This window comes from Bradyrhizobium sp. BR 1433 (genome assembly GCF_051547665.1).
Classification (GTDB): Bacteria; Pseudomonadota; Alphaproteobacteria; order Rhizobiales; family Xanthobacteraceae; genus Bradyrhizobium; species Bradyrhizobium australafricanum.
In genome coordinates this window covers 907,493-1,017,578 of sequence record NZ_JBPUGG010000001.1, presented here as the reverse complement: position 1 = coordinate 1,017,578, position 110,086 = coordinate 907,493, and the positions used below count along the sequence as shown (strand labels likewise).

Sequence of the window (110,086 nt, the reverse complement as noted above, 5' to 3'; positions counted from 1 at the left end):
TCGTGCGTTGTGGGTGGCCCGACCCGATGGCGGATCGCCGCGGCGGCTACAGCACGTTCCGGCAATATCGTGCGGCGATGCGGCGCGAGGGCTGGATTGTTCGCTCATGTTCGCGGCGCTTTGCCGCGATCGGGCTGAGCGAGACCGCAAGCCCGCAGCTCGGCGACGTCTGCCTGGTGACGGCGCCGGTCGTCGGTCGCGCGCGGGATCTGCGTCGCGCGCTCCGCAGGGGGCGTCCGCTGACCGGCGTCACCGGCGCGATCTACCTCGCCGAGGGCCTTCGCGCGCTTGTCTCGACCAATGCCGGTCTAGTGATGGCGGATCTGCCGGTGCTTCGCGCCTGGAGGGTGTCCCGTGCCTGACGTGATCGGCGAGGCCATCGTTCTGGCGATCGCGTCGACCGGTGAGGCCGAGGGGCTCGTCGCCTTCGGCGAGGGCGTGTTTCTCGGCGTCTCCGGCTTCACTGCGATCGGGACCGGCGTGCTGCTCGCGACCTCGATCGGCCTGCAGTTCGCGCTCAATAATCCGGACATTCCGAAGCCGGAGAACGGCGCGGTTCCGCTCAAGCAGGGCGTCGTCGCGCGCCGGCGTGGCTACTGGATCAATCGGCTATCCGGTCCGTATTTGCTGTTCATCGCAGCTGGCGGCAATTCACAGGACATGATCGCGTTCCATAGCGGTCGGATCGAGGAGGTCTTGCAGATCTACCTGCATGATCAGCCCGTTTCTGTTTCTCCTGCGCCGACGCACGGCGCGGTTACTACGGTGGCGACCGTGGGGGCCGATCAGTATGCGGGTGTTCTGATCCAGATCTTCTATGGTCTGGATTCGCAAAATTCCTGCGACATGCTCAATCCGGACAGTACCAGCGGCTACTGGACGCCAGCTTACGCCGGGCGCGGCACGGCGTGTCTCGCCTTGTATTGCCAAAGGGCACCTGATCCGGAGGCGTTCACGAAGAGGTTTCAGCAGGGATTGCCGCTGCCGTCCGTGGTCGCAAAGTGCGCCCCGATCTGGGACCCGCGCGACCCTGCGCAATCGGTCGCTGATCCCTCGACATGGACGGCGTCGCCGAATGGCGTGCTGCAGCTGATGGATTACATCACGCTGGCGGATGGTGGCATGGGCGAGGATCGCGAGATCCTATTTCCGCCGGCAGTCGTTGACCAGTGGATGGCCGAGGCGGCGCTATGCGATCAGGTGACGAGCTACGGCCCGCGCTTTCAGACTGCGGGCTGGTATAACTTTGACAACTCGCCGGAAAGTGTCCTCGGCAACCTGTTGGCCACCATGGACGGCTGGCTCACGGAGGCGGGTGACGGCACGCTGGCGCTGACCGTCGGCGTCTATCGCGAGCCGACTGAGCCGGCCATCATGCCCAGGCACATTCTTGGTTGCACGGTGCAGTTCGGAACGGCCGACGAGGATTCAGTTAATCAGCTCGACGTCACCTTCACGAACCCCGACATTGGTTATGTCAGCGACCCTATCAATCCCGTCCGGGATGAAGAGGCGATCACGCGTGCAGGCGTTGTGCGCAACCGGCCGCTTGACCTGTCCTGGGTGCAGAACTCCGGGCAGGCCGCGATGCTAGGCGAGCGGGCGCTGCTGCGCGCAAATCCTGAAGCATCCGGCACGCTCGTCACGACGCTCTACGGTCTTCGCTACATGGGCAAGCGCTGGGTCAAGATCCAGTTTCCGCCTTACGTGAAACGGCTGAACGAGCGCGGCGTCTGCGTGGTCGAGATCCAGGACAAGGGCAAGATCGACCTGACCAACAGCCGCGTCACCTTCAATTGGCGATTGGTCGATCCTGACGAGCTCGGCGCTCTCGGTGCGAGCTCTCGGGCACTCGATTTCTCCACCCGAGGCGGAAGCCAGTATATCGCATTGTTAGAGGATATCTGATGACGACGATGAATGTGCTTGATGCGACCGGCGCACCGGTCGCGATCGAGAAACCATTGCCCCCAGGGCGCGTGGCAGCGGCGGCGTCGCGGCCTGTGGCACTGTCGAGCGAGGACTTGGCAGCCATCAATGCCATCGCTGCGGCGCTCGCCGGGACCCTCGCGGTTTCGGGTACGTTTTGGCAAGCGACGCAGCCTGTCTCGGCCGCTGCGTTGCCGCTTCCGGCTGGTGCGAGCACCGCCGCAAATCAAGCGTCGATTATCGCTGCGTTGGCGATCAACCATTCTGATGAAGTGCAGCTCCACACTGACATCGCGACCACAATCCATGCGGATTTGGTCGCCGCGACGCCGGCGGGCTCAAATTTGATCGGTCGTGCGGTAGCCGACGCCAGTGCGGCAACCGGAGGCATTGCCTCGACGGCGCGAATGGCGTCGTCGGCTGCGACGACCAACGCGACAAACGTCAAGACGGCTGCGGGCCGTCTCTATCAGGCCAGCGGCAAGAACAACGCCGCCTATGACGTGTTTTTGGTGCTCTATGATTCCGCGCTCAACCCGCCAGTGCCTGGCACCACCACGATCCGCAAAAAGATCGTCTGTCCCGCCGGGCAGGCCTTCGTCTACGACTGGCCGCTCGGCCTCTCGTTTGCGGCGGGCATTGGCTTCGCCTTCACGAAGCGTAGTTGCGGACGCTGACACGACGGTGCTCGCGGCGGCTGACGTGACCGCGTTCAATCTGGATTACGTCTGATGAGCGGCTTTTCTTCACCCATTGGCAGCGCGTGGACGGCCTACACTCCGACCGTGACGCCCGGAAGTGGGGCATTCACTTCTGTGAGCGCGACGGGCCGATATCTCCAGTGCGGGAAAACCGTGTTTTTCTCAGTCGCTGTAACCATCACGACCAACGGCACGGCAGCCGGCTACGTGTCGGTAAGTCTGCCGGTGATAACAAAGAGTGCGTTCATTTTCTTTGGCCGAGAAGACGGTGTGACGGGCAATGCCCTTCAGGCGAAAACGATCGCAGTCAGCACGGCTCTGAACATCTTCTCCCTGACAAACACGTATCCCGGTGGCGACGGATATGTCCTCATCTTCAGTGGAAGTTATGAGGCAAACTAGGGCAGCTAATCGCCCCATCGCCGCAGCAAAAAAATCTCTCCACCATCCACTCAGATATTCCTGAAAGGTAATCCAGCAATGACCGTTCAAACGGCCGCTTCGGTCTGGCGCAATTATCAGATCCCCGGTGTACCGGCCAGCGGCGCGCGCCGACCAGAAAAGGCTGAGATTGTCACTTGGGGAACATGGCTAGAGACGCTGCTCTCCAGTTCGGCGGCGGGGCTGGCCTATTCGACGCTTTCGGCCATCAACGCCGATCTTGCCCATAATGCAAGCACTGTTGCCGTGGTGTATGGAGACGGGACGCCTGCAAATAATGGCCTCTATGTGAAGTCGGGCGCGTCGGGTGTGGGAGCCTGGTCGCGCGTCAGCGACTTGCCCACGGGCCTGGTGCGCCTCACCGTCACGGGCGGGACGGCAAACGCGATCGTCGCAACCGCGCCGGAAACGCCGACCGTGCCGGGCAACAAGCTCTATCTGCTCACACCGGTGGCCAGCAATACCGACATCACGACAATTGTTGTCAACGGGAACGCGGCGGTCCCGATCAAATCCACGCTCAACAATGATCTCGTCCCGAATTCCTTGCTGGCAAATTCTACAGTGATCATGGCGTGGCAAACCGACCATTATCAGCTGCTGGTGTCGGTCCCGGTTGATGCCAGCGGAATCCTGACGAGTGCGCTTTCCGCGCGGGATGCTGCGGCGGCGTCGGCCGCGTCTGCAGCCTCATCGGCGTCCGCGCTCGGTAATCAGGTCCACCAGTATGACACCAAGGCGCTTGCCGCCGCGGCGACGGTCCCCGGCGGCGTGACGTATCTCCACACCATAAGCGATGGGGCTTACTACAAGCGTGTCGGCGCGCAACCCGCGCACGCCGGCAAGCTCCAATCTGTCGATGGAGCGTGGTGGGAGCTGGTGCCCGTCGACGGCTTTGTCTCGGTGGACAGTTTCGGGGCTGTGGCTGATCCCGGCGATCTGTCAACGGATAGCCACGTTGCCATTCAGGCGGCCTTCGATACGGCGACGGCGCTTGGCGTCAACGTCCGGTTTAGCGCGAAGCGCTATGTTTCATCGACCAAGATCGTCTTGGTCGATGCACATGGTCACAATTTCCAAGGCGACGTTGCCGGCGCGGGGAAGGATCTGACGACCATCACTTTCACGAATAACGGCAGCGGCACCGACATCGACAGCGCGATGCAGCACGGCTTTGAGGTCTATCCCGTCACCAACGGCTTGGGCGGAGACATCACCGGCTTTCGTCGCGGCGAGATCAGCGGCATCAAATTTGTCGGCCCCGCGCACGGCGCGAGCATCTACATGGCGAACTCTCAGCAAGCCGGCGTTCGGCGCTGCTCGTTCGCAACGGTGCGATACGGCATCGCCAATGAGTGCTGCATTCATAGCCAGATCGTTGAAAACACGTTTGCTGATTTCAAGAACGCGGGTGTTGGCTTGCTTGAGACTGGTGATACGGCTCGCGTCTGGTATGCAAGCGGCTTACCAACCACCTCCTACTGGAACGACAGCCCCCGGATCGTCGGAAATCAGTTTACCTCATCGGTCATCGGTGGCTTGGCGCATATTCTCGACCACGGGTCGCAGGCCGAATGCAATCGTCTGATCGAGAACAATATCTTCTTCAATACTGTTGGAGCGAATCCCTACGGGTATCTTGCTCGCAACGCGCAGCCAACGTTTGTCTCGAACTGGTTTGAGGACGTGAAGTATCCTGTTCGGATGCTTGCCGCGAACGCGTTGGAGGGTGGAGCAGGGGCAAATCTAACCGGTGTGACTGCTGCGGAGCCGGCCGGCACATACGCGATAGGCACGTTTCCCGATGGGTTCTGCATCAGCGGAACATTTACCGGAAACTTCACGTCTAGGGCGACCGACAGCTTTGACCTCTCCGGAATCACGGCTTCGCCGTGCTTCATCGGACAGAATTTCGTTACGCAGCAACTGGGCACGGCGATCGTTAACCGTAACGAGTCGAACTCGATGGTTGTCGATGCCGGCAATTATGTCCCGATCGGGACGTACAAGAACATTGCCTTCCCCACACACTATACGAACATCGCAAGTGCTGGTCTGTGGGCGGATTATGCACCAACGATCGCGGCGCAGACGGGTGCGATCACGACGGCGACGGCGTCTGGTCGTTATGGCCAATCCGGGGGCACGGTAAATTTCAATGCTTCATTGACGATTACGACCAACGGCTCAGGCGCTGGGTCTATCAGGATCGGCTTGCCCGTGCCGGCAAAAGGTGGGGCTAGTTTGGAGTGGGAATGCAGGGGCCGCAACTCGGCGACGGGCGCCGATCTGCTGGTGACCATCTCATCCGGGGGCAACTACGCAACCGTCCTCACAACGACGCAGACTTATCCCGGTGCGGACGGCGCTGTTCTCAAAATCTCTGGTACGTACGAGATGGGATAAACCGTTAAATTGGACGCAGAGAGCGACCGGACTTATGCTCTCTGCATTCGGTTGTAAGCGCCGCCGACGCCATCCGCCAGCTTGAGTATCGCTCGACGAAGGGGCTTCTCAACAAGCATGAAACTGATTGCCGCGATGGCAAGTGAGGCTATCCAGATGCCGGCGTATTGAAGCCACAGGGGGATGGGAGAGAATGCGTCGAAGTTCACCGTGTACCAACGAATGACGATCTGGTGAAATAGATAGAGCGAATAGCTGATCTCGCCGAGGAAAATAAGCGGCCGATGGGACAGCGCGCGGCTGATGGCCCCATCATAGCGCGCCAGCGACACGATCACGGCACAATAGAAAGGGGCCGCGCCGCCAGTCTTGATGAAAAAGGCAAGGGCAGGGGGAGGAAGGAGAAATCGGTAAGGCTGAAAAATGCATTCGCGGCAAGCATCAGGGTCGCGGCACTGACTTGGAATGGTGTTCCGTTGACCTTGCGTGTTACGTCGCGCTTGAACCATTCACCGGCGGCGACACCGAGCGCGAAGATCGGAAGATTGACCAGCGGATTATAATGGCCGAGCCAGTGACTATCGATGCCAGGTTCGAGCTTGCCCAGCAGTAATTGAAAGCCGACCGAGACCGCCAAGGTGCCAAGCAGTGTGTGAAGGGCGCTTCGACGCATCAACCACAGCACGCCAGGAAAGGTCGCGTAGTAAAACATCTCGGCCGAAACTGACCAGGACGGGGCGTTGTATGACCAGTAAACGGCCCTTTCGGGGATCCAGGCGTGCACGAGGGCTGAATTCAGCCACAGGTTACGAAACTCCTCAGGGGAGGTGGCCGCTTCATAGCTGTAAGGCCAGAAGATCAAAAACAGAAAGCAAATAGCGGCAACGTGTGCCGGCCAGATGCGGGCAAATCGCGCGGTCAGGAATTGTCCGAATGGAGCGCCTCTCGCATTGATCGATAGGACAAAGCCGGACAGCGCGAAAAAGAACGGGACCGCCCCCGCCAGATCGAACGGCCAGAAACTGCCTTCTGGGAAAAGTGGCGCGACTTGTGAATGAGTTCAGAACGATCGCTGCGGCGGCAAAAAACCGCGCGCCGGTCAAAGACGGAATGTTCACGGTAGACAACCCCTCGCCCAATATTGGCGGCGCGGACGGTATCCGCAGCAACCTGCGCGAGCAAGGGGTAAAATCTTTCGCCTGCGTGCCCTCGCGCGACATGAAGTTTCCTTTCTTGGCGATAGGGACAGACCGCAACCAAGGGCGGGTAACCCTCGCTCTCCCGCGGCTTACGAAGTCTTTGGTTCGCGACTTGTGGATTTCCGGCGCATTCCGCGTCGGTTGCTTTGGAGAATGTTCCTATGACGATCCCCCATGTCATCATCGTCGGCGCCGACAAGGGCGGCGTCGGCAAGACGTTTCTTGCGCGTGCGCTGCTTGACGACCTGCGCGACCGGCCCGGCCAGGTGCAGGCGCTGCGCGCGTTCGATACCGAAGCGCCGGCCGGCATTCTCAGCCGCTTCTTTCCGCAGCTTGCCGAGGTGGTCGATCTGTCCAAATCGGACGGTCAGATGCGAGTTTTCGACTCGCTCAAGCCGGACCAGTTCACGGTCTTGGACGTCCGCGCCGGCCAACTGACGCCAACACTCGAGCTGCTCGGCGAGATCGGCTTCCTCGACAATGTCCGCGGCGGCAAGCTGCGCATTTCCGTGCTACACGTGATCGGCTCGACGCAGGCCTCGTTCGACGAGATCGCTGCCGTGGGGCGCCTGGTCGAGGGTGCGCGGCATTCGCTCGTCATCAATCACGTGACGGATGCGGCGTTCATCGGGTTGCCGGCCGAGGCCAAGGCGATGCCGGTCATCACGGTCGGTAAGCTGAACGATCGCGCGGCCGAGCTGGTCGATGGCGCCGGCGCGTCCTTCTCGCATTTTGCGCTCGACGATGCTCAGTCGGCCGTGATGCGCGGCTATGTCCGCAGCTGGCTCAAGCGCGTCCATGCCGAATTCGACGCCGCCAAGCTGATCGACGGCTGACACGGCGCTTCTCGCTCAAACCCTCAAATCTTGGAGACGAAACGCATGCTCGATCTGCATGGAATTTCGCGCGCCGCCTTCGATCTGATCGTGGCGGCCGAGGTCACAAGTCAGGCCTTCTATAACAAGCGCTACCGGACCGTCCTCGAGCATCCGAGCGATAACTCGGGACCGACCGGCGCAATCGGTTACGATTTCGGCACCCAGACTGCCGCGAAGATCCGCGCGGACTGGAGCGGGCGCGTGAATGACGCAATGCTCAAGGTGCTGGTCGGCGCCGCCGGCTTGCGCGGTGACAGGGCTGCCGCGTACTGCCGCAAGACGCAGGGGATGATCGATATCCCCTGGGACGTTGCGCTCGACGTGTTCTCAAATCACGACGTGCCGCGCTATCTCGCGATCTGCCGGCGGCTGCTTCCCGGCTTCGACGAGCTCTCGCCGGATTGTGCCGGCGTCATCCTGTCGATCGCCTTCAACCGCGATGCCTCCGGCTTCAGCAAGCTGGATCCGCGCTACGCTGAGATGCGGCAGATCAAGGCCTGCATCTCGTCGGGCGATCTCGCCAAGATCCCGGGCCTGATCCGATCGATGAAACGGCTATGGCCGAACGAGCGCGGCCTGCGCGATCGTCGCGACGATGAAGCGGCGCTATTCGAGCATGGCCTGATCGAGGCGCATCCGCTCGAGGCCGCCAAACTGCCGTCGACGCCGGCACCTAGCGATCCGGATCAGGTCGCTCATGTCCAGGCGCGCCTCCGCGAGCTCGGCTATTTCGATGTCGGTCAGGTCGACGGCGAGCAGTCGCCGCAGGGGCGCACCGAGGGCATGATCCTGGCCTATCGGAACGAGCATGGTCTGCCGTTGACGCCTGCGATCGACGAGCAGCTGCTGGCCGAGCTCGCCAAGCCGCAGGCGCCGCGCCATGTGGCGGAAACGCGGGTGAGCGCGACCGTCGAGGATCTCCGCGACCAGGGCTCCCAGACGATCGCGCTGACCGATCAGGCCAAGAGCTGGGCCGGCAAGATCTTCGGCGGCTCGACCGGCCTGACTGGCGCCAGCATCCTCGCGTGGATCACGGATAACGCAACGCGGGCCTCCGCGGCAAAGGATGCGGTCGGCGGTCTCGGCCTGACGCCCGTGGCGATCGAGGCGATTGCGATCGGTATCGTCGCCCTGGTCGTCGTTGCCGGCGTCGGCGTCCTGGTCTGGTTCGTCGCCAATCAGCTCGAGCAGCGCCGCCTGGCTGACTATCGCACGGGGAAGCACGCATGAGCTTGATCGTCGCCATCGCCGTGCGCCTGGCGGGCCTCGCCGGCGTCAACCTTTCACCCTTTGCCGCCGGCGCGCTGTTCGCCGGCGTGCTCGCTCTCCTGGCGGGCGGCGGTGCCTTCGCCGGCGGCGCGCATCTCTACAACGCCGGTTTCGGCGCGGCCGATGCCAAGTGCGAGGCGACGCAGGTCGCCGCGCAGAACGCTCAATTGCAGGCGCGCCTCGAGGAGAAGGATCGCCAGCTCACTTTCGTCAACGCCTTGCAGCAACGCGACGCCAAGCGCGCCGCCGCGGCCGAGGCACAATTGCAGACCAACCAGGGGGCAATCGATGCAACGCCGGCTAATCCTAACAAGTGCTTTCCTCGCGATATGTCTCGCCGGGTGCGTGGGGTCCGGTAGCGTCGAGCGGCTGCAGCCTCCGCCTCCGGACGCGCCGAACATTCCGGCGCTGCCGGCGGACGTCGCGGCCTGCGAGCGGGAGCCGGTAGACACGCCGGATCGCGAACTCGATGCCGGCGAGGTCGAGCGACTCTGGAAAACCGACCGCGCCGCACTGGCAAGGGTCAATGCCTGCCTGCGTCGGGCCGTCTGCCAATACCAGGACGTGCGCGAGGGAATCGGTCGCGTCGAGGGCGTGAGCTGCGAGAGTGCAGCGCCGGCAGAGAAGCCGGCGCCCCGGTTCGGCCTGTTCAAGCGAAAGAAACGGGCGAAATGAGCGACGAGGCTACACAAGCCGCATTGCGTGAAATGGCTCGAGCGATCGGCGGCCTCGAGTTCGACCGTCAAGACGTTGACCGCGACATGGCAACAGCAAGAGCAGAGCGCGTCCAATGGTCGACGGGATCTGCATCAAAAGGTCGATGCGCTACGCGCCGATGTTTCGGCGAAGGTTGACGGTATGCGCAGCGACATGACGACTATGGGCGGCCAACTCGCGACCGCGATAAAAGACATCGCGCAGATGAAGCCCGTCGTTGATGCGGTCGAGAACGTCCAGGTGCAGGCGACCGGCGTGCGCAATTTCAGCCGCTGGATCTATTGGGCCGCAGTCGGGTTGAGCGGCGGCGTCGGCTGGATCGTGACGAACTTCGTCGATATCCATCTCAAGCGCTGATGTTTCGCATCGTTGTTGCCGCCGTGTTCGCGCTAATCGTCGCGGGCTCGGCGGCCGAGGCGCGGCCACGCCTGGCGCGCGCCTGGCCGGCGCCGCAGATGCTCGGCAGCCGGCCGCACGGCTGCCCGCATGCGTTCTGCGGCTGCGGCGCGAGCCTCTATCTGTTCGGCCGCATCATCCCGCGGCTCAACCTGGCAGCGGCCTGGTTCGCTTTCCCGCGAGCCCGGCCGGCGCCTCGGATGGCGGCCGTCCGCCGGCATCATGTTTTCGTCCTGGTCGAGCAGCTCGAGGCCGAGATCTGGCTCGTCCACGATTCCAACTCCGGCGGCGGCCGGACGCGCCTGCACGCGCGCTCGCTCGCCGGCTTCATCATCGTCGATCCATCGGGTGCCGCATGAATGAGATCCTGCTCGCTTACGACGCCGCTGCGCTGCAGGGCGTGTTCAACAATGCGGCGGTCGCGCTCGCGGTCGTCGCCGTCATCCTGCTGGCGCTATGTGCCGCCGAATTCCGGCTCCGCGCGCTGATCGAGCTCGTCGTCTGGTCGACGCTCGTCCTCGCGGCGATTGGCATCGTGGCCTGGCTCGCGCTCGGCGTCTGGTGGGGCCTGATCTGAGATCCCGCGCCGGGCGGTTTCCCGGCAACTACGGAAAGGACGATCGGAGATGAGCTATTCATTCAGCGTGACGGCTGCGAACAAAGCCGCCGCAAAATTGGCTGTTGCCGCAAGATTCGACGAGGTGATCGGAGCGCAGCCAATTCATGCGCGCGATAGGGAATTGGCGATTGCCAACGCAAATGCGGCGATCGACATGCTGACCGACGACGACACGATGCACGTCATGGTGAGCTTGGGCGGATCTGTCGGTTGGCGCGAACCGCTGACCGACGCGTGCGACAATCAGCTGACGGCCGCAAGCATTTCGGCAAGTGCCTGGCTGGTCGCGACGCCGTCCTGACGAGATCGTCCTGGCTCCAAGCGTCGGGACGTGCGCGCCGTTATTCGCTGCCGGCGTGCGATCGAGGCCCGCGAGCATGTCCCGCTCGCGGGCCCTATGATTAGGACTACTTAACGTCCTCCGGCTTGAGGCTAAGTTTGACGCAAAGCCGCAAAAGCTTAGCCGCTGGCTCAGGCACCGGATATTCGCCCAGCGCGTAGCCCTGAGAGGTTCGCCGGCCGATACCCAGCCAATCACCAGCCAGGTGCTGGGATAGCCCTAGCGCCTTTATGGCGGCCTTGTATTGGGTTGGAGTCATTAGATCATCCGCTTCGGAGCAACTAGCTCGCCAGCCTTCGCTTGAGCGATGAGCATCTGAAGAAGAGGGGTGGAGCCGTTCTTGGCAACCAGCGCTTCGAGCTTCGCGACGGTTTCGATTTGCTGCTTGGTCATTGCCTTGCTCCGTTTCAATAGCCGTACAATACGCAAGTCCTGCGTATACGCAAGTCCCGCGCAATCACGAAATGTTGCAATAGAGGGTCAAGGCTCGCGAGCATGTCCCGCTCGCGGGCCTTTTTCGTGCGTATCCAGCTGATCCATCAGATAGCCCGTTTCGATCTGATCTGCGCCTTAGGGGCCGAGGGGAGGATATCGGCGAGAGCTGCCATCAACGGCAGATATCGCGCAATTTGGGCTTTCTCCATGCGATGCGCTATCACCACGTGGGTTTCGTCTTCTGCGATGATCCTCGCCTCCGTCTCAAGATAACTCCGCGGATCGTGATGCTGATCGTCTGGCATTCTGGAAACTTCCCATCCCTATCTGTCCTCCCAACCAAATGTAGTTTTTCGCGTTTATGGGCGCGATAAAAGCACGCGCGCGCTCCGGTTGCTAATGTGCTGGTGTCCAAAATGGACGCCGCTGGCGGCGAACGGTTAACAACGAGGGATTGAATCAATTTAGCGCGACAGTCGCTCGTGGGTGCTGCATACGAGCTTGGCAAGCGCGCCGTGATCCTTCCGCACCACACGTTGCAGCCGCTTGGCTGGCGTACGATAGATGCTTCCTCGCCTCTCGACCGAGCCGCGGCGTCGCAGGATGTTCAAGCGGCGGATCACGGTCGGGCGTGGCATGCCTACGTAGTTGGCGAGTTTGGTCGCCGTCATCGGGCGTTCTTCGACGGTTCCGATGAAGACTGCGGTATCGATCAGGAGATCTCCTGCATGCGAACCGAATTTCGCCTGCAGATCCGCCGCAATCATCTTGTGAAGCTGGCGCGTGAGTTCCACCCACAAACAAGCAAGGTGGTAGAGCTTCGGGGATGGGGGCATTGCAGGGTGGTCTCCCTGCTGCTGGCCCGGGCTGGTGCCGGGCGGTTGAAATTCAGCAGTAGAGCTTGCTGACCCCCATCATTCCCGCCGCGCAGGGAGCGACCCCACGCTGCTACTAGCGGTTATTCATGGAGCCGCCCGGCCTATGCCGGCAATTGAGCTCTACTGCCTTACCCGCGAGAGACGGATTTCAAGCCGCCCCACGCGAGGGAGAGAGATTAGCACATAAACGCTTCGAGTTCAGGGGTAACGAGGTGGGGTAGAGGGGCGGTTCCTAGGCAAGGCGGCGGGGCGAGGCAATAGGAAATCTTTGCGAAGCTGTGGACGCGGAACTGGCCACCCGGTATGACGTGTCCGGCAGTTTACAGGGAGAATAAAAAGCGCAGTTTTTTCAATGCTGGCTTGCTGCAGCGGTTTTCAAATAAATCCCAGCAAAATCAAGGCGGCTCTCGGGTCTGGGAGACTAGGGGTCGGAGGTTCAAATCCTCTCGCTCCGACCATTTTTCTCAAAATTCGTTCGGTGTGGTTTGAAGCGGGCGCGCATCGCTCGCCGTCGGCTTGCGATTGGTTGCCAATGCTGTTCGCCAGTCGCGGAAAGCTGTGCGCGGAAGCCAACACGCTGTCGTTAATATCGAGCAAACGCTCGTTGAAGTGGCAGCACCAAGCCGATCGCATCGGCGGCTGTCGTTGTCGATGAACAATCGTTCATGGAACGCCACTGATTTCAGGCGGTTAGTTGCGGGGCGCATTTTGGAGGACAAAATGAAGCACGCAATCATCGTCCTTTCCGCGGTATGCCTGATGGCTTCCACCCCGGTTGCTTTTGCACAGGGCGTTTCGAGCAAATCACCTGGACACGAGATGCAAAAGAAGGGCTCCAAGAAAGGCAGTCACGGCGCTTCGGGCTATGCACCCGGGCACGAGATGCAGGCACGAGGATCGAAAGCCGGGAGCCCAGGGGCCTCTGGCTACGCCCCTGGTCAGACGACGGGGTCGGGCAGCGGCATGACCGGAGGCAGCTCGACCAGGTCCAGATAGTTACACTGTAAGTTTTTCGAGGCCCCGGCCGTCAGCGCCGGGGCTCCTTTTCCATAGCCCGTTCACGGATCGACCGCGGCTTGGCCCGTTTCATGCTTTCCATTGAGGGGCAAATGGGGGGCCAACATGATTGCTGAACACTTTCTGGTCTGGGCTGCGCTGCTGAGCGTTCTCGCCTTCCTGGCGTTCCAGTCGCCGGGGCGCGGACACCGATAGGTCTCCGCTTCCAACGCTTCGCGAGGTGAGCGGCGCGATCGTGCCGGTTGCCAGTCGTCCCGTCCGCTGCAGAGCCGGTCGCCTCAGGCCTCGGCTTCCATCGCAACAATCAGGCAGGCCTTTTCGAGGCGGTTGGTGAGCATCGAAAGCTTGGCCGTGAACTCGGCCAGCTCCGGCTCGCTGAACTCCTCGAAAACGGTTTTCTTGAACGCCTTGTGCTGTTCGGCGAGGCCCGCGAGATGCTTCTTGGTCTTGTCGGTCAGTGACAGCCGGACCACGCGCGCATCGGCCGGGGAGGGCGCGCGCCGCAGCAGCTCCTTCTGCTCGAGCAGCTTGGATTGCGTGGTCACGAACGACGGATCGACGTGCAGCAGCTTCGACACCACGTTGATCGGCACGCCGTCATCCTTGTCGAGATCCGAGATCGCGATGAGAATCATCCATTGCGGACCACTGACGCCAAGCGACTTGCCCCAGAACTGACGGACGCGCTCGAGATGCGAGTTGATAGCCGAAATCTCGAGCGTGAATCGCTTGATGATGTCGAGATGTTCGATGGCGCGCTGGCGCGTCGTATCCTTCCTTGTCACTGACACAGCTTCCTCTTCCCTCAGGCGCCGACTCAGCTTTGTGCTGATTTATTTCTTGTTTTCTGCGCTGCAGTAGGTTTTTTCCCGCAAGCCGCCAACGAACGCAAGTGAACGTAAAGTAATTATGATGGTGGTGTGACGGCTGGACTATTTGGGATGTGACAGGTTTTCTCAGGTAAGCAAAGGGCTTACAGGCAGCGTTGCCGGCGAGACACAGTGTGGCCGTATTCGCATTCCTGACTTTATAAACTATTTTGATTGGCGAACTCGCCAATGCATATTGAACCCGGCGGTAGGGGAATCTCGATCGTCCCGTTGCGGTGATCGTTCAAGTCCGTCGCACACCACAGATTGATCTGAGGGTGCGGGGTTTGGGGAAAACGGTCTTGGACAATGCGGGAGGATCACGGGGCGCTCGCGGCCTCGGACTTTCCGCATATGAGCAACTTGGAGGTTTAATATGAATTTGAAGAGCCTTATCCTGGGCTCGACGGCTGCGCTGGTCGCGGTCGGCGGGGCACAGGCGGCCGATCTTCCCGTCAAGGCCAAAGCGGTCGAGTACGTGAAGGTTTGCTCGCTTTACGGTCCGGGCTTCTACTACATCCCCGGCACCGACACCTGCATCAAGCTGGGCGGCTATGTGCGTGCTGACGTCGTGGTGAACGGCAACAGCGTGTACGGCGCGAACTACAACGGCGCCAGCGGTGCCAACAACCGTTTCACGAACGGCTACACCTGGCGTTCGCGTGAAGACTTCAACATCGATACGCGCACCGCGACCGAATACGGCGTGGTCCGCACCTATTTCGATGCGGTGTTCACCTGGACCTCCGACACCTATGCCGGCCAGGGCAACGGCTCGACCGTGTACTCGGCGATCGGCTCGTCTTCCGCGCCGAACAACGCCGGTTCGGGCAACGTGGCTGCCGGTACGGTCGGCGTCTACTACGCCTTCATCCAGTTCGCCGGCTTCACGATGGGTAAGGCGGTTTCGCAGTTCGCTGCCCCCTGGAACGGTTATCCGGGCAACAACTACGACGCGCTCGTCGGTGGCGTGAACACCACCAACGGCATCAACCAGTTCACCTACACCGCGCAGTTCGGCAACGGCGTGTCGCTCGCTCTGTCGGCGCAGGACCAGGTTGCCTACATGCAGGCTGGCGTGAACAACCTCAGCGTCGGTGGTGCTTACGGCTCCAGCGACTACGCCGGCACGATCGCTCCGGACTTCGTCGCTGCGCTCAAGGTCGACCAGGCTTGGGGTATCTTCCAGGCGTCGGTCGCCGCGCATGACAACCACGCTGCCTACTACGGCGGCACCGAGTTGACCGGTCATCCCGACGACAAGTGGGGTTGGGCTGGTGCGTTGGCCCTGTCGATCAAGAACATCCCGACCGGACCCGGTGACACCATCAACATCCAGGGCGTCTACACCGACGGTGCGACCCGTTACAACATCCAGGAACTGGCCAGCCAGGCCGGCGCGATCGCCATCTTCGGCGGTTCGAGCCTGCCGGGCGTCTATGGCAGCGTTGGCTTCGGAACGGCACCCGACACGGTGTTCGGCCCCGGCGGTCAGCAGCAGTCCATCAAGACCTGGGTATGCGCGGTGCGTACACCCACAACTGGGATCCCTACTGGAACACCAGCTTGTACGGTGCGTTCGCCGCTGTCTCGTACAACGATGCGGCTAAGTCGCTCATCTGCGGCGTTGGTGGCGTCGGTGGTTCGTTCCGTGCCGCATTCGCTGGCGGCGCTGGCGTGACCGCCTGCAACCCCGACTACAACATCGCGCAGATCGGCGTGATCACCCGTTGGACCCCGGTCAAGAACCTGACCTTCTCGGCCGACGTGACCTACTCTCACCTCGATCAGAAGTATGCCGGTATCATCACGACGTCGTCGACTGCTATCGGCAAGCCGACCGCGACCTACGAGCTGAAGGATCAGGACACTGTCCAGATGCTCTTCCGCGCTCAGCGCAACTGGTAATACCGGTTGATCTGATCACGATCGAACAGAACCCCGGCAGGCAACTGCCGGGGTTTTTCTTTGCGAAAGATTTTAAGGAGAGCTGAGCTGCGTCATTTCGGTCCACGCGAACGACGAAGACGAGCCATGCGATTCATTAGCCGCAGACTTATTTACTTACCTGATCTACTAAACTATATACGCCACGGCCAACACATTGAATGATGGCTCTTAGCTAGCTGCTAAGCCTCCCAAACCTCCGGCAATGCCCTGCCGGAGGTTTTTGATTCAAGGGCCCAGCCCAGCGTTGACGATGGCGGCGCGCGTGGCCCGCGCAACTGCGGCCGGCGATCGGGTTGCCGCCGCCTTGCCGATTTCGATGCCGTCAAGATTTGACGGAATCGATCCGCAGTGCATTCTCGCCATTCATGGGACGCTTCAAGAACAGCCGCCTGGCGCGCATGAGCAGCGGCCACTATTGCCTGATCCGGGATCTCGGGCTGGTGAAGGGCGGCAAGGGATTGCGGCACCATGAGGTGATCATCGATTTCTCGTGGCGCGGGCTGCTCAAGCTGGCCCTGAGCGCGGGTGCCGGCATCCTGCGGCGGCGCGCATCCGTGCGCATCGAGACAGCCGAATAGCGCGGGGCCGCGTCATGACGCGGCTTGGCCTGCGGCCAGGATGCGCGCGATCATCGCGTGAGTCTCACGCGCTTCGCAAACAAGCGTTCGAGTTCGGACGACGTGATCGCAACATTGTCAGAGCTTCGCCCATGACGATCGCGCGCTGTGCCACGCCGCGCTGCGCTATGCGCCGATTGCGATCAACGTGGTCCATCTGCGCAGGTGCCGCTGCTTCGCTGGTGTTACCTCGGCAGCAGCGGCCGCGGTGGAAATTTCGGCCGCGATCGCCATCAGCGTTGTCGCGACCAATCTGTTCAGGATGTGCACGATCATCGTCTCCGATTGTCGATGCCCGATTGTTCGCAACGCGGAATGATCTCGTTACGCGGCCACCGTCTCAACCTGCTGCATGCCGCTCACTTGCGCGTGAGAAGGCGCCGTTGCTGGGCGACAATTCGGTGATGTAAGGTGCCGCAGCCAAGCGGTTGGGGCTGCGATCCGCGCTCCGGCCGAAACAAAGAAGAACCAGGGCAAGAAAAATAAGGGAAGGAACGGATCTCACATGAAGGATTTTGCCGGAAAGATTGCCGTCATCACCGGTGGCGGCACGGGCATGGGGCGCGAGCTGGCACGGCAGCTCGTTGCCGGGGGCTGCAATGTCGCGATGTGCGACGTCTCGGCCGAGGCGATGGCCGAGACCAAGCGGCTCTGCGAGGTCGAGAAGCTGCCGCAGGGCCTGCGCATCACGACCCACGTTGCCGACGTCTCGATCGAGGATCACTACAAGCGCTTCCGCGATGAGCTGATCGAACAGCAGGCGACCGACAAGATCCACCTGCTGTTCAACAACGCCGGCATCGGTGGCGGCGGCAGCCTGTTCTCGAACACGCGCGAGCAGTGGGAGCGCACCTTCAACATCTGCTGGGGCGGCGTCTATCTCGGTGTCCGTACCTTCCTGCCGCTGTTGGTGAAGGCCGACGAGGCGCACATCGTCAACACCTCGAGCGTCAACGGCTTCTGGGCCTCGGTCGGCATGGGCGTATCGCACACCGCCTACAGCGCGGCGAAATTTGCCGTGAAGGGATTTACCGAGGCGATGATCAACGATCTCCGCCTCAACGCGCCGCATGTGAAGTGCTCGGTCGTGATGCCGGGTCACATCGGCACCTCGATCGTGTCGAACTCGCGCAAGGTGCAGAACGGCTCCGACCAGCTCAATGCCGACGAGCTCAAGCAGGCCCGCCAGCGCCTGCGGGGGCAGGGCATAGATGTCGCCAAGATGTCGGACGCCGACATCCAGCAGCTCGCGCTCGATCGTGCCCGCATCTTCCACGATGAGGCACCGACTTCGGCGGCGGCCGCCGCCAGGATCATCCTCGACGGCGTGAAGGCCGAACGCTGGCGCATCCTGGTCGGCGACGACGCGCATCTGCTCGACGAGCGCGTGCGCAAGACGCCGGAACAGGCCTACACGCCGGAGTTTTATCAAGGCATAGTAGCGGCGACCGGCTGGAAGGTCGGCTGATTGCAGAAGACCCGCCACCCCCGCGCAAGGCTTTGCCATTGTCGCTGGAGGTGGCCGCTCCTTCAGCGGCCCTCGAAGGGTCGACGGCCCGACTGCGGGGTCGTTCATCCTTCGAGGCTCGCCCAGCGGCGCAATTGCGCCGCAAGGCTCGCACCTCAGGATGACGGGATAAGCGCTTCCGTCTTGCGATCCAGCTATCCGCGCATCGCGCGTTGGCGCGATCCTGCCTGATAGGCGAGGCGGTAATGCCCTGAGCAATAGGGCATGCCGCCGAGCGGTGTGTTGCCGCAGAAGCAGAAATCATCGGCGCCCGGGGTGCTGATCGGCCAGCGGCAGCGCTGCTCGCTCAGCTCGAACAGCGAGCAGCTGTTGGCGCTGACGATGGGCGTATCGTCGGGTTCCTGCTCGTAGACCGCCTGGAGCAACCGGAGCTGCTGCTTGGCAGTCGCCCGTTGCGCGGCGTGGGCGGCCGATTTCTTGCGCCGCGCCCGGCGTTCATCCGGCGTCGTGCGCGTGAGGTTCAGCCGCGACAGCTTGCCGATCACCGCATTGCGGCTGACGCCGATATTGACGGCGATGTCGCGGCAGGAGAGGCCGGCTTCAAAGTAGATCTTGAGTTGGTCGACGCGCTCCGGCGTCCAGGTCTCTTGGTCGACAATCATCTGACGGTTCCACGTTCTGTGTTGAACCGCCGCGCTCCACGCCCCTGAGCTCGCAACGCGATGACAAGCAATCGCGTCGTGATCTCATCCCCTTTTGAGCATGATCTCTTCGGAAAACCGGTCTCCACTTTTCCGGATCATGCTAGGGCGTGCGGCCGTTGTCGCGGATTGCAAGCAACCCGTCCTTGATGGCGAGCCGAATGCCTTCCTCGATCAATGTCCGTGCGACGCCCGGGACGCTCGTGCCGTGGGTGCCCTGTCGCACCAGCTTCTCGAGGTATCCGATCGTCGAGAGCGCCAGCGTGACCGGGACGCGGTCGGTTTCGGCCTTTTCCGTAGCCATGGTGAAACGCTTAACCCTGAACGCCTGTGCTGAAAAGTATCTATTTAGAGTTTATTTAGGAATATGACGGTTCGTCAAGCCATGGACCGCAAATCGCGGGCGGCCGCATCCAGCCGCGCCGGAGGCGAGTTCCGGCGCGGGCATTGTAGTAGATTGTCTTGAATAATGAAGGTGTTAGGGCCGTAACTCGACCTTGACCGGGAACTTCTTGAGAAGCCGCTCAGCCTTCTCGGCCTTGTCCGGAGGCGCGCTCACGCTCAGGTACAGCCCGCGCGACGGATCGGTGATCGCGTCGACACTGACCTCGCCGGACAATCCTTCCAGCGCCAGCAGTTCACGCGCGGCCTCGCCGGCGGCGATCTCGCGCAGCTTCGGCTTGAAGATCTTTCCGACCGGCGTCACCGGCATCTCCGGAATCACCGACACCACGCGCGGGCGCGCCGGCGGCTCCAGGATGTTGTCCTGTACGAAGGCGGCGAGCGCGTTCGGATCGATATGGGTGCCGGGCTGCGCCGAGACGAACAGCATCGGCACTTCGCCAGCGTAAGTGTCGGGACGTCCGACGGCCGCGGCAAGCGCCACGCCCGGAAACGCCAGCGCGGCGTCCTCGATCGCGCGCGGATCGATGTTGTGGCCGCCGCGGATGATGACGTCCTTGGCGCGGCCCATGATGTAGACGAAGCCGTCGGCATCGATCCGGCAGATGTCGCCGGTGCGCAGCCAGCCGTCGCGGAACGCCTCCTCGGTCTGCTTCTTGTCGACATAGCCGGCGAACACCTGCGGGCCCCTGGTCAGCAGTTCGCCGACCGGCGAAGGCCACGGTCCGGTGTGGAGGTTGCCGCCGTCGAGGATCGCGAGTTCGACCAGCGGATTGCGGGTGCCGACGCTCTCGGCGCGCGGCTTCACGCCGTGCACATCGTGAGTGATGGCGCCGGCGAGCTCGGTCATGCCGTAGAGCTGCTGGATGCAGGGGCCGCCCCAGGTCGCAAGATAACGGCGCTCGATCTCCGGCGGGCAGATCGAGGCGCCGGTGGCGGTGACGCGCAGGGTCGAGATGTCGCTGTCCGCGACCGGGATATCGGCGAGGGCGCCAAGTATCGTCGGCACGTTGCCGGCGATGTTGATGCGGTACTGCTCGATGATCTGCCAGAAGTGCCGGACCAGCGCCGGATCGCGCGCGCCGGCGGGACCGGGGATGACCATCGTCGTGCCGGCCGCCAGGGAATTGGCCGTGGTGCAGAAAAGGCCGCCGACATGGAACAGCGGCATCGTGATCATCGCGCGCTCGCCGCGATGGAAATCGAGCGCCATCCGCGAGGATACTGTGGAGGCGACCATCGCGCGATTGGTGAGCCGCGCCACCTTGGGATGGCCGGTGGTGCCGCCGGTCGGCAGCATCACGGCGACGCGGTCGGCCTCGCTCATGTCCTTGGACCTGCCGTAGTCGTCGCGCCAGGCAGGATCAGGCCGCAGCACCTTGCCGTCGAAGGCGATGCTGCCGTCGAGCGGCACGATCACGATGCGCTTCAGGGACGGCACCTCGCGCTGCAGGCCCTCGACCCGCTCATAGAGCCCGCCCGGCATGCCCGGCGGCGGCGCCAGCAACAGCTTTGCGTTGATCGCATTGAGCTGGGCGACGATCGCTTCGCGCGTGAACAGCAAATTGAGCGGCTCGGCGACACCGCAGGCGGCAGCGCCGAAGATCGCGACAACGGTCGCGGGGCACGCCGGGAGCAGGACAGCCACCGCATCGTCCTTGCCGATGCCGAGCTTACGAAAATAGGTTTCAGCGGCCTTGATGCAGCCCATCAAATGATCGTTCGAGATCACGACCGGATTGGGATCGAGCGGCGAGCGCAGATAGATCGCGGCTTCAGCGTCCGGCGCGCCCTGCGGGCCGCGGGCAATGAGGTCGAGGATGCGCGGGCAGGCGGCGAGCGTCTCCTGCATCTCCCTGTCGCGCGCAGCCTCGTCGGCCGGCGAAAGCCTGTCCTTCAGCATATCCGTCCCCGTCCATTCTTGTTCGTTGGGACGGGGATTGTATCGAGCCGTGCTCGCGAAACACAAGTGCGGCCATAGCACTCAGTCATTCCGGGGCGGCTCGCCGAGCCGAACCTCAGGTGCGCGAATTGCGCACCGGGAAGTCTCGAGATTCCGGGTCTGGTCCTTCGGACCATCCCGGAATGACGATCTCAGCCGTGGACCACGGATTTGGCGATCATGCAGTGGATGCCCTTGGAGCCGTTGACCGTCTGCGTCACGCGCAGGTCGGCGGCCAGGCTGCACAGCGTGTAGGCATCCTCACGCGACAGGTTGCGCTTCTCGCCGAGCAGCACGATCATGTCGCGCAGCGCCCGCACCACGCACTGGTCGAGATCGGGATCCATCGCCATGGTCATGTAATGATCAGCGGTCTCTGCGCGCGGATAAGCGAGCTTGATATCCTTGCGCAGTGTGAGGCGGAAGCGGCCCGTCAGCGCGGTCTCGATCGCGGTGACGCAGACCTCGCCGTCCCCCTGCACGCCATGGCCGTCGCCGCAGGAGAACAGCGCGCCCGGAACGAACACCGGCAGATAGAGCTTGGCGCCGGCGCCGAGCTCCTTGTTGTCGAGATTGCCGCCCATCGCGCGCGGGATCAGCGAGGAGATCCGGCCCCAGGCCGGCGGCGGCGACACGCCCATCACGCCGAAGAACGGCTTGAGCGGCAGATCGAGCCCCCAGGGCATGCGGCCGACCATGCGCCCGCGATCGAGCGGGATGTTGAGGACGCGCGTCTCGTGGAAATCGTCGGGCAGGGTGCCGGACAATGGCTTGATCAGATTGTAACCCCAGTCCTGTCGCAGCTGAACGTCGAGAATATCGACCTCGAGCACGTCGCCGGGTTCGGCGCCGGCAACCGCGATCGGGCCGGTCAGAATGTGTCCGGGTACCATCCGCTCGCACTTCGCATGGATCTCGTCGAGCTCGGGCGGAACGTAGAATTTGCCGCGGTCGGGCACCACGTCCGGGCCGCCGCTGACGGTCTCGATCGTGATCTCGTCGCCGCTCGCGACGGTCAGAACCGGTTTCAGCTTGGCTTCAAAGAAGCCCCAATGGCAGGTTTCAGGGCTCGACTTCAGATGATGATGGGTCATGTGACGGCTTTTGATTAGTTTCCCAGCAGCGTATGACGCTGTAGCAGAACTTCGCAGGGGCTTCTCTTGTTTTTTGTGCTCTCCAAGACGCTCGGCATCATGCTGCTGCCGATCAACTTCCTGATCGGCATCGGCGTGATCGGCACCGTGCTGCTGTTGACGCGGTTTGCGCGGCTCGGCCGCAGGTTGATGGTGGCCGCGCTGCTGCTGCTCGCGATCTGCGGCTTCTCGCCGCTCGGCAATGTCCTGATCTCCACATTGGAGCAGCGCTTCCCGCCATGGGATGCCTCGCGCGGCGCGCCGGACGGCATCATCGTGCTCGGCGGCTCGATCGATGCCGATCTGTCGGTCGTGCATGGCACGCCGGTGGTGCGCAGCGCGGCCGATCGCGTCATCGCGGCGGCGGCGCTCGCGCGCAGATATCCGAATGCGCGCCTCGTGTTCACCGGCGGCAGCGCGAACCTGATCTCGAACGATGCGCGTGAAGCCGACTATGCCGCCGAGATGTTCGAGGGGCTCGGCATTGCCAGGTCGCGATTGATCATCGAGCGCCGCTCCCGCAACACGGTGGAGAACGCCGAGTTCTCCAGGGCGCTGGTCGATCCCAAGCCGGGCGAGCGCTGGCTGCTCGTCACCTCGGCCTACCATATGCCGCGCTCGGTCGGGTTGTTCCGCAAGGCGGGATTCAATGTCGAGGCCTATCCGGTCGACTGGCGCGTCGGCGATGTCTTCAGCTTCGCGACGCTTGCGCTCGACGGCTTGTCGCGCACCGATCTCGGCACGCGGGAGTGGATCGGGCTCCTGGCCTATCATCTGGCCGGCAAAACCGACGATTTGTTGCCGGGACCGGCTGCACGTTGAGGCTTGTCGCCTTCACCGGACAATCCGGCCAGAGCCCTGTTCCGATTGAATCGGAACGGGCCTCTGGATTCTTGTTTGACGCATTTTCTTCACGCGAACCGGTACCCACTTCGCTTGAAAATGCTCTAACATCAAATCAACAGGCGGCGCCAAGCCGCCGATCACGGGAGTTTTCGCCATGCAGCAACAGACACCGCCGGAACAGTTCGACCTCGGCGCAATCGTCACCGATCTGAACAATCTGCTGCGGCTGAAGACCACGGTGATCGGCATCAAGATGTTCGCGCGGGTCGAGGAGATGGAGGCGATCCCGAAGATCCGCCGTCCATCGGCGGTCCACACCACGGACCAGATCGTCAGTATGGCCTCGCGGCTCGGCTGGACCGTCGGCATTACCGGCGACGATCTGGTCGGCGCGCAATGCCGCGCCGTGATCGGGCTCGCACCGCAGGACGAGAAGTGGCTTGCCGGCGAGAACTATGTCGGCGTCTGGCATGGCACCGCCGAAGACGCGCGCAAGCGCCAGGAGGCGCTCGACGTGGTGCCTTACGGCCAGTACCAGGCGATGGCGGTGAGCCCGCTGACCAGCGGACGGCTCAACCCGCCCGACATCTGCCTCGTCTATGCGACGCCGGGACAGATGATCATCCTGATCAACGGGCTTCAGTATACCGGCTACAAGAAGTTCGAGTGGGGCGTGGTCGGCGAAACCGCCTGCGCGGATTCGTGGGGGCGGGCGCTGAAGACCGGCGAGCCGAGCCTGTCGCTGCCATGCTTCGCCGAGCGCCGCTATGGCGGCGTGCCGGACGAGGAGATGTTGATGGCACTGCCGCCGGCCTATCTGGTGAAGGCGATCGCCGGGATGAAGCAGCTTGCCAAGAACGGTTTGCGCTACCCGATCGCGCCCTATGGCATCCAGGCCGACGTGCGCGCCGGCATGGGCGTCTCGTACAAGAAATAGCGCATTGTGTTGCCGCGCTCGCGATGACAAAAGGGCGCCCATTCGCTGCGCAGGGAGCCTGATCCATGTCCTCGTCGAAACTCGACATCGTCGTCTATGGTGCGACCGGCTTCACCGGCCAGCTTGTCGCCGAATATCTCGCGGCGCATTATCGCAACAGTAGCCTGACATGGGCGATGGCCGGGCGCAGCAAGGACAAGCTCGCCTCGGTACGCGACGCGATCGGCGCGCCCGCCGACATGCCGCTGATCGTCGCCGATGCCGGCGATGCCGCCTCGCTGAAGGCGATGCTGGCGCAAACCAGGTCTGTCATCTCGACGGTCGGACCGTATCAGCTCTATGGCAACGAGCTGATCGCGGCCTGCGTGGAAAGCGGCACCGATTATTTCGATCTCTGCGGCGAGCCGGTCTGGATGCGGCAGATGATCGACAAATACGAAGCCGCCGCGAAGGCCAGCGGCGCGCGCATCGTGTTCTCCTGCGGTTTCGACTCGGTGCCGTTCGAGCTGGGCACGTTCTTTGTCCAGGAGGAGGCCAAGCGCGTGTTCGGCGCGCCGGCGCCGCGCATCAAGGGCCGCGTGCGCGACATGCGCGGCACGCTGTCCGGCGGCACCGCGGCGAGCGCCAAGGCGACGTTCGATGCGGTTGCCAAGGACCTCAGCCTGGTTGCGATCCTCAACAACCCGTTCGCGCTGACGCCGGGCTTCGAGGGCCCGAAGCAGCCACGCGGCAGCAAGCCGGCCTATGAGGAGGATCTGCACTCCTGGACCGCGCCGTTCATGATGGCGCTGATCAACACGCGCAACGTGCACCGCTCCAACATGCTGATGGGCTTCCCCTACGGACGGGACTTCGTCTACGACGAGATGGTCCTGACCGGCCCGGGCGAGAAGGGCGAGGCCAACGCCAAGAAGGTGATGGCGCTGAATGCGGAGAAGACCGGCCCAAGCGCGCCGAAGCCGGGCGAGGGCCCGTCAAAGGAAGAGCGCGAGAACGGCCGCTACGATCTGCTTTATCTCGCGGTCGCGCCCGACGGCCGCATGGTCCGCGCCGGCGTCAAGGGCGATCGCGATCCCGGCTACGGCTCGACCTCGAAGATGATCTCGGAATGCGCGATCTGCCTGTTGCGCGATACGCCCGACGTCGCCGCCGGCTTCTGGACGCCGGGAGCCGCGATGCAGCACAAGCTCATCAGGCGCTTGGTCGATCATGCCGGGCTGACATTTGAGGTCGAGAAGTAACTTCGCTTACCTCGCCCCGCTTGCGGGGAGAGGTCGGATCGCATCGTCAGATGCGATCCGGGTGAGGGGGTACAGGTCCGTCCGATCGCATTGCTCGTGGAGAGAGCCCCTCACCCCAATCCTCTAAGAGCGAGCTTCGCTCGTCTCGACCCCGTGAAGGACGGGGAGAGGGAGAGGCGCTACGCCGCCGCCCGCGGATTATAGGCGTACATGAAGTCCATGCCCTTGGACGACACCGGCAGCAGCAGTTTCAGCATGTGATCGCGCAGCCAGGCGCCGGTCGGGCTGAACTCACGCTTGCTGTTGCCGTTGCGGCGGGCGATCGCCACGATCTTCTCGGCGCGCGGACGCCGCTCGTGCTCGAAAGCCTGGAACGTCATGCCGAGCTCCTGGCCGTCGCGCATCAGGATGCCGAGCCGCAGCGCGTCCTCCAGCGCCAGCGATGCGCCCTGGCCGGCATGCGGGCTGGTGGCGTGCGCGGCGTCGCCGATCAACAGCGTGCGCTTGCGCGACCACGTCGGCAGCGTCGCGACGTCGAGCGTGTCGGTGACCACGATATTCTCGGCGGCTTCGATGATCTCGGGGATCGGCGCGTGCCAGCCGGCGTGGAAATCGCGCAGATGCTGCCTGATCGCGGCCTGGCTCTGCAACCGGTAGGCCGCCGCGGTCATGCCGTGCGACGGCTGCGTGCTCCACCACATCGCGCCCGTATCCGGATCGGGGCTGCACATCCCATAGCCGAAGAAGCCGCTCTGCCCGAATGTGGTCGCCACCCTCTGGCCGATCGGCAGCTTCTCGATCACCGCGCGGGGCACGAATCCGCCGAAGCCGATCAGCCCGGTGTCGAACGGCGCCGGGCCGTCAGGGATCACGTGGCGCCGCACCGCAGAGTGCACGCCGTCGGAGCCGATCACGAAATCGCCCTCGGCGGTGGTGCCGTCGTTGAAATAGGCGATCACGGGCTGGTCGCCGCGATCTTCGATCTTCACCAGTTTCTTCTCGAAGAACACCGAGACGTTGGAGGCCCAGGCCTTGTCGATCAGAGTCTCGTTCAACGTCGCGCGGCACATGTTCACCGCGGGCTGGCCGAAGCGCTGCTGCATGTTCTGGTTGAGCGAGCCGAGCTTCTTGCCGCCCTGCGAATAGAAGTCGAAGGACTCCGCGATCGAGCCGTTGCGGATCAGTTCGTCGGCGAGGCCGAGCTCAGCCAGCACATGCATGCCGTTCGGCGCGATCTGAAGCCCGCCGCCGATCCCGGTGGAGTAGGGCCAGGCTTCATAGAGCTCGGTCTCGATTCCGGCGCGGGTCAGGAACATCGCGGTGACAGGGCCTGCGATGCCGGCGCCGATGATCAGAGCTTTACGGGGACGTGAGGTCATGCCTTGCTCCATGCATCCGTGTGGGATAGGAAAGGTCAGTTGCTAATTATCTTAGCATATAAGATATTAGGCGAGTAAGATATAGGAGCCGATTTGTCAAGCACGACGTCGCGCGAAACGCTGATGCAGGAACTCGAGGAGGCGATGCGCCGGTCATCCGCGCAGGGCGTGATGTACGGCCAAGCCGTTGCAAACATGGCCGGAATCTCCAACTCCGACATGGAATGCATGGACATCCTGCACCTTGAGGGTCGGGTGACCGCGGGGCGCCTCGCCGAGGTCACCGGGCTGACCACCGGCGCGATCACCGGCGTGGTCGATCGTCTGGAGAAAGCGGGTTACGTGCGCCGCGAGCGGGACGAGAGCGACCGCCGCAAGGTCTTCATCTCGGTGGTGGAGGAAAAAGCGGCGGAGATCGGCAAGTTCTACGTGCCGATGCAGGAGGCGATGCTCAAGCTGTGGAGCAGCTACACCGACGACGAGCTGCGCTTGCTGCTGCGCTTCGCCAATGACGGCTACAAGGGCGTGCTGGAAGCGACCGGAGCGCTGAAGGCGGTGATCGACATGCCGCCGGAGCAGCGCGCCAGGCTCAGGATGCCGCCGAAGACTCGTCGATGATCCGTGCCGACGTCGCGCGGTAGTGCTCGGCTGCCGCATACATGCCCCACATCGTGCCCAGCATCATCCAGAAGTGCCGCCAGTGGTCGGTATCGATGATGAAGCTCTCGCCGACAAAGCCGAGGAACGCCGAGAAGACCGCGAGATAGCCGCGCTGCCACGGCACCCGCATGTAGATGTAGCGGAAGCCGATGATCGCGGTGACGAACACCAGCGCTGGATAGCAGATCCCCGAGATCCAGCCGCCCGACATGAAGGCGTTGAGATAGGAATTGTGGGTGTCCTCGGGGAAGTAGGTGTGGAATTGCAGCGGCCCGATGCCGAACGGCAGCTCCAGCGCCATCTGGGCGCCGAGGATGTGGCGGCCGAACCGGCCGAAGCGGCCTTCGTCATAGCTCTGGTCGAAGCTCGCGCGCTGCTTGAACATGTCGGCGACCGAGCCGATCGAGAGCAGCACCGCGATCAGCGCCAGGGCCAGGATAGCGGCGATCAAGGTCATCACGATGATGCGCGAGCGCTGCGCCTGCGAGCGGCTTGTGAACACCATCAGCGCCAGCATGAAGGCCGTGGTGATCACGAGGCCGCCCCAGGCGGCGCGCGAGAACGACAGCAGGATCGCAAGCGAGATGATGCCGAAGGCGATGGCGTTGCGGAACGCCTTGCCGAAGCGGTCGGAGACCACGCTCTGCAGCGTGAACAGCGCCGGCAGGATCAGGAAGGCGCCGAGCACGTTCGGGTCCTTGAAGGTGCCGCGGGCGCGGTCATACAGCGTCAGCAGGTCGTAGCCGCCGGGCACCAGACGGAAGTAGCCGGCGATGCCGGCGAGCGAAGCGATCATCGCGCCGACGATCAGGCCGCGGCGCAGCATGTCGAGGCGGGCTTCGGTATCCTCCGACATCACCATCGCGAAGAAGATGACGGTGATGGCCATGTACCAGGAGGTCAGGATCCAGTTCACCACCTCCGGCTTGTCGAGGAACGGCACCGCACCGATGCTGTAGCCGACATTGAGCACGATCAATGTGAACAGCAGCGGCATGAACACCAGCCGCATGCGCAGGCCCGTGGCGAAGAACAGCACGCAGGCAGTCAGCGTGACGAGCTCATACGGGCTCGGCTCGATGAAAACGATGGCGCCGGACGCACCGGCCAGCCACACCAGCGCCCGCTGCAGCGCCAGCACGCCCGTTGGTGCTGATGTCAGCGAATGGGACGTCCCGGCTGTCGCCGCATAGGCCATCGGATACTCACGCAACTTGGTACAAGCGCTAAACACATTGCTTCGTCATTGCGAGGAGCGAAGCGAGGAAGCAATCCATCTATCCCCGAGCCGCGATATGGAATGCTTCGCTGCGCTCGCAATGACGTCAGTAAGTCTCAACCTTCAGTACGCGTTCTCGCTTTTCGTCAGCAGCGAGAACGGGGTCTTGAGCAGGATGTAGAGGTCGAACAGCACCGACCAGTTCTCGATGTAATAGAGGTCGTATTCGACGCGCTTCTGGATCTTCTCGTCGGTGTCGACCTCGCCGCGCCAGCCGTTGATCTGCGCCCAGCCGGTGATGCCGGGCTTGACGCGGTGGCGGGCGAAGTAGCCGTCGACTGCCTCGTCGAACAGGCGGTTCTCCAGCTTGCTCTGCACGGCGTGCGGGCGCGGGCCGACCAGCGAGAGATTGCCCTTCAGCACGACGTTGAACAGTTGCGGCAATTCGTCGAGCGAGGTCTTGCGGATGAAGCGGCCGACGCGGGTGACGCGCGGATCGTTCTTGGTCACCACCTTGGAGGCGGTGGGGTCGGCCTGATGGTGGTAGAGCGAGCGGAATTTGTAGACGTCGATCCGCTCATTGTTGAAGCCGAAGCGCTTCTGGCGGAACAGCACCGGGCCGGGGCTGTCGAGTTTCACCGCGAGCGCCACCAGTCCCAACACCGGCAGCGCCGCAACCAAGGCCAGACCGCCGACCACGCGGTCGAACAGCCATTTCAGCACCAGATCCCAGTCGGTGATCGGCGCCTCGAACATATCGAGCGTCGGCACCTTGCCGATATAGGAATAGGAACGGGGGTGGAAGCGCAGCTTGTTGGTATGGGCCGACAGGCGGATGTCGACCGGCAGCACCCAGAGCTTCTTCAGCATTTCCAGGATGCGGGTCTCCGCCGAGATCGGCAGCGCGAACAGCACGAGGTCGACGCGGGTGCGGCGGGCGAATTCGACGATGTCATCGATCTTGCCGAGTTTCGGTGCGCCGGCGCAGGTGTTGGTGGCGCGATCGTCATTGCGGTCGTCGAACACGCCGAGCAGATGGATGTCGGAATCATCCTCGGCGTTCAGCGCCTCGATCAGCTGCTCGCCATTGTGGTCTGCTCCGACGATGATGGTGCGGCGGTCGAGCCGGCCGTCATGCGCCCAGGCGCGCACCATCGATCGCAGCAGCAGCCGTTCGGCGATCAGCACCGCAAGGCCGACGCAGAAGAACGACGACAGCCAGACCCGCGAGACCTCGCCACCGAGCTTGACCAGGAAGGAGATGCCGATGAACAGCAGGAACACGACGGCCCACGACGAGATCATGCGCGTCATCTGGCGAAGCTGGCCGCGGAAGATCTGCACCTGGTAGATATCGGCGGCCTGGAAGCAGACCACGGCGGCAGCCGACATGCCGAGGATCGATGCGATGTACCCCCAGTGAATACTGCCGCCGGCGAGCGGCCTGACATAGGCGAGATAGAGCCCGACGCCGACCAGGCTGAGCAGCACGAAGTCGGCGAGGCGAACCACGCCGGCGATCACAACCGGCGAGTAGGCGCCGCGAACCTTCTGGTTGGTAACGGCGAGCGCGGCCGGCGAGAGGCGCCGGCGCCGTTCGATCTGCGGCTGAGCGGCCGTCGCAGACGCAGCGGCATCCAGCATCGAGCGTGCGTTAAACGGTTCCACGAGTCCACGTCCATTCCTGCGCATGCAGATGGGCATCCGCGCGCAGCACGAAAATTCCCCCGGGCGTGACTTAAGGGGACAAATCGGAAGAAACGGTTACGTGTGCAAGAAGTGGTTAACGTTTGGCAAATGCGTCGCGATAGCCGGCCAGTACCCCCTCGACCATCGCGCTTTGCGAGAAATGTTCCGAAATCCGCTCGCGCAGTCTCTCGGCGCGCGCCGCGGTCGCGGCGCGATCGTCGAGCGCGGCCTTGATCGCGTCGGCCATCGCTCCGGCATTGCTCGGCGCGAACAGGGCGTCGGTGTGGGTATCGAAGATCTCCGGGATGCCGCCGACATCGGCTGCGATCATCGGAACGCCCGCCGCGCCCGCCTCGATCACCACATAGGGCATCGAATCGCCGCGCGAGGGCACCACGAGCAGGCTGCCCTTCGAGAAGCCGTAGCGCGCCTTGACGTGACCGATGAAGCGGACTGCCTCACCGAGCGACAGCCGCGTCACCTGCTCCTTGAGGCGCTCGAATTCCTCGCCGTCACCGCCGAGCGTCAACGTCACCGGCTTACCCTCGGCGCGCAGCTTCGCTACCGCGTCGATCAGGAGATCGGCGCCCTTGATGCGCCGGAACTCGCCGACATAGGCCACGTCGGTGGCATCGTCGGCGCCGGGGACCGGTTCGAATTCCTCCGCGGTGACGCCGTTGAACACGCAGCGCACGAGGCCTGCCGGCTTGCCGACCGTGCGCTGATAGGTGTCGCGGGCAAACGCGCTCTCGAACAGGAATAGGTCGGTGCTGTTCATCAGGGTGCGCTCGAGCTGGCTGTAGAAGCGGCCCTTCCAGGTGTCGAGCGGGTAGTGCAGCGAGCCACCATGCGGCGTGTAGACCCGGATCACCTTGCTCGACCGCCGCCGCAGCCGGACATAGGCGCCGGCCTTGGCGCCATGCCCGTGGACGACATCGGGTTTCAGCTTGCGGATCAGGCCGGCGATGTGGGCCCAGACTATGAAGTCGGCGAAGCGCGGCTCACGACGTATCGCGACGCGGTGGACGCCGAGCTTGAGCCGCGGCTCGATCTCGGCAAGCGCCGCGTCGGCCCGCGCGCCGCCGGTCGAACTGTCGGCGACGATGCCGACATGATGGCCGCGTTCGATCTGGCCGTTGGCGACGTCGAGGATGTGACGAATGATGCCGCCGACCGGGGCACGCACCACGTGCAGGATGCGGAGGGGCGGTTGCTGATTTTGATCCTGCGCCATCGATCAGAACCAGCGCTCGCCGACGAACACGGTGTCGCCGGGGCCGATCGGCGTACCCAGGGGAGCGACGAAGCGGCCGGCGCCGGATGCATTGGTGTGGGTGACGGTAACCTCGTCGCGCCTAGCGCGCGGCGAGAAGCCGCCGGCGATCGCGATCGCGCTTTCGACCGTCATGTTGGGCACATAGGGATATTGGCCGGGGCCTGGACTTCGCCGAGGATGAAGAACGGCCGGTAGGCCTCGATCTCGACTGCGACCGACGGCTCGCGGATGAAGCCGTTGCGCAGCCGCGCGGTGATCTCGGCGGCAAGCCCAGCGGGCGTCCGGCCGCGCGCCGGCACCGAGCCGATCAGCGGCATGGTGATCGCGCCCGCGGCGTCGATCGCATAGGCGTTGGTCAGCCCTTCCTGGCCATAGACCACAACGCGGAGCTTGTCGCCGGGGCCGAGATTATAGCCCTCGCGCGTCGGTGCGGGATCGGCATAGGCCACGGGCGCAGCATACGCCATCGGTTCGAGACCGGGGTCACCGGCAAGCGGCGACGTTCGGCCCATGCAGCCCGACAGCGCGAGCGCAGCGACCAGACAAATAAGGGGAGCGCGCAGATCGCGCATGCAAGGAATCCCGCGACAATATCGGCTCCGATTAACGGCACCCATGGTTAACAAAGAATGACGGGGCGGGTGGTGGCGGCCATGCCCGTCAACCCCACCGATTAACCCAGCGGCAACCTTAATGGACTGTAATCGCCCCATTGAGATGGAGTCGCGGTGTCCGCGGGGGTTCGTTATGCGTTTTGCATTCTGGCGTAGAGGCAAGGATAAGGCCGTCGTGCAACGGGCGTTGCCGAAGTCTGCGCCCGTTGCCGACGAAGCTGTCGTGAAGCCGGCTGCGCCCAAGCCTGCTCCCGACAAGCCTGCTCCTGACAAGCCGGCCCGTCCGGCGGAGGCGGCCGATCTTGACCTGCACGTGCTCGGCCGCGCGCTGGCGCGCAAGCGCGGCTGGATCATCGTGCCGACGGTGCTGGTGTTCGCGTTGTCGCTTGCCGCGGTCAACGTCGTGACGCCGCGCTACAAGTCGGAAGCGCGAATCCTGATCGACAATCGGGAGAACGCCTTCCTGCGTCCGAACGGCGAGCGCGACCTGGAGCGCACCTCGCTCGACGCCGAGGCGGTGACGAGCCAGGTGCAGCTGTTGCTGTCGCGCGATCTCGCGCGCGACATCATCAAGAAGAACAAGCTGGCCGAACGTCCGGAGTTCGATCCGGTGCTGCGGGGCTTTTCGCCGCTGAAGTCGCTGCTGGCGCTGTTCGGCATCGGCCGTGACCCGTTCAGCCTGACGCCTGAAGAGCGGGTGCTTGATTCTTATTACGAGCGCTTCCAGGCTTTTGCGGTCGACAAGTCGCGCGTCATGGTGATCGAGTTCCAGTCCGAGGATCCCGAGCTTGCGGCGCGCGTCGCCAACTCGATTGCAGACGGCTATCTCGTGCTGCAGCAGGCCGCGCGGCAGGACCAGGCCAAATCCGCCAGCACATGGCTGCTCGGCGAGATCGACAAGCTGCGCACCAAGGTCGCGGACGCGGATTCGCGCGTCGAGGAATTCCGCTCGAAGTCGAGCCTGTTCGTCGGCACCAACAACATCCCGCTGTCGAACCAGCAGATGGGTGAGCTGAACACGCAGCTCAACAATGCCCGCGCGCTGAAGGCGGATGCCGAGACCAAGGCACGGCTGATCCGGGAGATGCTTCAGGGCGGCAAGCCGATCGAGGCGTCGGAGGTGCTCAATTCCGAGCTGATCCGCCGGCTGGCCGAACAGCGCGGCACGCTGCGCGCGCAGCTTGCCGAGCAGTCGTCGACGCTGCTCGACAACCATCCGCGCATCAAGGAATTGAAGGCGCAGATCGCCGATCTCGACCGGCAATTGCGCGAAGAAGCCGGCAAGGTTTCGCGCTCGCTGGACAATGACGCCCGCGTCGCCGATGGCCGAGTCATGGCGTTGCAGGCGAGCCTGGACCAGTCGAAGAGGCAGGCGTCGTCTAGCAATAGCCAGGACGTGCAACTGCGCGGGCTGGAGCGCGAAGCCAAGGCGCAGCGCGACCTGCTGGAGGCCTATCTCGCCAAGTACCGCGAGGCGACGGCGCGCGAGAACATCGAGGCCGCGCCGACCGACGGTCGCATCATCTCGCGCGCCTCGGTTTCGAATACGCCGGCCTATCCGAAGAAGCTGCCGATCGTGCTGATCGCGACGCTGGCGACGCTGCTGCTGTCGTCCGGCATCATCATCACCGGCGAGCTTCTGCGCATCTCCGCGCCCGGTGCGGTTGGCCGTGCCTTCGCGCCGGCGGCTGCCGTGATCAGGCGCCGCGAGCCGGTCATGGACGCCGCAACCGTGGACCAGCCCGCGCCGGCGCTGCCCCCTGAACCCGCGCTCGCATCGCCGGTCGCGCCGAAGCCGGCCGTGGAGCCCGAACTGCCGCTGGAGCCTGCGGCTGCCTATGAACCTCCGCCGCAGCCTGAGTCCGCCCAGACTGCCGACGAGATCGATGAGCTCGCCGAGCGCCTTGTCGCCGCCGGTCCCGCCGCCCACAAGGTCACCGTGCTCGGCCCGGCCGCGGCTGATAGCGTTACGCTGACCGCCCTGACGCTGGCGCGTCTGATGGGGCGCCAAGCCAAGGTCGTCGTTGTCGATCTCGTCGCGTCCTCGCCGGTACTGACGTCGGCGACCGTCGATCCGGCGGCGCCCGGCCTTGCCGAGCTGATGCAGGGCGAGGCGACCTTCGCGCAGATCATCACCAAGGATCGGCAGTCGCGTGTGCAGATCGTCAGCGCCGGGCGTCCGGGATTCGATCGCTCGCATCTGCAATCGCCGCGGCTCGCCCTTGCGATCGATGCGCTGCTCAGGGTCTACGACCACGTGCTGCTCGACGCCGGTTCGGCCGTCGACCTGCCGGCCGAACTGCTGACCGCGAAGGCGCAGGCGGTCGTCGTGCCCGACGCCACCATGGCGCAGGATGCCCGCCACTCGATGATCGAGCAACTCAGGGCGGTCGGCTTCGCCGAAGTGACGATGCTGAGCAAGCCCTGCGCGGCGTCGGAAGCGGCTGTGAGGGGCCCGCGGGTGGTGGCTGCCTGAGCGCCACCGTCAGCCCGTCGGGGTAAATCCGGTCGCCCGCACGATCCCTTTCCAGCGATCGGATTCGGTGGCGAGCAGTTGCGCAAAGTCATTCATCGCGATTGCGTCGACGTCGACCGACAGTTTGGCCATGCCGGACTTGACCTCGTCGCTGCGCAATGACGCCTGGATCGCGCCGTTGAGTTGCGCGACGATTGCCGCGGGCGTCTTCGCCGGCAGGAAGATGCCGAACCAGGTCAGGTCCTGAAGCCCGGGGTAACCGGCTTCCGCCACCGTCGGCACATCGGGGAGGGATTTGAGACGGCTGGGACCGGTCGTCGCCAGAGCGCGAAGCTGTCCGGACTGGACCTGACCCAGCAGGCTGTCGATCGGCATCACCGCCGACGCGATCTCGCCCTTCAGGAGATCCTGGACCGCCCCTCTGCCCGCTGTCGCTGCATTTGTGCTGCCGGCTCGCCGCGACCGGCCGCTTCATCACCGTGCTGCCGGGCTCGGTCGCGCGATTTGCCGGCGGCGATCTCGGGCTGAAGGTGCTTCAGGTTCAGCTTCCGCGGGCGGCCGCCGTCTCGGCCGCGATCGTTACGTTGAAAGGCCGCACCCTGGGCCCGACCGCCGAGATCTTCATTGCTTGCATCCGTGAGATCGCCAAGGCGGCCGCGATTAAGGCGGCCGCCGGCAAATGACGGACATTGCAGGCGCCGTTCCGCGCAGGCGCATCTAGTGCGCCATCATCGGTTCGCGCGCGGTTCGCTCGAGCACCGGATCGATCCGCAGCCTGATCGTGACCAGCGCGCCGATCAATCCCATCACCGCGAGCAGCAGCAGGCCCGCCGTGAAGCTGCCGGTCAGGTCCTTCAGATAGCCGACGGCGAACGGGCCGGCGAAGCCTGACAGGTTGCCGAGCGAGTTGATCGCGGCAATGCCTGCCGCCGCCGAGGCGCCGGTCAGGATGCCCGCCGGCATCGGCCAGAACATCGGCGGCACGGCCGACACGCCGATCTGCGCAAGGCAGAGCAGGGCGACGATCAGCACCGGATTCGACACCAGCCCGGCAAGGCCGATGCCGACGGCGGCGAGCGTCAGTGCGCCGGCGACATGGTATCGCCGCTCGCCGGTCTTGTCGGAATGGCGGCCGAGCAGCACCATGCCGACCGCGCCGAACACGAAGGGCAGGGCCGCGATCAAGCCGGTCTGGGTGTCGGTGACGCCAAACGCCTTGATGATGGTGGGCAGGAAGAATGCGACGCCGTAGCTTGCCGCGTTGAGGCAGAAATACACGAAGGCGCAGGCAAGGACCCGCGAGTCGGTGAGCGACTGCAGAACGGGAATATGCTCCACGGCCTCGGTTTGCTGCCGCTCGCGCTCAAGCGTGGTCTGGATCCACTTGACCTCGTCGGGCTGCAGCCAGCTTGCCTGGCGCGGAAAGTCCGGCAGGAAGGTCAGGACAGCGAAGCCGACCAGGACCGACGGCAATGCCTCGCAAACGAACAGCCACTGCCATCCGGTCAGGCCGGCGCCCGACAGGTTGAGCAGCAATCCCGAGATCGGCGCCCCGATGATGCTCGAGATCGGGATCGCCAGCATGAACAGGCTGATGACGCGCGCGCGGTACACCGACGGGAACCAGAGCGTCAGATAGAAGATGATGCCGGGGAAGAAGCCGGCTTCGCAGGCGCCGAGCAGGAGACGCAGGAAGTAGAAGATCCATTCGCTCGACAGGCCGCTCGCCGCGGACATCTGCGGGATGAAGGCAAATGCGGCCGAGACGATGCCCCAGCTGATCATGATGCGGGCGATCCACCGCCGCGCACCGAACCGCTCCAGCAGGATGTTGGAGGGCACCTCGAAGAAGAAGTAGCCGATGAAGAACAGACCGGCGCCGAGCCCGTAGGCGGCCTCGCTGAGGCCGAGCGCCGCGTTCATGTGCAGCTTGGCGAAGCCGACATTGACGCGATCGAGATAGGCCACGAAGTAACACAGGATGAGGAACGGAATCAGCCGTCGCATCATCTTTCCGATCGCGCGCTTCTCGACATCGTCGCTCATCGTTCCCATCCCTTCCTGTTTTTCAATTCGGCAGACGATCACCGCGCTGCTCGGGGCGGCACCTGGCGCACCCGCAGCGGTTCGTCGCGTTGCTCTTGCAAGTCTTCTTCATTGTTGTGTAATCGACTGCCGCGTGACTAATGGCATTTGGGAATGGAGCTACGGCGAAACTGTCATGATGCACCGCGGCATAAACGCGGGAACCCTGGAGCGTTTTCCAGCGGAGTGGCTGCTCGTTCGCGCCAAGAAAACGCCTCAAAGCAGAATCTGGAGCCCCGTTCCGGTTTAATCGGAACGGAAAAGGCTCTTGCCGGCAGAATGGTGGCGGGCCGTGATCAATAATCTGAAACTGCGCCAGCTGCGCCTGCTGGTCGCTCTCGACAATGAGCGCAAGTTGCAGCTCGCCGCCGAGCGGTTGAACATCACCCAGTCCGCGGCATCGAAGATGCTCGCCGAAATCGAGGCGCTGGCGCGGGTTCCCTTGTTCGAGCGCACGGCGCGCGGCGTCGAACCGACGGCCTATGGGTCGATCCTGATCCGTGGCGGCAAGAGCGTGCTGGCCGATCTCGACCAGGTCACCGACGAGTTCGCGGGATACAAATCCGGTGAGCTCGGCACCGTCTCCGTTGGAACAGTCGCCAAGCCCAGCATCGACCTCGTCGTCGACGTGATCCAGTATCTTGGCGAGAAGCTGCATCGGGTGAACATCTCGCTCGATGTCAGCACCAGCCCGCCTTTGATCACGCGACTGCTGGCGCTCGAGTTCGATTTCGTCGTCGCCAGGATTCCCGCCGGCATCGACCCCCGGCAATTCGACTATTACGAGATCGGCGCGGAGGAGGCGGTGCTGCTCGTTCGTGCGGAGCATCCGTTGGCCGGCCGCGAGACGGTCGAGCTGGAGGACATGGCCGACCAGCAATGGATCTGCCAGCCGCGCGAATCCTTCATGCGCCAGGCGCTCGAGAGGCTGTTCATGAGCCGCGGCGTGACGCCGCCGCGCCGGGTCATCAACACCGAGTCGTTTTTCGCCTCGGTCGGAATTGCCGCGGGCATCGACGCGATCGTGCCGGTCCCCATGCTGGTGTTCGATCTGGTCGATCCGCAGCGGTTCAAGGTGCTGCGCCTGCGCGACAGGCTGTTGTTGGAGAATTACGGCCTAATCAAGTTGCGCAAGCGTGCGCTGTCACCTGCCGCGGCACTGCTGTTCGACGCGATGAAGCGGCTCGGGGTACCGAATGGCGGCGCAGAGCAGGGCGACGCGGCGAGCTGAACACTCAGCGGAACATGCTGCGCAGGTTCTGCGCAATCTCGAACAGCGCCGGATTTTGCTTCACGGCGCGCTTGGCGCGATTGATGGCTGACAGCGCACTGGCCGCCGGCTTGCCGCGCAAGCTGAGCGGAATGAAGCTGTCGACGACGGCTTCATCGTCCTTGCAGAACAGCCGCTTGTACTCGTCCGAGCCGATGCCGAGATCCAGAGCGCGGTAGTTCAGGCCGGCATGGCGATCGATGATATCGCGCATCAGGATCAGGCCGGGGCTGAACTTGGAATTGGCCGACATCGTGTAGGTGTTGAACATCATCGAGAAGCGATGACCGTCGGACACGCCGGCGAAGATCGCGATCACTTCCTCGTCGCACTCCAGCGCGTGGATGTCGATCGCATACCCGTTGCCGTCGGCGCGCGGCGCGAGGCAGGCGGCACGAATGAACTGCTCGATACCCGGCTCGGCGAACACGTTCGGCAGCTTCTGCTCGGCCATGCGCTGCGGCTTGACGCGGAAGAACCAGTCGAGCAGGCGACAGACATCGGCGCTCTCGCTCGCGACGTAATAGCGGTAGCCGGGCAGCGCCTGCAACTTGCGCTCCTTGCCCTTGAGGCGGCGGCGGAACGAGTTGCTGACCAGCGCCGCCGGTGCCGCGCCGGGCTCGATCGCCAGCACCGGGCAGTCGTTGACCGAAGGCTGACGCGGCAGCAGCGCCAGCGGATTCGGGAGGTCCTGCCAGCGCAGCGGCTGCTGGCAGAGCACGAGCGCGTCGGCGCGGGAACGTTCGGCGATCGATCCGATCAGAGCCGCGATGTCAGCTTCCGTCGCGTTGGCGGCGAAATCCTTCTCGCACAGCGCCATGTTGAAGGTCGCATGCTTGCCGCCCATGAAGCTCGCGCAGTTCGCGCCGAGGCGGGACTCGATTGCGAGCGGCAGCAGCAGCAGCGGCCGGCGTTCGCTGTCATGCGCGACGACGATGAAGGGCCGCAGGCCCTCGCGCTCGCCGACCTGACGCTGCCAGCTGGCGAGGAAATCGAACCGCTGATAGGGCGTGTAGCTGTGCTCCGATGTCTCGAAGCCGCGCCAGGTCGCTTCGGCCGCGGTGAGATCATGAAAGATGTCGACGCCGGCAACGCGGATTGCGTTCGGCCACGCCCGCGTCTCAGCCGTCTGGCCTTCGATTGCCGCCGCCATGATCATCTCGGAACCCAAATTTTTTTTAGGTATTAATTTACAGTTCTCGGCTGGGGCCGACCTTCGCAGGGAAATGTCAACAAAGAGTAAGAACAATGCCGCGGCGGTTTGCGGGAACCGCCTGACAAGGACGGGGATCTTGGCGCCGGACAGCGGGATTTTACGACGGGCCCGAATGGAGCTCGCGTATTTCAGTGGCGCCTTCAAGCTGCGGGAACGCGAGAGCGGCGGCGCCGGGGTGATCCTGCGCTTCGCCCGCGTTCGTCCCGCGCGACGCGGCCGGTTTCAGCCGCTGAAGTCCCAGGCGATCACGCCGGCTTTCCTCGATCGCACGATCCGAGCGTTGAAGCGCTGGCAGTATGACCTCGTCGGGATTGACGAGGCTTGCCGCCGCGCGGTGACCTTGCCGGAGCGTCGACGCTTTGCCTGCCTGACCTTTGACGGCGCCAGCAAGGACATCATCACCCATGCCTGGCCGGTGCTTGCCAGGCACCGCGTCCCCTTCACCCTGTATCTGCCGACGGCTTTCCCGGATGGCGTGGGCGTGGCGTGGTGGCTGGTGCTGGAGGACATCATCGCGCGCGAAAACCGCATCAGCATGATGATCGACGGCCGGGAGCGGCACTTCGCGATTTCAAATCTCTCGGACAAATTCGAGCTGTTCGATTTCCTGTCCGGCTGGCTGCGCAAGCTGCCGCCGTCAGACCTGTCCTACGCGCTGAACGATCTCGCCAGGCGCTATTCGGCCGACGCGGCCCAATTGTCACGCAATGCGTCACTCGACTGGCAGGATCTGGCGAAGCTTGCCGCCGATCCGAACGTGACGTTCGGCAGCGCCACCGTGAACTATCCGGCGCTGTCGAGCCTCAGGGATGCCGACGCGCAGCGCGAGATGGCGATGGGCAAGGCGGTGGCCGAGAGCGCGCTTGGGCGCCAGGTCAGGCATTTCGCATTCCCGTTCGGGGACCGCGATGCGTTCGGCCGTCCGCATGTCGTGATGGCCGAGGAGGCCGGCTTTGCCAGCGCGGTGTCGACCATACCAGGGGTCGTCGAGGCGCAGGGGCGCACCAACCTCCACGCGCTGCCGCGCATCGCATGGGACGGCCGCGTGCGCTCATTGCGGATGATGCGGGTGCTGCTGTCGGGCGTGATGTTCGCGCCGGTGCGGCCGACGCGCAGCGCGCGCGACCAGAACGTTACTTAGGCGCGATCGGGCCGCGACATCCAGGCGACGATCGGCATTGCCGGCAGCACCCAGCCGAGCCCGGCGACGACGTAGAAGATCGCCTGCAGCAGCCCCGAATTGGCAAGCCACGGCGTCTGCGCGACCGTCATGCCAAGCAGCGACCACGCCACCACCAGGATCAGCAGGAAGATGGTACCGAGCAGTTTGCGGGTGCGTATGGCCATGGCGAATATGTACGACTCGTGATCCAGGGCGCTTTCGCGCGAAGCGGGTACGGTTCGCGCAAAGAAAACGCGTCAAAACAACATTCTGGAGCTTCCTTCCGACTTGATCGGAACGAGAACTCCGGGCGGCGCTTGCGCCGCGGGCGGGGCGGACTATAAGGGGCCCGAAAATCCAATCAAGTCAGGGCGAAATGGCCGGTATTTCCGCAAAGACATCGCAGCTCCGCGCCGTCAGGGTATGGCTGGTCGCGGTGGCCGCCCTGATCGCCCTGATGGTCTTGGTCGGCGGCGCCACGCGGCTAACCGAATCCGGCCTGTCGATTGTCGAATGGAAGCCGGTGACCGGCACGCTGCCGCCGCTGACCGAGGCGCAGTGGAGCCAGGCTTTCGAGGGCTACAAGAGGATCCCGCAATATCGCGAGCTCAACGCCGGGATGACGCTCGAGCAATTCAAGACGATCTTCTGGTGGGAGTGGGGCCACCGGCTGCTTGGTCGCGTGATCGGCGCGGCCTATCTGCTGCCGTTCCTGTATTTCCTGTGGCGCGGCGCGGTGAGCGGCGAACTCGGCCGGCGATTGTGGGTGATTTTCGGCCTCGGCGCGCTGCAGGGCGGCGTCGGCTGGTGGATGGTCGCGTCCGGCCTCTCTGAACGCATCGAGGTATCGCAGTATCGGCTGGCGACGCATCTGGTGCTGGCGCTCTTGATCTTCGCGGCGATCGTCTGGACGCTGCGGCGCCTGACCGACCGCCCAAGCGTGATCGCGCCGCTCAGGCTGAAGCTCACGAGCGCGGTGCTGCTCGTGCTGACCTTCGTGCAGCTCTATTTCGGCGCGCTGGTCGCGGGGCTGCGCGCGGGCAGGGTTTATAATACCTGGCCCGACATCGACGGCGGCTTCATTCCGTCGGCTGACCGGCTTTGGTTCGAGACACCGTGGTGGCGCAATCTGTTCGACAACACGCTGACGGTGCAGTTCGAACATCGCATGACCGCCTATCTGCTGTTCGCGCTGGCGATCGCACATGCGATCGATGCCATGCGCGCGCGCGCCGGCGGCGCTGTGATCGCGGGGGCCTGGTGGCTGGTGGCTGCGATCACGCTGCAGGCGACGCTCGGCATTCTGACGCTGCTGCATCAGGTGCCGATCGATCTGGCGCTGACGCACCAGGCCGTCGCCATCGTCGTGCTGACACTAGCGGTGCTGCAGGCCGAGCGCTTCGCCGCGCGCCGGACCGAGCGGGATCAGCCGACCCTCGTTGCGGTCGGCCAGCCCGGTTGATCGATCAACCTCTTTGATCGATCAGGACAGATAGTCGAGCCCGATATCGAGCGCGGCCGAGCTGTGGGTCACCCAGCCGACCGAGATCAGGTCGACGCCGGTTGCGGCAATCGCTGCGGCCGTCGCCGCGGTGATGCGGCCGGAGGCTTCGGTGATCGCCTTGCCGCGCGCCATGTCGACCGCCTGGCTGAGCTGCTCGGTCGTCATGTTGTCGAGCAGCACCGCGTCGACGCCGAGCGTCAGCGCCTCTTCGAGCTGCGACAGCGTGTCGACCTCGACCTCGATCTTGACGAGATGGCCGGCATTGGCCTTGGCGCGCTCGATCGCGGTGCGGATGCCGCCGGCGAGCGCGATGTGGTTGTCCTTGATGAGCACGGCATCGTCGAGGCCGAAGCGATGATTGCCGCCGCCGCCGGCGCGCACCGCATATTTCTCCAGTGCACGCAGTCCCGGCGTGGTCTTGCGGGTGCAGACGATCTGCGCGCGGGTGCCCGCCACGGCCTTGACCAGCGTAGCCGTTGCGGTGGCGACACCGCTCAGATGGCAGAGGAAGTTGAGCGCGGTCCGCTCGGCGGTGAGCAGGCTGCGGGCCGGGCCGTCGATGATCGCGATGACCTGGTCGGGTTCGACCGCGCTGCCGTCGGGCCGTTCGGCGCGCAGCGTGATGGCCGGCGACACCGTCTGGAAGGCTGACTGCGCGACATCGAGCCCGGCGATCACGCCGGGCTGCCGCGCCCGCATCACCAGCCGCGCCTGCTGGCCGGCCAGCACGATGGCGTCTGCGGTGATATCGCCGGCGCGGCCGAGATCCTCGCGCAGCGCGGTGTGCACGATCGGCTCATAGATCAGCGGCAACAGGGGGGTGAGGGTCATGACAGGGCACTCCTGGCAAATGGCGTGGATTCGACGATGTCGCGCGCGGCGGCGAGTGCATCGGCGCGGGTAAGGGACGACGGAACGGCCGACGCAGCAATGTGCGGGAAATCGGTGCGGAAGTGGCCGCCGCGGCTTTCCTCACGCCGGATGGCGGCAACCGCGACCATCAATCCGACCAATGCTGCGTCGGACGCCGCACTGTGACCGCATGCGAGTGGATAGAGACTGCGGATCGCGCGGGCGATCCCGTCGCGGTCGCGCAGGACGCCGAGGCCCTGGGTGAGGATCGGTCGCACGGCGGAGGGATCGGAAGCCTGTGGCATCGCATCGTCGCGCAGCATGGCGCGCGGGCCCGCACTCACGCTTTCGATGCTTTCGGCGACCCAGCGCGCGCAGACGATCGCTTCCATCAGCGAGTTGCTGGCGAGGCGGTTGGCACCGTGCAACCCGGTGCGCGCGGCCTCGCCGCAGGCCCACAGGCCCTGCACCGTGCTGCGGCCAAAACCGTCAACCGTGATGCCGCCCATGTGGTAGTGAACCGCCGGCCGGATCGGGATCGGATCATGGGCGGGATCGATGCCGGCCATCTTGCAGAACGCGCTGATCACGGGATAGCGCTGCGCAAACTCCGCGCCCGGATGTTGGCGCGCGTCGAGGAAGGTGCGATGCCCCGCGGCGCGGTGGCGCCAGACGGCGCGCGCGACGATGTCGCGTGGCGCGAGCTCGGCGCCGGGCTGATCGGCCATGAAGCGCTCGCCGGTCTCGTCGATCAACACCGCGCCATCGCCACGGATCGCCTCGGTCAGCAGCGGCATCGGGCGCGACGGCCCGTCGAACGCGGTCGGATGAAACTGGACGAACTCGATGTCCGACAGTTTCGCGCCGGCCTGTGCGGCAAGTGCGAGCCCCTGGCCGAAACACCCGCCGGGATTGGTGCTGTCGGCGAACAGCCCACCGATGCCGCCGGTCGCGATCACCACGCGATTGGTCGTGATCGTCAGCGCGCCGCTTGCGTTGGCTGCAAGCACGCCCCTGACCGCATTGTCCTCGACCAGCAGCCGGCGCGCCTCGACGCCTTCCAGCAGCGTGATCGATGGTGTGCGCCGGACCGCCGCGATCAGCGCGCGCATGATCTCGCGTCCGGTACCGTCGCCGGTGGCGTGCACGATGCGGTTGCGGCGGTGTGCGGCCTCGAGCCCGAGGCGCCAGCTGCCGTCGGCGTGCCGGTCGAAGGCGACGCCGAGCCTCGCCAGCTGCTCGGCGGCGGCGGGCGCGGCGTGGACGATCCGGCTCGCGGCGGCCGCGTCGCAAAGGCCGGCGCCGGCCGCAAGCGTATCGACGAGATGCAGGGCAGGGCTGTCATCGGCGCCGACCGGCGCCGCAAGGCCGCCCTGAGCCCACATGCTGGAAGCTTCCGCGCCGAGCGGCGACCTCGACAGCAGCACGACCGGCTCGGGGGCGAGCTGAAGCGCGGTCATCAGCCCGGCGGCACCGCCGCCGATGATCACCGGGCGGCCGTTGAGATCGGAGATATCGGTGCTCATATCGCCAGCATCCTTTCGACGCTCTTGCGCGCGCGATCGGCGATCGCAGGGTCGATGGTGACCTCGTGCTGGTTGGTCTCCAGCGCGTGACGGATGTTCTTCAGCGTGATCCGCTTCATGTGCGGACAGAGATTGCAGGGGCGGACGAAGTCGACACCGGGATTTAGCGCGGCGATGTTGTCGCTCATCGAGCATTCCGTCAGCAGCACGACGCGCGGCGGACGTTTGGTCTCGACGAACGACTGCATCGCAGCCGTCGACCCGGCAAAGTCCGCTTCGGCGACCACCTCGGGCGGGCATTCCGGATGCGCCAGGATGGTGACATCGGGATGATCCTCGCGCAGCTGACGCACGTCATCGGCGGTGAACAGCTCGTGCACCTCGCAGTGGCCCTTCCAGGCGATGATCTTCTTGCTGGTCTGCTTGGCGATGTTCTGCGCCAGATATTCATCCGGGAGCATGATGACGCGCTCGGCGCCGAGCGATTCAACCACCTTCAGCGCATTGCCCGACGTGCAGCAGATGTCGGACTCGGCCTTCACCGCGGTCGAGGTGTTGACATAGGCGACGACCGGTGCGTCCGGGTAGCGCGCGCGCATCAGCCGCACGTCCTGCGCGGTGATGGAATCCGCCAGCGAGCAACCGGCCTTGAGGTCGGGGATCAGCACGGTCTTGGCCGGATTGAGTAGCTTCGCGGTCTCGGCCATGAAGTGCACGCCCGCGAGCACGATGACATCGGCATCGACCTTGGTTGCTTCGCGCGCGAGCAACAGGCTGTCGCCGACGATATCGGCGACGCCGTGGAAGATCTCCGGCGTCTGGTAATTATGCGCCAGCACCACCGCGTTGCGGCGGCGTTTCAGCGCGAGGATCGCATCGACGTCCTCGGCGAACGTGGCCCATTCGAACGGCGGGATGACGCGTTTGACGCGCTCATAAAGCGGCGCGGTGCGGGTGAGCAGATCGGTATCGAGTGCAACCATTTATACTCTCCGTGAGCATAAGATGGCTTATACTTATCCTGAGCATAAGGCGTGTCAAGTGCGCGAAAGCGGGAGCTTGGTGCCGGCGACGGCCCGTTCGGCCAGCACGGCATGGCGGAAGCGGAATAGCTTGGCCGGCCGGCCGACGGTATCGGCGGCCATTGCGCCAGTCTCTTCAACGAGTTCCTGCTGCTCGATCAGCCGGCGGAAGTTCTGCTTGTGGACCAGCCGGCCTGCGAGCGCCTCAACACTGCGTTGCAGTTGCAGCAGAGTGAACTCGGCCGGCATCAGCTCGAATACCACCGGACGGTATTTGATCTTGGCGCGCAGCCGCGCGATCCCGGTCGCGAGAATGCGGCGATGATCCGCCGTCATCGGCTTGCCCGGCACGACCGGCGCCTCGCGGGCATGCCCGCGTCCGGCTTCCGGGATCAGCGCGGCCTCGTAGAGCAGCTCATAGCGTTGCAGCACCAGCTCTTCGTTCCAGTCGCGATCGTCGAGTCCAAAAGTGATGGCGCAACGCTGCCAACGCTCGCGCTGCAGCGTTGGCGACGGCGCCGCCTTCGCCCACGTTTTGAGCTTCGGCGCGATCGTCTTGGCCAGGAAGGCCGGCGCGCCGGCGCGATGATCCTCCCAGGGGAAGTAGTCGTACCAGCCGGACCAGTGCGCCTCAAAGCCTTCGCCGACCCGATCCTCGCGGGTCAAGCCGAGATAGCTGATCGAGACGCTATGCGGTCCCTTGGCATCGCCGGAGCGGCCGCGGTCGGCAAAGGTGTAGAGCTGCTCGACATAGCCGAGCGGGTGGCCGGTCTGCGCTTCGACCCAGGCCCGCAGCGCGGTCTGCAGCGAGCGATGGGTGAACTCGAACGGGCCGCTCGGCAGCGCAGAGCCGCCGGCGATGGTCATGATCTTCGGCGTGCCCTCGGTGACGGCGACCAGCACCGCGACGAGATCGGCGGTCACCGCATTCCCCGAAGCCGGTGCGCTGGATTTCTGCGGCGATCTGGCCACCCGATCGGTCCGCGCTAGCAGTAGCCGTAGACGCCACAGGCGTAGGGCAGGCGGTCCCAATAGGTCACATAGGCACCGCCGTAGTACGGGCCGAAATAGTTGTAGGAGTGCCAGTTGCCGTAATAGCCGGGCAGCGACGACGACCCCGGCAGCAGCGGTTCGCCGGGCACGAACGGGATATACGGCTCGGAATTGAGCGGGATCACCACGGGCTGCTCGACGACCACGAGCTGGCGTCCGCGCCGCACATAGGTCGGCGATGTGATCGTGGTGCGGTAGGCGTAATGCCGGTGCGGCAGGCCCGCCGGCAGCTGGCGCGCGGCCTTGACGGTCGCGCTCTTGGCGACGGCCGGGCCGTCGGCGGCGTCAGCAGGCGGGATCGCAAACAATGCGATCGCGAGCGGCAATGTCCAGCGCAGCATCAATGGTCTCCCGAATCATCCGGAGCCTATCACTGCCACTTTAAGCCGGATTGAACGTTAACGAGAGGCCCGTCGGTATTAAGCGTTAACGGGAGGCCCGCCGCCTTGGGCAAGCTGCCGGAGCGATGCGGCGCACCGCTCCGGAACAAGTGCGGGATCAGGCGCGCAGGGCCTGGTCGAGGTCGGCAATCAGGTCTTCCTTGTCCTCGATGCCGATCGAAAGCCGCACCACCTCGGGCGCCGCGCCCGACCTCACCTTGGCGGCGTCGTCGAGCTGGCTGTGGGTGGTGGAGGCCGGATGGATCACCAGCGAGCGGGTGTCGCCGACATTGGCGAGATGCGAGAACAGCTGCAGGTTCGACACCAGATTGACGCCGGCGTCATAGCCGCCCTTAAGGCTAAACGTGAACACCGCCCCGGCTCCCTTCGGCGCATATTTGCGCTGCAAGGCGTTGTACCTGTCGCCGGGCAGGCCGGCATAGTTCACCGCCGACACGGCGGGGTGGGTGGAGAGGAATTCCGCCACCGCCTTGGCGTTGTCGCAGTGCTTCTGCATGCGCAGCGGCAGCGTCTCGATGCCGGTCAGGATCATGAAGGCGTTGAACGGCGACAGCGCGGGGCCGAGGTCGCGCAGGCCGAGCACGCGGCAGGCGATCGCGAAGGCGAAGTTGCCGAAGGTCTCCTGGATCCGGATGCCGTGATATTCCGGGCGCGGCTCGCTCAGCATCGGATATTTGTTGTCCTTCGACCAGTCGAAGGTGCCGGCATCGACGATGATGCCGCCGAGTGAGTTGCCGTGACCGCCGAGGAACTTGGTCAGGGAGTGCACGACGATGTCGGCGCCGTGGTCGATCGGCTTGATCAGATAGGGCGAGGCCAGCGTGTTGTCGACGATCAGCGGCACGCCGGCCTTGCGCGCAACGGCGGCGATCGCCTCGATATCGGTGATGCTGCCGGCCGGGTTGGCGATCGACTCGATGAAGATCGCCTTGGTGTGCGGCGTCACCGCGCGCTCGAAGCTTTCGATCTCATCTGGGTCGGCCCAGGCCACGTTCCAGCCGAACGCCTTGAAGGCGTGCGTGAACTGGTTGATCGAGCCGCCATAGAGCTTGCGTGCCGCGATGATCTCATCGCCGGGCTTCAACAGCTGCTGCAGCACGACGACCTGCGCCGCGTGACCGGAAGCGACGGCGAGCGCCGCGGTGCCGCCTTCGAGGGCTGCGACACGTTCCTCGAGCACGGCATTGGTCGGGTTGCCGATGCGGGTATAGATGTTGCCGAAAGCCTGCAGGCCGAACAGCGAGGCCGCGTGGTCGGCATCGTTGAAGACGAATGACGTGGTCTGGTAGATCGGTGTCGCCCGCGCGCCGGTGGTGGGATCAGGCTGCGCGCCGGCGTGCACGGCGAGGGTGGAAAATCCCGGAAGGCGATCGGTCATTCTTTAGTATCCTGTTGTGGCCTGGTCGAAACGCGCGGCATGCTGATGGCGACGGCGCCCGCCGTCAAGCGAGTTGGGCGCATCGCCAGTTTTTGGAGAGGCATCCCGCGCTATACCGGATGATCGCAGCGATTATTCCGCCGCGATGTCAGGTCGTCTCGGTCTTGTTCTTTGCCGCGCGGTCGGACGCCGCGGTCTGTCCGCCGCCGAAGCTCGTGCGATTGAGCGACAGCCGCATGCCCTGCGTCGGGATCGGCGCACGCTTGGAACTCAGCGTGCGCGAGTTGACGCCCATCCACGAGATCTCCGACGACAGCCGGCCATACTCGATCTTCGGGCAGCGGTTCATCACCACTTTGAGGCCCGCGGCTTCCGCCTTCTCGGCCGCGGCGTCGTCGCGTGCGCCAAGCTGCATCCAGATCACCTTCGGCGGCGTCGACAATTTCAGCGCCTCCTCGACCACGGGCATGATGTGGCTTGAATTGCGGAAGATGTCGATCATGTCGATCGGCCGATCGATGTCCGCAAGCGAGGCGACGAACGGCTTGCCCATCAGCGTCTTGCCGACATGGCCGGGGTTGACCGGGATCATGTCGTAGCCGCGCTGCGCCAGATATTTGAACGCGAAATAGCTCGGCCGCACATTGACCGGCGAGGCGCCGACCATCGCGATGGTCTTGACGTTGTTCAGAATGCTGCGGATGTAGTTGTCGTCGTAGGCGTCGTGATTCATTTTTCTTCCGGGTTTGTCATTCCGGGGCCCGCGCAGCGAGAACCCGGAATCTCGAGATTCCGGGTCTGGTGCTAATGCACCATCCCGGAATGACGACCTCAGGTCGTCACTTGTCCTGCCACTTCGGATCGCGCTTCTCGATGAAGGCACCGATGCCTTCCTCGGCGTCGCGCGCCATCATGTTTTCGGTCATCACCTCGGCGGCGAAGCGATAGGCATCGGCGAGGTTCATCTCGGCCTGGCGATAGAACGCTTCCTTGCCGAGCTTGACGGTGTAGGCCGATTTCAGCGCGACCTTCTCGGCCAGCGCGATCGCGGCGTCGCGTTCGGTGCCAGCGGATACCACGCGGTTGACGAGGCCGATGCTCTGCGCCGTTGCCGCCGAGACCGGCTCTCCGGTCAGCAGCATCTCCATGGCCTGTTTGCGCGGCACGTTGCGCGACAGCGCCACCATCGGCGTCGAGCAGAACAGCCCGATGTCGACGCCCGGCGTCGCGAACGCCGCCGCTTCGGAGGCGACCGCGAGGTCGCAACTTGCGACCAGCTGGCAGCCGGCCGCGGTGGCGATGCCCTGGATGGATGCGACCACCGGCTTCGGAAGGCGCACGATGGCCTGCATCATCGCGCTGCAGGCGTTCATGATTTGCGCGAAATAGGCGCGGCCGCGGTCGGCATCGCTACGGCGCGCGGTAAGCTCCTTGAGGTCGTGGCCGGCGCAGAAAGCCGGGCCGTTGGCGGCGAGCACGACGGCGCGGATGCGCTTGTCGCCGCCGACATCGTTCAGGGCGGCGTGCAGCTCGGCGATCAGGCCCTCGGAGAGGCTGTTGCGCGCTCCGGGCCGATTGAGCGTCAGTAGCGCGATACTGCCGACGGTCTCGCGCAGCAGGATCGGCTGGTGTTGCGGCGCTTCGGCGCGGGCGGCTTGGGCGGACATGCTGAAATTCCACTTTGGTCTCTGTGACAACTTAATGTAACAGGCAGGCTGAAGCGAGGGCAGGGACGGCATGGCGACTGCGAAAATGAGCGTGGCTGACGTGGAGGAGTTCCTGCGGAGGGAATTCCCGCAGGCGTTCGTCCACGACGATGTCCGGATCGAAAGCGCCGACGGCGAGACGGCCCTGCTGCGCCAGCGCTTCAGCGAGCGCATGCTGCGGCCTGGCGGTACGGTGTCCGGGCCGACCCTGATGGGCCTGGCGGATTTCGCGATGTACGTGGTGCTGCTGTCGGCGATCGGGCCGGTTGGCCTTGCCGTGACCACCAACCTCAACATCAACTTCCTGCGCAAGGGTCAGCCGGGGCAGGACGTACTTGCGGTGGCGAGGCTGCTCAAGCTCGGCAAGCGGCTCGCGGTCGGCGAGGTCAACCTGCTGTCCGGCTCGTCTCCCGATCCCATCGCCCATGTCACGGCGACCTATTCCATTCCAAATCAATAGGCTTTTCTACGGTATTATTGCACCATAATTGCAGGCCATTGTTTTTTCTGATGTAATTTGAGCGCGTGGGCGTTGACGCGCGATCGCGGCTTCTCTAGAAAGCTGCCAGTTCGGCGCATACGGCGCCGATTTCTTTTTCACGGATTTCACACATGAGCACGTTCTCGGCCAAGCCCGCCGAAGTGACGAAGAAGTGGGTCGTGATCGACGCCAAGGGTCTGGTCGTCGGTCGTCTCGCCACGCTCGTCGCGATGCGCCTGCGCGGCAAACACCAGCCCACCTACACCCCGCATGTCGATTGCGGCGACAACGTCATCATCGTCAACGCCGCGCATGTGGTGCTGACCGGTCGCAAGCGCGACCAGAAGACCTACTACAAGCACACCGGCTTCATCGGTGGCATCAAGGAGCGCACCGCGAAGCAGATCCTCGAGGGCCGCTTCCCGGAGCGCGTCGTCGAGAAGGCGATCGAGCGCATGATCCCGCGCGGTCCGCTCGGCCGTATGCAGATGGGCAATCTGCGCGTCTATCCGGGTGCCGATCATCCGCATGAAGCGCAGAGCCCCGAGAAGGTCGATATCGCTTCCCTAAATCGCAAGAACACGAGGGCCGCATAATGTCCGATACGTTGCAGTCCCTCGACCAGCTCTCGCAGGTCAAGCCGGCCGCTCCCGACGCGCCGAAGTACGTCAAGAAGGTCGACAAGTACAACCGCGCTTACGCCACCGGCAAGCGCAAGGATGCGGTCGCCCGCGTCTGGGTCAAGCCGGGCTCCGGCAAGATCTCGGTCAACACCCGCGAGTTCGAAGTCTACTTCGCCCGCCCGGTGCTGCGCATGATGATCCAGCAGCCGCTGGTCGCTGCCGCCCGTAACGGCCAGTACGACGTGATCTGCACCGTCGCCGGCGGTGGTCTCTCCGGCCAGGCCGGTGCTGTCCGCCACGGCATCTCGAAGGCGCTGACCAACTTCGAGCCCGAGCTGCGCGGCGTCCTCAAAAAGGGCGGCTTCCTGACCCGCGACAGCCGCTCGGTCGAGCGCAAGAAGTACGGCAAGGCGAAGGCCCGCAAGTCCTTCCAGTTCTCGAAGCGCTAATTCGAGTTCTAAAATTCGCGGCAATTGCCGCGGGCATCGAGTTGCAAAGGGCGCCGCGAGGCGCCCTTTTTGCTGCGTCCGACCGGCCGTGCTTCGGCGCGAATTAGCGCAGTTTTTCGTGAAAACTTGCGTGTGCGTGCAAACGAAATTGGAACTCGCACCTTCTAGCTTGCGGGCTCGCAATGGCGCTGCATCACCGTATTTATTTGCGCCTGCGAACGTTGCATCACACCGGGCTGGGGTGAGTTTATGTCGTTCGATCCATCGACACTTCATTTGTTCGCCACCATGGTCGCGGGCATGCTCGGCGCCATGCTGTGGTTGTTCGGCAGGCAGGAGAACATTTCCGCGCTGAAATGGTGGGGCACCGCCTATCTGCTCGGCGCGGCCTCGGTTGCGGTCTGGACGGTCGGTAGTTCGACGCTCGATCCGATGGTTCTGCTGGGCCTCAATGCGATCGGCTTCGTCGCCTGCGGCCTGGTCTGGAATGCCGCGCGGATTTTCCACGGCCGCAAGGCCAATTTGCTGGGCCTCGTGCTCGGCCCGATCGCATGGATCGGGGCGGTGACGACGGTTGAGGATCCCGCGATGCGCCTGACGATCGGCGCCGGGATCGTGGCGATCTACGCCGCGCTGACCGCCTCCGAACTGTGGAGTGAGCGCCGCCGCGCGATGCAGCGGCGCTGGCTTGCGATCGTCATCCCGGTCGCGCACGGTTGCGTCCTGATGCTGCCGATCCTGGTCGGCGACCTGCTGCGATTGAACGGCCAGAATTTCGTCTCCAGCTTTTGGGTCACGCTGTTTTCGATCGAACTCGTGCTGTACGCGATCGGCACGGTATTCGTGATCTTCATGATGGTGTCGGACCGCGCGGTGGCCGTGCACAAGACGGCCGCGTCGATCGACCCCCTGAGCGGCATGCTCAACCGCCGCGGCTTCACCGAGGCCTGCGCGCGGGTGATCGAGCGCGAGTCCATTGCCGGCCGGCCAGTCACCGTGATGATCTTCGACATCGATCACTTCAAGTCAATCAACGACCGCTTCGGCCATCCCGCGGGTGACGAGATCCTGAAGCTGTTCTCCGCTGTCGTGGTCAACAGCCTCAGGATCAGCGATCTGTCGGGCCGGATCGGCGGCGAGGAATTCGCGGCGCTGCTGCCGTGCTCGCTGGAGGAGGGTGTGCTGGTCGCCGAGCGCGTGCGCGAAGCCTTCGAGAACAGCAACATCACCTGCGAGGAAGGCGCGGTCGACACCACGGTCAGCATCGGCGTCGCAGGCGGTCCCGCCGGCACCGAGCTCGAGGTGCTGTTGGCCTCGGCCGACACCGCGCTCTACCAGGCCAAGCGCGGCGGCCGCAACCGCGTCGAGGCGGCGGAGGAATTGCCGCTCTCGCTGGAGAACTGGCGGCGCAAGACCGCGGGCCTGCCGGCTTCGGCGCGGCAAAAGCCGGCGAGCGTCCGGGCATGAGTGCGGTAACGAGTGGTTAACCATTCGATCCCATGCTTTCGGACATGGAGTCGATCCGCACCCGCAATCCGCAGTCAGCCCTGATGTCGCTCGAAGCCGACGCGGTTTCGGCGCGCAGCGGTTTCGCCTGCCTGTTCTCGGACTCGCATGAATACGAGACCGCGCTGATCGCCGAACGGCGCGCGCAGGGGCGATACCAGCCGCCGAAGAGTCGCTGGCCGATGGTGATGCTGGCCGGCGTGATGCTGATGGTCGCGGGAACGGTACTGCTGCTCTCCTGACGTGCTTGATTCTAGTTTTGGCGCGTTTTCTTCACGCGAACCGGTGCCCACTTCGCTTGAAAACGCTCTAAGCGGCCCGCGCCGGATCCTCGGTCTTGAAGTGATCGATCATCACCTTGGCGATCGCCATCAGCGGCAGCGCCAGCGCCAGCCCCCAGATGCCGAACACGACACCGAGCAGGATCTGAAACGCGAACAGCGTGGCCGGCGGGATGTCGAGCGCCTGGCGCTGGATGATCGGCGTCAGCACGTAGCTTTCCAGCGCGTGGACGCCGAGGAACAGGATGAAGGCCGACAGCGCCGCGATCCATCCGGTCGCAAGGCTCGCGAGCACCACGATCAGCCCGCCGAGGATCGCGCCGACCGTCGGAATGAAGGCGAGCAGGCCGGCCTGGATGCCGAGGATGAACGAGCTCGGAATGCCGATGATGGCAAGCCCGATCCAGGTGACGAGGAATACCGCCGTCATCGTGATGATCTGCGCGATCAGCCAGCGCTCCAGTGTCTCGCCGATGCGGTCGACGATGATGGTCGCCTGCGCGCGGTACTTGACCGGCGCGATGAACAACAGCCCGGCGCGGTAGATGCTGGGCTGGGCCGCGAAGGCGAGCCCGAGAAACAGCACGATGAAAAAGTTGCCGACGACGCTGACGGTGCCGAGCAGCACCTTCAGCGTCTGGCTGATGATGGCGCCGCCGCTTGAGGCGAGCGCACCGGCGCCGGGGATGCCGTGAGATTGCGACGGCGCGGGTGTCGTCGTCGTTGTCGTGACGGCGGTGCCTTCGCCCTTCGCCTCGCCCGCGGCATTGGTGAAATCGAGATAGCTGGTGTCGACCCCGTGCTGTTCGAGGAAGTCCTTGACGCTGCCGAGCTGCGATTTGATCGTGTTGCTCAGCACCGTGGCCTGCTGCGCGATCGTGGTGCCGCCGAGGAACACGATGCCGGACAGCAGCCCAGCCATCGCCAGGCAGACGATCGCAAGCCGCAACGCGTGCGGCAGCTTGGTCAGCCGGCCGAGCAGGGTGGTCATGGCATTGAGGGCGACCCCGAGCAGCATGCCGGCGAACAGCAGGAACAAGGTCGCGGCAAAATGCCAGGCGAAGGTCAGCAGGGCAGCGAACAGCACCACGCCGATGCCGCCGACGGCGATCGCCCATGCCAAGTCGTTGCGGGCCTGCAGGCGATTGTCAGCCGAGTCTGTCACGGGTGATTCCCCTTCGCGACGGTGTTTCGAGCAGTCTTTGGCGAAAACCCCGCCGGGATCAAGCTGGCGGGGTCGTGCCGGTTCGCCGCTGACGGGTGCGGGGCCGGCGCGAGCGGTGGGCATCTGGCCGGCCTTGGGTCTCGAGGGGTACGAATCTGTGCAGGACTGCAAGCCCCCCTGTGCAGATATAGACAGTTGATCCGGCGGGAACTCGAAGGCATGATCGTCTCCGCAACGTCGCAAACTTAGAAGAATCATTGCGCGAGACTTCAATAATGAGACGGCCCGTGGTCGGCGTGATCGGAAACGCCCATCGCATCGAAAATCGTTTCACAGTCCAGATGGTCGGGGAGCGCAACCTTCGCGCGGTTGCCGAGGTGTCGGGCGCGGTGCCGCTGATGTTCGCGGGCAGCCCCGAAATCACCGAGGTGGGTGCCTTGCTCGACGTGGTCGACGGGGTGGTGCTGACCGGGGCCCGCGCCAATGTTCATCCGACCCGCTTCAACACCGAACCGTGTGCTGCCCACGAGCCCTACGACATCCACCGCGACGACGTCGCGCTGGCGCTGTCGGAAGCCTGCGTCGCGCGCGGCGTGCCGATCTTCGGCATCTGCCGCGGCCTGCAGGAGATGAACGTCGCCTTCGGCGGTTCGCTGCATCCGGAGATCCGCGAGATTCCGGGCCGCATGAACCACCGGATGCCGCGGCTGGAGAATGGCGAGATCCATCCTGACCCGACCGTTGTGTTCGCCGACCGTCATGACGTCGCGCTGACGCCGGGTGGCGCGTTCGCAAAAATCCTCGGCCGGGAGACCATTCGAGTCAATTCGCTGCACGGCCAGGGCATCCTCGAGCCCGGCAAGCGCGTCGTGATCGAGGGCATCGCCGAGGACGGCACCATCGAGGCGATCCGCATCGCCGATGCGCCGGGTTTTGCGCTGGGTGTGCAGTGGCACGCCGAATACGATCCGCAGCGCAATCCGATCAACCGCGCCCTGTTCGAAGCCTTCGGCGACGCGCTGCGCGAACGGCGGCGGGCGGCGTAGGACGGTTTCACCGCCATCGTCCCTGTCCGTTAATCGCGACGTCGTCTCCGGAAAACGCGCTGTCGTCCCTGCGAAAGCAAGGACCCATGCTCCGCGGCGGTTGTTGTGGAGGGACTCGTCATTGCAGCACTGCTCAACAATGACCATCGGTGGTTGGGTCCCTGCTTTCACGCTAGTGCATCTACACGTTTGTCGGGCCATTTGCGAGGATTTGGAAGCGGGCCATTCCGGTGTGGAAGGTGATTGGTCCAGGTGGACGGTGGGAGGCGTAGCCGGTCCATCCGCCGAGTTTTGCGATGATCCATGCCGCCCAAGCAAGAGTGTTGGGGCGATGGTGGTTTTTCTGAAGCTCGGTGCGACCTTTCATGGTTTTGTTGATGGCCCTGAGCGTCTCGATCTCTTCTGCGGTGAAGACAAATTCAGCTGGCAATTCTTCGCCACTGTTGCGGGCCTGAACGAGTTGAATGACGATACATGCCGCTCTGGTGGCGACCGCCACGAGCTTGATCAGGCCTTCGGCGCTCTCGATCTGACTATCCTCGATGCGCAAACCCTGGCTCTTCAGCGAGCGAAAGAGTTGCTCAATGATCCAGCGCTGGCGGTACCAGGAGACGATCTGCCAGGCGTCTTTAACGGTGGCGACCGGATGAGTGGTCAGGAGCAGCCAGCGAATGGGCTCCGCACCTCTCGGCGGATGCAACTCGACCACTTCTACGAAGCTGAGTTTGATGCCCTCCGCCAAGTCGGTGACGCCGGGCCTCTGCGGCCGCTTGAGCACGACGGTTCCGAAGCGCATCGAGAGATGGGCCTGCCGGCCGCGCCGATCCATTCGCTGCGGCAGATCGATCACCGCGTTGTCGCAGAAGCGGCTCCGCTCGACCGCCTGATAAAGTGTGTCGCCATCGACCAGCGCATGGTCGTGCATGGCACGCGACAGAAGATGGACATTCTCAGCTGGCGTCAGCGCCCAGTGAGCAAAGAAATCCCCCTCGCGGTCGTTGACGACGGTGATCATGCGGGCATCTGCCAGGACGTCGCGGCCTTGCTCGGCGGCCGTCACCCAGCGCGCCGACTCCTTGTCGGCCAAGGCGCGCCGCTCATGCGGGATTTTTACCTTGCCTTTGCGCGTCCAAACGTTGCCGCCAGTAAGGCCAAGACAGACCCCGCTGTCGGCATCCACCGCCATCATCGCATGCAACAGCACGCCGCGAGCATTGCCCTTGCCGACTTTGCCCAGCCCGCGCCGCCGTCCCGCCTGGGTCTGGAACTTGACCTCGCTCGTATCCTGGATCGCCAGCACATGACGCCCGCTGACCGCAGTCCGCGTCTGCGCGCTCCAGCCCTCAATCAATTTATCGATCGTGACTTGGGGGTTGTTCACAAACCGCCAGAACGCCATATTGGCAGCCCAATCGCCCCGGGCCATCTGGCGCAAGCAGACGCTGCGCGTGCAAAGCATAGCCCGGAGAAGCGTCGCCCCCTTTTGTCGAGACGAACGTCCCCGAACTCACCCAAAGACAAATCCGGCTGCATCGCTGGCGCTCCTTCGAATCAAAGCGCCAGTGAGAGAATCATACAACATGCTGCAGAGACGCCACTTCTTGCTGCACCGAGTTCAATCTGTCGCGCCCCAAAACCGTGTAGAGACGCTAGTGCTTTCACGGGGACGACACCGAATGTGTGGCGTCGTCTGTCCGTCGGGTCGGTTTGTCGAACCTCGGTTCGGGAAGCCATGAAAGACGCGGGGCTTTCCTTGGCCAATCGATGGGAGCCGAGCGGCAGGCGAGTAGATCGTTCCTAGAACTCAGGACGTCACGAACGCAAAGTGTGTTGTCCCCGCAACGTCACAAGAGTTCCGTTGAGCATCGCACCTGTTGGGACTTCACTGTGTGGCAAATTCCCCGTTTAATAAAGGCGGACCTGAGGCAAAGATTTTACCACCAAGACGTTCATTTAAGATCAGGTTCAAGAGGCCGCTGACCAGCGCCAGCGGCCTCTTCGTGTTGCTTCATTGATCGCAAAGTGCAGGTATCGGCCGTTGCCGCGTCGACGGCACGCAGGAAGCAGCACGTCACGGCATTAGCGCACTGACCATGGCCATGCCGGCGGTTGCGGTTTGCTGGTGGCGTGCGGCCGCGTCGGGGTTGGCGCCGGTTTGCGCGCCTGGGCAACATCGGTCGACGGCCGCGGACGCGGCAGTGGTATTTCCGGGGCTACCGTTGGCTGTTCGGGGCTCACCTTCGGCTCTGCGGCGTTGGCAATGACACCGGCCAGCTGGTCCTGGCTTGCGTTGAGCCGCTCGGTGACCGTCTCGCTTTCGCGAGCCATCTGATCCTGGGTCGCCTTGATCTGGTCGATGATATCTTTGCTGCGTGCCATTTCTGCTTGGCTCGCCTCGAGTTGGCTTGCGACATTTTTATGGTCGCGGACCAATTGTTCTTGCCTCACCTCAAGCTGTTCGACCGCTTGCCTCAAGGCAGCGAGATCGCGCGCCATCGGTTGAAGCTGCTGCGCCAAGTCGGAAGAAAGTGCGGCGGCGGTCGGCGCAACGTCTTTCGGCGCGGCGTCCTTCGGCGGGGTTTGCGCAGGAGGTGAGGAGTGGCCAGAGGACGCCACCATCGCCGTATCGCTGGGTGACGACCACCACCAAGCAGCGCCACCTATGCATGCTGCCAGCACGGAACCGACAATGGCCAGGTGGCGCCAGTCCGCCAATCGATGAACCGCTTCTAGCGGCGCGTGAAACGCTTTCTTGCCGGTCGGCGGGCCGGAAGGGCTAACTCCTGCTTCGCGCGCGAGGTTCGAAAGCTGCTCTTCCAAGCTCACGAGCCGCCCTTCCGCGACCCTGTCATTCAGCATGGAATCCATTTTGTGCTCCGTATCAAATGCAAGGTCACCCGCCTTGAGAGCAGATCCGCTCTTCGGCGCGCTAACATTCAACGGGACCCAGATGGGTATTTGCAGCTTAAGCTTACGAGGGATGAGGATGCGGCCTGCACGTCACATCGTCTATCTTTTTGTAAGCTCATCCTTCCTGAACTTCCCGACGATTTTGGCCGAGATATTGTTCGTCCGCAATCGGGAACACCGCTTGCCACGGGGCGCTCGAGCTCGTGGATCGAGGTCCTGTTCGGCCGCCTCACGATGCGTCTCGCAGCCGAGGCACGTTACTTCGAGGTGTCGTAAGTCGGCGTTGAGAGCGTCGCCAAGCGCCGGCGAGGGCTGGGCTGGACCCTGAAACGCGGGAGTGGTCCATGTTTGGCGAGCGACCATGTCGGCATCCCGCCTGGCGCGTTCGGCCGACGGCCGACCACGGCGCCGAACATGTACTCCGGGGCCCTCCTGCAAATTCTCGGTATGTTGAGTTGTGCTGCCGGCGAGATGTACCGCTGGTCGACAGGTCGCAGCTATTCTTCCGGTATTGCGCGTGCGCCGAAATCGGCCTTCCTCCGTACTAATACGGATACGAAAGTGGCGGATTGCGGCGCCGGACTCGGCTAAGCAACAGGGATATTTGCTCCGGCGCCGACGACCCTTTCCGAATACTGCTTTTCCTTTTCCATTTTCGGGTGCAGCCGACACGAGGGGTTGGTCGGGATGAATTTGTCGGGCCGTCTGGCGATGGGGATGTTGTTTCCCGTCGCCGCGCTCCTGCTCGCGCTGGGCTTCATCCATGGCGTGACCTGGCCGGGCGTTCTGCTCGCGGGTGGCGCGGTTGCGGTGGTATTGATGACGGCTGAGGTGATTGCGAGATCGCTGTCCAGGACGCCCGCCCAGCTGGTGCGGGCGGCGGAGGCGCTGTCGCGCGGCCAGCAGGTCTCGCTCGGCTCAAGCGATGACGGCAAGACCGCTCAGCTCGCGGCGACGCTTGCCGAATTGTCGGCGCAGCTGGGCAGCAGGCAGCACCTGCTGGAGAAGACCGTCGAGAGCATCCGCGATCCGGTGGTGGTCGCCGACGAGCACGGGATGATCGTGATCGTCAACGCCGCGGCGCGACGGCTGTACAGTGTCGAACCCGGTTTTGATACCCTGACCGGCGTTCGCACCTTCCAGAACTATTATGCCGACGGCACCACCGTGATGCCGATCCCGGACACGCCGATGGCGCGTGCGCTGCGCGGCGATGACGTCGACGATTTCGAGCTGATCGTCAAACCGCAACCGCCGCAACCGGCCGTCTTCCTTGTCGTCAACGCGCGGCCGCTGCGCGACGATACCGGCAATCTGCGGGGCGCGGTCGCCGTACTGCACGACGTCACCGCGCAGCGTCGGGCACACCAGGCGCTGGTCGAGAGCGAGCAGATGGCGCAAGCCATCGTCAGGACCGCGCTCGACGCCTTCGTCCAGACCGACCAGGACGGCGTCATTCTCGACTGGAGCCCGCAGGCCGAGGTGCTGATCGGCTGGACGCGCTCCGAGGCGGTCGGTTATCGGGTGGTCGAACTGGTGTTTCCGGAGGAGCTGCGCCTCGCGCACCGGCAGCGGATCACCCGCTTCCTGCAGGAGACCGCGGCCGGCGGCATGGGCATGCGCTATGAAACGGCGTGCCTGCACCGCGACGGTCACCGGTTCTATGTCGAGGTGTCCCTCAACGCGCTGCGCCGCGGCGACGGCTGGATCATCAATTCCTTTGTCAGGGACGTCAGCCAGCGCCGTATTGCCGAGGAGCAGTTGATCCAGGCGCAGAAGTCGGAATCGCTGGGGCGGCTGACCGGCGGCATCGCGCACGACTTCAACAACATGCTGACCGTGATCACCGGCACGATCGAGATCCTCGCCGACGGCGTCAAGGACAACCCGCAACTTGCCGCGATCGCCAAGCTGATCAGCGATGCCGCCGATCGCGGCGCGCAGCTCACCTCGAGCCTCCTGGCATTCGCGCGCAAGCAACCGCTGCAGCCCGGCGAGACCGACGTCAACGACCTGGTCGGCGAGGTGGTCCGGCTGCTGTCGCAGACGCTCGGCTCGCAGACCGAGATCAGGACGGAGCTCGGCCGCAACGCCTGGCTCGCCTTCGTCGACCGCAGCCAGCTTGGTGCTGCGCTGGTCAATCTCGCCATCAATGCGCGCGATGCCATGCCTGACGGTGGCACGCTGAGCTTTGCGACCCGCAACATCCAGCTCGGGATTCCCGACGCCGTGGCGTGCGGCGTCGAGCGCGCCGGCGATCATCTCGTGATCGAGGTGACCGATACCGGCACCGGCATTTCGCCGACGCATCTAGAGAAGATCTTCGATCCGTTCTTTTCCACCAAGGAGGTCGGGCAGGGCGCCGGGCTTCGGGCTCAGCATGGTGTTCGGCTTCGTCAAGCAAAGCGGCGGCGGTATCGAGGTCAAGAGCGAGCAGGGGCGCGGCACCATCTTCAGGATCTATCTGCCGAAGGCCGACGGCACCGCACAGCGCGCGGCGGAGGAGGACGATCTGCCCGTCAGGGGCGGCGACGAGACGATCCTGTGCGTCGAGGACGATCCTACGATCCGGGACTATGTCACGGGCCAGCTCGAAAGCCTCGGCTACCACGTTCTGGTTGCGGCGAACGCGGACGCCGCGCTCGAGATCGTCAAACGCGGCACCGCGTTTGACCTTCTGTTCACCGATATCGTGATGCCCGGCAGCATGAACGGCCGGCAATTGGCGGAGACGCTGATGGCCGGGCGCCCGGCACTGCGGGTGCTGTTCACCTCGGGCTACAGTGACGGCGTGCTGCCCGCGCAGCAGGGGCGTGGCGGCCACGGCATTCCGCTGCTGACCAAGCCCTATCGGCGCGGCGAGCTGGCGCGGATGCTGCGGCGCTGCCTTGATCTTCAGGTCGACTTTCAGGGCGATCCGGTTCCGCAGCCTTATTCCGTGCAGCCCGATCTCGAACGCTTCCTGCGCGAGAATCCGCCCGCGAAGACGTAGCCGCGGCGTGACCTGGATGCCAACGGGTCCGCAAGCGCGGTCCGATGATAAACTGCGCGAAACCCATCATCCCTGATGCGGCCGCTATTTGATGGGTTTCGCTTCGCTCTACCCATCCTACGCGCTAAGCTCCCGCGACAAAGGCGCGGCCGGTCAACGGCCCGATTTCAGGGAGTATGGAATGCAGGACCGCAAATGGTCGAGGCGCGACTGGCTCAAGGTGACGGCGGCCACCGCCGCCGGCATGGTATTCGCGGAGCCGCTGCGCGCGGCGGCGCCGCCGGCGGAAGCCGTGACGCCGGAGCTGGTCGCAGCCGCCAAGAAGGAAGGCAAGATCTCGTTCTACAGCGCGCTGGAGCTGAACACGGCCGAGCGTCTCGCGCGTGACTTCGAGCAGAAATATCCCGGGATCAGCGTCCGCGTCGAGCGCTCCGGCGCGGAACGCATCTTCCAGCGGATCGCCCAGGAGCAGGGCAGCGGCATCAACGCCGTCGACGTCGCCAATTCCACCGATCCCGCGCACTACCTCGACTGGAAGAAGAACGACTGGCTCGCGGCCTACGTGCCGGAAGACGTCGCCAGGCATTTTCCGGCCGACCAGATCGATCCCGACGGTACCTCGGCGACATCCTGCGCCTGGTTCGAGGTGATCGGCTACAACACCGAGCAGGTGAAGCGCGAGGAGGCGCCGAAGAGCTACGCCGACCTGCTCGATCCCAAGTGGCGCGGCAAGATCGTCAAGGGCCACCCGAGCTATTCCGGCGCGATCATGACCGCGACCTTCGTGCTGGCGCGCGACATCGGCTGGCCGTATCTGGCGAAGCTTTCGCAACAGCGCGTGATGCAGGTGCAGTCGGCGGCCGATCCGCCGAAGAAGATCCTGCTCGGCGAGCGCGCGGTGATGGCCGACGGCAACGACTACAACCTCGTGCTGGCCAAGGATCAGGGCAAGCCGGTCGAGGTGGTCTATCCCGCCGAGGGCGCGCCGCTGATCATCGTCCCCAGCGGCATCTTCAAGAACGCGCCGAACCCGAATGCGGCGCGGCTGTTCCAGAGCTATTTTTTCAGCGCCGAGACCCAGCAGATGCTGGCCGACGAATTCGCGCACCGCTCGTTCCATGCCAAGGTGAAGGAGAAGGCCGGTCACGTGCCGCTCGACAAACTGAAAATGCTCAAGGCCGATCCGGCCCAGGTGCAGGTGCAGTCGGAGGAGATCAAGGCGAGGTACGCGAAGCTGTTCCGGGTGTAGGTCAAGCCCCGTGGGGCGGGTAGAGCGAAGCGAAACCCATCGCCTGTGCAGGGGGCGAGATGATGGGTTTCGCTGCGCTCTACCCATCCTACAGATCCAAAGCTACTAGCGTCATTGCGAGCGAAGCGAAGCAATCCATTTTTCCGGATACCCGGAGAGATGGATTGCTTCGTCGCTTCAGCGCAAAATTGCTTTGCAATTTTGTCGCGAGCTCCTCGCAATGACGCGGATAGCGCTCGGACAGTCCGGGCGGCGCAGTGAGGGGCCACGGTCGGCTAACCTCCCACTTCCGCGCTGAGCATCGGCCCGAACAGCTCCCATCGCTCGCCCTTGAGTCGTCTGAGCTGCATCTGCTTGATCGGCGCGAAATCGATCGGGCTGGTGTTCATCGTGATGCCGGGAAGCAGGTTGGTGGTCCGGAAGGCCTTCAGGTTGGCGGCCTGCTTCATGACGTTGGCGCGCGTGAGATCGTCGCCGCACTGCTTAAGCACCTGAACCAGCGTCTGAGCCGCATTGTACCCTGTCATAATCAGGCTGTCGGCCCGATTGCCTTCGGGGAAATATTTGGAGAGATATTCGTCGAACGCCTTCATGCCGGGATCGTCCTTCCATTGCGGATCGAGCGGATCCATCAGGTAGGCCACCGAAATGATGCCCTGCGCGTTCTCGAAGCCGGCGGGCTGGATCACGGCACCGAGCGAGGAACCGACCGAGTTGAGGATGTGCAGCGGTTTCCAGCCGATCTCGGCTGCCTTCTTGATGGCCTGCGCGGCGAATTTCGGTGTGGCGATGTCGACGAATACATCGGCATTCATCGATTTCATCTTGACGATGTGCGTGTCGATCGTCGGCTCGGCCACCTCATACGCATCCTCGATGACGATCATCGACGCCGCCTTGTCGCCGAGGCCGTCCTTCAGGCCCTTGAGATAGTCCTTTCCATAATCGTCGTTCTGGTAGAGGACCGCGATCCTGCCGCCCGGCTTTTCCTTCAGGATGTGCTTGGCGTAGATTCGTCCCTCGCTCTGGTAGCTGGGCTGCCAGCCCATGGTCCACGGGAAGTTCTGCGGATCGTTCCACTTGGTGGCACCGGTCTGAATGAACAGCTGCGGCACCTTCTTCACGTTCATGTATTTCTGAATCGCGCCGTTGGATGCCGTGCCGAGAGAGGCGAAGATCAGCAAGACCTCGTCGCCTTCGACCAGCTTGCGCGCCTGCTCGACCGTCTTCGGCGGACTGTAGCTGTCGTCGTAGGAGATGAAATTGATCTTGCGGCCATTGATGCCGCCCTCGGCGTTGACCTTGCGGAAATAGGCCGCCTGGGCCCGGCCGCTGGTGCCGTAGGCGGATGCCGGCCCGCTATAGGGCATGATGTTGCCGATCTTGATTTCAGTATCGCTTACGCCGATGTCGTATTTCTTCTGTGCCAATGCGCTGCCAGCACAGACAGCGAAAATGATGATGGCGGTCGAAAGCGCCGCCATTCGTCGAGCGACGAAAGAGCATCTCGTTTCTCCCCATGCAGAAAATGATTGCGTGTTTTATCGGAGGCCGCTTTCGGGTCCTTGCCGGCAGTGAACACCCGAGCCCAGGCGTTGTCGATCCCGGAAACACAACCTTGTGTGCGGTTCGCATCACGTCATCAGGTTCGTCAGCGTTGCTGACCGTAGTCTTCCGGGGCTTCCCGCGATCAGGCCGCGCGCATCGATCGCTGCACGCGGTAGGCCTGGGGTGAGGTGAGCGTGAGCTTGCGGAAGGCTTTTCGAAAGCTGCTCTCGTCCTCATAGCCGGTGGCGCGGGCGATCGCCTTGATCGGCTGCGCCGTGGTCTCCAATAGCGTGCGGGCGTGCTCGACGCGGCGGCGCATGATGAAGGCCTGCGGCGGCTCGTGGGTCAGTTCGCGGAAGCGGCGGTTCAGGGTGCGTTCGCTGAGGCCGAGCGCGTGTGCGAGGCCGCGCACCGTGATCGGGGCCTTGCCGGTGCGGCGCACCAGCATGTCCGCCTTGATCAGCAGCGGATCCTGGCCGAGCATGTAGCCGAGCGGCATGAAGATCGCCTGGGTGCGCTGCGCGGTGTCGATCACCGCATAGTCGGCGCAAATTTTTGCGACCTCCGCGCCTTCGACAAGCTCGATCAGCCGCAGCAACAGATCGACCCACGACATCGGACCGGCGGCGCAGACCAGGCGATCGGCCTGCGTGATCACGGCATCACCGGCGAGATCGACCTTGGGATGGCGGCGGCGCAGCTCGCTCTGCAGCCACCACGTGATAGTGGCGCGGCGGCCGTCGAGCAGGCCGGCATTGGCGAGCAGCAGCACGCCGCTGCAGAATGCGCCGATCAGCCGGCCGCTGGCATGCTGCTGGCGCAGCCAGGCGCCAGCACGGTCATATTGCGGTTGCAGGCGCTCGGCGGTGAGATGATCGACCAGGCTGCCCGGCACGATGATCGCGTCGCACGCCGTCCGCCTGCCCACCGCACCATCGACGGCGAGCAACTTGCCGCCGCCGGCGCGCACCGCCTTGCCGTCGAGCGAGAGCGTCTGCCAGCTGAAGCGCGCCTTGCCGCCGCGCAGCTGCATCACGTGGTTGGCGAGGGTGAGGATGTCGGCGATGCCGGCGACCGCCGATTGCATGCAGCCTTCCAGCGCGAGGATCGCAAGCTTCATGGGACCTCCGGAATTTGCCGTCATGCTAGCCGATCGGCGGGATCGGGCGGTGGCAGATATTGCCCGATCTCTGTCCGATCGGCCACTGCCTGATTGTGCCGTGCCGGTCCATCTTCGCTGCGTTGTCACACCCTCAGCAATGGAGAGAGACCATGCCTTACGTCACCATTTCCACCGTCCGCGGCATCTTCGATGTCGCGCAGAAGCAGGCGCTGCTGGAGCGCGTCACCGACCTCATGGTCGAGATCGAGGCGCAGGGTAACCCGGACTTCCGCCGCAACGTCTGGGTCAAGATCGAGGAGGGCGAGCCGGCGAGCTGGTCGCTCGGCGGCATGATCCCGACGCCGGACATGATCGCTGGCACCTTCGGCGCGCTCGACGCCGGCGGACGGCGGCTCGCCAAGGCGAAAGTGTAACCGCAGCGTCATTGCGAGCGAAGCGAAGCAATCCATCTTTCCGTGTGCGCGGATGTGTGGATTGCTTCGTGCTTTGCTCCTCGTAGTGACAAGGAACCCAAAAACAAAAGGCGCTTCCGGTGGAAGCGCCTTTCGCATGTCGTCGGTGCCGCAAGATTTACAGCGAGTAGTACATCTCGAATTCCACCGGGTGCGGGGTCATTTCGAAACGCGCGACCTCGGTCATCTTCAGCTCGATATAGGCGTCGATGAAGTCGTCGTCGAACACGCCGCCGTTCTTGAGGAACGCGCGGTCCTTGTCGAGGCTCTCGAGCGCCTCGCGGAGCGAGCCGCAGACGGTCGGGATCTGCTTCAGCTCTTCCTTCGGCAGATCGTAGAGGTCCTTGTCCATCGCCGGACCCGGATCGATCTTGTTCTTGATGCCGTCAAGACCGGCCATCAGCATCGCGGCGAAGCCGAGATAGGGGTTGGCCATCGGGTCGGGGAAACGCACCTCGACGCGCTTGGCCTTCGGGTTCGCGGTGTAGGGGATGCGGCAGGCCGCCGAGCGGTTGCGCGCGGAATAGGCGAGCAGCACGGGGGCTTCATAGCCCGGCACCAGACGCTTGTAGGAGTTGGTCGACGGGTTGGTGAACGCGTTGATCGCCTTGGCGTGCTTGATGACGCCGCCGATGTAGTGCAGGCAGGTCTCCGACAGGTCGGCGTATTTGTTGCCGGCGAAGGTCGGCTTGCCGTCCTTCCAGATGGACTGATGCACATGCATGCCCGAGCCGTTGTCGCCGTAGACCGGCTTTGGCATGAAGGTGGCGGTCTTGCCGTAGATGTGGGCGACCTGGTGGATGCAGTACTTGTAGATCTGCATATGGTCGGCCATCAGCGTCAGCGTGTCGAACTTCATGCCGAGCTCGTGCTGGGCCGAGGCCACCTCGTGGTGATGCTTTTCGACCTTGACGCCCATCTTGGCCATCGCGCCGAGCATCTCGGAGCGCATGTCCTGCACCGAGTCCTGCGGCGGCACCGGGAAGTAGCCGGCCTTGGTGCGGATGCGGTGGCCGAGGTTGCCGCCCTCATATTCGGTCGCCGAGTTGATCGGCAGCTCGGAGGAGTCGAGGCGGAAGCCGGTGTTGTATGGTTCGGCCGAATAGCGCACGTCGTCGAACACGAAGAACTCGGCCTCGGGGCCGACGAACACGGTGTCGCCCACGCCCATCGACTTCACCATCGCCTCGGCCTTCTTGGCGATGCCGCGGGGGTCGCGGTTGTAGGGCTCGCCGGTGGTCGGCTCGAGCACGTCGCACGTGATGACCATGGTGGTCTCGGCGAAGAACGGGTCGATCGTCGCGGTGACCGGGTCGGGCATCAGGCACATGTCGGATTCATTGATCGCCTTCCAGCCGGCGATCGACGAGCCGTCGAACATCGTTCCCTCGGCGAAGATGTCATCGTCGATCATGCTGACGTCGAAGGTGACGTGCTGCCACTTGCCGCGCGGATCGGTGAAGCGCAGGTCGACGTATTTGACGTCGTTGTCCTTGATCGATTTCAGGACGTCTTTGGCGGTCTTCATGAATACCCCTTATGGATGTGCGGGTCGGTTTCCAGCGGAGAGCGACGTTATTCCCGCTTTTGGCGAGTTCGTGTGACTACACAAACGAAATCAGGCTGCCGAAGCAGCCTTTTTTCTTTTGTCGTCAGAAAATCCGGATAGCACCGCCCTTAAATAGCGTCCAGCCCGGATTCGCCGGTCCGGATGCGGATGGCTTCCTCGATGTTGGAGACGAAGATCTTGCCGTCACCGATCCGGCCGGTCTGCGCCGCGCGGCGGATCGCGTCGATCGCCTTCTCGACCAGGTCGTCGCCGATCACGATCTCGATCTTCACCTTGGGCAGGAAGTCGACGATGTATTCCGCACCGCGATAGAGTTCGGCATGGCCCTTCTGGCGGCCAAATCCCTTGGCCTCGGTGACGGTGATGCCTTGCAGTCCGACTTCCTGGAGCGCTTCTTTCACCTCGTCGAGCTTGAAGGGCTTGATGATGGCTTCAATCTTCTTCACTGAGCGCCTCCCGGGCATTGCAGATTGCAGGGTCGAGTTCGATGCGCGTGGGGCGCAGTCTGGTTGGTCTTAAGGCTTCCGGCCGGTGGCCGGAAACACGCGCAATGGTCGCATGAAGCGGCCTTGCGCGCGGCTTCCTCAAAAGCAGGGTCTATGCCAAGTTGTTAAGGTCCCCGATTTCAGAATGTTATCAGCCTTTTAACAGGCAATCGGCTGATATCGAACCACATGGGCTATGATATCCAAGCCTAACAAATAGGCAAATAGATCAATCCGTATGCAGTCGGCCAGTAGAAACCCCGCGAACGTCACAGGAATTGCCTCTCGAAAAGGCGAAGCGATTGAGGATTCGGCATGGACGTTCTGACGACGACCGAGATGGAACGCGCCGACCGGCTGACCATCGCAGCCGGAACGCCGGGCTTCGCGCTGATGATGAGCGCCGGCCAGGCCGTCGCGGAAGCCGCGATGGACCTGGTCGAGGAGGGGCCGATCGTGGTGGTCGCCGGCCGCGGCAACAATGGCGGCGACGGCTTTGTCGCCGCCGCCGAGCTTGCCGCGCGCGGCCGCGAGGTCTCGGTGATCCTGCTCTGCGAGCGCGACAGCCTGCAGGGCGACGCGGCGCTGGCGGCGAAGGGCTGGAAATATCCGGTGCTGCCGTTCAACCCGCAGGCGCTCGGCAAGCCGGCGCTGATCGTCGACGCGCTGTTCGGTGCCGGCCTCAACCGGCCGGTAAAGGGCGATCCGCTGGAGATGATCGCGGCGATCAATGCCAACGGTACGCCGGTGCTGGCGGTCGACCTGCCGAGCGGCATCAACGGCACATCGGGCGCGGTGATGGGCGCGGCCGTGCAGGCCACCGAGACCGTCACCTTCTTCCGCAAGAAGCCCGCGCATCTGTTGCTGCCGGGCCGGATGTATTGCGGCCGGGTGCGCGTCGCCGACATCGGTATCGCCGCGCAGGTGCTCGACGAGATCAAGCCGCTGACCGCGGAGAATGCGCCGGAGGCTTGGCGATGGTCGTTTCCGGTACCGCGGATCGACGGCCACAAATACGCGCGGGGGCACGCCGTCGTGGTGTCGGGCGATCTCGCCTCGACCGGGGCGGCACGGCTCGCCGCGCGCGCGGCGCTGCGCGCCGGCGCCGGCCTCGTGACGCTGGCCTCGCCGCGTGATGCGCTTGCCGTCAACGCTGCGGCGCTGACCGCGGTGGTGGTGCGTGCGGTCGACAACCCGATCCAGTTCGCCGAGCTGCTCGGCGACAAGCGCCTCAATGCCTGCGTGATCGGTCCGGGCGCCGGGGTCAGCGCGCGGACCCGTGACTTCGTCCACACCGCGCTGTCGGCGCAGCGGCATCTGGTGCTCGACGCCGATGCACTGACCAGCTTTGCCGGCGCGCCGGACCGGCTGTTCGAGGCGATCAAGTCAAGCGCCGGTCAGCAGGTGGTGCTGACGCCGCATGAGGGCGAGTTTCCGCGGCTGTTCAGCGATATTTCCAACAAGCATCCCGGCCGCTCCAAGCTCGAGCGCGTGCGCGCGGCGGCCGAGCGCTCCGGCGCGGTGGTGCTGCTGAAAGGCGCCGACACGGTGATCGCGTCTCCCGACGGCCGCGCCACTGTCGCCGCCAACGCGCCGCCGTGGCTCGCCACCGCCGGCGCCGGCGACGTGCTGTCGGGCATCATCGCGGGTTTCCTGGCCCAGGGCGTCGCGGCCTTCGAGGCGGCCAGCATCGGCGTCTGGATGCACGGCGAGAGCGCGAGCGAGGCGGGCCCCGGCCTGATCGCGGAAGATCTCACCGAAGTGCTGCCCGCCGTGTTCCGCCGTCTCTATGACGAGTTCGGGATTGAGTATTAGGCGGCTCGTGCTGGCCGACATGGATGTTGCCGCGCGCGTGCATCGCGCGGCATTCGATCAGGCGCTGCCGCGGCTCGCCGGCCTGCACACGCCCGGCATTGATCGGATGATCTGAACAACTGGTTAGATATTTGCGTTTCTGCGATCGATCCGGCTGGCCTATACAATTCAAAACCGTCGCCTCTCGCCCGGAACAGCCAGATGAATGCACCGACCAGCCTGCTTTCGACCGCCGCTCCGGCTCACGGGAGCGTCGACCCCGCGTCCTATCGCGCGGCGATGCGCCACTACGCCGGCGCGGTGACGATCCTGTCGGCGGGCGGGCCGGGCGACAGAACGGGGATGACGGCGACGTCGGTCTGTTCGCTGTCGGACACGCCGCCGCGGCTGATCGCCTGCGTCAACCGCTCGGCGAGCGCGCACGGCCTGATCCGGCGCACCGCCGCGTTCGGCGTCAACATTCTGCACGCCGACCAGGCCGAACTGGCCAATGTGTTCGCCGGCCGCCGCGGCATCGAGCGGGACGATCGCTTTTCCGACGCCGACGGCTGGCTGTCGCTGGCCACGGGCGCGCCGATCCTTAAGGGTGCGCTGATCGGGCTCGACTGCGAGCTGATCGACGAGCATGCGCATGACACGCATTCGATCTTCGTCGGCGCGGTCCGCGCGATGCATCTGCGTGAGGGGGAGACGCCGCTGATCTATTTTCGCGGCGGGTTCTGCGGGTTGGCCGGCGGACCTAAGGGCGCGGCTTGAGGAATTTGTGAATCACTGATGTCAGCGCGCCGGCGGCCGGCGAGAACGATTGTCCACGCAGCGAGACGAGGCAGACCGTGCGCTCCAGCGTCGGATTGACGATCGGCAGCGCCTGCATCGTCTTCCTGACCGGCCGCGGCAGGGCGACCTTGGGCAGGATGCCGACGCCGAGGCCGGCGCCGGCCAGCGCGGCCAGCGTGTAGCTGTGCTCGACCTCGAACTTGATCTTCATTTGCAGATTGCGCGTGGCGAGCGCGCGCTCCAGCATCGAGCGCAGCGCCGCCGATTTTGAGTTGAGCAGGATCGGATAGGCGGACAGTTCGGTGAGGTCGACCGCGCTGCGCTTGCGAAACGGAAACGCTCTTGTCGCCAACGCATAGATCGGGTCGTTGAACAGCGGCGCGAACTGAAACTCGGTCGAGCCGTCCATCTCCGGCCCGATGCCGAAATCCGCCTCGCGCCGGCGCAGGCAGTCCAGCATGTCCTCGGCCGCAAGCTCGCGCAGATTGATGTTGATGCCGGGATAGCTCGCCTGGAAGGCGTGCAGCGCCTGCGGCAGGATGGTCGCGGCAATGGTCGGGACGCAGGCCAGCGACAGCGTGCCGCGCTGGATGTCGATGACTTCACGGATCTCGCGCAGGCCGTTCTCCCATTCGCCGAGCGCGCGCCGCGCATGCGTCAGCAGTTGCAGTCCCTCCGCGGTCAGCTCGACGCGTCGCGTCGTGCGATGAAACAGCGCGGCGCCGACCTGATCCTCCAGCAGCTTGATCTGCATGCTGACCGCGGATTGCGAGCGGTTGAGCTGCTCGGAGGCCTGGCGAAAGCTCTTGTTCTCCGCGACCGCGATGAACATGTGCAGCAGCTTGAAATTGATCTGCGACATCGTTTTGCCCTGCAGACGATTGTCCCGGAGAACTGAACAGTTCTTAAGATAATCTCGTTAGAAAGATCAGTGTCGGACATCTAGCATGATTGTTGTTGGCCGCGGGAGACGATCCTGCGGCGCGATGCAGAAAAGATGCTCCAATGTCCTTCACCGTCACCAAGCCGCGCACGCGCCGCGTCCAGCGTTCCGAACTCGCGGTTCCCGCGACCTCGACCCATTTCTTCGAACGCGCAGCGAGTAGCGCGGCCGATTTCATCTTCCTCGATCTGGAGGACGCGGTTGCGCCGCCCCGAAAACCCGAGGCGCGCGAGATCGCGATCGAGGCGCTGAACCGGATCGACTGGGGCAACAAGACGCTGGCGGTGCGGATCAACGGGCTCGACACCGAATGGGCGCATCGCGACATCATCGAGATCGTCAGCCGCGCGCCGCGCCTCGACCTCGTCATGGTGCCGAAGGTCGGCACTGCGTTCGACGTCCGCTTCGTCGAGGCGCTGCTGACGGGGCTCGAGCGCGAGTTCCCGCGCGCAAGGCCGCTGGGCATCGAGATCCTGATCGAGACCACGCTCGGGCTCGCCAATGTCGAGGACATCGTGCAGGCGTCGGAGCGGTTGGAAGCGGTCATCTTTGGCATCGGCGATTACTCGATTGATCTACGCACCTGCGGCGCGATCATCGGCGCCTCCGATCCGCGCTATGCCGTGCTCACCGATGCGGACGAGGGCGGTGCGCGCCGGATGCACTGGAACGACCAGTGGCACTTCGCGCTCGCCCGCATCGCCAATGCCTGCCGCGCCCACGGCCTGCGTGCGATCGACGGCCCCTATGCCAATTTCGGCGATGCCGCAGGCTTTCGCGCCAGTGCGGCGCGGGCGGCCGCGCTTGGCTTCGAGGGCAAATGGGCGATCCATCCCTCGCAGCTCGAGACCGCCAACGAGGTGTTCTCGCCGACCGCACGCGAGATCGGCTGGGCGCGCGAGATCACGGCGAAAATTCGATCCGCCAGCGCCGGCGGCGACGGCGCCTTCGGGCAGGACGGCGTGTTGATCGATCTTGCGGTGCTCAAGCGCGCGCAGGCGATCATCGACCGCCATGACGCAATTCTGGCAGCGGGCGGGCAAGGAGCGCGTGATGTCGCATGAACCACCGCTGACCGGAATTCGCGTGCTCGACATCGCGACCTTCGTGGCGGCGCCGTTCTGCGGGACGGTGCTGTCCGATTTCGGCGCCGAGGTGATCAAGATCGAGCAGCCGGGCACAGGCGATCCCTTGCGCCGGTTCGGCACTCCGAGCGACTGCGGCGACACCTATGTCTGGCTCAGCGAAGCCCGCAACAAGAAGTCGGTGACGCTCGATCTGCGCAGCGAGCGTGGCGCGGCGCTGTTTCGCGAGCTGGTCCGCCAATCCGACGTGGTGCTGGAGAATTTCCGGCCGGGCACGCTGGAGAAATGGGGGCTCGGCTTCGAGGCGCTGCGCGAGATCAACCCAAAACTCGTGATGCTACGCATCAGCGCCTATGGGCAGGACGGCCCGCTGCGCGACAAGCCGGGCTTCGCCCGGATCGCGCACGGCTTCAGCGGGCTCGCTTATCTTGCCGGCGAGGCGGGACGCCAACCGGTGATGCCGGGATCGACCTCGCTCGCCGATTACATTTCCGGGCTATGGGGCGCGCTCGGCGTGCTGCTGGCGCTGCGCCATGCCGAAGCCACCGGACATGGCCAGGTGGTCGATATCGGGCTCTATGAATCGGTGTTTCGGCTGCTCGACGAGATGGCGACTGTGTTCGCCAAGACCGGCTTCGTCCGCGAACGCCTCGGTGCCGACACCGTCAATGTCGTGCCGCACAGCCATTACCAGACCGCCGACGGCAAATGGGTGGCGCTGGCCTGTTCGAGCGACAAGATGTTCGAGCGCCTGGCGCAGGCGATGCGGCGGCCGGATCTCGCGACCGACCCGCGCTATGCGGCCATGGCCGGCCGCCTGGCGCGGCGCGAGGAGGTCAACGGGATGGTCGCCGACTGGATCGGCTCCATGCCGCTGGAGACGGCGCTTGCCGAGTGCGAGCGCTGCGACGTGCCCTGCGGGCCGATCTACAGCATCAGTGACATCTTCGCCGACCCGCAATACCGCGCTCGCGGCAACATCGCCGAGGTGCCCTCCCGCGCCGGCCCGATCGCGGTGCCGAGCGCGATCCCAAAAATGTCGCGCACGCCGCCGCAGTTCAAGCATGCCGGCGTCGCGCTCGGCGCGCACACCGACGAAGTCCTGACCTCACTTGCCGGCGCCACCGCGGCGGCGCTCGCCGCGCTGCGCAGCGACGGGGTGATCTGACATGAACCAATTCTCCCGCGGCCACGAAGGAACGACGCCATGACCAGGCAGATGAAACTGATCGGCTTCCTGCAGGCCCAGAATTGCTCGAACTATCCCGCCTCCTGGCGCCATCCGGAGTCGAGGCCGAACTGGTTCTCGCGCGATTACTATCAGGAGATCGGACGCACGCTGGAGCACGGCAAGTTCCATCTCGCCTTCTTCGACGACCGGCTCGCGATCCCCGATCGCTTCGGCGACGATTTTCGCGAGACCATCCGCCACGGCGTGCGCGCGGCGAAGCTCGATCCGGTCTCGGTTGCGCTCACGATGGGATTGGCGACCGAGCGGCTCGGCATCGGCGTGACCTATTCGACCACCTATTACGAGCCGTTCCACGTCGCGCGGGTGTTCGCGACGATGGACCTGCTGCTGAACGGCCGCGCCGCCTGGAACGTGGTGACTTCGCTGAACGACTCCGAGGCGGCGAATTTCGGCGCCTCGCAGCATCTCAGCCACGATTTGCGCTACGACCGCGCGGACGAGTTCATGGAGGTCGTGCTCGGCCACTGGAACAGCTGGGAGGACGGCGCGGTCAGCTTCGACCGCGAGAGCGGGCTGTTCGCCGACCCGGCCAAGGTGCACCGGCTCGACCATCACGGGCAGTTCTTCCGCTCGCGCGGCCCGTTCACGGTGCCGCGCTCGCCGCAGGGCCATCCGGTGATCATTCAGGCCGGCCAGAGCGGCCGCGGCAAGACCTTTGCGGCGCGCTGGGGCGAATTGATCTTCGTGATCTATCCCAATCTCGACATTGCGAAGAAGCAGTATGCGGACCTCAAGGGAACGCTGGCCAAGACGGGCAGGGACATCAGCATCGCGCCGGCGGTCTATCCTGTTGTCGCCGAGACCCAGGCCGAGGCCGAGGACAAGTTCGCGGCGATCAGCCGGCTCGCCAAGCCGATCGATGCGCTGACGCTGTTGTCGGAGGTGTTGAACTACGATTTCGCGGCCAAGCCGATGGACGAGCCGTTCACGTCGGATGAGCTGGCCTCGATCAGCGGGCTGCAAGCAATCCGCGACCGCGTGATGAATCTCAGCGGCAAGCCCAATCCGACACCGCGGGACTTCGTGCAGTTCAGCGGGCGCGGGACGCTCGCTGAACTACCGACCTTCGTCGGCTCGCCCAAGGCGGTCGCCGATCAGATGGAGCGCTGGTTCTGCGAAGGCGGCTGCGACGGCTTTGTCGTCGCCGCCACCCATGTGCCCGGAACCTACCAGGACTTCGTGCGCCTCGTCGTGCCCGAGCTGCAACGGCGCGGCCTGTTCCAGCGCGAGTATCAGGGCGACACGTTGCGCGAGAACCTCGGCCTGCCGCGGCCGCAAGCCGTGCATGCAAGCGCAGACGAGGAGGCGCGCGTCTCGACCGGATAGCGCCGGCACAAAAATCGGCGCAGACAACGATCAAAACAAGATCAAAATCAGGGAGGCTGAAGTGACCAAGGGCGTTAACGCGGGGGGCCGGCTCGACAGATTGCCGATCGCCGGATTTCACTACCGGATATTCGCGCTGATCGGGGCCGGACTGTTCGTCGACGGCTTCGAGATATTCCTCGCCGGCAGCATTCTCGGCGCGCTGGTTCAGTCCGGCTATTCGGACCTCGCCCAGAATGCGCGCTTCATCTCGGCGACCTTTGTCGGGATGCTGATCGGTGCCTGGCTGGCGGGCGTCGCCGGCGACCGCTTCGGCCGCAAATTCGCCTATCAGGCCAACCTCCTGATCTTCGGCCTCAGCGCGCTGGCGGCAACGCTCGCGCCGTCGATGAACTGGCTGATCGGGGCCCGCTTCGTGATGGGCCTCGGGCTCGGCGCCGAGATCGTCGTTGGCTATGTCGTGCTCAGCGAATTCATCCCCCCGCAGCAGCGCGGCCGCTGGGGCGCGGCGCTCGCGACCTGCACCAATGGTGCGCTGTTTGTCGCGACGCTGGTCGGCTGGGTCGTCATTCCGCATCTCGGCTGGCGCTGGATGTTCGCGCTGTGCGGCGTCGGCGCGATGATCGTCTGGTTCCTGCGGCGCTCGCTGCCGGAATCGCCACGCTGGCTCGAGACGCAGGGCAAGAGCGCCGAGGCGGAGGCGGTGCTGGCGGCGATCGAGCAGGAGGTCGGCAAGGGCAGGACCCTGCCGACGCCGGCCTATCAGCCGGCCCCGGTGCAGCCGGACGTTCGCTTCACGCGCCTGTTCTCGCGCGCGTTGATCGCGCGGACCATCGTCGGCTGCCTGATCCTGATCGGGCTCAACACCGCGGTCTACGGCTTCATCGCCTGGATCCCGACCTTCTTCGTCAAGCAGGGCATCAACCTGTCGTCATCGCTCGGCTACACCATGCTGATGACGCTCGGCAGCCCGCTCGGCACGCTGTCGGGCATGTGGATCGGCGAGAAGATCGACCGCAAGCCGTCGCTGATCGTGCTGTCGCTCGCGGCGGCCGGGCTCGGGCTGATCTATCCGATGTTCATCAACCCGGTCGCCTTCGTCGTGATCGGCTTTCTCCTGGTCTTCACGGTGGCGGTGATGCTGGCGCTGGCCTGGGGGCTCTACATCCCCGAACTGTTCCCGACCGAACTCAGGATGCGCGGATCCGGCATCTGCAACACCGCCGGTCGCCTGATGTCGATCGTGACGCCGTTCATCGTGGTCGAGCTGTTCACGAGGTTCGGCGTCACCGGCGTCGTCTCTGTGGTGGCCGGGCTCCTGGTGGTGCAGGCGGTTGCGGTTGCGGTGCTCGGCATCGAGACCCGCAAGCGTCCGCTGGAGGCATTGCGGCCGGAGGCGATGGACAGCGAAGCGTCATCGGCGCAGGCGCGCGGCAAGCTGCAACCGAGCCCCGGCGGGATTGCAGGAGGCGGGGAGTAGGCGTCGGGCCAAAGGCCCCGGTCGAAAACGGCCGCGTTACAGCGCCCGCACTGTGCTCAGATGCGGGCGCTCGACGCTGACCTCAGGTCGATTTCATTCCGCTGCGGAAATCAGCGCGGTTTGGCTCACTCGCGTCTCGCCCTTGAGATTGTCGACGGTGACGTGTGTGTCGTACCAGGTCAGCCGCGGCCGGACTCCAAACCGTCCGGTGAGCTCGACGATCTTGGCCTCGGTAAACCATGCCTCGGCCGCCTCTCGGCTCTCCCAGAGATAGACGCCGCCGGTACCGGCCTCTCCATTGAGATAGTCTTTGCGGATCAGCCCCTTTGTTGCGAGCTTTCGGTAAATAGGGGCGGTGCCCATGCCACCCCTGATGGCCTGTTCTTCAGTTCGTTTCGGAAGGTCGAATTGAACGACGGCGATACACTGTGCCATCCCTGTTCTCCGATCTGAGCCCCATGGTGTCAGACTCGCTCGGCGGCACGCCGATCAACTCCGACACTACAGGATTTATCCGACGCTTGTCCCGAATTGACGGGTTCCGTTTCGCGATTTCGATGCGAATTGATGTGATCGCCATGGGCCCGACGACATCAGGCCGTTGGGCCAGAAGGGGGGCGGGGCGCTGCTGTTGACCTCATGTCGCGTCTTCACGAGACTGTTGCTGGACGCCCCGCGATGGCGGGCTAGGGCTCTCAACATTCTCTCGGATCCTCCGGAAACCTCTCGTGAGTGGCAGGCAAAACAATTTCCTTGCTCAAGCGCTGCAACAAGGCGCCTTGGCGTTGCGGGCGCAGCAGTTTGCTCAGGCCGAGCAGATTGCGACGCACGTCCTGAAATCGAACCGCACGGACAGACACGCTGCGCTTCTTCTGGCGCATGCCCTGATGGGGCAGAACCGGGGAGGCGAGGCGATCGCCGCGCTCGAGCGCGTTGCGCGTCGCGGCGACGATGGAGAGGTCGAGACTTTGCTCGGCGCATTGCTGTGCGGCGCGGGCCGCGTCGCCGACGGCATCGCACAGCTTCGGCGCACGGCGGCGCGACGCCCGCCATATTTTCCGTCCTTTCAGGAACTCGCCGGGCAGCTTGCCAAGGCCGGTCAACACGACGAGGCGATCAGCACGATCGAGGCCGGTCTCGCGCTGGCCCCTGAGAGCGTCGACCTGAAGCTCGATCTCGGGCGCCTGTTGCAGGAGACCAATGACATCGCGCGGGCTGCAAGCGTCCTGACGGCGGCACGTGATGCTGCGCCGGGACGCCCCGACGTTCTCAACCAGCTCGGGCGGGTCCTGATCCTCGTTGGCGACTACGCCGCAGCCGCGGATGCGTTCCGCCGCGTGCTCGCGCAATACCCGGATGATCGTTCGACCCGCGCCCACCTCGCCACTTGCCTTTTCGAGCAGGGTGAGCGCGATGCTGCCGAGGCAGCGCTGCGCTCGGTGATCCGCGGTCAGCCGCAGCTGTTTGGACGCGCGGCATTCGTCATGGCCTCGGGATCTCATGGCCGTTTCTTCTTCTCCCAGAGCGCCGCTGCGAAGTTCCTCGGCGGGGAGTGAGATCGAGCGCGGCGGACGATGTTCCGCCTTGCCTTACGCCCTGAAGTTTCTCCGGTAGAGGTTCGGCTGCCGTCTGAGCTCGGTGCGGAGCTCGCCGACCCGCTTGGCGTCTTCCGCGGTGAACGGCGATGCCTGCGCGGTCCAGTCGTCTCGCTTGACGGGAATACATTGCGCGATCGGAGTCCCCTTGGGGAGGACGCCTCTGAAATTCCTGTCGTGCCAGTACGCCGGAAAGTGCACCCAATTGTCGGCATAGAGGTCGGAATTGACCAGGCCGCTGAGCGTGGTGAATGGCAGATCGAAGCGGTTGACGGGATGGGTGAAGTAGATCGCGTAGCCTTCCGGGGCTTCGACGGTCCACAAATTGTGGAATTTGAGAAAGAAGCGGCCCTCTTCAAACAGCGGAGTGCCGGTGACCTGACCCGGGTCGTGGAAGCCGATCGGTGAGCGTGGAAATTCCGGCGTGCCTCCCGGCGGCAGATCCTGGTCCCAGGTGATTTCGCCGTCCTCGACCTTGAGATCGCAAACCAGCGGCAGCAAGAACCCGCAGGTCATCGCATCCACGAACGGCGGGCAGCGCTTGATGGTGTCCTCGTCGTGCAGGTTGATCGAGGAGAAGGCCGTCGCCGGCATGGCCTTGAGCCAGTCGGGAACGCCCTGGGCCGCCGGTATGGGGGCCGGTATCAGTCCGTCAAGCTCCGTCGGACAACGGAATTTGAGCGTCAGCTTGCTGTTGGTCGACATTGGGCGCTCCGATTTCGGATCGACCTACATGAATGCATCGCAAAGGTGAAGCGCGCGCTCACCAGCCAGGATCGCCGCTAGCTCACGAGATACTTCGCGACCGCTGGCTCGTTCCACTCGATGCCGAGCCCGGGACCGCGGGCGGTCACGGCGCCGTCGACGATCTCGGCGGGCCTTGTGAGGATCGCGCCGGCGAAGTCGAGGAATTCGAGCCAGTGCGCGGTCGGCGTCACCGCGAGCAGATGCGCGCTGACCTCCGCGAACAAATGGCTCGACATCGGAATCGATGCGGCGTCTGCTTGTCCTGCGACCTGCATCCAGCCGGTGACGCCGCCGACCTTCATGACGTCGGGCATGATGAAGTCGGATGCGCCGGCGGCGATCGCCTCGGCGAAACCGCGCGGAAACCACCAGTTCTCGCCGGCCTGGATCGGCGTCGGCGAGGTCTCGCGGACCTTGGCGTGGTCGGACAGGCTCTCCTGCGGGACCGGCTCCTCGATCCAGTGCAAATCGTAGGGCGCAAGCCGGGCGATGCGGCGGGGCGCCTCCGCCGGATCGAGCGACTGGTTGAAGTCGATCATCAACGCAATATCGGGGCCGAGCAGGGCGCGCACGCCCTTCACGACGCGCTCGTCATTGGCGGCATCACCGTCGCCGCCCTTGATCTTGATTCCCTTGAAGCCCTGGTCGAGCGAGCGGCGCAGCGCGCGCTCGTCGGCAACGGGATCGACCACGCCGTAGCTGTCATAGGCCTTGATCGGCTTCACCGAGCTGCCGAGTAGCTCGACCAGCGGCCGGCCGGCGAGCTGGCCGAGCACGTCCCAATAGGCCATGTCGAGACCGGATACCGCCATGCCGACCAGGCCCTGCCAGCCGAGCAGCCGAAACTTGGCGTCCATCGCCTTCATGAGGTCGAACGGGGCGACCGGCTTGTCGATGAGCTCGCGGCCGATCTCCTCGATCAGATAGGCAAGAGGCTTAAGCGTGAGCTTGCTGTAGGCGAAGATGTAGGTGCGGCCGGTAACGCCTTGGTCGGTCTCGACATCGATCAGAACCAGCGGGCCGGAATCGATCACGCCGAAGGCGTTCCTCACAGGGCGCTTGAGCGGCACCACGACGCTTCGCGCCTTGACTGCGCGGATCGCTGCAACTGTCTGGCTCATGGACGTTTCCCCTTGTTGTTATTGGACGCTGTACCATCGGACGAGCCGCGGCGCGGCCCAGTCGGTCGCGACCTGCTCGATCAGATAGCGGCCCGGATATTCAGCGAGGAAGGCGATGCGCTGGGTCTGGCCCGGCTCAATCGCGAGCGTGTCGAGCCAGAACGGCTTCCAGCCGTCGTCGAGCCGGTCGAGCAGACGGAAGTGATGGCCGTGCAGATGAAAGACGCTGGCGATCGGGCCGCGGTTGGTCAGCGCCAGCACGACCGGCCGGCCGGCTTTGGCCTGAAAGGCCGGGGCGGCCGATGGCTTGAAGTCCGCCGGGCGGAACCATTCGGTCGGCGTACCGAGAGTTAGCTCGAACCTTGCGGCGCTCTTGAGATCGAGCTGGGCGGGCATGTCGTTGCCGGGCAGCGGCGGTGCCGGCGGGAACGGCGCCGGGCGGGCCGGCGGGTCGTTTGAGACGGCCAGCCTGCCGACCGGGCGGGCCTGCTTGCCGTCGTGCAGCAGGATCGGAAAGCTGGTTCCGGCCGGTCCGGCCGCGTCGACGAAGACATCGGTGCGGCCGGCGGAGCCAGTACCAGCGCACCGTTGCGGGCCGGAAACGGTTCGGCCGGCTGGCCGTCGGTGGCCATCACCCGGACGTCGAGGTTCTCCAGCTTGACCGCCAGCACGCTGCGTTGGCTGCCGTTGATAAAGCGGAGTCTGAGGCGGGTATTGGCCGGTGCCGAGATATCGTATGAGGTTTTGCCGTTAATCGTATGGATTTGCGTCGAATCTTTTGGATCATCGCCGGCCGGGATTGCGCTTCCGTCCGGCCGCAGGCGCCACTCCTCGATCAGCAAGACCTCGTCGCGGTCGACCGCGACCGGCGAGGTGCCGGTCACGATCAGCGGCCGCGGCCGTGCCGGCGCCGTGCCGCCATCGCCGATCAGCGGCTCGCACAGGAAGGTGCCGGCATGCCGAAGTGGCAGCTGGAAGCTATCCTTTGCCCCGGCGGCAAGCAGCGCCCGGGAGGCCAGTGGCTCCGCCGCTGCGACGCCGTCGAGCCCGCGGCAATCCAGCGCGGCCGCGACCGGCAGGTCATTGCCAAAGGTGACGTCAAGGACCTCGCCGCGCTTGAAGCGGAGGTCGCCGCTGCCGAGTGACCAGACCGGTGTCTCCGGTCCGCCAGGACCCGGTCCGCCAGGACGAAGCGAGATGCGGTCGGGTTTGGCCTGGAGCGCGACCGCGGTCCGGCCCTGCGCCGCGACGGTGGCCGGCAGAGCGGGGCAAAGCGCCGCGGCGCCAAGGGCGGCGATCAGATCGCGCCGGGTGAGTGAAAATTCGGGACTTGCGGGAGGACTTGCCATCCGGCCGATGCGGACCATTTTCAAGTGTACCTGTCCAGTCGCGATCGGTCGCAGGGCGGGCTCAACGGCGGCCATTTTTTTGCTGCGAACCGGTGGGCGCATGTTATAAGCCCGGCCGCCCGCGGCATCGCGGCCGGACTGGGATGCTTTTCGCGCGGGCGTGGCGGAACTGGTAGACGCGCTGGATTTAGGTTCCAGTGACGAAAGTTGTGGGGGTTCGAGTCCCTCCGCCCGCACCAAGCGCTTACAGCGTTTGCATGACGAATTCTTGGAGAACCTTTGGCCCCGATGGGGTGAGGGTTCGCCGAACCCACAGACGTTAGGCCGCAAGGCCCATCGTCGAACAGATTGAACACTGCCACGGCCGCTCGGGCCGCGGCAAAAGCGGAAGAAGATTGATACCATGCAGGTCACCGAGACCCTCAACGAGGGATTGAAGCACGAATTCAAGATCAGCGTCCCGGCATCCGATCTCGATGCCAAGGCGGACGCCAAGCTGGTCGACCTCAAGGACAAGGTCCGTCTCAACGGCTTCCGTCCCGGCAAGGTGCCGGTGGCGCATCTGAAGAAGATCTACGGCCGCTCGGTGATGGCCGAGACCATCGACCAGACCATCAGCGATACCAACCGGCAGATCTTCGAGGATCGCGGCTTCCGCCTCGCCGGCGAGCCGAAGATCACGATGCCGACCGAGAAGGACCAGGTCGAGGAATTGCTGTCGGGTAAGACCGACCTGACCTACACCGTCGCGATCGAGGTCGTGCCGCCGATCCAGCTCGCCGATTTCAAATCGTTCTCGGTTGAGAAGCCGGTGGTCGAAGTCTCCGACGCCGATGTCGACGATGCCATCAAGCGGATCGCCGAAGGCAGCCGCCCGTACAATGCCAAGGCCGAGGGCGCGGCGGAGAAGGGCGACCGCGTCACCATCAGCTTCAAGGGCACCATCAACGGTGAAGCCTTCGAGGGCGGCACCGGCGAGGGCATCCAGGTCGTGATCGGCGCCGGCCAATTCATCCCGGGCTTCGAGGAGCAGCTGATCGGCATCGGCACCAATGAGACTCGCACGCTGAAGGTCTCGTTCCCGAAGAACTATCTGAACGAGAAGCTCGCCGGCCAGCCGGCCGAGTTCGAGACCACCGCGACGCTGATCGAGGCGCCCGGTGAGACCACGATCGACGACGAGTTCGCCAAGACGCTTGGTCTGGAGTCGCTCGACAAGCTGAAGGAAGCCGCCCGCGAGCGTCTGACGGCCGAGTTCGCCGGCGCCACCCGCCAGAAGGTCAAGCGCGCGCTGCTCGACCGGCTCGACGAGAGCCACAAATTCGAGGCGCCGCCGTCGCTTGTCGCCGAAGAGTTTAATCTGATGTGGAACTCGATCAAGGCCGAGATGGACTCGTCGGGCAAGACCTTCGCCGACGAGAACACCACCGAGGAAGCGGCAAAGGAGGAGTACCACAAGATCGCCGACCGCCGCGTCCGGCTCGGCCTCGTGCTGTCGGAGATCGGCGAGAAGAACAAGATCACCGTGACCGACGACGAGGTGTCGCGCGCCGTGATCGAGCGTGCGCGCCAGATGCCCGGCCGCGAAAAGGAAGTCTGGGACTACTACCGCAGCAACGCCCAGGCGCTGGCCCAGCTCCGCGCCCCGATCTACGAGGACAAGGTTGTCGACTTCGTCCTGGAGCTCGCCAATGTGACCGAGAAGAAGGTCACCAAGGAGGAGCTGTTCAAGGATGAAGACGCCGAGAAAACTGCCGCTTAATTTCGGCACCTCGCGTTAATGATGAACCGCGAAAGCGCGCCTGGCGAGGGTCCCCGTCGCTAGGCGCGAAGACGCGAATCAGCTTGAAGGTCTGCGACCTGCCCAGGTGGCTAGTGCGGCGAGTTGACGGCCTTGTCGGCCGGAAATTGGCCCATATCTGGGTTAAGCCTTGAGGCAGTGGTCTTGAGCCAAGTAGTCTTGAGCAAAGTTCTGCATCACCCCTAACCCTTGGGTTCTTTCATGCGCGATCCCGTTGAAACCTACATGAACCTCGTGCCGATGGTCGTCGAGCAGACCAATCGCGGCGAACGCGCCTACGACATTTTCTCGCGCCTTCTGAAAGAGCGCATCATTTTCGTCACCGGTCCGGTGGAAGACGGCATGTCGACGCTGATCGTCGCGCAGCTGCTGTTCCTCGAGGCCGAGAATCCGAAGAAGGAAATCTCGATGTACATCAACTCGCCGGGTGGCGTGGTGACGTCGGGCCTTGCGATCTACGACACGATGCAGTTCATTCGTCCGCCGGTATCTACGCTGTGCACGGGGCAGGCGGCCTCGATGGGCTCGCTGCTGCTGGCTGCCGGCGAGAAGGACATGCGCTTCACGCTGCCGAATTCCCGCATCATGGTGCACCAGCCCTCCGGCGGCTTCCAGGGCCAGGCCACCGACATCATGCTGCACGCGCAGGAGATACTGAATCTCAAGAAGCGCCTCAACGAGATCTACGTGAAGCATACCGGTCAGACCTACAAGGCGATCGAGGACGCGCTGGAGCGCGACAAGTTCCTCACCGCCGAGGACGCCAAGGCGTTCGGCCTCGTCGACAAGGTCATCGACAAGCGTCCGGACGATCCGGCCGCCGCGAAGGCGGCCTGATCTGGGCAGGCATCTCGAGGCGTCGGTGTGATCTCCACATTGACGCCTCACATAACCGGCAAAAGCAGGGTGCTGGACCCGCCGGCGGGTGCATGCGCACAGCGGAAAGTTCCGCTTTCGTGCTCATATACCGACGTGGTAATCCCGCAACGTTCCGTGGATTTCGACGCGTATTCCACGTGCGATCGTTGAAAATCACGGTATTGTCACGGTCTTGAGCCGGCCATCCGATTAGCGAATTCTTGATAGTCGGGTGCCAGCATGGTTGGCTGTGATGCATCGGCTATGATCGCGGAGATTTCGAATAAACCGTGATCCACACGGTCAGTATTGCGTAGGGTCTTTTTTGGTACGGAATTTGCTCTATCTACCCAACAGCCCGGTTGTGTGCCGGATTGGGTCGATCTGGCAAACGAGATCGAACGGCGGACGGAGATAATGAATGAGTAAGGTCGGCACGAGCGACGCCAAGAACACGCTATATTGCTCGTTCTGCGGCAAGAGCCAGCATGAAGTTCGTAAGCTGATTGCCGGACCGACTGTCTTCATTTGCGACGAGTGTGTCGAACTGTGCATGGACATCATTCGCGAGGAGAACAAGTCCTCGCTGGTGAAGTCGCGCGACGGCATCCCGACGCCGAAGGAAATCTGCAAGGTGCTGGACGACTACGTGATCGGCCAGAGCCATGCGAAGAAGGTGCTGTCGGTCGCCGTCCACAATCACTACAAGCGGCTTAACCATCAGACCAAGCACAACGACGTCGAACTGGCGAAGTCCAACATCCTGCTGATCGGTCCGACCGGTTCGGGCAAGACGCTGCTCGCGCAGACGCTGGCCCGCATCCTCGACGTGCCCTTCACCATGGCGGATGCGACGACGCTGACCGAAGCCGGCTATGTCGGCGAGGACGTCGAGAACATCATCCTGAAGCTGCTGCAGGCCGCCGACTACAACGTCGAGCGTGCGCAGCGCGGCATCGTCTATATCGACGAAATCGACAAGATCAGCCGCAAGTCGGACAATCCCTCGATCACCCGCGATGTGTCGGGCGAGGGCGTCCAGCAGGCGCTGCTGAAGATCATGGAAGGCACGGTGGCCTCGGTCCCGCCGCAGGGCGGCCGCAAGCATCCGCAGCAGGAATTCCTACAGGTGGATACCACCAACATCCTGTTCATCTGCGGCGGTGCGTTCTCGGGCCTCGAGAAGATCATCTCCGCGCGCGGCCGCTCGACCTCGATCGGCTTCGCGGCGCAGGTGCTCGCGCCGGAGGATCGCCGCACCGGCGAGATCTTCCGTCACGTCGAGCCGGAAGATCTGCTGAAGTACGGCTTGATCCCGGAATTCGTCGGCCGTCTGCCCGTCGTTGCGACGCTGGAGGACCTCGACGAGACCTCGCTGAAGAAGATCCTGACCGATCCGAAGAACGCGCTGGTGAAGCAGTACCAGCGGCTGTTCGAGATGGAGAACATCGAGCTGACCTTCGCCGACGAGGCGCTTGGCGCGGTCGCCCGCAAGGCGATCGAGCGCAAGACCGGCGCGCGCGGCCTGCGGTCGATCCTGGAGAGCATCCTGCTCGAAACCATGTTCGATCTCCCGGGCCTGGAAGGCGTCGAGGAAGTCGTGATCTCGCGCGAGGTCGTCGAGGGAACGGCGCGTCCACTCTACATCTACGCGGATCGTTCCGACCGCGCCGTCGAGAGCAGCGCGAGCGCCTAAACGGCGCTCGTTTCGACCCGCCAAAAATGCACGGCTGCCGGACGCTCCGGCGGCCGCCGCGGCGCAGCAGCGGCGCCCTTACGGCGTAGCAGCAAATGCTTGTTTAGCCTATATTTCCCGACACTTCTGAGACTTGACACCCCCCCGCCTGATAGCCACCTAATGCTATCGGTGAGGGATCTCATCCGTTGAGATTCGTCGCTTCACGATGCGGAATAAGCGGCTGCCGACGGCATTCTCATTCCGCATCACCAAGGCACCTTGTGGCGGTTGCGCAAGCAGGCGGACTGCGTGCAAGGGGGCACAACAAAAGGATTAGGCCATGACGACCTCAAAACCCCGGCCAACGATCGTCCACGGCGAAAGCCACTCCTATCCGGTGCTGCCGCTCCGCGACATCGTCGTCTTCCCGCACATGATCGTGCCGCTCTTCGTCGGCCGCGAGAAATCGATCCGCGCGCTCGAAGAGGTGATGAAGAACGACGCGCTGATCATGCTCGCGACGCAGAAGAACGCGTCCGATGACGATCCGGCACCCGATTCAATTTACGAGACGGGTACGCTCGCCAGCGTCCTGCAGCTCCTGAAACTGCCCGACGGCACCGTCAAGGTGCTGGTCGAGGGTCTCGAGCGCGCGCGCGTCGAGAAGTATTCCGACCGCAGCGAATATTACGAGGCGACCGCGGTCGCGCTCGCCGACACTGACGCCAACTCGGTCGAAGCCGAGGCGCTGGCGCGGTCGGTCGTGTCCGACTTCGAAAGCTATGTGAAGCTGAACAAGAAGATCTCCGCCGAAGTCGTCGGCGTGGTTCAGGCGATCACCGATTTCGCCAAGCTCGGCGATACCGTTGCCTCTCATCTCGCGGTCAAGATTGCTGATCGGCAAGCGATCCTGGAGACGTTGTCCGTCACGCAGCGCCTGGAGAAGGTGCTGGGCCTGATGGAGAGCGAGATCTCGGTGTTGCAGGTCGAGAAGCGCATCCGCTCGCGCGTCAAGCGCCAGATGGAGAAGACCCAGCGCGAGTATTACCTGAACGAGCAGATGAAGGCGATCCAGAAGGAGCTCGGCGACGACGAAGGTCGCGACGAGCTGGCCGATCTGGAGGAGAAGATCTCCAAGACCAAGCTGTCCAAGGAAGCGCGCGAGAAGGCCCAGCACGAGCTGAAGAAGCTGCGCCAGATGTCGCCGATGTCCGCGGAAGCGACCGTCGTGCGCAACTATCTGGATTGGCTGCTGTCGATCCCGTGGGGCAAGAAGTCCAAGGTCAAGAAGGACCTCGAGGCCGCGCAGGCGGTGCTGGACTCCGATCACTACGGACTCGAGAAGGTCAAGGACCGTATCGTCGAGTACCTCGCGGTGCAGTCGCGCGCCAACAAGCTGACCGGACCGATCCTGTGCCTGGTCGGGCCTCCCGGCGTCGGCAAGACCTCGCTCGGCAAGTCGATCGCGAAGGCCACGGGGCGCGAATTCGTGCGCGTGTCGCTCGGCGGCGTGCGTGACGAGGCCGAGATCCGCGGTCACCGCCGCACCTATATCGGCTCGATGCCCGGCAAGATCATCCAGTCGATGCGCAAGGCGAAGACCTCGAACCCGCTGTTCCTGCTGGACGAGATCGACAAGATGGGCGCCGATTTCCGCGGCGATCCGTCGTCGGCGCTGCTTGAGGTCTTGGACCCCGAGCAGAACTCGACCTTCAACGACCACTACCTGGAGGTCGACTACGACCTGTCCAACGTGATGTTCATCACGACCGCGAATACACTGAATATTCCCGGCCCGCTGATGGACCGCATGGAGATCATCCGGATCGCCGGCTACACGGAGAACGAGAAGGTCGAGATCGCGCGCAAGCATCTGATCCCGAGCGCGCTCTCCAAGCACGGTCTGGACTCCAAGGAATGGTCGATCGACGACGCGGCCTTGCTCTTGATGATCCGCCGCTACACCCGCGAAGCGGGCGTGCGCAACCTGGAGCGTGAGCTCTCCACACTCGCCCGCAAGGCGGTGAAGGAGCTGATGATCTCCAAGAAGAAGTCGGTGAAGGTCACCGAGGCGAACATCGAAGAGTTCCTCGGCGTTCCGAAGTATCGCTTCGGCGAGATCGACGACGAGGATCAGGTCGGTATCGTCACCGGTCTGGCCTGGACCGATGTCGGCGGCGAGCTGCTCACCATTGAAGGCGTCATGATGCCCGGCAAGGGCAAGATGACCGTCACGGGCAATCTGCGCGACGTGATGAAGGAGTCGATCTCGGCGGCGGCGTCTTACGTCCGCTCGCGTGCGATCGTCTACGGCATCGAACCGCCGATGTTCGACCGCCGCGACATCCACGTTCACGTGCCGGAGGGCGCGACGCCGAAGGACGGTCCGTCCGCCGGCGTCGCGATGGCCACCGCGATCATCTCGGTTATGACCGGCATTCCGGTCCGCCACGATGTCGCGATGACCGGCGAGATCACGCTGCGTGGTCGCGTGCTGCCGATCGGCGGTCTGAAGGAGAAGCTCCTGGCTGCCGCCCGTGGCGGCATCAAGACGGTGCTGATCCCGGAGGACAACGCCAAGGATCTCACGGAGATTTCCGATGCGATCAAGGGCGGCATGGACATCATTCCGGTCTCGCGGCTGGATGAGGTCGTTGCCAAGGCGCTGGTCCGCGTGCCCGCGCCGATCATTTGGGAAGAGGAGACCAGCAAGGTCGACGTCAAGCCCGATGCCTCCGATGAAGCGTCCGGCGGCCTGACGGCGCACTGAGCGAGCTCCAATCGAAACTAGAAAACGGCGCCTTCGGGCGCCGTTTTTGTTTGTCGCTGTTCGCGATCAGGTCGGGAAGGCTGCGGCTCTGTCCGCGGCGGCAAAGTGCGCCATCTGATCGGCATGCGCTTTTGCGAAAGCCGGCCGCGCCGTGGCACGCGCGACGTAGTCGCGACACGCGGGATATTCCGCCAGTCCGTCGAAGCGGTCGACCAGGCGCAGCACATCGGCCATGAGAATGTCGGCGACGGAGAACGGCCCGGCCAGCCATTTGCAGCCCGTCAGCACCGGCTCCATGTGCCTAAGCCGGGATTGCAGGAAGCCGTCGAAGCGTGTCCATGCCGACGTGCCGCCGCTCTCGCCCGAGAACACCAGGAGCGACCAGGGCAGGCTCGCCATCTCGACCGAGTTGAGCGCTGCGAACAGCCATTTCAAAGCCTCACTGCGCTGGTGCGGATCGGTCGGCAGCAGGGCGTCGCTGCGCTCGCCGAGATGCAGCAGGATCGCGCCACTCTCGAAGATCGAGATGTCGCCGTCGGTCAGCCACGGCACCTGGCCGAACGGCTGGTGCGCGAAGTGCTCGGCGCTCCGATCGCGAAACGGCACGCTTGCAACGCAATACGGCAAGCGCGCCTCTTCCAATGCCCAGCGCACGCGGAGGTCGCGCACAAATCCCCGCGGCATCTCCGGAACCCAATCGAAGGTGGTAAGCGTCAGGTCGGCCATTGGGTATCTCCATTTGCTGGCTTCACAGCAAAGAACGAACCAATGGCGCGCATTCCGACACCCCGACGGGCTTTTTCATCGTTGCGGTACGGAATGATCGAGTTGCCGGCGTGGGGACGCCGGCGCCGGAACTAGTCTTTCCTCTCGACGACGAAATTGCCGATCGCGCCCAGTGCCATCAGCACGCTGGTGCCGAGGAACACCGCGGGCATGCCGATATGGCCGCCGATGAAGCCGCCGGCGAGCGGGCCGATCACCTGGCCCGCATATTGCGCCGAGATCGAATAGCCGAGCATGCTGCCGGTGACCGCATCGGGCACGTTGTGCCTGATGACGCTTGCGATGCAGGGCAGGAGGCCGCCGAGCGCGAGCCCCATCAGGAAGCGCAGCAGGATCAACTGCCAGCCGCTGGCCACGAAGGCCTGCGGGATCAACAGCAGCGCCGAGACAGCAAGGCAGATGGTGATGATCCGCCAGTGGCCGACCCGATCGGCCAGCTTGCCGAGATGCGACGACGACAGCAGGCTGCCGAAGGCCGCCGCCGACATCACGATACCGGCGACGAATGTCACCTGCGGTGCCTCGACCAGTTGCGCGACATAGACCGTGATGATCGGCTCGATCGACATGTTGGCGACCATCAGCAGCAGGCCGGTTCCCCACATCGCGACGACAGGGCGCTTGTCCGGGACCAGCGACCAGCCGCCGCGCGCCTTGCCGCCTTTCGCGGTCTTCGGGCGTGCTTCCTCGCGGATCAGGAACGTCGTGCCGAGGAAGGTGAAGAAGATGACGCCGCCGATCAGGAAGAATGTCGCGCGGATGCCGATCAGGCCCGGCAGCACGCCGCCGATCAAGGGACCGACCAGGCTGCCGGCCATGATGCCGGCCGACAGCACGCCGATCGCCCAGCCGGACCGCGCTTTCGGCGTCTGCGCCGCGACCAGCACGGTCGAACCCGACGCGTAGCCGCCGAGCAGGCCGGTCAGCAGCCGCAGGCCGACCAGCTCATAGACGTTGTGCGCCATGCCGATCAGCGACATCGCGATCGCCATGCCGAGGCTGGCGCGGATCAGCATCAGCTTGCGGCCGTAGCGATCGGCGAGCCGTCCCCACAGCGGCGCCGTCAGCGCCGCGCTGAAGAAGGTTGCGCCATAGGCGACGCCCGACCATTGCACGATCGCGGCATGATCGGTCATTCCGAGCTGCTCGACATAGAGCGGCAGGAACGGCAGCAGCAGTGTCATCCCCACGATTGTCGTGAAGGAGCCGAACACGCAGACGATCAGGTTGCGTTTCCAGGGGCCCGCGTCGAGCAGGGCTTCGCGATCGACTTCGATGTTCATGTCAGCGCAGCCCGATCACGGCGAAGCCGCGCGCCCGCAGGCCGCGGCGATCCTCGTTCAGCGAACGCAGCAGGCGATCACGGGTATCGGTGATGTGGTCGGCGGCCTCGCGCGCGGCGGCCTCCGGATCGTTGGCCTTGATGAAGCCGAGGATGCGCCGGTGCTCGCGCCAGGCCTGCTCACGCGAGGGCTCGGTCCACACTTCCAGCCAGCGCGCCCGCGACAGCCTCGTCATGGCGCCGGCGATCGCCTTGACGATGAAGGGATTGCCGGAGAGCCGCGCGATCTCGACATGGAAATCGGTGCCGACCCGATGCCATTCCTCGCGCGGCGCGCCGGACTGGCAGGCATCCAGCATCTCCTCGACGCCGGCGATATCGGCTGCGCTCGCCCGCGCGCAGGCGAGGCGCACCGCCGTCGTCTCCAGCGGAATCCGGAACTCGGCCATCGCCTCCAGCTCACCGAGGTCGATCGGTGCGACGATCCAGTTGCGGCCGTCGCGGCGCACCAGCTCTTCGCCTTCGAGCCGGACCAGCGCGGCACGGATCGGCGTGCGCGATCCCTCGAACCGGCTCTCCAGCCAGCGCTCGGTCAGTCGCTCGCCGGGTCCCAGGTCGAGCGACAGGATCATCTCCCGGAGCTGGTCATGAATCTGAAGCATCTGCGACATGGCGCCGTCCTTTGGCCGCTCGTTGGCGGGCACAGAATCTCGGTCTGGCGAGTTTCGTATCCCGATTTGGTATCCCAAACAAGGCAGACATGGGATACCGGCGTTGCTCCGTACTCAAAGGAGGTGGGGCCGAGAGCCAGGGGCCCTGGACGATGGAACCGCGCCCACGGCGGCTGCTTTGTTGACGGAATTGGAGAGCGCTACATGCGTATCGATGGGCAATGCCATTGCGGGGTTATCACCTATCAGGCCGAGATCGATCCCGAACAGGTGTCGATCTGCCATTGCACGGACTGTCAGGCGCTGACCGGCTCGCCCTACCGCGTCACGGTGATCTGCGACGCCGAACAGGTGTGGCTGACCGGAGGTGCGCCGAAGGTCTACGACAAGCGGGGCGATAACGGCCGAATCCGCTTCCAGCACTTTTGCGGCGATTGCGGTTCGCCGCTGTTCACGAGCGGCGAGGATGGCGGGCCCGACGACTGGGGCATCCGCTGGGGCAGCATTCGCCAGCGCGGCCAATTGACCCCGCGACGCCAGGTCTGGTGCCGCTCCGCTGCGCCATGGATCAATGATCTCAAGGAATTGCCAGCGCACCCCAAGGACTGGAGCTGACGGATTGAGGTGTTGCGGCCTTGCGCCTCGGGGGCAGGCGAGGCTAAAGAGGCGCGCAGGTAAGGGCGGCTAGCTCAGCTGGTTAGAGCATCTCGTTTACACCGAGAGGGTCGGGAGTTCGAATCTCTCGCCGCCTACCAGCCTTCGCCCTGCGGGCTACGGCTGGGCAAGCCAGCCTTTGAGCACGAATTCATCCGCTTGTTCGGTTCGCAGGGCGAAGGCTGTCGCACCGAAGCTCGAAGAGCGCAGGCGGACCGGCTGCCTGAATGTGCGGGCGTGCTTCCCCGTTTTGGATCCACCCCTATGGCTGAAGCATCCTGATGGTCGCGATCGGCCACTTCCCGATGTGGCCCGTGATCGAGATGCGCAACCCGTGAGATTCGTCCAGAAACACGCCCTCGACGGTCCCTGCGGTTCCATCGGTGAGAACCGCGGCTCGTCCGACCAGCTCGGCCTCCGCTTGCACATGCTCGCGCAGGATGACGGTGGCGCGGTGTTTCACGAGCTGCAAAGCGGCCTCTGGTTGATGAGCCCTACGGAGCAAGGCCATTGCACGGCTCTCGGTGAACGCGCGGAGAGGGCGCGATCCTGGCCGTGGGGTAGTTAGTCTCATGGGGTGGCCGGGACCGCGCTTGCTCCGCGCTGGCGTGCCGAATGTCATTCGATCCCCGATGGTGCGAAAGGTGCCGAAAGTCACGCGCTCAGATTTGATGCCGACGCTGCAGCGATGCTATTCTGTCCGCCTAACCGGGAACTTGATGCATGCGCAAACTCGCCGCGATTTTTCTTCTCACCATGATTGCCGGACCCGCATTCGCACAGTCGGATCACGTTCAGCGCTATCGCGAAGAGGTCGAGAAGTCGCCGGCCGATGCGGCCAACGAGGCGCGCCAGCAGCGCGCCTATCAGCGTGCGCTCAGTGGTGTGCCGGATCAGAAGCCGACCGATCCCTGGGGCATCGCGCGCAGCGACGGGCAGGGCGCGCCCAAGGCGAATGCCGCGAAGCCGAAACCGGCCAAGCCCACGAGCGCAGCCGCCAAATAGAGCTCCGAGCGCGGATCAGGTCGATGAAATACTACGTCTGCAAATTGACCGGACCGCGCCCGACCTTTCCTCAGGATATGACGCCGCAGGAAGCCGCCATCATGCAGGCGCACGTCGCCTATTGCGGCGAACTGCTGCAGGCCGGCAAGGCGCTGGTGTTCGGACCGGTCGCCGATCCCGCCGGGGTCTGGGAACTCGGCGTGCTGCAATTGCCTGACGATGCCGATCCGCAGGAGATCGTCGCCAACGATCCCGTCACCAAGGCCGATGCCGGATTCACCTATCAGCTGATGCCGATGCTGCGCGCCGCGACGCGCGAGACTTGCTAGGGCATGATCCGGAAAAGTGCGAAGCGGTATTCCGAAAAGGATCATGCCCAAGCATGAGACGACGGAAGCTTCCTAACGAGGTTTGGATCGCATGAACGCTGGCCATCCGCAGAACGCCGACCAGATTGCTTATTGGAACGGGCCGGGCGGTCAGCGCTGGGCCACACGGCAGGCCGCGCAGGATATCGTGCTGCAGCCGGTGCTCGACCTCCTGATCGATCGTGCCGCGCCGAAAGCCGGCGAACGCGTCGTCGATGTCGGCTGTGGCAGCGGCGCCTCGAGCTTCGCGCTGGCGGCCAAGGTCGCGCCCACAGGTCACGTGCTCGGCGTCGATGTCTCGGAGCCGATGCTGACGCGGGCGCGGCAGAGCGCGCCGCAGGGTTTGCCGGTCGAGTTCGCGCTGGCCGACGCGACCATCTATCCGTTTGTCAGCGAGAGCTTCGATCTGTTGGCCTCGCGCTTTGGCGTGATGTTCTTTGCCGATCCCGTGACGTCGTTCGCCAATCTGCGCAAGGCGATGAAGCCGACCGGCCGTCTCGCCTTCGTCTGCTGGCAGGAGCCGCGCGAAAATCCGTTCTTCATGACGCCGCTTGCTGCCGTCTACAAGCACGTGCCGAAACTGCCGCCGCTAGGGCCCGAGGATCCCGGCCCGTTCGCGTTCGCCTCCGAGGCCCGGGTGAAGCGGATCCTGGGCGAAGCCGGCTTCTCCGGCATTGCCATGGAGCCGTGCCGGGTTGAGCTTGATGTCGCGACCGGGCGCGGCATCGATGCCGCGATACAGGGCGCGCTCGAGATCGGGCCGGCCAGCCGCGCGCTGGAAGGGCACCCTGATGAGGTGCGCGCTGCGGCGATCGCCTCGATGCGCGAGGCGCTGGCGCCTTTCTTGAAGGGCGATGCGGTGCTGCTGCCCGGCGCGATCTGGATCGTGACCGCGCGGGCATAGAACTCTCGGGACCAAGCGCTCCGTCATTGCGAGCGCGAGCGAAGCAATCCATCGCGCCGCATATGTAGCAGCATGGATTGCTTCGTCGCTATCGCTCCTCGCAATGACGGAAGAAAAGGAGCTGCGACTCCTACGCCCGCTCTTCCCAGATCATCGCCAGGTGCACGATGGTCTGCACGGCCTTCTCCATGTCCTGCCGGCTGACCCATTCGAGCCGCGAATGGAACGCGTGCTCGCCGGCGAAGATGTTCGGGCAGGGCAGTCCCATGAAGGACAGCCGCGAGCCGTCAGTGCCGCCGCGGATCGAGGTCTTCACCGGCGTGAGGCCGGCGCGCTCGATCGCCTCGATCGCATAGGCCACGATCTGGGGGTGGCGATTGATCACGTCTTTCATGTTGCGGTACTGCTGCTTGACCTCCATGCGGTAGGTCGAGCGCGGATAGCCCTTCATGACATCGTTCACGATGTCCTCCAGCAGCGCTTCCTTCTGCTTCAGGCCGGCCTCGGTGAAATCGCGCACGATGAAGTCGATCCGCGCGTTCTCCAGCGCGCCGGAGATCGCGACCGGATGCAGGAAGCCTTCCTTGCCCTCGGTGGTCTCGGGCGAGCAGGTGTCCTTCGGCAGGCGATCGACGATCGCGGCGGCGATCTTGATCGCGTGCTCCATCTTGCCCTTGGCGAATCCCGGATGGGTCGCGACGCCTTCGATGATGATGCTGGCGCCGTCGGCCGAGAAGGTCTCGTCCTCGATATGGCCGGCGGTCTCGCCATCCATGGTGTAGCCGAAATCGGCGCCAAGCTTCTCGATGTCGACCTTGTCGACGCCGCGGCCGATCTCCTCGTCCGGCGTGAACAGGATCTTGACGGTGCCGTGCTTCACCTGCGGATTGGTGATCAGGAAATGCGCGGCATCCATGATCTCGGCAAGGCCCGCCTTGTTGTCGGCGCCGAGCAGGGTGGTGCCGTCGGTGGTGATGATGTCGTTGCCGATCTGGTCGGCCAGCGCTTCGTGCTCGGCGGCGCGGATCACCTGCGAGGCATCAGCGGGCAGCACGATATCGCCACCGCGGTAGTTGTTCACGACCTGCGGTTTGACGTTCTTGCCGGTGCAGTCAGGGGAGGTGTCCATGTGCGAGCAGAAGCAGATCACCGGCACCGTCTTGTCGGTGTTGGCCGGGATCGTCGCATAGACGTATCCGTGCGGGTCAAGATGCGCGTCGGATATCCCCATCGCCTGCAGTTCGGCGACCAGCAGGCGCCCGAGATTCTTCTGCTTCTCGGTGGAGGGGCAGGTCGGTGAATCCGGGTCGGACTGGGTATCGATCACGACATAGCGCAGGAAGCGCTCGGTGACGGTGTGCTTGAAGTCGAGAGCCGGTGCCAGCATGAAAACCGCGCAAAAACAGGAGAAAGGAACAATGCGCTTTGGCGAAGTTGGTTCGCGCGAGCAAACCGCGTCAAGGCGAGTTTCGAAGGAGAATCCTATAACAGAAAAGCGCCACTCCGGGGCCGCGTCACGAGCCGGAATGGCGCTTTGCCTTAACGGAGAGAGTAGGCGCTAGACGGCTTCCTTCAGCTCCTTGGCGGCGCGGAAGGCAACCTTCTTGCTGGCCTTGATGTGGATCTGTTCGCCGGTCGCCGGGTTGCGGCCCATGCGAGCGGCGCGCTTGCGGACCTGGAGGATGCCGAGGCCGACGATCCTGATGCGCTCGCCCTTCTTGAGGTGCTTGGTGATCCTGGTGACCATATCGGTCAGAATCGCCTCGGCCTGCTTCTTGGACAGCTCCTGCTCCTCGGCGATGGCCGCCGCCAAATGCTTCAGCGTAATCGTCGCCGGTGTCGCTGCTTTCTTCGCCATGTCTGGCCCTCCTCGTTGCTGAATGGCTGGATTGCTGCTTTTCACGCGAATGGCGCGCCGTTCGCGTCGGGAAAATGCGTCCGGACAAGTCCTGAAAACCGCCGGTTCCGGGAACGGGCAGCGCCGGGCCGGCCACAGGAAACCCAGACGTATCAGGCCTTATTTGATTCGGGGCTTCGCTGACTACGCCGTTTCCCCTGAAAACAGGCGACAACCCGCGTACGTGCCGCGAAAATGCCGATGCTGTGCAGGGATCCGCAACGTCCTTGACTAACCGGATGCGGGCCTTTATGCCCTCGGTCCTGCGCGGATCAATCCGACGATCGGCATCCGCGGGAGTAGCTCAGTTGGTTAGAGCGCCGCCCTGTCACGGCGGAGGCCGCGGGTTCGAGTTCCGTCTCTCGCGCCATTTATTTCAATGACTTAGCAGCGTGTTTGGCCCGAAACCATTGGTCCCTCTGGACCGGTGCCGTAACGAGTTGCCTCCCTCCTGTTCACTGCACCTGGCGACTGCCGCGACAGATCAGGACGCCGCGAGGCCGGCAACGCTGACGGGGTTGAGCGGCCTGCTCGGGACTGACCGATAATGCCACGCGCTGTTCGGGCGTCAGCCACCACAGCAGGAACAGCAGTGCTATCCCGTTCGACAGCAGGCCTGTCGTGAGCGGCACGTTCATGATCGCCTGAACTGCGATGCCGGACGAAACCGCGATGAAGCGCGGCGACAGGTGCTTTGAGACCATCGATCCCACCGACAGGATCAGGCCGCAGACGAAAGCCGACACCGGAGCGAGCGCAAGACCGACCGATGCGATGCCCTCGGTGGCGAGGAAGGACGCGTTGAAATTGCCGTCCTGATAAATCGCTCCGAGGGTCGGGCCGAGCTCGCCGTACGGGCAGGCGGTTATGTATCGCAGGACGGTGATCTGGCAGAACCGGGTGAGTTCGCGGTTCGCAAAGAAGTCGGCGTATTGATCGAGCGCGAGCGACGGGATCGCGACGAAGCGCAGATTGATGGTGCTGAACACGATGTAGGTCTTGTCGGACACGAGGACGGCGAAAGCCAAAAGGCCGACGATCATCGGGATCAGAAATGCGAGCACCGTGGCCAGCCGCGGGTCGAACCGGCCGTACAGCCAGAACAGAAACGGCAGCCAGATCGGCAACAGAAGGACGGTCTTGTTGTTGACGACGGGATAGAAGCAAAGCGCAAGCAGCAGCACCCCGGCCGCCGGCATCCACCGGCTGCGCCATGCGAAATGCGCGAACAGGTAGGGCAGGACCGCGCCGGTCATGATCCCGGTGAGATAGTTCATCAGCGCCGGCCGCACCACGGCGGTGCGGGCTGCGCCATAGGGATCGCCAAGATTGGCCCCGTAGGAGATGTCGCCGATCAGCACGGCAAGGCACGACGCCAGCAGCAGAACCACGATGCGCTTGACGGCCGCATAGGACAAATCGGGCCGCCAAACCGGGATGTTCTGTAACATCAGAGGGATCATCGCTGCGGCCAGCGCGGCGATCATGGCCCAGCGGGCGATGGCGTGCGGATAGTCGAAGGCGCTGAAGAAGCTGAGCCAGACGAAGCCGAACACGGCTGACAGCAGCGAGAAGCCGACCAGATAACCGAAGCTGAATCGTGCCGCGACGAACGCCGGGACGAACGCGACCATGATGGTGATGCCGAGGACGGCCTGCGCGGTGATGCCGGATCGCCAGACATGCATCGCCGGGAATGCGTGCCCACAGGCGATCATCGAGGCGACGCTGAGGACGAAGAACCCGGGGATCGTGACCCCGACAACCAGGTCACCGCGCGTCAATGTCATCGGTCCGTCCGAATCCGAAAGCTGCGAGGCAGCTAGCCGGTCGGCCCTGGACGAAGCAAGTTAAGCAATATCTCGGTCTGTGTTGTTATGTTTCTGCCTGGCCATTCGTCACCGCGATGCCCTATTGAATTCACAGAACGGCAACACCTTGCCTTGATCAGGCAAAGAATGCGGCGACCGCGTTGAGGTCGGATTGTCCCGGTGCGTCGCCGCGCAAATTGGCGTCGATGATGCGGCGGCAGGCGTCAACCGTGTGGGTGTCGCCCAATTCGTTGGCGGCCTCGAGGATCGACCAGACCGTGTCCAAGGGAACGTCGCTCTGCGTGGTCGCCTTCGGGTCTGACAGCATTGGCGGGGCCGCGGTTAGAATTCGAACAGGTCGCGGCCGCGCCGCGCCAAATTGTGCAGGTCCGCCACTGTGCCGCGCACCGCGTTGCAGCGGCGGCATTCGATGATGGTGTCGCCGGATGCATGCGCCGGATCGGCGACCTTGATCGCCAGGCTGCCGCAATCCGTGCAGATGATCTTGAAGCCGGTTGAAATTACTTGCTGCTGCAAATTCATTGTGGCCTGCGCCTTTGTTGACGCCGACCTTAGCCGAACAACTTTTAAGACTGGGGTCGCGGCGCGGATTGCAATCGAACGACCGTGTTAGGACGCGGTTAAGATTTCGCTGCGGCCGCGCGGCCCTGCAGATGCAGCGTCGGCCTGCCGAGCCCGGCCGCGGCGGCGCGCACGGCATCGCGGGCATTGACGGTGATGATGCCGGCAGCGTGGGCCCAGACCGCGAGGTCGGAGGCGCTGTCGCCGGCGTAGATGAAGCCCCCGGGGAATGTCTTCCGCAACAGGTCGGCCTTGTTGGCGCCCTTGAGATTATGTTCGCCGTCGGAGGCAAGCACCTGGTCGATCCAAGGCAGACGCGACGCCAGCTTCTGTGCGAGCAGCGCGTCGGCCGCGGTTGCCAGCACGATGCGGCGGCCGGCCGCGTTCTCGCGCTCAGCCAATGCGACGACGTCCTGGTGCAGTTCGATCCGGCTCCAGTCGATGCGCTGGCGCTGTGCGAGCCGGCGCTTCAGCGCCGCGCGGCCGCGCGTCAGCCAGGCGGCGCATGACACGACGATCAGCGGGTTGCGGCGCAGGATCGAGAAGAAGCTGAGATAGAGCAGGTCGCCCGTGATCAGCGTGCCGTCGAGGTCGAGCACCAGCGGCAGCGATGCCGGGAGGCCGAGCAAAGGGGACGCCCCGTCGGTGCGGGAAGCATGCTGCGGCTTCGCAATGTTGTCGCCGGCGAGGCGAGGCTCAGTCATTCGCGGCGCTCAGCCGGGTTGCGACCTTGCACACGTCGATGGCGCGCGCCCCGGTCTCGATGGTCCTGCAGTCGCCGTAGCCGAACTTGCTGGCAAAGGCCACACCATGCTGGTCCGAGCTTGAGACGATCAGGACCAACCAAAAAGGCCGCCCGAAGGCGGCCGTCTTGCCTGTGGAAGCCAGCAAAAATCTTTAGCGGACCGTGGAGGTGCCCGACGAGGTGATCGCCACCGGTTTGCCGGCCTTGATGACCTGGGTGGTCTGGGCAGTCTGGGTGAAATCCGCGTTGTTCCGGGCCGAAATACCGAGCGCCGCGATCCCGATCCCCGCAATAAGGGCAACCACCACAATCTTGAGATGGGTCGCGCGGTCAGCTGAATGGATCGAGTGGTTCATGGTCGCCTCCGGGCGTCTGTGCGCCGTCTATGGCAGGTACTGGTAAGGCCCATCTGTTTCCGGATCGTTTCGTGAGTTCCGGGAAATGGTTTCGTGCCACGGGCGGATTGGTTTCACCGTGCCTTGCGTCACACTGCCGGCCGGCTAAAACTGCCCCAGGCGCGGAAATGCGCTTGGGAGAAAAACAATAATGAAAACAATGAGACTAACCCGGCGCCGGGTGCTTGGAACCGGCTCCGCGGCACTCGCCGCCACGATGTTTGGTAAGCGCGCCGTTGCGGCGGCCGAGTTCGACTTCAAACTCGGTGTCAACACTCCGGAAACCCATCCGCTAACAATCCGCCTGACTGAGGCCGCCAAGGCGGTCGGCGCCCAGTCGTCCGGCCGGGTCAACATCACGGTGTTCGCCAACAGCCAGCTCGGCGGCGATCCGGAGATGCTGTCCCAGGTCCGCGCCGGCGGGATCGAGCTGCTGGCGGCGCCCAGCATGACGCTGTCGACGCTGGTGCCGCTGTCGGGGCTGCCCAGCATCGGCTTTGCCTTCCAGTCCTACGACCAGGTCTGGGCGGCGATGGACGGCGGCGTCGGCGACCTCGTGCGCGAGGCGATCACGAAGACCGGCGTCGTGCCGCTGAAGAAGGTCTGGGACAACGGCTTCCGCCAGATCACCTCGTCGTCGAGCCGGCAGCTCAACAGCGTCGACGATCTCAAGGGCTTCAAGATCCGCGTGCCGGTGACGGCATTGCTGACGTCGCTGTTCTCAGGGCTTGGCGCGCTGCCGTCGAGCATCTCCTACAGCGAACTCTATTCGGCGCTGCAGACCCACATCGTCGAAGGGCAGGAGAACCCGCTGGCGCAGGTCTCGACCGGCAAGCTCTACGAGGTGCAGAAATTCTGCGCGCTCTCGAACCATTGCTGGAGCGGTTACTGGATCCTCGGCAACCGCCGCGCGATGGCGGCCCTGCCGCCCGATCTGCTCGAGCTCATCAATGCCGCGTTCGACGCCGCGGCGGTGAAGGAGCGCACCGATCTGGTCGAGATGGACCGCTCGCTGCAGGCCGAGCTGACCGAGAAGGGCATGACCTTCAACAAGCCCGATCCCGTGCAGTTCAGGGCCGCGTTGGTGAAGGCCGGCTTCTACACGCAGTGGCAGAAGACCTACGGCGCGGACGCCTGGGCGGCGCTGGAGAAATACACCGGCAAGCTGACGTGAGCGCAGCCTGACAACACGCGCCGGCTCGGCTGAGACGGGTGCTAGCTCGCGCGCGCGATGTCGGCGCGGATCGCGCGTGCCGCCAACACGAACAGCAGGGCACCGAGCGTCGTCGTGAGCGCGGCCGACAGCAGCGAGTAGCGAACCGCATCGACGCCGTAGGTGCCTTTCAGCGCGTCATTGATCATGCCGACGGCGAGGGGGCCGACGCCCTGGCCGAAGCAGGTCGCGGTCAGCAGCACGATCGCCGAGGCCAGCGCGCGCATGCTGGGTTTTGCCACCGTCTGCGCAATCGCGAAGATCGGGCCGAGATGAAAGCCGACCATGAACGAGGTCAGCGCCAGCGTCGCGACCATCAGCGTGAAGCTTTGCGTCAGCATGCACAGCGCGAACACCGGGCCGGCGAGACCGGACATGATCGCGGGCGCCCACAGCTTCCAGCGGTCGTCGCGACGGCCGATCTGCGCCACCACGAGGCCACCGATCAGCGTGCCCGCCATGCCGGCGAGACCCTTGAAGGTGCCGGCATAGGCGCCGATCTCGGCGCTGGTGAGGTGATGGATCCGCGCCAGGAACGGCGGGATCCACACCGCGGTGGCGTAGTTGGTGTAGGTCGTCAGACAAAAGCCGATCAGCACGATGACGAAGCTCGGCTGCGATGCCAGGAAACGCAGCGTCGGCCCGATCGGCTCGGCCTTGAAGCTCTCGGCCATTGCGCCGCGCTTCGGCTCAGTGATCGTCAGCCACAGCACGGCGGCGAGCGCGATGCCGGGCAGGCCCGCGGTGAAGAAGGCCATTCGCCAGCCATAGTGCTGGTTGACATAGCCGCCGATGAAATAGCCGAGGAAGACGCCGAGATAGGTGCCGATCGCGTAGATGCCGAGCGCGCGCGGTCGTTCGTTCTTGTCGAACAGATCGGCGATCATCGATTGCGAGGCCGGCGTTCCCGCCGACTCCCCGATGCCGACGCCGACCCGGGCCAATGCCAGCGTCGTGACGCTGGAGGCGAGGCCGCAGAGATAGGTCATCGCGCTCCAGAACGCGAAGGCGATCGCGACGATGTTGCGGCGGTTGAGGCGATCGGCCATCCGCGCGATGGGAATGCCGAGCAGCGAATAGAACAGCACGAAACCGAACCCGGCGAGCAGGCCCATCGTGGTGTCGCTGAGCGTGAACTCCTTCTTGATCGGTTCGATCAGCACGTTGAAGATGGTGCGGTCGAGGAAGTTGAGGGCGTAGATGATCGTGAGCAAGGCGAGGACGTAGTAGCGGCGCGCCGAGGGCGCGGCCGCAGCTTGGGTTGGCGCGGCCGCCTGCGGTGCGACGTCGACCATGACTTGCTCCCCCCGATCTTCTTTGTTGTTGCTTGCGCGCGGCCTTACGCCTCGCGGATGTAATTCCCCGCCTCGAATTCGACCGGCCTCGTGTCGGCGTCGAACGACACCCCGATCGGGTCGCGGCCGGTGGCCATGGCCTCGAGCTGGTCAGCGAGCATCCGGCGGATCATCAGGATGCCGCGGTCGCTCTGGCCAAAATGCTCTTCGGAATGGATCGTCACCGCGCCCTGGCCGACCTGGGCCTCGTAGTCGCCGGGGAATTGCTGGTGCTCGGCCTCGGTCATGTCCCACCAGAACTTGCCGTTGAACTTCGAGCGCATCCGCCCGATATCGCCCGCGTTCTTGACCCGGCCGGCGACGTAGATGCGGAATGAGGTGTCGTCGATCGGCAAGGTCCAGCCGATCGATTCGACGCGCGCGAACTGCGCGACGCGCGGATTGGGCACGACGCGGAGTGTGGGGAGGGCAGCCTCGGTGACGCGATAGAACACCTTGCCGTCGTCCTGCCTGCGGATCGAACGCACCGCGACGCCGCGCGGCGACATCTCGAACTTCACCTCGGGCATCGAGGCCATCATGTTGGTGAACTGCGGCCCTGAGAACGAGCCGTGCAGCACCGGCACGTGGTAGGGGTCGGCGACGTTCTCGAAATGCTGCAGCCAGTTGCAGGGGATCACGGCAGGGCCGCCGCCGCCGATCGAGGAATTGTCGGCCTCGACGAACTCGCCGTCGTCCATGTTCTCTAGGCACTCGTAGCGCGGCAGCACCGGCCTTTTCTCGGCTGGCCCCATATAGGCGAAGATCAGGCCGTAGCGTTCCTGCACCGGATACCAGGGCTGGCGCACCTTGTCCCTGAACAGGCCGCCGTCGGGCTCGCAGGGTTGTTCGAGGCAGCGGCCCTCGGTGTCGAACTTCCAGCCGTGATAGCAGCAGCGGATGCCGTCTTCCTCGACCTTGCCGTAATAGAGCGTGGTGCCGCGGTGGCAGCAGCGCGCATGCAGCAGGCCGGCCCGGCCGTGCCGGTCGCGGAACAGGATCAGGTCTTCGCCAAGTGCGCGGACTTTTCCGGGGATATCGGTGGCGTCATCGGTGAGGCCGACCGGGTGCCAATACCGGCGCAACAGCTCGCCCATCGGCGTGCCGCGGCCGACCGAGGTGAGCTCGGTCCGGGTGCTGGACGGCTTCATCGCATAGGCCGTGCCGAGATCGCGGTCCCGCTGGGTGATCGTCACGTTGTCCTCCCTGCCGCTGGTCTGGCGCCGGCGGCTGATCTATCGTTGACCAAGTCAACGATAGATCGATGACAATGTCAACGATCTCATTGAGCTTGGCAGCGCGCGGCTTTGTTGGCAGAGGTTGGTGATGACCGAGAAGCTCAGGACTGAGAGGGCCTTGCCGCCGGCGGCCGTTGTCGATTCCGAACTGGCGCCGATCACCGCGATGATGTCGTCGCGGCTGATGGTGCTGGCGAACCTGCTCAGGCGCGGCGCGATGCTGCGCTACAAGCGCCTGACCGGCCTGTCCTCGGTCGAGTTCGGTCTGGTCGCCTCGCTCGGCCGGCGGCCGCCGATGAGTGTGGTGCGGCTCGCCGAGGCCGTCGGCATGGACAAGGGGCAGATCAGCCGGGCGCTCGCCGAGCTCGTGGCGCGCAAGCTGGTGGCGAAGGCGGCCAATCCGCGCGACAACCGGGAGACCCTGGTCTCTCTCACCAAGGCCGGCCTGGCAGCCCATGATGCCATCGTGGCCGGCGCGCAGGAGCGAAACCGGCACCTGCTGGAACAGCTTGCGCCGGGGGATCTTGAGCTGCTGCTCGGACACATCGATCGGCTCACCCTGACCGCCGCCGAGATGCTCGCTGCCGAGCGGGGGCTGGGCTGATATGGGGAGAGCGCAGGGCACCGGATGGCCGCCGCGGCGTTGCCCATGGAGGCAAGTGCATCCGCCTGATGAGGCCAAGAGCCCCCGGGAAGGACGGTAAAAGCGTCAAAATAGCTTGTCTTGCGCCCCCTGTTGCGCTGCGCTAAAGCCTCAAGAACAATTCCAATCAACGAATTTGCGGCATGTCCGAAACCGCAGCAAGAAGGCCTCGCCGATGACCGGCATCCTGCAGAATTATCTCCCACTTGTGGTCTTTATCGGAGTCGCGAGCCTGATCGGTCTGGCACTCCTGATCGCGCCGTTCCTGGTCGCGTTCCAATCGCCGGACCCGGAAAAGCTGTCCGCCTATGAATGCGGATTCAACGCTTTTGACGACGCCCGCATGAAGTTCGACGTCCGGTTCTATCTGGTGGCGATCCTCTTCATCATCTTCGACCTCGAAGTGGCGTTCCTGTTCCCCTGGGCCGTGGCGTTCGGAAAGCTCGGCGCCACCGGGTTCTGGTCAATGATGGTGTTCCTGGCCGTGCTGACGGTCGGATTTGCGTATGAATGGAAGAAAGGCGCGCTCGAATGGGATTGAGCCCCACCGCCGCAACCTCCCAGCCGGCGATTGCCAAATCTGAGATCGCCATGGCTCCGAGGGGTATCCTTGATCCGTCGACCGGTAAGCCGGTCGGCGCCAATGATCCGTTTTTCCTCGAGGTCAATCACGAGCTGTCCGACAAGGGCTTCTTCGTCGCTGCAGCCGATGACCTCATCACCTGGGCGCGCACCGGCTCCCTGATGTGGATGACCTTCGGTCTCGCCTGCTGTGCGGTCGAGATGATGCAGGTCTCGATGCCGCGCTATGACGTCGAACGCTTCGGCTTCGCACCGCGCGCCTCGCCGCGGCAGTCCGACGTGATGATCGTTGCGGGCACCCTGACCAACAAGATGGCGCCCGCGCTGCGCAAGGTCTACGACCAGATGCCGGAGCCGCGCTACGTGATCTCGATGGGCTCCTGCGCCAATGGCGGCGGCTACTACCACTATTCCTATTCGGTGGTGCGTGGCTGCGATCGCATCGTGCCGATCGACATCTACGTGCCCGGCTGCCCGCCCACGGCGGAAGCGCTGCTCTACGGTGTGCTGCTGCTGCAGAAGAAGATCCGCCGTATCGGCACTATTGAACGCTAAGGTTTCAGGTATGGACGACGGCAAGCTCGACGCCCTTGGGCAGACGATCGTGAGCGCGCTTCCGGGCGCGGCCACGGCGCACTCGGTCGCGTTCAATCAGCTCACTATCGACGTCGAGATTGGCAGAATCGTGGAGGTCGCCAGGTTTCTGCGTGACGATCCCGGCTGCCGTTTCGTCAACGTCACCGACGTGACCGCGGTCGACTATCCGAGCCGCGAGAAGCGCTTCGACGTCGTCTACCATCTGCTGTCGCCGACGCTGAACGCGCGCGTCCGTTTGCGCGGGCAGGCCGACGAGACCACGCAGGTGCCGTCGATCATCGGCGTCTTCCCGGGCGCCGACTGGTTCGAGCGCGAGACCTACGACCTCTATGGCGTGATCTTCACCGGCCATCCCGACATGCGCCGCCTGCTGACGGACTACGGCTTCGACGGCCATCCGCTGCGCAAGGATTTCCCGCTCACCGGCTTCGTCGAGGTCCGCTACGACGACCAGGAGAAGCGGGTGCTGTACGAGCCGGTCAGGCTCAACCAGGAATTCCGCAAGTTCGATTTCCTTTCGCCCTGGGAAGGCGCGGACTATCCGCTGCCCGGCGATGAGAAGGCCAAGGCGGAGCCGAAGCCATGAATGAACAATCGCAAAACCTTCGTAACTTCACCATCAACTTTGGGCCGCAGCATCCGGCGGCGCACGGCGTGCTGCGTCTTGTGCTGGAGCTTGACGGCGAAGTCGTCGAACGCGTCGATCCGCATATCGGCCTGCTTCACCGCGGCACCGAGAAGCTGATCGAGCACAAGACCTATCTGCAGGCGATTCCCGATTTCGACCGGCTCGACTATGTCGCGCCGATGAACCAGGAGCATGCGTTCTGCCTCGCGGCGGAAAAGCTGCTCGGCATTACGGTGCCGCGCCGCGGCCAGTTGATCCGCGTGCTCTATTGCGAGATCGGCCGCATCCTGTCGCATCTGCTCAACGTCACCACCCAGGCGATGGACGTCGGCGCGCTGACCCCGCCGCTGTGGGGCTTCGAAGAGCGCGAGAAGCTGATGGTGTTCTACGAGCGCGCCTCGGGCTCGCGCATGCACGCGGCGTTCTTCCGCGTCGGCGGCGTGCATCAGGACCTGCCGCCGAAGCTGATCGACGACATCGAGGCGTGGTGCGATCCGTTCCTCAAGGTGGTCGACGACCTCGATCGGCTGCTCACCGGCAACCGCATCTTCAAGCAGCGCAACGTCGATATCGGCGTGGTGCCACTGAAAGAAGCCTGGGAGTGGGGCTTCTCCGGCGTGATGGTGCGTGGCTCGGGCGCGGCCTGGGACCTGCGCAAGTCGCAGCCCTATGAGTGCTACGCCGAGATGGATTTCGACATTCCGATCGGCAAGAACGGCGACTGCTACGACCGCTATCTGATCCGCATGGAAGAGATGCGCCAGTCGGTGCGCATCATGAAGCAGTGCATCCAGAAGCTCAAGGCACCCGACGGGCAGGGCCCGGTCGTGGTCGAGGACAATAAGATCGCGCCGCCGCGCCGCGGTGAGATGAAGCGCTCGATGGAAGCGCTGATCCATCACTTCAAGCTCTACACCGAAGGCGTGCATGTGCCGGCCGGCGAAATCTATGCCGCGGTCGAGGCGCCGAAGGGCGAGTTCGGCGTCTACCTCGTCGCCGACGGCACCAACAAGCCCTACAAGTGCAAGATCCGCGCGCCGGGCTTCGCCCATCTGCAGGCGATGGATCACATCTGCAGGGGCCATCTGCTGGCCGACGTTTCTGCCATCCTGGGCTCGCTGGACATCGTGTTCGGCGAAGTCGACCGTTGACGATGTCCGCATCCGAACCGCGCGCAATGAGAGTTTGATCGATGTCCGTCCGCCGCCTTGCCCCGAAGGAATTGCAGCCCGCGAGCTTCACGTTCACGGACGAGAATCTTGCCTGGGCCAAGAAGCAGATCGAGAAATATCCGCCGGGCCGTCAGGCCTCGGCCGCGATCGCGATCCTTTGGCGCGTGCAGGAGCAGCATGACGGCTGGGTTTCGGAAGCCGCGATCCGCGCCGTTGCCGACCTGCTCGAGATGCCGCATATCCGCATGCTCGAGATCGCGACGTTCTACACCATGTTCCAGCTCTCACCGGTCGGCAAGAAGGCGCATGTGCAGGTGTGCGGCACCACGCCGTGCCGGCTGCGCGGCGCCGCCGACCTGATCGAGGTTTGCCAGCATCGCATCCATCACGATCCCTTCCAGCTGTCGAAGGACGGCAACTTCTCCTGGGAAGAAGTCGAGTGCTTAGGGGCCTGCGTGAACGCGCCGATGGTGCTGATCTGGAAGGACACCTATGAGGACCTGACCAAGGAAAGCTTCGGCAAGGTGCTCGACGGCTTTGCCGCCGGCAATCCGCCGAAGCCGGGCCCGCAGGTCGACCGTCAGTTCTCGGCGCCCGCGGGCGGGCCGACGACGCTGAAGGAAACCACCTGATGCGGAGCTTTCAGGTGCTAGCAGATGAGACGGGAAGGGGCGCTGCGATGAAGGCTTGGCGCACGATCGCCCTGCATACCGTTGTCGCGGCGGGCTTCATGTTCCTGCTGCAACGCTACGGCCTGAGCGCCACGCTGGAATCCAGCCTGTTGTGGGCCATCGTGTTCGGCGGCTGCGCTGCCGGGCTCGCTTATTCGCAAGCCAATCGGTGATGTTCGGAAAGTTTTGAGCATGCTCGACGACAAGGACCGCATCTTCAAGAACCTCTACGGCCTGCATGATTGGGGCCTCGAGGGCGCGCGCCGCAGAGGCGCCTGGGATGGCACCAAGGGGATCATCGACAAGGGTCGCGACTGGATCATCAACGAGATGAAGGCGTCGGGTCTGCGCGGCCGCGGCGGCGCCGGCTTCCCGACCGGCATGAAGTGGTCCTTCATGCCGAAGGAATCGAAGGACGGCCGTCCGAGCTATCTCGTCGTCAACGCCGACGAGTCGGAGCCCGGCACCTGCAAGGACCGCGAGATCATGCGGCACGATCCGCATCTCTTGGTCGAGGGCTGCCTGCTCGCGAGCTTCGCGATGGGCGCGCATGCCTGCTACGTCTATATCCGCGGCGAGTTCATCCGCGAGCGCGAGCGGCTGCAGGCGGCGATCGACCAGGCCTATGAGGCCAAGCTGGTCGGCAAGGACAATATCAACGGCTGGCCGTTCGACATCTATGTCGCGCACGGCGCCGGCGCCTATATCTGCGGCGAGGAGACCGCGCTGCTCGAGAGCCTTGAGGGCAAGAAGGGCCAGCCGCGGCTGAAGCCGCCGTTCCCGGCCAATGTCGGCCTCTATGGCTGCCCGACCACCGTCAACAACGTCGAGTTCGATCGCGGTCGCGCCGGACATCCTGCGCCGCGGCGCCGCCTGGTTCGCCGGCATCGGCCGGCCGAACAATGTCGGCACCAAGCTGTTCTGCATCTCCGGCCACGTCGAACGGCCCTGCAACGTCGAAGAGGCGATGGGGATTCCGTTCCGCGAGCTGATCGAGAAGCATTGCGGCGGCATCCGCGGCGGCTGGGGCAATCTGAAGGCCGTGATCCCCGGCGGCTCGTCGGTGCGCATGGTGCCGGCCGAGCAGATCATCGACACGCCGATGGATTTCGACTCTTCGAGCAAGCTGCGCTCGGGCCTCGGCACCGCGGCGGTGATCGTGATGGACAAGTCGACCGACCTGATCCGGGCGATCGCGCGCATCTCCTATTTCTACAAGCATGAGAGCTGCGGCCAGTGCACGCCGTGCCGCGAGGGCACGGGGTGGATGTGGCGCGTCTTGACCCGCATGGCCGACGGCCGCGCCCACAAGCGCGAGATCGACATGCTGCTCGAGGTCACCAAGCAGGTCGAGGGCCACACCATCTGCGCGCTCGGCGACGCCGCTGCCTGGCCGATCCAGGGCCTGATAGCGCATTTCCGTCACGAGATCGAAGAGCGCATCGACCAGTATTCGCACAAGGCCGATCTCGACGATCAGGGCGTTCGCGATCCCATGCACATGGTAGCTGCGGAGTAATGCTGGCGATGACGCAACAGGCCGCACGGTGGCAGAAATACGGGACGCTTGCGCAGATGGCGCAGGCGACCGTGGCGCTGCTCGGCTTTGTTGCAATCCTGCTGCAGATCAACGAAATCCGCACCTCGAACCGCGCTTCCAGCGCGCGTTCGGCGTTTCTCGGCTACACCGATCTCGCATTCCAGAATCCGAAATTCGCTCAGCCCGACTACGAGGCCATCAAGGCCGCCGGTCGCGAGGAGCGGTCGCAATATGAGAGTTTTGTCTCGTACTTCCTCTATGCCTGCGAGGAGACCTTTGCCGCCTTCGCGGACAAGCGCGAATGGCAGGCATCGTGTGACTACGACCTGAAACCGCATCTGCCGTTCCTCTGCGAGAAGAATTCAGGCGCAGCCTGCCTACCTCGCGACCTACGGCGCCGACACCCAGCAATGGGTGAAGACCTCATTGAAAACCGCGAGCGTCGCACCGCCCGACTGCAAGCTCGGAAAGACTTGAGACAGACATGAGCAAGATCATCGTCGATGGCAAAGAGATCGATGTGCCGCCGGAGTACACGCTGCTGCAGGCGTGCGAGGCGGCCGGCGCCGAGATTCCGCGCTTCTGCTATCACGAGCGGCTGTCGATCGCCGGCAATTGCCGGATGTGCCTGGTCGAGGTGAAGGGCGGCCCGAAGCCGGTCGCGAGCTGCGCCTGGGCCGTGCGCGACTGCCGGCCGGGCCCGAAGGGCGAGCCGCCGGAGATCTCGACCCGTTCGCCGATGGTGAAGAAGGCGCGCGAAGGCGTGATGGAGTTCCTGCTGATCAACCATCCGCTGGACTGCCCGATCTGCGACCAGGGCGGCGAGTGCGACCTGCAGGACCAGGCGATGGGCTACGGCGTCGACACCAGCCGTTTCGCCGAGAACAAGCGCGCGGTCGAGGACAAATATCTCGGCGCGCTGGTCAAGACCTCGATGAACCGCTGCATCCAGTGCACGCGCTGCGTCCGCTTCTCCGCCGAAGTCTGCGGCGCGCCGGAAATGGGCGCGACCGGCCGCGGCGAGGACATGGAGATCACCACCTATCTCGAGCAGGCGCTGAGCTCGGAGCTG

Annotated in this window: 110 protein-coding genes, 3 tRNA genes and 6 pseudogenes (2 of these 119 cut by a window edge); 65 read left to right on the top strand and 54 right to left on the bottom strand. The window is 64.3% G+C overall.

Annotated features, from left to right (window positions below; all coding sequences use genetic code 11):
• The 5 genes from ACSKB9_RS05085 to ACSKB9_RS05065 all read left to right on the top strand — a co-directional run.
• Nucleotides 1-362, top strand: partial view of a DUF6950 family protein gene (locus ACSKB9_RS05085; RefSeq protein WP_438071867.1) — the 3' portion only. 118 nt of this gene lie to the left of the window's left edge; only the last 362 of its 480 coding nucleotides appear in the window; its start codon lies off the left edge, out of view; the stop codon is at nt 360-362.
• 118 nt (nt 363-480) lie between these two features.
• Entirely contained in the window at nt 481-1,908 is a 1,428-nt protein-coding gene (locus ACSKB9_RS05080; RefSeq protein ID WP_438071866.1) for a hypothetical protein, read from the top strand.
• Nucleotides 1,908-2,606, top strand: coding sequence for a hypothetical protein (locus ACSKB9_RS05075; protein WP_438071865.1), 699 nt, complete (start codon nt 1,908-1,910; stop codon nt 2,604-2,606). The genes ACSKB9_RS05080 and ACSKB9_RS05075 overlap by 1 nt, the downstream gene beginning before the upstream one ends.
• A gap of 54 nt (nt 2,607-2,660) precedes the next feature.
• The gene (locus tag ACSKB9_RS05070) at nt 2,661-3,032 is read left to right on the top strand and encodes a hypothetical protein (protein WP_438071864.1); all 372 of its coding nucleotides are present in this window, start codon (nt 2,661-2,663) and stop codon (nt 3,030-3,032) included.
• Between the two features lie 78 nt (nt 3,033-3,110).
• Entirely contained in the window at nt 3,111-5,477 is a 2,367-nt protein-coding gene (locus ACSKB9_RS05065; RefSeq protein ID WP_438071863.1) for a hypothetical protein, read from the top strand.
• 32 nt (nt 5,478-5,509) lie between these two features.
• Here the strand turns inward: ACSKB9_RS05065 and ACSKB9_RS05060 are convergent, their stop codons facing one another.
• A complete protein-coding gene (locus ACSKB9_RS05060) occupies nt 5,510-5,815 on the bottom strand; it encodes an acyltransferase family protein (RefSeq protein ID WP_438071862.1) in 306 nt (101 codons plus the stop codon).
• Complete coding sequence (locus ACSKB9_RS05055; RefSeq protein ID WP_438080068.1) at nt 5,812-6,483, bottom strand: acyltransferase family protein; 672 nt, start codon at nt 6,481-6,483, stop codon at nt 5,812-5,814. Before ACSKB9_RS05055 ends, ACSKB9_RS05060 begins: the two co-directional genes overlap by 4 nt.
• A gap of 354 nt (nt 6,484-6,837) precedes the next feature.
• Between ACSKB9_RS05055 and ACSKB9_RS05050 the strand changes: the two genes are divergently transcribed.
• The 8 genes from ACSKB9_RS05050 to ACSKB9_RS05015 all read left to right on the top strand — a co-directional run bounded on the left by ACSKB9_RS05050 (nt 6,838) and on the right by ACSKB9_RS05015 (nt 10,856).
• The gene (locus ACSKB9_RS05050) at nt 6,838-7,512 is read left to right on the top strand and encodes a hypothetical protein (RefSeq protein WP_438071861.1); all 675 of its coding nucleotides are present in this window, start codon (nt 6,838-6,840) and stop codon (nt 7,510-7,512) included.
• A 45-nt stretch (nt 7,513-7,557) separates the two neighbouring features.
• Entirely contained in the window at nt 7,558-8,784 is a 1,227-nt protein-coding gene (locus tag ACSKB9_RS05045) for a peptidoglycan-binding protein (RefSeq protein ID WP_438071860.1), read from the top strand.
• Between the two features lie 2 nt (nt 8,785-8,786).
• Nucleotides 8,787-9,182, top strand: a complete 396-nt coding sequence (locus ACSKB9_RS05040) for a hypothetical protein (protein WP_438071859.1) — start codon at nt 8,787-8,789, stop codon at nt 9,180-9,182.
• Nucleotides 9,169-9,498 carry a hypothetical protein gene (locus ACSKB9_RS05035; protein ID WP_438071858.1) on the top strand — a complete coding sequence of 110 codons (330 nt, stop codon included), beginning with the start codon at nt 9,169-9,171 and terminating at the stop codon, nt 9,496-9,498. The genes ACSKB9_RS05040 and ACSKB9_RS05035 overlap by 14 nt, the downstream gene beginning before the upstream one ends.
• Before the next feature lie 75 nt (nt 9,499-9,573).
• Nucleotides 9,574-9,897 carry a DUF1515 family protein gene (locus ACSKB9_RS05030; protein ID WP_438071857.1) on the top strand — a complete coding sequence of 108 codons (324 nt, stop codon included), beginning with the start codon at nt 9,574-9,576 and terminating at the stop codon, nt 9,895-9,897.
• Nucleotides 9,897-10,295 (top strand): hypothetical protein, encoded by a 399-nt coding sequence (locus tag ACSKB9_RS05025; protein WP_438071856.1) that lies wholly within the window; start codon nt 9,897-9,899, stop codon nt 10,293-10,295. Before ACSKB9_RS05030 ends, ACSKB9_RS05025 begins: the two co-directional genes overlap by 1 nt.
• The gene (locus ACSKB9_RS05020) at nt 10,292-10,513 is read left to right on the top strand and encodes a hypothetical protein (RefSeq protein ID WP_438071855.1); all 222 of its coding nucleotides are present in this window, start codon (nt 10,292-10,294) and stop codon (nt 10,511-10,513) included. The genes ACSKB9_RS05025 and ACSKB9_RS05020 overlap by 4 nt, the downstream gene beginning before the upstream one ends.
• Nucleotides 10,514-10,562: 49 nt before the next feature.
• Nucleotides 10,563-10,856, top strand: a complete 294-nt coding sequence (locus tag ACSKB9_RS05015; protein WP_438071854.1) for a hypothetical protein — start codon at nt 10,563-10,565, stop codon at nt 10,854-10,856.
• 297 nt (nt 10,857-11,153) lie between these two features.
• Here ACSKB9_RS05015 and ACSKB9_RS05010 read toward each other — a convergent pair whose 3' ends face one another.
• From ACSKB9_RS05010 to ACSKB9_RS04995, 4 genes are all read right to left on the bottom strand, one after another.
• Nucleotides 11,154-11,288 carry a hypothetical protein gene (locus ACSKB9_RS05010; RefSeq protein WP_438071853.1) on the bottom strand — a complete coding sequence of 45 codons (135 nt, stop codon included), beginning with the start codon at nt 11,286-11,288 and terminating at the stop codon, nt 11,154-11,156.
• Nucleotides 11,289-11,434: 146 nt separating this feature from the next.
• A complete protein-coding gene (locus tag ACSKB9_RS05005; RefSeq protein ID WP_438071852.1) occupies nt 11,435-11,635 on the bottom strand; it encodes a hypothetical protein in 201 nt (66 codons plus the stop codon).
• A gap of 159 nt (nt 11,636-11,794) precedes the next feature.
• On the bottom strand, nt 11,795-12,166 hold the full coding sequence (locus tag ACSKB9_RS05000) for a helix-turn-helix domain-containing protein (protein WP_438071851.1): 372 nt from the start codon (nt 12,164-12,166) through the stop codon (nt 11,795-11,797).
• A 1,337-nt stretch (nt 12,167-13,503) separates the two neighbouring features.
• Entirely contained in the window at nt 13,504-14,016 is a 513-nt protein-coding gene (locus ACSKB9_RS04995; RefSeq protein WP_304495607.1) for a MarR family winged helix-turn-helix transcriptional regulator, read from the bottom strand.
• 454 nt (nt 14,017-14,470) lie between these two features.
• Here ACSKB9_RS04995 and ACSKB9_RS04990 point away from each other — a divergent pair.
• Both ACSKB9_RS04990 and ACSKB9_RS04985 read left to right on the top strand, forming a co-directional pair.
• Nucleotides 14,471-16,002: pseudogene (locus ACSKB9_RS04990) on the top strand (porin).
• A gap of 440 nt (nt 16,003-16,442) precedes the next feature.
• Nucleotides 16,443-16,622, top strand: a complete 180-nt coding sequence (locus tag ACSKB9_RS04985; protein ID WP_438080066.1) for a hypothetical protein — start codon at nt 16,443-16,445, stop codon at nt 16,620-16,622.
• A gap of 165 nt (nt 16,623-16,787) precedes the next feature.
• On the opposite strand, the gene ACSKB9_RS04980 is transcribed toward ACSKB9_RS04985, so the two are convergent.
• Nucleotides 16,788-16,937: a hypothetical protein gene (locus tag ACSKB9_RS04980; protein WP_438071850.1), complete on the bottom strand. Its 150-nt coding sequence runs from the start codon at nt 16,935-16,937 to the stop codon at nt 16,788-16,790.
• Between the two features lie 229 nt (nt 16,938-17,166).
• On the opposite strand from ACSKB9_RS04980, the gene ACSKB9_RS04975 reads away from it, so the two are divergent.
• A complete protein-coding gene (locus ACSKB9_RS04975; RefSeq protein ID WP_438071849.1) occupies nt 17,167-18,129 on the top strand; it encodes an SDR family oxidoreductase in 963 nt (320 codons plus the stop codon).
• Nucleotides 18,130-18,323: 194 nt separating this feature from the next.
• Here ACSKB9_RS04975 and ACSKB9_RS04970 read toward each other — a convergent pair whose 3' ends face one another.
• The 4 genes from ACSKB9_RS04970 to ACSKB9_RS04955 all read right to left on the bottom strand — a co-directional run bounded on the left by ACSKB9_RS04970 (nt 18,324) and on the right by ACSKB9_RS04955 (nt 22,268).
• Complete coding sequence (locus ACSKB9_RS04970) at nt 18,324-18,791, bottom strand: GcrA family cell cycle regulator (RefSeq protein ID WP_438071848.1); 468 nt, start codon at nt 18,789-18,791, stop codon at nt 18,324-18,326.
• Nucleotides 18,792-18,933: 142 nt separating this feature from the next.
• Nucleotides 18,934-19,134, bottom strand: coding sequence for a hypothetical protein (locus tag ACSKB9_RS04965; protein WP_016844973.1), 201 nt, complete (start codon nt 19,132-19,134; stop codon nt 18,934-18,936).
• A 174-nt stretch (nt 19,135-19,308) separates the two neighbouring features.
• The gene (locus ACSKB9_RS04960) at nt 19,309-21,135 is read right to left on the bottom strand and encodes an AMP-binding protein (protein ID WP_438071847.1); all 1,827 of its coding nucleotides are present in this window, start codon (nt 21,133-21,135) and stop codon (nt 19,309-19,311) included.
• A gap of 191 nt (nt 21,136-21,326) precedes the next feature.
• On the bottom strand, nt 21,327-22,268 hold the full coding sequence (locus tag ACSKB9_RS04955; protein WP_141341065.1) for an acetamidase/formamidase family protein: 942 nt from the start codon (nt 22,266-22,268) through the stop codon (nt 21,327-21,329).
• Between the two features lie 66 nt (nt 22,269-22,334).
• Between ACSKB9_RS04955 and ACSKB9_RS04950 the strand changes: the two genes are divergently transcribed.
• From ACSKB9_RS04950 to ACSKB9_RS04940, 3 genes are all read left to right on the top strand, one after another.
• Complete coding sequence (locus tag ACSKB9_RS04950) at nt 22,335-23,129, top strand: YdcF family protein (protein WP_438071846.1); 795 nt, start codon at nt 22,335-22,337, stop codon at nt 23,127-23,129.
• A gap of 178 nt (nt 23,130-23,307) precedes the next feature.
• Nucleotides 23,308-24,090 carry a DUF169 domain-containing protein gene (locus tag ACSKB9_RS04945; protein WP_038385424.1) on the top strand — a complete coding sequence of 261 codons (783 nt, stop codon included), beginning with the start codon at nt 23,308-23,310 and terminating at the stop codon, nt 24,088-24,090.
• Nucleotides 24,091-24,155: 65 nt separating this feature from the next.
• Complete coding sequence (locus ACSKB9_RS04940; protein WP_438071845.1) at nt 24,156-25,331, top strand: saccharopine dehydrogenase family protein; 1,176 nt, start codon at nt 24,156-24,158, stop codon at nt 25,329-25,331.
• 179 nt (nt 25,332-25,510) lie between these two features.
• On the opposite strand, the gene ACSKB9_RS04935 is transcribed toward ACSKB9_RS04940, so the two are convergent.
• Nucleotides 25,511-26,710 (bottom strand): FAD-dependent oxidoreductase, encoded by a 1,200-nt coding sequence (locus tag ACSKB9_RS04935; RefSeq protein WP_438071844.1) that lies wholly within the window; start codon nt 26,708-26,710, stop codon nt 25,511-25,513.
• Between the two features lie 123 nt (nt 26,711-26,833).
• Here ACSKB9_RS04935 and ACSKB9_RS04930 point away from each other — a divergent pair, with 123 nt between their 5' ends.
• On the top strand, nt 26,834-27,328 hold the full coding sequence (locus ACSKB9_RS04930) for a MarR family transcriptional regulator (RefSeq protein ID WP_438080064.1): 495 nt from the start codon (nt 26,834-26,836) through the stop codon (nt 27,326-27,328).
• Here the strand turns inward: ACSKB9_RS04930 and ACSKB9_RS04925 are convergent.
• The 4 genes and pseudogenes from ACSKB9_RS04925 to ACSKB9_RS04910 form a co-directional block, all read right to left on the bottom strand.
• The gene (locus ACSKB9_RS04925) at nt 27,300-28,568 is read right to left on the bottom strand and encodes an O-antigen ligase family protein (protein WP_438071843.1); all 1,269 of its coding nucleotides are present in this window, start codon (nt 28,566-28,568) and stop codon (nt 27,300-27,302) included. The genes ACSKB9_RS04930 and ACSKB9_RS04925 overlap by 29 nt on opposite strands.
• Nucleotides 28,569-28,712: 144 nt before the next feature.
• Entirely contained in the window at nt 28,713-30,257 is a 1,545-nt protein-coding gene (locus ACSKB9_RS04920; RefSeq protein ID WP_057020669.1) for an undecaprenyl-phosphate glucose phosphotransferase, read from the bottom strand.
• A 115-nt stretch (nt 30,258-30,372) separates the two neighbouring features.
• Complete coding sequence (locus ACSKB9_RS04915; protein WP_438071842.1) at nt 30,373-31,512, bottom strand: glycosyltransferase family 4 protein; 1,140 nt, start codon at nt 31,510-31,512, stop codon at nt 30,373-30,375.
• A gap of 3 nt (nt 31,513-31,515) precedes the next feature.
• Nucleotides 31,516-32,126, bottom strand: a pseudogene (locus tag ACSKB9_RS04910) (polysaccharide biosynthesis/export family protein).
• A 175-nt stretch (nt 32,127-32,301) separates the two neighbouring features.
• On the opposite strand from ACSKB9_RS04910, the gene ACSKB9_RS04905 reads away from it, so the two are divergent.
• Nucleotides 32,302-34,644, top strand: a complete 2,343-nt coding sequence (locus tag ACSKB9_RS04905; protein WP_438071841.1) for a GumC family protein — start codon at nt 32,302-32,304, stop codon at nt 34,642-34,644.
• 9 nt (nt 34,645-34,653) lie between these two features.
• Here the strand turns inward: ACSKB9_RS04905 and ACSKB9_RS04900 are convergent.
• A pseudogene (locus ACSKB9_RS04900) lies at nt 34,654-35,052 on the bottom strand (Bug family tripartite tricarboxylate transporter substrate binding protein); the annotation flags it as partial.
• Between the two features lie 71 nt (nt 35,053-35,123).
• On the opposite strand from ACSKB9_RS04900, the gene ACSKB9_RS04895 reads away from it, so the two are divergent.
• Complete coding sequence (locus ACSKB9_RS04895; RefSeq protein ID WP_438071840.1) at nt 35,124-35,327, top strand: hypothetical protein; 204 nt, start codon at nt 35,124-35,126, stop codon at nt 35,325-35,327.
• A gap of 34 nt (nt 35,328-35,361) precedes the next feature.
• Here the strand turns inward: ACSKB9_RS04895 and ACSKB9_RS04890 are convergent, their stop codons facing one another.
• On the bottom strand, nt 35,362-36,699 hold the full coding sequence (locus tag ACSKB9_RS04890) for an MFS transporter (RefSeq protein ID WP_438071839.1): 1,338 nt from the start codon (nt 36,697-36,699) through the stop codon (nt 35,362-35,364).
• A gap of 322 nt (nt 36,700-37,021) precedes the next feature.
• On the opposite strand from ACSKB9_RS04890, the gene ACSKB9_RS04885 reads away from it, so the two are divergent.
• Nucleotides 37,022-37,960: a LysR family transcriptional regulator gene (locus ACSKB9_RS04885; protein ID WP_283071356.1), complete on the top strand. Its 939-nt coding sequence runs from the start codon at nt 37,022-37,024 to the stop codon at nt 37,958-37,960.
• 4 nt (nt 37,961-37,964) lie between these two features.
• On the opposite strand, the gene ACSKB9_RS04880 is transcribed toward ACSKB9_RS04885, so the two are convergent.
• Nucleotides 37,965-39,158, bottom strand: a complete 1,194-nt coding sequence (locus ACSKB9_RS04880) for a GNAT family N-acetyltransferase (protein WP_438071838.1) — start codon at nt 39,156-39,158, stop codon at nt 37,965-37,967.
• A 169-nt stretch (nt 39,159-39,327) separates the two neighbouring features.
• On the opposite strand from ACSKB9_RS04880, the gene ACSKB9_RS04875 reads away from it, so the two are divergent.
• Nucleotides 39,328-40,356: a polysaccharide deacetylase family protein gene (locus tag ACSKB9_RS04875; protein WP_438080062.1), complete on the top strand. Its 1,029-nt coding sequence runs from the start codon at nt 39,328-39,330 to the stop codon at nt 40,354-40,356.
• Here the strand turns inward: ACSKB9_RS04875 and ACSKB9_RS04870 are convergent.
• Nucleotides 40,353-40,562 carry a DUF2842 domain-containing protein gene (locus tag ACSKB9_RS04870; protein ID WP_438071837.1) on the bottom strand — a complete coding sequence of 70 codons (210 nt, stop codon included), beginning with the start codon at nt 40,560-40,562 and terminating at the stop codon, nt 40,353-40,355. The genes ACSKB9_RS04875 and ACSKB9_RS04870 overlap by 4 nt on opposite strands.
• A gap of 191 nt (nt 40,563-40,753) precedes the next feature.
• On the opposite strand from ACSKB9_RS04870, the gene ACSKB9_RS04865 reads away from it, so the two are divergent.
• The gene (locus ACSKB9_RS04865; protein WP_438071836.1) at nt 40,754-41,839 is read left to right on the top strand and encodes a COX15/CtaA family protein; all 1,086 of its coding nucleotides are present in this window, start codon (nt 40,754-40,756) and stop codon (nt 41,837-41,839) included.
• 21 nt (nt 41,840-41,860) lie between these two features.
• On the opposite strand, the gene nadC is transcribed toward ACSKB9_RS04865, so the two are convergent.
• From nadC to ACSKB9_RS04825, 8 genes are all read right to left on the bottom strand, one after another.
• Complete coding sequence (nadC, locus tag ACSKB9_RS04860) at nt 41,861-42,712, bottom strand: carboxylating nicotinate-nucleotide diphosphorylase (protein ID WP_438071835.1); 852 nt, start codon at nt 42,710-42,712, stop codon at nt 41,861-41,863.
• Nucleotides 42,709-44,259, bottom strand: coding sequence for an L-aspartate oxidase (locus ACSKB9_RS04855; RefSeq protein WP_438071834.1), 1,551 nt, complete (start codon nt 44,257-44,259; stop codon nt 42,709-42,711). The genes nadC and ACSKB9_RS04855 overlap by 4 nt, the downstream gene beginning before the upstream one ends.
• Entirely contained in the window at nt 44,256-45,242 is a 987-nt protein-coding gene (nadA, locus tag ACSKB9_RS04850; RefSeq protein ID WP_438071833.1) for a quinolinate synthase NadA, read from the bottom strand. Before nadA ends, ACSKB9_RS04855 begins: the two co-directional genes overlap by 4 nt.
• A 54-nt stretch (nt 45,243-45,296) precedes the next feature.
• A complete protein-coding gene (locus tag ACSKB9_RS04845; protein ID WP_233475385.1) occupies nt 45,297-46,148 on the bottom strand; it encodes an NUDIX hydrolase in 852 nt (283 codons plus the stop codon).
• Between the two features lie 119 nt (nt 46,149-46,267).
• Nucleotides 46,268-46,675 (bottom strand): hypothetical protein, encoded by a 408-nt coding sequence (locus ACSKB9_RS04840; RefSeq protein WP_018271884.1) that lies wholly within the window; start codon nt 46,673-46,675, stop codon nt 46,268-46,270.
• A gap of 157 nt (nt 46,676-46,832) precedes the next feature.
• Nucleotides 46,833-48,113 (bottom strand): O-acetylhomoserine aminocarboxypropyltransferase, encoded by a 1,281-nt coding sequence (locus ACSKB9_RS04835; RefSeq protein WP_141342882.1) that lies wholly within the window; start codon nt 48,111-48,113, stop codon nt 46,833-46,835.
• A gap of 148 nt (nt 48,114-48,261) precedes the next feature.
• Nucleotides 48,262-48,846, bottom strand: a complete 585-nt coding sequence (locus tag ACSKB9_RS04830; RefSeq protein ID WP_057020656.1) for a CoA-binding protein — start codon at nt 48,844-48,846, stop codon at nt 48,262-48,264.
• Between the two features lie 106 nt (nt 48,847-48,952).
• Nucleotides 48,953-49,780 carry an enoyl-CoA hydratase gene (locus ACSKB9_RS04825; protein WP_229192756.1) on the bottom strand — a complete coding sequence of 276 codons (828 nt, stop codon included), beginning with the start codon at nt 49,778-49,780 and terminating at the stop codon, nt 48,953-48,955.
• 70 nt (nt 49,781-49,850) lie between these two features.
• Here ACSKB9_RS04825 and ACSKB9_RS04820 point away from each other — a divergent pair, with 70 nt between their 5' ends.
• The 5 genes from ACSKB9_RS04820 (at nt 49,851) to ACSKB9_RS04800 (ending at nt 53,120) form a co-directional block, all read left to right on the top strand.
• Complete coding sequence (locus tag ACSKB9_RS04820) at nt 49,851-50,279, top strand: PaaI family thioesterase (RefSeq protein WP_028340177.1); 429 nt, start codon at nt 49,851-49,853, stop codon at nt 50,277-50,279.
• Nucleotides 50,280-50,431: 152 nt separating this feature from the next.
• On the top strand, nt 50,432-50,896 hold the full coding sequence (gene rplM / locus ACSKB9_RS04815) for a 50S ribosomal protein L13 (RefSeq protein WP_438071832.1): 465 nt from the start codon (nt 50,432-50,434) through the stop codon (nt 50,894-50,896).
• The gene (rpsI, locus tag ACSKB9_RS04810) at nt 50,896-51,372 is read left to right on the top strand and encodes a 30S ribosomal protein S9 (protein WP_028333930.1); all 477 of its coding nucleotides are present in this window, start codon (nt 50,896-50,898) and stop codon (nt 51,370-51,372) included. The genes rplM and rpsI overlap by 1 nt, the downstream gene beginning before the upstream one ends.
• Before the next feature lie 249 nt (nt 51,373-51,621).
• Nucleotides 51,622-52,839 carry a GGDEF domain-containing protein gene (locus ACSKB9_RS04805; RefSeq protein WP_438071831.1) on the top strand — a complete coding sequence of 406 codons (1,218 nt, stop codon included), beginning with the start codon at nt 51,622-51,624 and terminating at the stop codon, nt 52,837-52,839.
• Nucleotides 52,840-52,883: 44 nt separating this feature from the next.
• On the top strand, nt 52,884-53,120 hold the full coding sequence (locus ACSKB9_RS04800; protein ID WP_028333932.1) for a hypothetical protein: 237 nt from the start codon (nt 52,884-52,886) through the stop codon (nt 53,118-53,120).
• A gap of 67 nt (nt 53,121-53,187) precedes the next feature.
• Here the strand turns inward: ACSKB9_RS04800 and ACSKB9_RS04795 are convergent, their stop codons facing one another.
• Nucleotides 53,188-54,324 carry an AI-2E family transporter gene (locus ACSKB9_RS04795; protein WP_438071830.1) on the bottom strand — a complete coding sequence of 379 codons (1,137 nt, stop codon included), beginning with the start codon at nt 54,322-54,324 and terminating at the stop codon, nt 53,188-53,190.
• 275 nt (nt 54,325-54,599) lie between these two features.
• Here ACSKB9_RS04795 and ACSKB9_RS04790 point away from each other — a divergent pair, with 275 nt between their 5' ends.
• Nucleotides 54,600-55,370 (top strand): gamma-glutamyl-gamma-aminobutyrate hydrolase family protein, encoded by a 771-nt coding sequence (locus tag ACSKB9_RS04790; RefSeq protein WP_021079122.1) that lies wholly within the window; start codon nt 54,600-54,602, stop codon nt 55,368-55,370.
• Between the two features lie 181 nt (nt 55,371-55,551).
• On the opposite strand, the gene ACSKB9_RS04785 is transcribed toward ACSKB9_RS04790, so the two are convergent.
• Complete coding sequence (locus ACSKB9_RS04785) at nt 55,552-56,769, bottom strand: IS4 family transposase (RefSeq protein ID WP_438071829.1); 1,218 nt, start codon at nt 56,767-56,769, stop codon at nt 55,552-55,554.
• Between the two features lie 680 nt (nt 56,770-57,449).
• Nucleotides 57,450-58,238 (bottom strand): hypothetical protein, encoded by a 789-nt coding sequence (locus tag ACSKB9_RS04780; RefSeq protein ID WP_438071828.1) that lies wholly within the window; start codon nt 58,236-58,238, stop codon nt 57,450-57,452.
• A gap of 729 nt (nt 58,239-58,967) precedes the next feature.
• On the opposite strand from ACSKB9_RS04780, the gene ACSKB9_RS04775 reads away from it, so the two are divergent.
• From ACSKB9_RS04775 to ACSKB9_RS04765, 3 genes are all read left to right on the top strand, one after another.
• Entirely contained in the window at nt 58,968-60,953 is a 1,986-nt protein-coding gene (locus tag ACSKB9_RS04775; protein WP_438071827.1) for a PAS domain S-box protein, read from the top strand.
• Nucleotides 60,847-61,272, top strand: coding sequence for a response regulator (locus tag ACSKB9_RS04770; RefSeq protein ID WP_438080059.1), 426 nt, complete (start codon nt 60,847-60,849; stop codon nt 61,270-61,272). The genes ACSKB9_RS04775 and ACSKB9_RS04770 overlap by 107 nt, the downstream gene beginning before the upstream one ends.
• 181 nt (nt 61,273-61,453) lie before the next feature.
• Nucleotides 61,454-62,521, top strand: a complete 1,068-nt coding sequence (locus tag ACSKB9_RS04765) for an ABC transporter substrate-binding protein (protein WP_438071826.1) — start codon at nt 61,454-61,456, stop codon at nt 62,519-62,521.
• Between the two features lie 275 nt (nt 62,522-62,796).
• On the opposite strand, the gene ACSKB9_RS04760 is transcribed toward ACSKB9_RS04765, so the two are convergent.
• Both ACSKB9_RS04760 and ACSKB9_RS04755 read right to left on the bottom strand, forming a co-directional pair.
• On the bottom strand, nt 62,797-64,005 hold the full coding sequence (locus tag ACSKB9_RS04760; protein ID WP_438071825.1) for an ABC transporter substrate-binding protein: 1,209 nt from the start codon (nt 64,003-64,005) through the stop codon (nt 62,797-62,799).
• A 206-nt stretch (nt 64,006-64,211) separates the two neighbouring features.
• A complete protein-coding gene (locus ACSKB9_RS04755; protein WP_438071824.1) occupies nt 64,212-65,189 on the bottom strand; it encodes a GlxA family transcriptional regulator in 978 nt (325 codons plus the stop codon).
• 152 nt (nt 65,190-65,341) lie between these two features.
• Here ACSKB9_RS04755 and ACSKB9_RS04750 point away from each other — a divergent pair, with 152 nt between their 5' ends.
• Complete coding sequence (locus ACSKB9_RS04750) at nt 65,342-65,605, top strand: tautomerase family protein (protein WP_057016441.1); 264 nt, start codon at nt 65,342-65,344, stop codon at nt 65,603-65,605.
• 157 nt (nt 65,606-65,762) lie between these two features.
• Here the strand turns inward: ACSKB9_RS04750 and glnA are convergent, their stop codons facing one another.
• The gene (glnA, locus tag ACSKB9_RS04745; RefSeq protein ID WP_028333940.1) at nt 65,763-67,172 is read right to left on the bottom strand and encodes a type I glutamate--ammonia ligase; all 1,410 of its coding nucleotides are present in this window, start codon (nt 67,170-67,172) and stop codon (nt 65,763-65,765) included.
• Nucleotides 67,173-67,321: 149 nt separating this feature from the next.
• Entirely contained in the window at nt 67,322-67,660 is a 339-nt protein-coding gene (locus tag ACSKB9_RS04740) for a P-II family nitrogen regulator (RefSeq protein ID WP_011441447.1), read from the bottom strand.
• Nucleotides 67,661-68,014: 354 nt separating this feature from the next.
• On the opposite strand from ACSKB9_RS04740, the gene ACSKB9_RS04735 reads away from it, so the two are divergent.
• The 3 genes from ACSKB9_RS04735 (at nt 68,015) to ACSKB9_RS04725 (ending at nt 70,270) form a co-directional block, all read left to right on the top strand.
• Nucleotides 68,015-69,514 (top strand): NAD(P)H-hydrate dehydratase, encoded by a 1,500-nt coding sequence (locus ACSKB9_RS04735; protein ID WP_438071823.1) that lies wholly within the window; start codon nt 68,015-68,017, stop codon nt 69,512-69,514.
• The gene (locus tag ACSKB9_RS04730; protein WP_309145028.1) at nt 69,504-69,629 is read left to right on the top strand and encodes a hypothetical protein; all 126 of its coding nucleotides are present in this window, start codon (nt 69,504-69,506) and stop codon (nt 69,627-69,629) included. Before ACSKB9_RS04735 ends, ACSKB9_RS04730 begins: the two co-directional genes overlap by 11 nt.
• Before the next feature lie 86 nt (nt 69,630-69,715).
• The gene (locus ACSKB9_RS04725; protein ID WP_438071822.1) at nt 69,716-70,270 is read left to right on the top strand and encodes a flavin reductase family protein; all 555 of its coding nucleotides are present in this window, start codon (nt 69,716-69,718) and stop codon (nt 70,268-70,270) included.
• On the opposite strand, the gene ACSKB9_RS04720 is transcribed toward ACSKB9_RS04725, so the two are convergent.
• Nucleotides 70,254-71,153, bottom strand: coding sequence for a LysR family transcriptional regulator (locus ACSKB9_RS04720; protein WP_438071821.1), 900 nt, complete (start codon nt 71,151-71,153; stop codon nt 70,254-70,256). The genes ACSKB9_RS04725 and ACSKB9_RS04720 overlap by 17 nt on opposite strands.
• 143 nt (nt 71,154-71,296) lie before the next feature.
• On the opposite strand from ACSKB9_RS04720, the gene ACSKB9_RS04715 reads away from it, so the two are divergent.
• From ACSKB9_RS04715 to ACSKB9_RS04700, 4 genes are all read left to right on the top strand, one after another.
• The gene (locus tag ACSKB9_RS04715) at nt 71,297-72,298 is read left to right on the top strand and encodes an HpcH/HpaI aldolase/citrate lyase family protein (protein ID WP_438071820.1); all 1,002 of its coding nucleotides are present in this window, start codon (nt 71,297-71,299) and stop codon (nt 72,296-72,298) included.
• Complete coding sequence (locus tag ACSKB9_RS04710) at nt 72,288-73,487, top strand: CaiB/BaiF CoA transferase family protein (protein ID WP_438071819.1); 1,200 nt, start codon at nt 72,288-72,290, stop codon at nt 73,485-73,487. The genes ACSKB9_RS04715 and ACSKB9_RS04710 overlap by 11 nt, the downstream gene beginning before the upstream one ends.
• A 39-nt stretch (nt 73,488-73,526) precedes the next feature.
• Nucleotides 73,527-74,897 (top strand): LLM class flavin-dependent oxidoreductase, encoded by a 1,371-nt coding sequence (locus ACSKB9_RS04705; protein WP_438071818.1) that lies wholly within the window; start codon nt 73,527-73,529, stop codon nt 74,895-74,897.
• A gap of 61 nt (nt 74,898-74,958) precedes the next feature.
• Complete coding sequence (locus ACSKB9_RS04700; protein WP_438071817.1) at nt 74,959-76,377, top strand: MFS transporter; 1,419 nt, start codon at nt 74,959-74,961, stop codon at nt 76,375-76,377.
• A gap of 93 nt (nt 76,378-76,470) precedes the next feature.
• Here the strand turns inward: ACSKB9_RS04700 and ACSKB9_RS04695 are convergent, their stop codons facing one another.
• Nucleotides 76,471-76,812: a monooxygenase gene (locus tag ACSKB9_RS04695; protein WP_438071816.1), complete on the bottom strand. Its 342-nt coding sequence runs from the start codon at nt 76,810-76,812 to the stop codon at nt 76,471-76,473.
• Between the two features lie 344 nt (nt 76,813-77,156).
• Here ACSKB9_RS04695 and ACSKB9_RS04690 point away from each other — a divergent pair, with 344 nt between their 5' ends.
• Nucleotides 77,157-77,933, top strand: coding sequence for a tetratricopeptide repeat protein (locus ACSKB9_RS04690; RefSeq protein ID WP_438080058.1), 777 nt, complete (start codon nt 77,157-77,159; stop codon nt 77,931-77,933).
• 33 nt (nt 77,934-77,966) lie between these two features.
• Here the strand turns inward: ACSKB9_RS04690 and ACSKB9_RS04685 are convergent, their stop codons facing one another.
• From ACSKB9_RS04685 to ACSKB9_RS04675, 3 genes and pseudogenes are all read right to left on the bottom strand, one after another.
• On the bottom strand, nt 77,967-78,677 hold the full coding sequence (locus tag ACSKB9_RS04685) for a hypothetical protein (protein WP_438071815.1): 711 nt from the start codon (nt 78,675-78,677) through the stop codon (nt 77,967-77,969).
• A gap of 77 nt (nt 78,678-78,754) precedes the next feature.
• Nucleotides 78,755-79,840 (bottom strand): enolase C-terminal domain-like protein, encoded by a 1,086-nt coding sequence (locus tag ACSKB9_RS04680; protein ID WP_438071814.1) that lies wholly within the window; start codon nt 79,838-79,840, stop codon nt 78,755-78,757.
• 18 nt (nt 79,841-79,858) lie between these two features.
• Nucleotides 79,859-81,207 (bottom strand): annotated as a pseudogene (locus tag ACSKB9_RS04675) (multicopper oxidase family protein).
• Nucleotides 81,208-81,343: 136 nt separating this feature from the next.
• Between ACSKB9_RS04675 and ACSKB9_RS04670 the strand changes: the two are divergent.
• From ACSKB9_RS04670 to lon, 5 genes are all read left to right on the top strand, one after another.
• Nucleotides 81,344-81,428: transfer RNA gene (locus tag ACSKB9_RS04670), tRNA-Leu, on the top strand.
• Between the two features lie 164 nt (nt 81,429-81,592).
• Nucleotides 81,593-82,951 carry a trigger factor gene (tig, locus tag ACSKB9_RS04665; protein WP_253608445.1) on the top strand — a complete coding sequence of 453 codons (1,359 nt, stop codon included), beginning with the start codon at nt 81,593-81,595 and terminating at the stop codon, nt 82,949-82,951.
• A 240-nt stretch (nt 82,952-83,191) separates the two neighbouring features.
• Nucleotides 83,192-83,827: an ATP-dependent Clp protease proteolytic subunit gene (locus ACSKB9_RS04660; protein ID WP_016847729.1), complete on the top strand. Its 636-nt coding sequence runs from the start codon at nt 83,192-83,194 to the stop codon at nt 83,825-83,827.
• A 442-nt stretch (nt 83,828-84,269) separates the two neighbouring features.
• Nucleotides 84,270-85,544: an ATP-dependent Clp protease ATP-binding subunit ClpX gene (gene clpX / locus ACSKB9_RS04655; RefSeq protein ID WP_018271869.1), complete on the top strand. Its 1,275-nt coding sequence runs from the start codon at nt 84,270-84,272 to the stop codon at nt 85,542-85,544.
• A gap of 322 nt (nt 85,545-85,866) precedes the next feature.
• On the top strand, nt 85,867-88,296 hold the full coding sequence (gene lon, locus ACSKB9_RS04650; protein WP_438071813.1) for an endopeptidase La: 2,430 nt from the start codon (nt 85,867-85,869) through the stop codon (nt 88,294-88,296).
• Nucleotides 88,297-88,362: 66 nt separating this feature from the next.
• Here lon and ACSKB9_RS04645 read toward each other — a convergent pair whose 3' ends face one another.
• The 3 genes from ACSKB9_RS04645 to ACSKB9_RS04635 form a co-directional block, all read right to left on the bottom strand.
• Nucleotides 88,363-89,022 (bottom strand): glutathione S-transferase family protein, encoded by a 660-nt coding sequence (locus tag ACSKB9_RS04645; RefSeq protein ID WP_438071812.1) that lies wholly within the window; start codon nt 89,020-89,022, stop codon nt 88,363-88,365.
• 131 nt (nt 89,023-89,153) lie between these two features.
• Nucleotides 89,154-90,365: an MFS transporter gene (locus ACSKB9_RS04640; RefSeq protein ID WP_438071811.1), complete on the bottom strand. Its 1,212-nt coding sequence runs from the start codon at nt 90,363-90,365 to the stop codon at nt 89,154-89,156.
• Nucleotide 90,366: 1 nt separating this feature from the next.
• Entirely contained in the window at nt 90,367-91,035 is a 669-nt protein-coding gene (locus ACSKB9_RS04635) for a GntR family transcriptional regulator (protein ID WP_438071810.1), read from the bottom strand.
• A 204-nt stretch (nt 91,036-91,239) separates the two neighbouring features.
• Here ACSKB9_RS04635 and ACSKB9_RS04630 point away from each other — a divergent pair, with 204 nt between their 5' ends.
• Nucleotides 91,240-91,650, top strand: a complete 411-nt coding sequence (locus tag ACSKB9_RS04630; RefSeq protein ID WP_438071809.1) for a GFA family protein — start codon at nt 91,240-91,242, stop codon at nt 91,648-91,650.
• Between the two features lie 63 nt (nt 91,651-91,713).
• Nucleotides 91,714-91,790: transfer RNA gene (locus tag ACSKB9_RS04625), tRNA-Val, on the top strand.
• 161 nt (nt 91,791-91,951) lie between these two features.
• On the opposite strand, the gene ACSKB9_RS04620 is transcribed toward ACSKB9_RS04625, so the two are convergent.
• Nucleotides 91,952-92,161, bottom strand: a complete 210-nt coding sequence (locus tag ACSKB9_RS04620; protein WP_310885912.1) for a PRC-barrel domain containing protein — start codon at nt 92,159-92,161, stop codon at nt 91,952-91,954.
• Between the two features lie 251 nt (nt 92,162-92,412).
• Between ACSKB9_RS04620 and ACSKB9_RS04615 the strand changes: the two genes are divergently transcribed.
• The 3 genes from ACSKB9_RS04615 to ACSKB9_RS04605 all read left to right on the top strand — a co-directional run bounded on the left by ACSKB9_RS04615 (nt 92,413) and on the right by ACSKB9_RS04605 (nt 93,966).
• On the top strand, nt 92,413-92,694 hold the full coding sequence (locus tag ACSKB9_RS04615) for a hypothetical protein (RefSeq protein WP_038385060.1): 282 nt from the start codon (nt 92,413-92,415) through the stop codon (nt 92,692-92,694).
• A gap of 23 nt (nt 92,695-92,717) precedes the next feature.
• Nucleotides 92,718-93,023, top strand: a complete 306-nt coding sequence (locus tag ACSKB9_RS04610) for a YciI family protein (RefSeq protein WP_438071808.1) — start codon at nt 92,718-92,720, stop codon at nt 93,021-93,023.
• A gap of 91 nt (nt 93,024-93,114) precedes the next feature.
• Nucleotides 93,115-93,966, top strand: coding sequence for a class I SAM-dependent methyltransferase (locus tag ACSKB9_RS04605; protein WP_141341001.1), 852 nt, complete (start codon nt 93,115-93,117; stop codon nt 93,964-93,966).
• 130 nt (nt 93,967-94,096) lie between these two features.
• Here ACSKB9_RS04605 and pepT read toward each other — a convergent pair whose 3' ends face one another.
• Nucleotides 94,097-95,353: a peptidase T gene (gene pepT, locus ACSKB9_RS04600; RefSeq protein ID WP_438071807.1), complete on the bottom strand. Its 1,257-nt coding sequence runs from the start codon at nt 95,351-95,353 to the stop codon at nt 94,097-94,099.
• A gap of 171 nt (nt 95,354-95,524) precedes the next feature.
• The gene (locus ACSKB9_RS04595; RefSeq protein ID WP_259171327.1) at nt 95,525-95,848 is read right to left on the bottom strand and encodes an HU family DNA-binding protein; all 324 of its coding nucleotides are present in this window, start codon (nt 95,846-95,848) and stop codon (nt 95,525-95,527) included.
• A 308-nt stretch (nt 95,849-96,156) separates the two neighbouring features.
• Between ACSKB9_RS04595 and ACSKB9_RS04590 the strand changes: the two genes are divergently transcribed.
• Nucleotides 96,157-96,233 (top strand) — tRNA-Asp (locus ACSKB9_RS04590).
• Nucleotides 96,234-96,318: 85 nt separating this feature from the next.
• Here the strand turns inward: ACSKB9_RS04590 and ACSKB9_RS04585 are convergent.
• The 6 genes from ACSKB9_RS04585 to ACSKB9_RS04560 all read right to left on the bottom strand — a co-directional run bounded on the left by ACSKB9_RS04585 (nt 96,319) and on the right by ACSKB9_RS04560 (nt 99,357).
• Nucleotides 96,319-97,653, bottom strand: coding sequence for a hypothetical protein (locus ACSKB9_RS04585; RefSeq protein WP_438071806.1), 1,335 nt, complete (start codon nt 97,651-97,653; stop codon nt 96,319-96,321).
• Between the two features lie 157 nt (nt 97,654-97,810).
• Entirely contained in the window at nt 97,811-98,002 is a 192-nt protein-coding gene (locus ACSKB9_RS04580; RefSeq protein WP_076825345.1) for a hypothetical protein, read from the bottom strand.
• A 14-nt stretch (nt 98,003-98,016) separates the two neighbouring features.
• Complete coding sequence (locus ACSKB9_RS04575; protein ID WP_028333962.1) at nt 98,017-98,217, bottom strand: hypothetical protein; 201 nt, start codon at nt 98,215-98,217, stop codon at nt 98,017-98,019.
• A gap of 98 nt (nt 98,218-98,315) precedes the next feature.
• Complete coding sequence (locus ACSKB9_RS04570) at nt 98,316-98,960, bottom strand: haloacid dehalogenase-like hydrolase (protein WP_438071805.1); 645 nt, start codon at nt 98,958-98,960, stop codon at nt 98,316-98,318.
• Nucleotides 98,953-99,099 carry a hypothetical protein gene (locus tag ACSKB9_RS04565; protein ID WP_438071804.1) on the bottom strand — a complete coding sequence of 49 codons (147 nt, stop codon included), beginning with the start codon at nt 99,097-99,099 and terminating at the stop codon, nt 98,953-98,955. Before ACSKB9_RS04565 ends, ACSKB9_RS04570 begins: the two co-directional genes overlap by 8 nt.
• 54 nt (nt 99,100-99,153) lie before the next feature.
• On the bottom strand, nt 99,154-99,357 hold the full coding sequence (locus ACSKB9_RS04560) for a hypothetical protein (RefSeq protein WP_092077524.1): 204 nt from the start codon (nt 99,355-99,357) through the stop codon (nt 99,154-99,156).
• Nucleotides 99,358-99,556: 199 nt separating this feature from the next.
• On the opposite strand from ACSKB9_RS04560, the gene ACSKB9_RS04555 reads away from it, so the two are divergent.
• The gene (locus ACSKB9_RS04555) at nt 99,557-100,570 is read left to right on the top strand and encodes a TRAP transporter substrate-binding protein (RefSeq protein WP_076825348.1); all 1,014 of its coding nucleotides are present in this window, start codon (nt 99,557-99,559) and stop codon (nt 100,568-100,570) included.
• Nucleotides 100,571-100,611: 41 nt separating this feature from the next.
• Here ACSKB9_RS04555 and ACSKB9_RS04550 read toward each other — a convergent pair whose 3' ends face one another.
• Nucleotides 100,612-101,904 carry a spinster family MFS transporter gene (locus ACSKB9_RS04550; RefSeq protein ID WP_438071803.1) on the bottom strand — a complete coding sequence of 431 codons (1,293 nt, stop codon included), beginning with the start codon at nt 101,902-101,904 and terminating at the stop codon, nt 100,612-100,614.
• Nucleotides 101,905-101,948: 44 nt separating this feature from the next.
• Complete coding sequence (locus ACSKB9_RS04545) at nt 101,949-103,139, bottom strand: Rieske 2Fe-2S domain-containing protein (RefSeq protein WP_438071802.1); 1,191 nt, start codon at nt 103,137-103,139, stop codon at nt 101,949-101,951.
• A 130-nt stretch (nt 103,140-103,269) separates the two neighbouring features.
• On the opposite strand from ACSKB9_RS04545, the gene ACSKB9_RS04540 reads away from it, so the two are divergent.
• The 10 genes and pseudogenes from ACSKB9_RS04540 to nuoG form a co-directional block, all read left to right on the top strand.
• Nucleotides 103,270-103,785, top strand: coding sequence for a MarR family winged helix-turn-helix transcriptional regulator (locus tag ACSKB9_RS04540; protein ID WP_438071801.1), 516 nt, complete (start codon nt 103,270-103,272; stop codon nt 103,783-103,785).
• 214 nt (nt 103,786-103,999) lie between these two features.
• Nucleotides 104,000-104,365, top strand: coding sequence for an NADH-quinone oxidoreductase subunit A (locus tag ACSKB9_RS04535; RefSeq protein ID WP_018271860.1), 366 nt, complete (start codon nt 104,000-104,002; stop codon nt 104,363-104,365).
• A 50-nt stretch (nt 104,366-104,415) separates the two neighbouring features.
• On the top strand, nt 104,416-104,961 hold the full coding sequence (locus ACSKB9_RS04530) for a NuoB/complex I 20 kDa subunit family protein (protein WP_176936700.1): 546 nt from the start codon (nt 104,416-104,418) through the stop codon (nt 104,959-104,961).
• A gap of 10 nt (nt 104,962-104,971) precedes the next feature.
• Nucleotides 104,972-105,589: an NADH-quinone oxidoreductase subunit C gene (locus ACSKB9_RS04525; RefSeq protein WP_076825355.1), complete on the top strand. Its 618-nt coding sequence runs from the start codon at nt 104,972-104,974 to the stop codon at nt 105,587-105,589.
• The gene (locus tag ACSKB9_RS04520; protein ID WP_438071800.1) at nt 105,586-106,782 is read left to right on the top strand and encodes an NADH-quinone oxidoreductase subunit D; all 1,197 of its coding nucleotides are present in this window, start codon (nt 105,586-105,588) and stop codon (nt 106,780-106,782) included. The genes ACSKB9_RS04525 and ACSKB9_RS04520 overlap by 4 nt, the downstream gene beginning before the upstream one ends.
• Before the next feature lie 41 nt (nt 106,783-106,823).
• A complete protein-coding gene (gene nuoE, locus ACSKB9_RS04515; RefSeq protein WP_029080758.1) occupies nt 106,824-107,435 on the top strand; it encodes an NADH-quinone oxidoreductase subunit NuoE in 612 nt (203 codons plus the stop codon).
• Nucleotides 107,435-107,647, top strand: a complete 213-nt coding sequence (locus tag ACSKB9_RS04510; protein WP_035631350.1) for a hypothetical protein — start codon at nt 107,435-107,437, stop codon at nt 107,645-107,647. The genes nuoE and ACSKB9_RS04510 overlap by 1 nt, the downstream gene beginning before the upstream one ends.
• 19 nt (nt 107,648-107,666) lie before the next feature.
• A pseudogene (gene nuoF / locus ACSKB9_RS04505) lies at nt 107,667-108,993 on the top strand (NADH-quinone oxidoreductase subunit NuoF).
• Nucleotides 108,993-109,502, top strand: coding sequence for a hypothetical protein (locus ACSKB9_RS04500; RefSeq protein ID WP_438071799.1), 510 nt, complete (start codon nt 108,993-108,995; stop codon nt 109,500-109,502). The pseudogene nuoF and the gene ACSKB9_RS04500 overlap by 1 nt, the downstream one beginning before the upstream one ends.
• Nucleotides 109,499-110,086, top strand: a pseudogene (gene nuoG / locus ACSKB9_RS04495) (NADH-quinone oxidoreductase subunit NuoG) (it continues 1,489 nt past the right edge of the window). Before ACSKB9_RS04500 ends, nuoG begins: the two are co-directional and overlap by 4 nt.

Coding starts and splice junctions, on each gene's coding strand:
- ACSKB9_RS04615 (WP_038385060.1), top strand. CDS start 92,413: ATGCGCAAACTCGCCGCGATTTTTCTTCTCACCATGATTGCCGGACCC.
- ACSKB9_RS04555 (WP_076825348.1), top strand. CDS start 99,557: ATGAGACTAACCCGGCGCCGGGTGCTTGGAACCGGCTCCGCGGCACTC.
- ACSKB9_RS04960 (WP_438071847.1), bottom strand. CDS start 21,135: ATGCTGAAGGACAGGCTTTCGCCGGCCGACGAGGCTGCGCGCGACAGG.
- ACSKB9_RS04715 (WP_438071820.1), top strand. CDS start 71,297: ATGTCCTTCACCGTCACCAAGCCGCGCACGCGCCGCGTCCAGCGTTCC.
- ACSKB9_RS04965 (WP_016844973.1), bottom strand. CDS start 19,134: ATGGCTACGGAAAAGGCCGAAACCGACCGCGTCCCGGTCACGCTGGCG.
- ACSKB9_RS04575 (WP_028333962.1), bottom strand. CDS start 98,217: ATGAATTTGCAGCAGCAAGTAATTTCAACCGGCTTCAAGATCATCTGC.
- nuoE (WP_029080758.1), top strand. CDS start 106,824: ATGTCCGTCCGCCGCCTTGCCCCGAAGGAATTGCAGCCCGCGAGCTTC.
- ACSKB9_RS04755 (WP_438071824.1), bottom strand. CDS start 65,189: ATGAAGCTTGCGATCCTCGCGCTGGAAGGCTGCATGCAATCGGCGGTC.
- ACSKB9_RS05025 (WP_438071856.1), top strand. CDS start 9,897: ATGTTTCGCATCGTTGTTGCCGCCGTGTTCGCGCTAATCGTCGCGGGC.
- ACSKB9_RS04660 (WP_016847729.1), top strand. CDS start 83,192: ATGCGCGATCCCGTTGAAACCTACATGAACCTCGTGCCGATGGTCGTC.
- rpsI (WP_028333930.1), top strand. CDS start 50,896: ATGTCCGATACGTTGCAGTCCCTCGACCAGCTCTCGCAGGTCAAGCCG.
- ACSKB9_RS04880 (WP_438071838.1), bottom strand. CDS start 39,158: ATGATCATGGCGGCGGCAATCGAAGGCCAGACGGCTGAGACGCGGGCG.
- ACSKB9_RS04645 (WP_438071812.1), bottom strand. CDS start 89,022: ATGGCCGACCTGACGCTTACCACCTTCGATTGGGTTCCGGAGATGCCG.
- ACSKB9_RS05050 (WP_438071861.1), top strand. CDS start 6,838: ATGACGATCCCCCATGTCATCATCGTCGGCGCCGACAAGGGCGGCGTC.
- ACSKB9_RS04695 (WP_438071816.1), bottom strand. CDS start 76,812: ATGGCACAGTGTATCGCCGTCGTTCAATTCGACCTTCCGAAACGAACT.
- ACSKB9_RS04825 (WP_229192756.1), bottom strand. CDS start 49,780: ATGTCCGCCCAAGCCGCCCGCGCCGAAGCGCCGCAACACCAGCCGATC.
- ACSKB9_RS04985 (WP_438080066.1), top strand. CDS start 16,443: ATGAGCAGCGGCCACTATTGCCTGATCCGGGATCTCGGGCTGGTGAAG.
- pepT (WP_438071807.1), bottom strand. CDS start 95,353: ATGCTGGCACCGGCTCTCGACTTCAAGCACACCGTCACCGAGCGCTTC.
- ACSKB9_RS04790 (WP_021079122.1), top strand. CDS start 54,600: ATGAGACGGCCCGTGGTCGGCGTGATCGGAAACGCCCATCGCATCGAA.
- ACSKB9_RS04870 (WP_438071837.1), bottom strand. CDS start 40,562: ATGGCCATACGCACCCGCAAACTGCTCGGTACCATCTTCCTGCTGATC.
- ACSKB9_RS04580 (WP_076825345.1), bottom strand. CDS start 98,002: ATGCTGTCAGACCCGAAGGCGACCACGCAGAGCGACGTTCCCTTGGAC.
- ACSKB9_RS04905 (WP_438071841.1), top strand. CDS start 32,302: ATGCGTTTTGCATTCTGGCGTAGAGGCAAGGATAAGGCCGTCGTGCAA.
- ACSKB9_RS05010 (WP_438071853.1), bottom strand. CDS start 11,288: ATGACCAAGCAGCAAATCGAAACCGTCGCGAAGCTCGAAGCGCTGGTT.
- ACSKB9_RS04855 (WP_438071834.1), bottom strand. CDS start 44,259: ATGAGCACCGATATCTCCGATCTCAACGGCCGCCCGGTGATCATCGGC.
- ACSKB9_RS04955 (WP_141341065.1), bottom strand. CDS start 22,268: ATGACCCATCATCATCTGAAGTCGAGCCCTGAAACCTGCCATTGGGGC.
- rplM (WP_438071832.1), top strand. CDS start 50,432: ATGAGCACGTTCTCGGCCAAGCCCGCCGAAGTGACGAAGAAGTGGGTC.
- ACSKB9_RS04640 (WP_438071811.1), bottom strand. CDS start 90,365: ATGAACATCGAAGTCGATCGCGAAGCCCTGCTCGACGCGGGCCCCTGG.
- ACSKB9_RS04705 (WP_438071818.1), top strand. CDS start 73,527: ATGACCAGGCAGATGAAACTGATCGGCTTCCTGCAGGCCCAGAATTGC.
- ACSKB9_RS04820 (WP_028340177.1), top strand. CDS start 49,851: ATGGCGACTGCGAAAATGAGCGTGGCTGACGTGGAGGAGTTCCTGCGG.
- ACSKB9_RS04605 (WP_141341001.1), top strand. CDS start 93,115: ATGAACGCTGGCCATCCGCAGAACGCCGACCAGATTGCTTATTGGAAC.
- ACSKB9_RS04970 (WP_438071848.1), bottom strand. CDS start 18,791: ATGATTGTCGACCAAGAGACCTGGACGCCGGAGCGCGTCGACCAACTC.
- ACSKB9_RS04725 (WP_438071822.1), top strand. CDS start 69,716: ATGAATGCACCGACCAGCCTGCTTTCGACCGCCGCTCCGGCTCACGGG.
- ACSKB9_RS04765 (WP_438071826.1), top strand. CDS start 61,454: ATGCAGGACCGCAAATGGTCGAGGCGCGACTGGCTCAAGGTGACGGCG.
- ACSKB9_RS04550 (WP_438071803.1), bottom strand. CDS start 101,904: ATGGTCGACGTCGCACCGCAGGCGGCCGCGCCAACCCAAGCTGCGGCC.
- ACSKB9_RS04680 (WP_438071814.1), bottom strand. CDS start 79,840: ATGAGCCAGACAGTTGCAGCGATCCGCGCAGTCAAGGCGCGAAGCGTC.
- tig (WP_253608445.1), top strand. CDS start 81,593: ATGCAGGTCACCGAGACCCTCAACGAGGGATTGAAGCACGAATTCAAG.
- ACSKB9_RS04735 (WP_438071823.1), top strand. CDS start 68,015: ATGGACGTTCTGACGACGACCGAGATGGAACGCGCCGACCGGCTGACC.
- ACSKB9_RS04510 (WP_035631350.1), top strand. CDS start 107,435: ATGCGGAGCTTTCAGGTGCTAGCAGATGAGACGGGAAGGGGCGCTGCG.
- ACSKB9_RS04750 (WP_057016441.1), top strand. CDS start 65,342: ATGCCTTACGTCACCATTTCCACCGTCCGCGGCATCTTCGATGTCGCG.
- ACSKB9_RS04540 (WP_438071801.1), top strand. CDS start 103,270: ATGACCGAGAAGCTCAGGACTGAGAGGGCCTTGCCGCCGGCGGCCGTT.
- ACSKB9_RS04840 (WP_018271884.1), bottom strand. CDS start 46,675: ATGCTGCGCTGGACATTGCCGCTCGCGATCGCATTGTTTGCGATCCCG.
- ACSKB9_RS04500 (WP_438071799.1), top strand. CDS start 108,993: ATGCTGGCGATGACGCAACAGGCCGCACGGTGGCAGAAATACGGGACG.
- ACSKB9_RS04525 (WP_076825355.1), top strand. CDS start 104,972: ATGGACGACGGCAAGCTCGACGCCCTTGGGCAGACGATCGTGAGCGCG.
- nadA (WP_438071833.1), bottom strand. CDS start 45,242: ATGGTTGCACTCGATACCGATCTGCTCACCCGCACCGCGCCGCTTTAT.
- ACSKB9_RS04930 (WP_438080064.1), top strand. CDS start 26,834: ATGCAGGAACTCGAGGAGGCGATGCGCCGGTCATCCGCGCAGGGCGTG.
- ACSKB9_RS04890 (WP_438071839.1), bottom strand. CDS start 36,699: ATGGGAACGATGAGCGACGATGTCGAGAAGCGCGCGATCGGAAAGATG.
- ACSKB9_RS05020 (WP_438071855.1), top strand. CDS start 10,292: ATGAATGAGATCCTGCTCGCTTACGACGCCGCTGCGCTGCAGGGCGTG.
- ACSKB9_RS04560 (WP_092077524.1), bottom strand. CDS start 99,357: ATGAACCACTCGATCCATTCAGCTGACCGCGCGACCCATCTCAAGATT.
- ACSKB9_RS04935 (WP_438071844.1), bottom strand. CDS start 26,710: ATGACCTCACGTCCCCGTAAAGCTCTGATCATCGGCGCCGGCATCGCA.
- ACSKB9_RS04925 (WP_438071843.1), bottom strand. CDS start 28,568: ATGGCCTATGCGGCGACAGCCGGGACGTCCCATTCGCTGACATCAGCA.
- ACSKB9_RS04710 (WP_438071819.1), top strand. CDS start 72,288: ATGTCGCATGAACCACCGCTGACCGGAATTCGCGTGCTCGACATCGCG.
- ACSKB9_RS04975 (WP_438071849.1), top strand. CDS start 17,167: ATGAAGGATTTTGCCGGAAAGATTGCCGTCATCACCGGTGGCGGCACG.
- ACSKB9_RS04835 (WP_141342882.1), bottom strand. CDS start 48,113: ATGACCGATCGCCTTCCGGGATTTTCCACCCTCGCCGTGCACGCCGGC.
- nadC (WP_438071835.1), bottom strand. CDS start 42,712: ATGACCCTCACCCCCCTGTTGCCGCTGATCTATGAGCCGATCGTGCAC.
- ACSKB9_RS04845 (WP_233475385.1), bottom strand. CDS start 46,148: ATGACCATCGCCGGCGGCTCTGCGCTGCCGAGCGGCCCGTTCGAGTTC.
- ACSKB9_RS04800 (WP_028333932.1), top strand. CDS start 52,884: ATGGAGTCGATCCGCACCCGCAATCCGCAGTCAGCCCTGATGTCGCTC.
- ACSKB9_RS04685 (WP_438071815.1), bottom strand. CDS start 78,677: ATGTCGACCAACAGCAAGCTGACGCTCAAATTCCGTTGTCCGACGGAG.
- lon (WP_438071813.1), top strand. CDS start 85,867: ATGACGACCTCAAAACCCCGGCCAACGATCGTCCACGGCGAAAGCCAC.
- ACSKB9_RS04915 (WP_438071842.1), bottom strand. CDS start 31,512: ATGGCGCAGGATCAAAATCAGCAACCGCCCCTCCGCATCCTGCACGTG.
- ACSKB9_RS04585 (WP_438071806.1), bottom strand. CDS start 97,653: ATGACATTGACGCGCGGTGACCTGGTTGTCGGGGTCACGATCCCCGGG.
- ACSKB9_RS04780 (WP_438071828.1), bottom strand. CDS start 58,238: ATGGATTCCATGCTGAATGACAGGGTCGCGGAAGGGCGGCTCGTGAGC.
- ACSKB9_RS05070 (WP_438071864.1), top strand. CDS start 2,661: ATGAGCGGCTTTTCTTCACCCATTGGCAGCGCGTGGACGGCCTACACT.
- clpX (WP_018271869.1), top strand. CDS start 84,270: ATGAGTAAGGTCGGCACGAGCGACGCCAAGAACACGCTATATTGCTCG.
- ACSKB9_RS04530 (WP_176936700.1), top strand. CDS start 104,416: ATGGCTCCGAGGGGTATCCTTGATCCGTCGACCGGTAAGCCGGTCGGC.
- ACSKB9_RS04760 (WP_438071825.1), bottom strand. CDS start 64,005: ATGGCGGCGCTTTCGACCGCCATCATCATTTTCGCTGTCTGTGCTGGC.
- ACSKB9_RS04875 (WP_438080062.1), top strand. CDS start 39,328: ATGGAGCTCGCGTATTTCAGTGGCGCCTTCAAGCTGCGGGAACGCGAG.
- ACSKB9_RS04535 (WP_018271860.1), top strand. CDS start 104,000: ATGACCGGCATCCTGCAGAATTATCTCCCACTTGTGGTCTTTATCGGA.
- ACSKB9_RS04865 (WP_438071836.1), top strand. CDS start 40,754: ATGGCCGGTATTTCCGCAAAGACATCGCAGCTCCGCGCCGTCAGGGTA.
- ACSKB9_RS04775 (WP_438071827.1), top strand. CDS start 58,968: ATGAATTTGTCGGGCCGTCTGGCGATGGGGATGTTGTTTCCCGTCGCC.
- ACSKB9_RS05075 (WP_438071865.1), top strand. CDS start 1,908: ATGACGACGATGAATGTGCTTGATGCGACCGGCGCACCGGTCGCGATC.
- ACSKB9_RS04785 (WP_438071829.1), bottom strand. CDS start 56,769: ATGGCGTTCTGGCGGTTTGTGAACAACCCCCAAGTCACGATCGATAAA.
- ACSKB9_RS04520 (WP_438071800.1), top strand. CDS start 105,586: ATGAATGAACAATCGCAAAACCTTCGTAACTTCACCATCAACTTTGGG.
- ACSKB9_RS05065 (WP_438071863.1), top strand. CDS start 3,111: ATGACCGTTCAAACGGCCGCTTCGGTCTGGCGCAATTATCAGATCCCC.
- ACSKB9_RS05045 (WP_438071860.1), top strand. CDS start 7,558: ATGCTCGATCTGCATGGAATTTCGCGCGCCGCCTTCGATCTGATCGTG.
- ACSKB9_RS04720 (WP_438071821.1), bottom strand. CDS start 71,153: ATGTCGCAGATCAATTTCAAGCTGCTGCACATGTTCATCGCGGTCGCG.
- ACSKB9_RS04630 (WP_438071809.1), top strand. CDS start 91,240: ATGCGTATCGATGGGCAATGCCATTGCGGGGTTATCACCTATCAGGCC.
- ACSKB9_RS04945 (WP_038385424.1), top strand. CDS start 23,308: ATGCAGCAACAGACACCGCCGGAACAGTTCGACCTCGGCGCAATCGTC.
- ACSKB9_RS04805 (WP_438071831.1), top strand. CDS start 51,622: ATGTCGTTCGATCCATCGACACTTCATTTGTTCGCCACCATGGTCGCG.
- ACSKB9_RS05005 (WP_438071852.1), bottom strand. CDS start 11,635: ATGCCAGACGATCAGCATCACGATCCGCGGAGTTATCTTGAGACGGAG.
- ACSKB9_RS04830 (WP_057020656.1), bottom strand. CDS start 48,846: ATGAATCACGACGCCTACGACGACAACTACATCCGCAGCATTCTGAAC.
- ACSKB9_RS04980 (WP_438071850.1), bottom strand. CDS start 16,937: ATGATCGTGCACATCCTGAACAGATTGGTCGCGACAACGCTGATGGCG.
- ACSKB9_RS05000 (WP_438071851.1), bottom strand. CDS start 12,166: ATGCCCCCATCCCCGAAGCTCTACCACCTTGCTTGTTTGTGGGTGGAA.
- ACSKB9_RS04610 (WP_438071808.1), top strand. CDS start 92,718: ATGAAATACTACGTCTGCAAATTGACCGGACCGCGCCCGACCTTTCCT.
- glnA (WP_028333940.1), bottom strand. CDS start 67,172: ATGAAGACCGCCAAAGACGTCCTGAAATCGATCAAGGACAACGACGTC.
- ACSKB9_RS04940 (WP_438071845.1), top strand. CDS start 24,156: ATGTCCTCGTCGAAACTCGACATCGTCGTCTATGGTGCGACCGGCTTC.
- ACSKB9_RS05015 (WP_438071854.1), top strand. CDS start 10,563: ATGAGCTATTCATTCAGCGTGACGGCTGCGAACAAAGCCGCCGCAAAA.
- ACSKB9_RS04635 (WP_438071810.1), bottom strand. CDS start 91,035: ATGTCGCAGATGCTTCAGATTCATGACCAGCTCCGGGAGATGATCCTG.
- ACSKB9_RS04570 (WP_438071805.1), bottom strand. CDS start 98,960: ATGACTGAGCCTCGCCTCGCCGGCGACAACATTGCGAAGCCGCAGCAT.